The sequence below is a fragment of the Indolivaga capnocytophagoides DSM 22835 genome (assembly GCF_000426485.1).
Classification (GTDB): domain Bacteria; phylum Bacteroidota; class Bacteroidia; order Bacteroidales; family Dysgonomonadaceae; genus Dysgonomonas_A; species Dysgonomonas_A capnocytophagoides.
The window spans coordinates 1-111,756 of the sequence record NZ_KE384530.1; the positions used below are offsets into that span (position 1 = coordinate 1).

General features: G+C 39.6%; 70 protein-coding genes and 4 pseudogenes. 52 read left to right on the plus strand and 22 right to left on the minus strand.

Translation table 11 applies throughout. The features are described 5' to 3' along the window. A pseudogene (locus K322_RS21110) lies at positions 1-180 on the minus strand (helix-turn-helix domain-containing protein); the annotation flags it as partial. 208 nt (positions 181-388) lie between these two features. Between K322_RS21110 and K322_RS0117275 the strand changes: the two are divergent. From K322_RS0117275 to arsM, 6 genes are all read left to right on the plus strand, one after another. Further along, positions 389-673 carry a helix-turn-helix domain-containing protein gene (locus K322_RS0117275; protein WP_026628002.1) on the plus strand — a complete coding sequence of 95 codons (285 nt, stop codon included), beginning with the start codon at positions 389-391 and terminating at the stop codon, positions 671-673. After that, positions 670-966, plus strand: coding sequence for a helix-turn-helix domain-containing protein (locus K322_RS0117280; protein ID WP_026628003.1), 297 nt, complete (start codon positions 670-672; stop codon positions 964-966). Before K322_RS0117275 ends, K322_RS0117280 begins: the two co-directional genes overlap by 4 nt. A gap of 370 nt (positions 967-1,336) precedes the next feature. After that, entirely contained in the window at positions 1,337-1,663 is a 327-nt protein-coding gene (locus K322_RS0117285; RefSeq protein ID WP_026628004.1) for an ArsR/SmtB family transcription factor, read from the plus strand. A gap of 75 nt (positions 1,664-1,738) precedes the next feature. Continuing rightward, positions 1,739-2,158 carry an arsenate reductase ArsC gene (locus tag K322_RS0117290; RefSeq protein WP_035332523.1) on the plus strand — a complete coding sequence of 140 codons (420 nt, stop codon included), beginning with the start codon at positions 1,739-1,741 and terminating at the stop codon, positions 2,156-2,158. Then, on the plus strand, positions 2,155-3,189 hold the full coding sequence (arsB, locus tag K322_RS0117295; protein WP_026628006.1) for an ACR3 family arsenite efflux transporter: 1,035 nt from the start codon (positions 2,155-2,157) through the stop codon (positions 3,187-3,189). Before K322_RS0117290 ends, arsB begins: the two co-directional genes overlap by 4 nt. A gap of 22 nt (positions 3,190-3,211) precedes the next feature. After that, the gene (arsM, locus tag K322_RS0117300; protein WP_026628007.1) at positions 3,212-4,024 is read left to right on the plus strand and encodes an arsenite methyltransferase; all 813 of its coding nucleotides are present in this window, start codon (positions 3,212-3,214) and stop codon (positions 4,022-4,024) included. Between the two features lie 191 nt (positions 4,025-4,215). Here the strand turns inward: arsM and K322_RS0117305 are convergent, their stop codons facing one another. The 3 genes from K322_RS0117305 to K322_RS0117315 are packed head-to-tail and all read right to left on the minus strand — an operon-like array spanning position 4,216 to position 7,046. Then, positions 4,216-4,572 (minus strand): hypothetical protein, encoded by a 357-nt coding sequence (locus tag K322_RS0117305; protein ID WP_026628008.1) that lies wholly within the window; start codon positions 4,570-4,572, stop codon positions 4,216-4,218. Next, entirely contained in the window at positions 4,569-5,789 is a 1,221-nt protein-coding gene (locus tag K322_RS0117310; RefSeq protein ID WP_026628009.1) for a site-specific integrase, read from the minus strand. The genes K322_RS0117305 and K322_RS0117310 overlap by 4 nt, the downstream gene beginning before the upstream one ends. A 27-nt stretch (positions 5,790-5,816) precedes the next feature. Continuing rightward, complete coding sequence (locus tag K322_RS0117315) at positions 5,817-7,046, minus strand: site-specific integrase (protein WP_026628010.1); 1,230 nt, start codon at positions 7,044-7,046, stop codon at positions 5,817-5,819. Between the two features lie 289 nt (positions 7,047-7,335). On the opposite strand from K322_RS0117315, the pseudogene K322_RS20720 reads away from it, so the two are divergent. The 7 genes and pseudogenes from K322_RS20720 to K322_RS0117340 form a co-directional block, all read left to right on the plus strand. Continuing rightward, positions 7,336-7,512 (plus strand): annotated as a pseudogene (locus K322_RS20720) (tyrosine-type recombinase/integrase); the annotation flags it as partial. A 77-nt stretch (positions 7,513-7,589) separates the two neighbouring features. Further along, positions 7,590-8,129, plus strand: a complete 540-nt coding sequence (locus tag K322_RS0117320) for a helix-turn-helix transcriptional regulator (protein WP_026628011.1) — start codon at positions 7,590-7,592, stop codon at positions 8,127-8,129. Between the two features lie 279 nt (positions 8,130-8,408). After that, complete coding sequence (locus tag K322_RS0117325) at positions 8,409-9,578, plus strand: ATP-binding protein (protein WP_026628012.1); 1,170 nt, start codon at positions 8,409-8,411, stop codon at positions 9,576-9,578. Between the two features lie 74 nt (positions 9,579-9,652). Continuing rightward, a complete protein-coding gene (locus K322_RS19935; RefSeq protein ID WP_051290934.1) occupies positions 9,653-10,558 on the plus strand; it encodes a TIR domain-containing protein in 906 nt (301 codons plus the stop codon). Positions 10,559-10,806: 248 nt separating this feature from the next. Beyond that, positions 10,807-11,019, plus strand: a pseudogene (locus K322_RS20725) (tyrosine-type recombinase/integrase); the annotation flags it as partial. A gap of 111 nt (positions 11,020-11,130) precedes the next feature. Then, on the plus strand, positions 11,131-11,664 hold the full coding sequence (locus K322_RS0117335) for a hypothetical protein (protein ID WP_026628013.1): 534 nt from the start codon (positions 11,131-11,133) through the stop codon (positions 11,662-11,664). Between the two features lie 10 nt (positions 11,665-11,674). Beyond that, a complete protein-coding gene (locus tag K322_RS0117340; RefSeq protein ID WP_026628014.1) occupies positions 11,675-11,917 on the plus strand; it encodes a hypothetical protein in 243 nt (80 codons plus the stop codon). A 153-nt stretch (positions 11,918-12,070) separates the two neighbouring features. Here the strand turns inward: K322_RS0117340 and K322_RS19940 are convergent, their stop codons facing one another. From K322_RS19940 to K322_RS0117355, 3 genes are read right to left on the minus strand one after another with little or no spacing between them, the layout of a single operon-like run. Then, on the minus strand, positions 12,071-13,183 hold the full coding sequence (locus tag K322_RS19940; protein WP_051290936.1) for a transglutaminase-like domain-containing protein: 1,113 nt from the start codon (positions 13,181-13,183) through the stop codon (positions 12,071-12,073). A gap of 44 nt (positions 13,184-13,227) precedes the next feature. Further along, positions 13,228-14,115, minus strand: a complete 888-nt coding sequence (locus tag K322_RS0117350) for a HEPN domain-containing protein (protein WP_026628015.1) — start codon at positions 14,113-14,115, stop codon at positions 13,228-13,230. After that, the gene (locus K322_RS0117355) at positions 14,112-14,513 is read right to left on the minus strand and encodes a hypothetical protein (RefSeq protein ID WP_026628016.1); all 402 of its coding nucleotides are present in this window, start codon (positions 14,511-14,513) and stop codon (positions 14,112-14,114) included. The genes K322_RS0117350 and K322_RS0117355 overlap by 4 nt, the downstream gene beginning before the upstream one ends. 214 nt (positions 14,514-14,727) lie before the next feature. Here K322_RS0117355 and K322_RS19945 point away from each other — a divergent pair, with 214 nt between their 5' ends. Then, positions 14,728-15,129 (plus strand): hypothetical protein, encoded by a 402-nt coding sequence (locus tag K322_RS19945; protein WP_051290940.1) that lies wholly within the window; start codon positions 14,728-14,730, stop codon positions 15,127-15,129. Between the two features lie 99 nt (positions 15,130-15,228). Here K322_RS19945 and K322_RS0117365 read toward each other — a convergent pair whose 3' ends face one another. The 5 genes from K322_RS0117365 to K322_RS0117385 form a co-directional block, all read right to left on the minus strand. Further along, positions 15,229-15,828, minus strand: a complete 600-nt coding sequence (locus K322_RS0117365; protein ID WP_026628017.1) for an aminotransferase class IV — start codon at positions 15,826-15,828, stop codon at positions 15,229-15,231. Next, a complete protein-coding gene (locus K322_RS0117370) occupies positions 15,825-16,802 on the minus strand; it encodes an aminodeoxychorismate synthase component I (protein ID WP_026628018.1) in 978 nt (325 codons plus the stop codon). The genes K322_RS0117365 and K322_RS0117370 overlap by 4 nt, the downstream gene beginning before the upstream one ends. Before the next feature lie 12 nt (positions 16,803-16,814). Beyond that, positions 16,815-17,384 carry a YdeI/OmpD-associated family protein gene (locus K322_RS0117375; protein ID WP_026628019.1) on the minus strand — a complete coding sequence of 190 codons (570 nt, stop codon included), beginning with the start codon at positions 17,382-17,384 and terminating at the stop codon, positions 16,815-16,817. A 190-nt stretch (positions 17,385-17,574) separates the two neighbouring features. Next, on the minus strand, positions 17,575-18,123 hold the full coding sequence (locus K322_RS19950) for a terminase small subunit-like protein (RefSeq protein ID WP_026628020.1): 549 nt from the start codon (positions 18,121-18,123) through the stop codon (positions 17,575-17,577). A 109-nt stretch (positions 18,124-18,232) separates the two neighbouring features. Beyond that, complete coding sequence (locus K322_RS0117385; RefSeq protein ID WP_026628021.1) at positions 18,233-22,651, minus strand: hybrid sensor histidine kinase/response regulator transcription factor; 4,419 nt, start codon at positions 22,649-22,651, stop codon at positions 18,233-18,235. Positions 22,652-23,090: 439 nt separating this feature from the next. On the opposite strand from K322_RS0117385, the gene K322_RS0117390 reads away from it, so the two are divergent. The 10 genes from K322_RS0117390 to K322_RS0117435 all read left to right on the plus strand — a co-directional run bounded on the left by K322_RS0117390 (position 23,091) and on the right by K322_RS0117435 (position 41,986). Next, positions 23,091-26,357, plus strand: a complete 3,267-nt coding sequence (locus K322_RS0117390) for a SusC/RagA family TonB-linked outer membrane protein (RefSeq protein ID WP_051290942.1) — start codon at positions 23,091-23,093, stop codon at positions 26,355-26,357. Between the two features lie 53 nt (positions 26,358-26,410). After that, positions 26,411-28,384, plus strand: a complete 1,974-nt coding sequence (locus tag K322_RS0117395) for a RagB/SusD family nutrient uptake outer membrane protein (protein WP_026628023.1) — start codon at positions 26,411-26,413, stop codon at positions 28,382-28,384. 20 nt (positions 28,385-28,404) lie between these two features. Then, positions 28,405-29,700 (plus strand): pectate lyase, encoded by a 1,296-nt coding sequence (locus K322_RS0117400; protein ID WP_084158613.1) that lies wholly within the window; start codon positions 28,405-28,407, stop codon positions 29,698-29,700. A 132-nt stretch (positions 29,701-29,832) separates the two neighbouring features. Continuing rightward, a complete protein-coding gene (locus K322_RS0117405) occupies positions 29,833-31,956 on the plus strand; it encodes a hypothetical protein (protein WP_026628025.1) in 2,124 nt (707 codons plus the stop codon). Between the two features lie 30 nt (positions 31,957-31,986). Further along, positions 31,987-35,607, plus strand: coding sequence for a DUF4450 domain-containing protein (locus K322_RS0117410; RefSeq protein WP_026628026.1), 3,621 nt, complete (start codon positions 31,987-31,989; stop codon positions 35,605-35,607). A 2-nt stretch (positions 35,608-35,609) separates the two neighbouring features. Then, positions 35,610-37,133 carry a sialate O-acetylesterase gene (locus K322_RS21305; RefSeq protein ID WP_035332526.1) on the plus strand — a complete coding sequence of 508 codons (1,524 nt, stop codon included), beginning with the start codon at positions 35,610-35,612 and terminating at the stop codon, positions 37,131-37,133. 61 nt (positions 37,134-37,194) lie between these two features. After that, a complete protein-coding gene (locus K322_RS21310; protein ID WP_317614704.1) occupies positions 37,195-38,310 on the plus strand; it encodes a glycoside hydrolase family 88/105 protein in 1,116 nt (371 codons plus the stop codon). Between the two features lie 43 nt (positions 38,311-38,353). Next, complete coding sequence (locus K322_RS0117425; RefSeq protein WP_026628029.1) at positions 38,354-40,024, plus strand: glycoside hydrolase family 28 protein; 1,671 nt, start codon at positions 38,354-38,356, stop codon at positions 40,022-40,024. Positions 40,025-40,048: 24 nt separating this feature from the next. Next, complete coding sequence (locus tag K322_RS0117430; RefSeq protein ID WP_026628030.1) at positions 40,049-41,353, plus strand: glycoside hydrolase family 88/105 protein; 1,305 nt, start codon at positions 40,049-40,051, stop codon at positions 41,351-41,353. Between the two features lie 57 nt (positions 41,354-41,410). Then, positions 41,411-41,986 carry a 5'-methylthioadenosine/S-adenosylhomocysteine nucleosidase family protein gene (locus K322_RS0117435; protein WP_026628031.1) on the plus strand — a complete coding sequence of 192 codons (576 nt, stop codon included), beginning with the start codon at positions 41,411-41,413 and terminating at the stop codon, positions 41,984-41,986. Between the two features lie 49 nt (positions 41,987-42,035). Here K322_RS0117435 and K322_RS0117440 read toward each other — a convergent pair whose 3' ends face one another. The 6 genes from K322_RS0117440 to K322_RS0117465 form a co-directional block, all read right to left on the minus strand. Further along, positions 42,036-44,840: a glycosyl hydrolase 115 family protein gene (locus tag K322_RS0117440; protein ID WP_026628032.1), complete on the minus strand. Its 2,805-nt coding sequence runs from the start codon at positions 44,838-44,840 to the stop codon at positions 42,036-42,038. 62 nt (positions 44,841-44,902) lie between these two features. Continuing rightward, entirely contained in the window at positions 44,903-46,240 is a 1,338-nt protein-coding gene (locus tag K322_RS0117445) for a family 43 glycosylhydrolase (RefSeq protein ID WP_035332529.1), read from the minus strand. Between the two features lies 1 nt (position 46,241). Further along, positions 46,242-47,630, minus strand: a complete 1,389-nt coding sequence (locus K322_RS0117450) for an alpha-d-galacturonidase (RefSeq protein ID WP_084158621.1) — start codon at positions 47,628-47,630, stop codon at positions 46,242-46,244. A gap of 22 nt (positions 47,631-47,652) precedes the next feature. Beyond that, entirely contained in the window at positions 47,653-49,737 is a 2,085-nt protein-coding gene (locus K322_RS0117455) for a beta-galactosidase (protein ID WP_026628035.1), read from the minus strand. Continuing rightward, a complete protein-coding gene (locus K322_RS0117460) occupies positions 49,734-52,529 on the minus strand; it encodes an alpha-L-rhamnosidase (protein ID WP_026628036.1) in 2,796 nt (931 codons plus the stop codon). The genes K322_RS0117455 and K322_RS0117460 overlap by 4 nt, the downstream gene beginning before the upstream one ends. Positions 52,530-52,629: 100 nt before the next feature. Then, positions 52,630-55,521 carry an exo-beta-1,4-galactosidase gene (locus tag K322_RS0117465; protein ID WP_051290945.1) on the minus strand — a complete coding sequence of 964 codons (2,892 nt, stop codon included), beginning with the start codon at positions 55,519-55,521 and terminating at the stop codon, positions 52,630-52,632. A 386-nt stretch (positions 55,522-55,907) separates the two neighbouring features. Here K322_RS0117465 and K322_RS20730 point away from each other — a divergent pair, with 386 nt between their 5' ends. Further along, positions 55,908-57,536: a GDSL-type esterase/lipase family protein gene (locus K322_RS20730; protein WP_169714155.1), complete on the plus strand. Its 1,629-nt coding sequence runs from the start codon at positions 55,908-55,910 to the stop codon at positions 57,534-57,536. An 88-nt stretch (positions 57,537-57,624) separates the two neighbouring features. Here K322_RS20730 and K322_RS0117475 read toward each other — a convergent pair whose 3' ends face one another. Continuing rightward, positions 57,625-61,935 carry a hybrid sensor histidine kinase/response regulator transcription factor gene (locus K322_RS0117475; RefSeq protein WP_026628039.1) on the minus strand — a complete coding sequence of 1,437 codons (4,311 nt, stop codon included), beginning with the start codon at positions 61,933-61,935 and terminating at the stop codon, positions 57,625-57,627. 432 nt (positions 61,936-62,367) lie between these two features. On the opposite strand from K322_RS0117475, the gene K322_RS19955 reads away from it, so the two are divergent. The 18 genes and pseudogenes from K322_RS19955 to K322_RS0117560 all read left to right on the plus strand — a co-directional run bounded on the left by K322_RS19955 (position 62,368) and on the right by K322_RS0117560 (position 91,370). Then, entirely contained in the window at positions 62,368-63,771 is a 1,404-nt protein-coding gene (locus K322_RS19955; RefSeq protein ID WP_051290947.1) for a sulfatase-like hydrolase/transferase, read from the plus strand. Positions 63,772-64,055: 284 nt separating this feature from the next. Further along, positions 64,056-67,298 carry a SusC/RagA family TonB-linked outer membrane protein gene (locus K322_RS0117485; RefSeq protein ID WP_026628040.1) on the plus strand — a complete coding sequence of 1,081 codons (3,243 nt, stop codon included), beginning with the start codon at positions 64,056-64,058 and terminating at the stop codon, positions 67,296-67,298. Positions 67,299-67,311: 13 nt separating this feature from the next. Continuing rightward, positions 67,312-68,967: a RagB/SusD family nutrient uptake outer membrane protein gene (locus K322_RS0117490; RefSeq protein ID WP_026628041.1), complete on the plus strand. Its 1,656-nt coding sequence runs from the start codon at positions 67,312-67,314 to the stop codon at positions 68,965-68,967. A gap of 420 nt (positions 68,968-69,387) precedes the next feature. Further along, positions 69,388-72,450, plus strand: a complete 3,063-nt coding sequence (locus K322_RS0117495; protein WP_026628042.1) for a SusC/RagA family TonB-linked outer membrane protein — start codon at positions 69,388-69,390, stop codon at positions 72,448-72,450. A gap of 47 nt (positions 72,451-72,497) precedes the next feature. Beyond that, entirely contained in the window at positions 72,498-74,573 is a 2,076-nt protein-coding gene (locus tag K322_RS0117500) for a RagB/SusD family nutrient uptake outer membrane protein (protein ID WP_026628043.1), read from the plus strand. 168 nt (positions 74,574-74,741) lie between these two features. Then, entirely contained in the window at positions 74,742-76,802 is a 2,061-nt protein-coding gene (locus tag K322_RS19960) for a rhamnogalacturonan lyase (RefSeq protein ID WP_169714156.1), read from the plus strand. A 2-nt stretch (positions 76,803-76,804) separates the two neighbouring features. Further along, positions 76,805-78,034 carry an oligogalacturonate lyase family protein gene (locus tag K322_RS0117510; protein ID WP_035332531.1) on the plus strand — a complete coding sequence of 410 codons (1,230 nt, stop codon included), beginning with the start codon at positions 76,805-76,807 and terminating at the stop codon, positions 78,032-78,034. A 32-nt stretch (positions 78,035-78,066) separates the two neighbouring features. After that, positions 78,067-79,470 (plus strand): annotated as a pseudogene (locus K322_RS19965) (glycoside hydrolase family 88/105 protein); the annotation flags it as partial. A gap of 60 nt (positions 79,471-79,530) precedes the next feature. Further along, on the plus strand, positions 79,531-80,223 hold the full coding sequence (locus K322_RS21270; protein ID WP_260204196.1) for a rhamnogalacturonan acetylesterase: 693 nt from the start codon (positions 79,531-79,533) through the stop codon (positions 80,221-80,223). Between the two features lie 24 nt (positions 80,224-80,247). After that, positions 80,248-81,255, plus strand: a complete 1,008-nt coding sequence (locus K322_RS0117520) for a family 43 glycosylhydrolase (RefSeq protein ID WP_026628045.1) — start codon at positions 80,248-80,250, stop codon at positions 81,253-81,255. A 93-nt stretch (positions 81,256-81,348) separates the two neighbouring features. Further along, positions 81,349-81,663, plus strand: coding sequence for an L-rhamnose mutarotase (rhaM, locus tag K322_RS0117525; RefSeq protein ID WP_026628046.1), 315 nt, complete (start codon positions 81,349-81,351; stop codon positions 81,661-81,663). Between the two features lie 163 nt (positions 81,664-81,826). Continuing rightward, positions 81,827-83,101 (plus strand): rhamnogalacturonan acetylesterase, encoded by a 1,275-nt coding sequence (locus K322_RS0117530; protein ID WP_026628047.1) that lies wholly within the window; start codon positions 81,827-81,829, stop codon positions 83,099-83,101. 95 nt (positions 83,102-83,196) lie between these two features. Beyond that, positions 83,197-84,435: a glycoside hydrolase family 88/105 protein gene (locus K322_RS0117535; protein ID WP_026628048.1), complete on the plus strand. Its 1,239-nt coding sequence runs from the start codon at positions 83,197-83,199 to the stop codon at positions 84,433-84,435. Positions 84,436-84,437: 2 nt separating this feature from the next. Further along, entirely contained in the window at positions 84,438-86,579 is a 2,142-nt protein-coding gene (locus tag K322_RS19970) for a DUF4450 domain-containing protein (RefSeq protein ID WP_084158615.1), read from the plus strand. A gap of 579 nt (positions 86,580-87,158) precedes the next feature. Next, positions 87,159-87,983 (plus strand): hypothetical protein, encoded by an 825-nt coding sequence (locus K322_RS0117545; RefSeq protein WP_026628049.1) that lies wholly within the window; start codon positions 87,159-87,161, stop codon positions 87,981-87,983. A 344-nt stretch (positions 87,984-88,327) separates the two neighbouring features. Continuing rightward, entirely contained in the window at positions 88,328-89,002 is a 675-nt protein-coding gene (locus tag K322_RS19975) for a GDSL-type esterase/lipase family protein (RefSeq protein WP_051290949.1), read from the plus strand. A 1-nt stretch (position 89,003) separates the two neighbouring features. Then, the gene (locus K322_RS0117555) at positions 89,004-90,482 is read left to right on the plus strand and encodes a rhamnogalacturonidase (RefSeq protein ID WP_026628050.1); all 1,479 of its coding nucleotides are present in this window, start codon (positions 89,004-89,006) and stop codon (positions 90,480-90,482) included. Between the two features lie 126 nt (positions 90,483-90,608). Then, complete coding sequence (locus K322_RS0117560) at positions 90,609-91,370, plus strand: glycerophosphodiester phosphodiesterase family protein (RefSeq protein WP_026628051.1); 762 nt, start codon at positions 90,609-90,611, stop codon at positions 91,368-91,370. 171 nt (positions 91,371-91,541) lie between these two features. Here the strand turns inward: K322_RS0117560 and K322_RS0117565 are convergent, their stop codons facing one another. Continuing rightward, the gene (locus K322_RS0117565) at positions 91,542-94,364 is read right to left on the minus strand and encodes a triple tyrosine motif-containing protein (protein WP_026628052.1); all 2,823 of its coding nucleotides are present in this window, start codon (positions 94,362-94,364) and stop codon (positions 91,542-91,544) included. A 346-nt stretch (positions 94,365-94,710) separates the two neighbouring features. Here K322_RS0117565 and K322_RS0117570 point away from each other — a divergent pair, with 346 nt between their 5' ends. The 9 genes from K322_RS0117570 (at position 94,711) to rhaD (ending at position 109,524) form a co-directional block, all read left to right on the plus strand. Next, positions 94,711-97,872, plus strand: coding sequence for a SusC/RagA family TonB-linked outer membrane protein (locus K322_RS0117570; protein WP_026628053.1), 3,162 nt, complete (start codon positions 94,711-94,713; stop codon positions 97,870-97,872). Positions 97,873-97,890: 18 nt separating this feature from the next. Further along, entirely contained in the window at positions 97,891-99,405 is a 1,515-nt protein-coding gene (locus tag K322_RS0117575) for a RagB/SusD family nutrient uptake outer membrane protein (protein ID WP_026628054.1), read from the plus strand. Between the two features lie 41 nt (positions 99,406-99,446). Beyond that, a complete protein-coding gene (locus K322_RS0117580; protein WP_026628055.1) occupies positions 99,447-100,823 on the plus strand; it encodes a hypothetical protein in 1,377 nt (458 codons plus the stop codon). 60 nt (positions 100,824-100,883) lie between these two features. Next, entirely contained in the window at positions 100,884-101,984 is a 1,101-nt protein-coding gene (locus K322_RS0117585) for a family 16 glycosylhydrolase (protein ID WP_026628056.1), read from the plus strand. A gap of 68 nt (positions 101,985-102,052) precedes the next feature. After that, on the plus strand, positions 102,053-104,278 hold the full coding sequence (gene bglX, locus K322_RS0117590; RefSeq protein ID WP_026628057.1) for a beta-glucosidase BglX: 2,226 nt from the start codon (positions 102,053-102,055) through the stop codon (positions 104,276-104,278). 303 nt (positions 104,279-104,581) lie between these two features. Continuing rightward, positions 104,582-106,060: a rhamnulokinase gene (locus tag K322_RS0117595; protein ID WP_026628058.1), complete on the plus strand. Its 1,479-nt coding sequence runs from the start codon at positions 104,582-104,584 to the stop codon at positions 106,058-106,060. An 89-nt stretch (positions 106,061-106,149) separates the two neighbouring features. Then, on the plus strand, positions 106,150-107,409 hold the full coding sequence (locus tag K322_RS0117600) for an L-rhamnose isomerase (RefSeq protein ID WP_026628059.1): 1,260 nt from the start codon (positions 106,150-106,152) through the stop codon (positions 107,407-107,409). A gap of 194 nt (positions 107,410-107,603) precedes the next feature. Then, the gene (rhaT, locus tag K322_RS0117605; RefSeq protein WP_026628060.1) at positions 107,604-108,635 is read left to right on the plus strand and encodes an L-rhamnose/proton symporter RhaT; all 1,032 of its coding nucleotides are present in this window, start codon (positions 107,604-107,606) and stop codon (positions 108,633-108,635) included. A gap of 79 nt (positions 108,636-108,714) precedes the next feature. After that, positions 108,715-109,524: a rhamnulose-1-phosphate aldolase gene (rhaD, locus tag K322_RS0117610; RefSeq protein ID WP_026628061.1), complete on the plus strand. Its 810-nt coding sequence runs from the start codon at positions 108,715-108,717 to the stop codon at positions 109,522-109,524. A 164-nt stretch (positions 109,525-109,688) separates the two neighbouring features. Here the strand turns inward: rhaD and K322_RS0117615 are convergent, their stop codons facing one another. Together K322_RS0117615 and K322_RS0117620 are read right to left on the minus strand one after the other, a co-directional pair. Beyond that, positions 109,689-110,915 carry a hypothetical protein gene (locus K322_RS0117615; RefSeq protein ID WP_157279517.1) on the minus strand — a complete coding sequence of 409 codons (1,227 nt, stop codon included), beginning with the start codon at positions 110,913-110,915 and terminating at the stop codon, positions 109,689-109,691. A gap of 16 nt (positions 110,916-110,931) precedes the next feature. Then, the coding region (locus K322_RS0117620) for a hypothetical protein (RefSeq protein WP_026628063.1) at positions 110,932-111,756 on the minus strand (825 nt) is incomplete at its 5' end.

A 111,756-nucleotide genomic window follows, 5' to 3' on the forward strand; every position in this document is an offset into this window, starting at 1 on the left:
CATTTCCTCTAGGCGCTTTGCTGGCATCTGCTGAAGTTGCTCCATCGGTATACCACTCTCTTGAAACAAACGCACATACTTGCGCACTGTGTTGCGGGATAGCTCAAAGGTCGCGCTGATACCTTTTATCCCCATCCCCATTGCATAGCAATGAAGAATGTTTGCTAACTTTGTTGTCATTGTAATTTTAGCTTTAACCCATCGACCAGGACGGGAATCTAAATTACATAAAAATCCCCTGTTGGTTTATATTCCGACAGGGGACATTTTTATTTTGGCGAAAAGGGTCAAACATATTTTGGTACATGGGGGCAATTTAGACTGGCACGAGGGGGCAACGCTCACTGGATTTTCCATAATCATAGTATAAACAAAAAAGTAAATTACTATGGAGATAATGTATATTGAAGCCCAAACGTTCGAAGCACTGATGAAAGGTTTTGAAGGGTTTGTTCGAAAGGTAGACCAGTTATGTGAAAGGCATATAGGCAAAGAACTTAATGAGTGGCTGGATAATCAGGACGTATGTTTAATTTTGGATATACGCCCTCGTGCATTGCAGACCTTACGAGATACAGGTAAGTTGGCATACACCCAGATAGACCGAAAGGTATATTACAAGCCAAAAGATGTGGAGAAACTTATTGTGAACTTAAAAAAGCAAAAAAAATGAGCAGTGAAGTTATAACAAGAGGCAATGAGCGGATAAAAACATTGCTAGGTTCACTCGACAAGGTGTTGGTCAAACTGGAAAAAATATTGACAAACTATAAGCCGACGTTGAACGGAGAGCGATTTCTTACTGATGTACAAGTTTCGGAGCGGTTAAAAGTAAGCCGTCGGACATTACAACAATATCGCAGCGAAGGTAGAATCCCATATTTTAGATTTGGAGGTAAATCTCTGTATCGGGAGTCCGATATACAGAAAATATTGGAAAAAAGTTATTGTGAAGGGTGGGAGTAGCTTAATACCTCTTTGTTTATCAGTATTTAATTAAGCATCCCGAAACTAAGCCATTTCGGGATGCTCTTAGTGTTGAAGGATTTGTCCTGTTATTGGGTGTAAGGGGATAAAAGCCTTAACATTGGTTTTCATCCTCCGTTTTTCGAATATTTACTGTTTTGCTAATATGATACGGATGAAACCAGTACATATACACATAGGCGAGCTCGAACAATGAAGAAAAGATAAAAGTTCTAAGGATAAGTTCTAAATGGGCATCAGATAATAGCAAGTATAATTATAGCGAATATTCAAAATAAAAATGTATCATTCGTACTATTGCGAATTAAATATCAATTCGTATATTTGCGAACAATAAATATAAATAGATATGTCAAAGAAAGAACTTACAGATGAACAAGAACAACTTGCACGTTTTGCCAAAGCAATGGGGCATCCTATCCGTATAGCGATATTAGGAATGCTTGCCAACGAATCATGTTGCTATCATGGTGATATGTCTGAAATATTACCGATAGCTAAAAGCACGCTTTCTCAACATTTGAAAGAATTAAAAAATGCAGGTTTAATTCAGGGAACAATTACATTACCTAGCGTGAAATATTGTATAAACGAAGAAAACTGGGAGAAAGCTAAAAAGATGTTTTCTACATTCTTCACTGATATTAATAATCAAGAATCTTGTAGCACTAAATAAAAAATTTACTCCATACATTCGTAATTCTACGAAATAAGAACAATTAGTAATTATACGAACTATATCCATTAAACAATGAAAATACTTATCCTTTGTACAGGTAACAGTTGCCGTAGCCAGATGGCACACGGCTTTTTACAATCTTTCGACCCTAAACTGTTGGTTTATTCCGCAGGCACACAGGCAAGCGGAAAAGTAAACCCCAAAGCAATAGAAGTGATGCAGGATGCAGGAGTAGATATTTCGCACCATACATCCGATAGCATAAATACATACATAAATGATGAATGGGATTATGTGATTACCGTTTGCGGTGGTGCGAATGAAAGCTGCCCGACCTTTTCAGGCAAAGTAAAGAACCGTTTGCACATCGGATTTGACGATCCGTCCGAAGCCACAGGGACACCCGAATTTATACAGTTCGAATATGTCAGGGTAAGGGATGAAATTAAACAGGCATTTTACGAATTATACATTAACAAGATAAGGTTATGAATAAAAGAAAAATGAGTTTCTTAGATAAAAATCTGACCCTTTGGATATTCCTTGCAATGGCAATCGGGGTAGGCTTAGGTTACTTTATACCCTCTTTTAGCGGTCATATAGATTCTATGTCGAGCGGAACAACCAACATCCCTTTAGCAATCGGTCTTATCCTGATGATGTACCCGCCATTGGCAAAAGTCAGTTACAAACTACTGCCGAAAGTATTTACCAATGTGAAGATATTAGGCACATCCTTATTTTTAAACTGGCTTGTCAGCCCCATTTTGATGTTTATTTTAGCCATTACCTTTTTACATGACTATCCCGAATATATGGTCGGAGTAATCCTTATCGGTTTAGCCCGTTGTATTGCGATGGTTTTAGTCTGGAACGATCTGGCAGAAGGCAACAGGGAATACGGGGCAGGGCTTGTCGCTCTGAACAGTATCTTTCAGGTATTTTTTTACAGTTTCTATGCGTGGCTGTTTATAACAGTATTGCCTCCTTATTTTGGTTTTGAAGGTGCTATCGTCAATATATCTATCGGTACGATTGCCGAAACAGTCGCTATCTATCTGGGTATTCCTTTCCTTATGGGTATTCTAAGCCGTTTAATCTTAGTCAAAATAAAAGGGGAACAATGGTATCAGGATAAATTTATCCCTGCTATCTCTCCCATTACATTAATCGCATTACTGCTTACCATCGTACTCATGTTCAGTCTCAAAGGAGAACTGATCGTACAAATACCAATGGATGTAGTACGCATTGCGATTCCTTTACTGATCTACTTCGTAGCCATGTTCTTTATCAGTTTCTTTGTCAGTAAGGCAATGGGAGCAAGTTACGATAAAAATGCTTCTATCTCGTTTACCGCAGCAGGCAACAACTTCGAACTGGCTATTGCGGTGGCTATCGGGGTATTCGGCATTCACAGCGGACAAGCCTTTGCAGGCGTAGTGGGTCCGCTTGTTGAAGTGCCTGTTCTGATCGCATTGGTAAATGTCGCTTTTTGGTTGAGAAAGAAATACTACAAATAAAATAATTACAATACTTTTAAACATGAATACAAACGAAGAAAAAAAAGCATTGGTAAAACAACGTTACAGTGAGTTAGCTTTGAACAGCGATGCGTTAAAGTCTGGTTGCTGTTGTGGAACGAATCTTGCTACTCCTTCAAAAAAAGTTTTTACAATTATGAGTGAAGACTATAGCCATCTTAAAGGATATGAAGCCGACGCCGATTTGGGAGTCGGCTGTGGATTACCTACTGAATATGCAGGCATTAAACAGGGAAATACAGTTTTGGATTTAGGCTCCGGTGCAGGTAATGACTGTTTTATAGCCAGAGCTGAAGTTGGAGAAATAGGAAAAATTATTGGTATTGACTTCTCTCCACAAATGATAGAGAAAGCACGAAAGAATGCGACAAAGCGAGGCTACACCAATATTGAATTTATCGAAGGTGATATTGAGAATATGCCTTTACCTGACAACTCTATTGATGTCGTAGTCAGCAATTGTGTTTTGAATCTGTTACCCGAAAAAGATAAAATATTTAAAGAAATATACCGTGTGTTGAGGAAAAATGGTCATTTCTGTATTTCTGATGTTGTTTTGAATGGTGTATTTCCAAAAGAATTTACAGATAATGCGTCTATGTATGCAGGTTGTATAGCCAGTGCGATACAAAAAGAGAATTATATAAGTGAGATCGAAAAAGCTAATTTTTCCAATATCAAGATCGAACGGACAAAAACAGTTGTAATTCCAGATGGTGTTTTACAGGAACATTTAGATGAATTGACGATTGCTAAATATAAAGCGGGCAATGCCGGCATTTATTCGATTACGGTTACAGGCTATAAAAAGTAATTAATACTAGGTTTTTCCTTTTGCTTCTCTTGCATCGTTCGATGGAATTAATCACTATTTAAAGTACAAATGAGTCAAATTTGCTCAAAAATATAATTATATGGGGTGTTTGTCCTAGATAAGAGATCCAACCAAGGAGCTATCTACATTTAAGGTAGCCCTTTGATAGGATTTTTCTTTATCATATTAATTTAGTTCAATATCGCATTTTGCAAAGACAACACAAGTGTTGTAACAACATTGCTCCTTATCACTTTATTAATAACCCATCCCCGAAAAATATCTACATTAGGGGATTGTACTCTAAAAGCAAGGGCTATGATCATATCCAATCCATAATAATAAGGGTAGATATTCTTTCCATCAACGATGCAAGATGATGAATCATCACCACTTGCAATACCCGATTTTTCAATTGCACGAACCTCTCTTTTTACAGTTTGAAGAAAAACACCAAATAGTTCGGCTATCTCTGCAATAGTCATGCTGACTTCGCTTGGAATAGTTATATTTCCATTATCTGAGATTTCAATCTTGTCTCGTTTCATGATTGAATTGTTTTAGATACTTTATTTTGCATTGTTTTTCTTCGCTCCATCAATTTATCCATATCCTTAGATATTTTTTGCTCTGTAATTTGGGCATACACTTGTGTGGTGCTGATGTTGGCGTGCCCCATCATTTTGGCAACACTCTCAATGGATAATCCTGCCGAAATCGCCAGAGTCCCGAAACTGTGGCGACTTTGATGGTACGACAAATTTTCTTTCAATCCCGTAGTAATCCCAATTTGATTAATGTCATACCAGATCTTATCTCGAATAGGCAAGGGGAATACAGGTTTGCTATCATCAGTGGTATTGTAAAGCATTAGTATCTGCTCGGCTATTGGATGAAGAGGGATGAATGCCTCTACATTGGTCTTTACCCTACGCTTTCGGATATAGAGCCTGCCTGCTGCCGTTTTACCTATATGCTGTGGATAAAGGCGGTGCATATCTACATAGGCAAGCCCCGTCAGTGACGAAAATATAAAAGCCCTGCGTACTAACTCCAAACGTTCATCCGGCATTGGGTTCTCCATAATACATTTCAAATCGGATTTGTTTATATGCCGATGCTTGGGCGGATCTTTCTTTTCGTATCTCACATCTTCCAATGGATTACTTCTCAATACTTCTTGGTCGATAGCAATATAAATAAGTCGGTTCAGCCAAGTTAATGCTCGGTTTATATATGAATTCTTTCGATCGTGTATTGTTCTCAGATATAGCTTAAATGATTCTGCGAACTCTTCTGTTATGGCTGCAAAGGCGATATCTTTCATTCCTTTGGAACAGATATATTCTTGCAGATTGCCTTGCATAAGTCTGGATTCTCTATAACTCGACCTTGAGTTTATCTCTATTGAGCGAAGCCGTAAACGTTCCAATTCCACTTTGCCTGCTTCAAGTAAAGAAGTCGGAATGGAATTTATTCCAACTATGGTATTTTTCAAAAGCTCACTACTGATAGCTCCCTGCTCTCCCAAAATATGCTCGTAGGTGTGTTCTATCCGTTGGCGAAAGGCTTTCAATTGATTACTGATTCTTTCGTTCTTGATACCTCCTTTTTTAGCATCCCAATTTTCTGCTTGACAGTAGATCCCGGTTGTGACAACAATCGGTTTTCCGTCAATACTGATTCGACAAAGAATGGCTGTCGTTCCGTCTGCTCTTACTTTGTTTTTGTTGATGTAGAATAATATTTTGAATGTACTACGCATGGTTATTTCTATTTATTGGGTTTATAATTAAAGAACTAATTTGAAATCTGAGGTTGCTTCAATAAGCTTATCCATGTCTTCAAATAGCTTCTTGGGAGTGACACGGGCATAAACCTGTGTCATCTGAATATTACCGTGTCCCAGCATTTTACTGATCGTTTCGATGGGCACACCCTCTTCGAGCGTAATCAGACTGGCAAACGAGTGGCGCCCGGAATGGTAGGTCATCGGCTCTTTTACATCTGCCATTACCCGTAAGCCTTTCATATTGGCTTTTACCATTTCAGGTGATTGCCACGGAAATAATGTATCTCTATTTTCATCCTTGTATTTATCAATCAAGTCAATGGCTTCGGGCAATAATTTGACACGTGCCCGAAAGTCCGTCTTCTTTCTGGCATATTTTAGCCAAAGACTTCCTTCTTCGTCCGTAAAAAGATTCTCTTTCGTTATACGAATGACATCGGCATAGGCAGTGCCGGTGTAGCAGGCAAAAAGAAACAAGTCTCTTGTGAAACGGGTTGAAGGACGTTTTTGGGGTATATCCAAATCCCGTACTTTCTCAAAGCTCTCTCGGCTTAGTGCTTTGGGAGTCGTTTCTTTTTGTTTGGGTAGTTTGTAATAGGCAAAATGAAATTTCTCTGAAATTCCCTCTTTGAAAGCAATCTTGCAGATTTTCTTTAGAATAGCCAAATAGTGGCGAACGGTTTGCATCGCATAGCCTTGTTCGCCCAATACTGAATCTTGGTACTCTCGGATAAATTGTTCATTTAGTTGTCCGAATGCCACATCTTTGGTTTTAAACTTTTTTTGGATGAATTTACCTAATGAACGGTGCGTATAAACGTAGGTCGATAAAGTCGTTGGAGCAACGTCAATCCCAACACGGGCTTCCAATTCTTCTATATGTCGGGTAAGAAGAGCAAGCAGGGTTATTTGTGCCCCCATGTTGCCCTGAAACAAATTCTTGACTGCCTCAGCATCGAATGGCTTTTTGCGTTCCACTAGACTATCAAAAGCTGAATGAATATCGAGCAGTATTTTTTCGATTTTCTTATTAGCTTCTACTGCTTCCAGGCTCTTACCATTCAGACGGCTCTCACGTGGATTCCACAAGTCGAGACTACAGGATAGCTTACAGCTGAACTGTACCTTTGTACTGTTTACAGTTACTCGCCCCATAATTGGAGTCTTACCTAATTTGTCGGGTGAGCTCTTTTTCAGGTAGAGCAAAACCTTGAACTTTTCTACTTTCATATCACTTATAATTTTGAGGACTTTGCCGTTAGGCAAAGTTACCGGTTATATAAGTGCCCTTTATTACGCAAAGATCAGTTAATCAAAGAAATAGAATCATGTCCTCAGGCTTCGATTATCTCCAGTTACCTATTCTATTTTGGTAACTGAGCTGCTAACGATTTGGTTACTGAACCTCTTCCTAAATCTGCTTAGGTGATTTGTGCCTAAATCAGCAAATCTGCTAAGTATAAACTTGTTACGTTTTTACTTCTAACATTTGCATACGCTTGTATTACGGTGTATTACACATTGCTTCCGACATACTTTTGCTACATTGCAACTGGCTATGGGAACTGATATTTATACAGTGAGTAAAATGTTGACTCATAAAAATATATCGACTACCCAGATATATCTTAGTATTGTTGATTCGAAAAAGAGAGAAGCAGCAAGCAAGATAAGCCTAAAATCACCAGATCAATAATTTATATAAAATTATCGATAAACAAAAATGTTTATCAACCAGTCTTAAGTATATTTGCATTAATGAAAGAGTGAATTATGTTACCAGAAATAACAAAAATAAAAGGGATACACCCTGGGGCCATCCTTAGTAGGGAATTAAAACGCAGAGGCTGGGAAAGCAAGCAATTTGCACTTACTTTAGGTGAATACCCTCAAACTATTAATGCGATCAGTAAAGGTCGTAGGGGAATCAATCCGGCCTTATCAATAAAGTTAGGACATGCTTTGGGAATTGAAGAAGAATATTTTATGCTTCTACAGGCATATTATGAAATCGAGCGGCAGCGAAAAGAACTATTGAAAGAACAAAAGAAGCCGAATTTGGATAAAATCCGCAGTATCTTGTTCTGGGATACGGATATAAATAATATCGACTGGCAAAAACAGAAGAAAGCTGTAATTCGCCGGATATTTGAACGCGGCAACGAGGAAGAGATAGAAGAAATAATTTCATTTTATAGTATTAGTACTGTAATTGAAGAATTAAATACTATACCAAGATATTTACCATCTCTTGCTGAAAATGCCGACAAATATTTGGGTATTAAATTGATTAGCACAGATGGAGAAAAATGATTTATATCTGAATACGGTTTCTGATACATTGAAAATTACATAATCCCCTTAATATTATCAGTATGAGTGACAATGATATAAAACTATGATAACAAATTCATTTACAGCACATAATATTGTTCTATTTATATTCCATCATCAATGGTATATTCCTTTTTTAATTTAATGGCCATTACATTAATAGCCATTAAATAATAGTGCACTTTAATAGTGCATAAAATCAAAATAATTGCACTGTTAGAGTGCAATTATTGCTATCTTTGTAAAAAACAATAAAATATGGATAAGCTATTTGAATATTCCAATAGACTAATAAAAGAAACCGATATAAGTTTCTTCCGCTATATGTATAAAGAGATCAATTGGAAAAATAGGATGATTGGGCTTATTGGCCCACGCGGAGTCGGTAAAACGACCTTAGTTCTACAATATATTAAGCAAAATTTGAATGCTGCTGAAACACTTTATGTAACAGCTGAAGATTTTTATTTTGTAGACAATCGGTTTACTGATTTAGCTGACACTTTCGTTAAACAAGGTGGTAAATATCTTTTTATAGATGAGATTCATAAGTATAAAGATTGGGCAAAAGAACTGAAACTTATTTATGATTATCATAAAGATCTGAACGTCGTTTTTACAGGTTCTTCAGTCTTGGATATAAAAAAAGGAGCTTCCGACTTAAGCCGTAGGGCCATTATTTATAATATGCAAGGTCTGTCTTTCAGGGAGTATTTACAGTTGTTTCATAATATATCAGCAAAAACATATTCTTTGGATGAGATATTGCAACACAAAATAGAATTACCTGATTTGCAGCATCCTTTACTTCTTTTCTCTGATTATTTGAAAAAAGGTTATTATCCTTTTGCCTTAGAAGAAGATTTTGAATTGCGCTTAGGGCAAATTATCAACCAAACATTGGAAAACGATATTCCTATGTATGCTGATATGAACGTAGCTACAGGAAGAAAGTTAAAGCAATTGCTTTCAATCATTTCAAAAAGCGCTCCATTCAAACCTAATATGAGTAAAATAGCTGAAATGCTATCTGCCAGTCGTAACAATATCGCAGATTATTGCCTATATATTGAAGAAGCAGGTATGATAGCCCAATTAAGAGATAATACAGGCGGAATAAGAGGATTAGGCAAGATTGACAAAATATATCTTGATAATACCAATCTAATTTATAATCTTGCGGAAGATACATCTAATATTGGAAACCTTCGGGAGACATTTTTTTTAAATCAAATGAGAGTAAAACATGATATAGTTTCATCACCTGTTGCTGATTTCTTAATTGATGATAAAACTTTTGAGGTTGGAGGAAAGAACAAAGGACAAAAACAGATTAAAGATATTGAAAACGGATATATCGTAAAAGATGATATTGAAAGTGGTTATTTGAATGTTGTTCCATTGTGGAGTTTTGGAATGAGCTATTAATAATTAGTTAATCTTTAGAATTAAAAAGATTTTAAGGTCTTAAATATTTTATGAATTGATAAAAATAAAGATATATGAATATTTTTCTTAGTTGGTCTGGAGAACAAAGTAAAAGAATTGCGGAGCTGTTCAATAGTTGGCTTCCATCAGTAATACAATCTATAAATACATTTTATTCTTCAAATGATATTGCAAAAGGGAAAAAATGGGATTATGAGTTATCTCGATCTTTAGATTCTTGTAATTTTGGTATTATAATCTTAACGAAAGAAAATATAACTGCGCCATGGATTATGTTCGAAGCTGGAGCTTTAGCAAAAAATATAGATACTGGTAGAGTTTGTACATTTTTATTTGACATCAAAGATACTGATGTTGTTGGCCCATTAGCTTCTTTTCAAAATACTAAAAATGATAAAAAAGATTTTTTTAAGTTATTACAAGATATTAATTTATTGGGAGAACATAAAGTCTCAGATGATGTTTTAAAACGCATTTTTGAGAAAATGTGGCCTGATTTAGAAACAGAGCTTGAAAAGATAAAGAAAACTACAAGAAAATCAAAAGAGGAAATGCGAACTGAACGAGAGCTATTAGAAGAATCGTTGAGAATATTGAGAGATATGCATTTTAAACATACCATCTTTGCAAATGATGATGATTTTGAATTTGAAAGTGATGACGATAAGGTTATTTTTGATAGAAAGAATGAAACTATCAAATTCTTTAATAAACGAAAAAATCTTTATAATATTCAGCTCACACAATTAACGGATGCCGCAGAAATACTAGATTTTGTTTTTCAAGTTGCAGGAAAAAGTTGGTGTAAATCAAAGCATATTATGGATTTTATTAGTTGTATCGAAGAAATAACTAAGATGTATTTTGATAAAAACGCTCAAGGTGTTATTTGTCCAAGAGGTAATTTTATGTCGATAGATTGGAGTAATCGAATATATAAGGAGATACAAATAGAATAATCATAATTTATTGTATCTCTAGTATACGTAAAAAGAGTATAATTCCTATCAATTAAACATAATTGATTTTCTGTATCGAAGAAGCATTTTTTAGAAAGTAGCAATATTACATACTGTAAATAAACAACTTACACTTTCCCAAGAGTGGTGTTTTTCTATTCAATTTATCAAAATCATAACATGCTGACCTATAAAAATATACCTATTTTGTATCGGCAAATGATAAGTGATTAATATCAATCGATATTCTAAAGGATTGGGTCGCTAGTGCAGGGATAAGAAAACACATTCCATTCCATTGTTTTCGCCACACTTTTGCTGCCTTGCAGGTAGCTTTAGGTGCTGATATCTACACTGTAATCAAGATGCTCACGCACAAAAATGTTTCGACGACCCAGATCTATGCTGACCTGGTAAATGCGATGAAAAGAGAGTCAGCTAATAAAATAAGTCTAAAGTAATATGCAGTAAAAGCATAATGCAATTGTTGCAAAAAACGAAACAGTTCCATTTTGGAACATCTGTTTGAATTTGTGTATTTTTACCCAGGTTGGAAATAAGAATAACTAACTATGAATTTTAAAACTAAGCTTTCTCAACGTATCGGGATCGATGGTGTCAATGAGATACTTAACCTAACTCATAATAGTGATACCCGAAAGCAAGAGTTATATAATTTAGTTATTGCTGAAGATGAAGCCATTGGATATCATGCAGCTTGGATTTTTACTCATTTTTCGTCACAGGATAACGAGTGGTTATATAATAAACATGATCAATTGATTAATGAAGTTCTTGTCTGCAAGCATGGAGGAAAACGAAGGGTAATGCTCAATTTATTATACAGACAGCCATTCCCGAATCCGCCAAGAGTAGATTTTCTGGATTTCTGTTTAGAGCGAATGATGTCTGGCGAGGAATTGCCCGCAGTAAAATCTCTTTGCATGAAGATCGCTTATGAATTATGCCGTCCCATCCCTGAGTTGATGCAGGAATTGAAAACAATGCTTGCAATGATGGAGGGCGATTTAGTGCCATCTATCCAAGCCGTTAGAAAGAATATTCTAAAGGCAATGCAAAAAGGAAAGAGTTTACAAAAACTTTAATCATAATAATATGAATTATAAAGATTCTGAAAATATACTGCTAATTATATGTGGAGCGATGGGCATCGCAGCACTTGCATTGATATTTCGCTATCTCTTTATTGCAAAATGGGGATTTGATGCTTTCGGGGCAAATCTTGTATTCATTATTATATTTGCAGTCGGGTTAGTCTTTTTTATTTCTTATCTGGAAGTTATTCAGAAAGTCATTCCTCCACTCTTTAAAAGTCGAAAACCAATAATAGAAAATTAGTCCTATTTCTTAAAGTCGTTTTTACTCGAAATCTAAAAGATGTTGATATAGATACTATAAGACAAAAGCTTACTTTTAAAGAGTGTAAGTTCAAAATTGGAATAAAAGAGAAAATATGAACTTGATTAAGTAATATCCTTTAGTTAATCTTTCTCAAGGCTTTCTATAAAAATCTTTTATTGAATTAGTGTAAAAGCAATAATTAAGAGGGAATTTTTGTTGAAAAATAGTTGGGTTTTTCGCTCCTATGGGCACCAGCATTAAATCAGATTTACCCTGATAAGTATATTGTTTTTCTTTACTTATATTCTCTCTATTATCGAACTTTATAGAGAAATAATACAAATATGGGTATATCCACGGAATATATTCTTCGGAAGTTGTTTGTTCTGTTGTCCAAACACTTACTTTTTTGCGATTGGTAATGGCAGATTGAAGTTCAATGGCATTTAGAGGTTTTCCGTCTATGTGAGGGATAATATCCCATTGAGGATCAACTACAATCCATTTATCCAGATCGTTAAGGAATACTTCTAAAACAACATGCCCCGCCCCGACTGGGCGTATCTCAACATCTTTAGTCTTTAGAGATAGTGTTCGAGCCTTTATTCCTATTGAATTAAGGCAAGCGGTGGTAACTATTCCGTATTCAACACAACGAAACTGTTTTCCTTTTTTCACTTCTTCCAATATATATAAAGCATCTTTCTTTTCAGGCTCATTCATTCCATTGTGTTTCCATAGATGATGTACCCAAGAAGAAACATTTCGAACCTTTTCCAAATCAGAATTTCCAGATGAAGCTATACTGTCAATTGGATATTTATTTTTCAATTCTTTCAAATATGGACTATTAATATCATTCTCATATAGGAGAGAAAAATCTTCATTCTTATTATTTTTGTCAAAATTAATCTCATCATACTCAATTCCATTCTTGAGATTTATTATAATTGGTTTATTCTCTTTCTTTTCAACTGATAATGTGACACTATGACCTATTGGTAAAATAAAATCAGTAGTGTCAATATCGGAATACACATTAAATCTATTGTTTTCAGGTAAATATAGTGAAATAGATAATGTGTCACTTTTCACAGAAGAAAAAGAAAGCTCTAAATCTTCTTTTGTAACATCAACAATTTCAACTTTTATGCTATTAGAATTCGTTTTGAGACTAAATCTGTTCTTATCGCTATCAACTGTTTGAGCTATTATATTAGAGATGATAATTGATGATAGTGTGAATAATAGAATTTTTTTCATAATTTCTTTTTTTAATCTATATGACGTCTATGTATAGAAAAAGGTTACTCCCTCTCCCCGTACTCCCCAATCTTCTCCTCACAGATCCTCTTAGTAATATCTCTCAACAACTCTACTTTCGGAATAAGAGCATCAATATCTTCTTTTGTAACTACAAAATCAGGATCGTAGCGACCATTTACATAAGCAGCCTTGATAAGCTCAAAAAGTCGCTTCTCTTCAGGAGTATCTTGTGGAAAAACTTTGATAAACTCGTTAGAATATTTCTTTACAGAGTTAAGCAGCTTTGATAGATTATGTTGTTTGGGATTCTCTAACGTAAAGACTAAACGAATTGCATAAATATAGTTTTCACACGCTTGGTGTAAATAAAATGAAGACATTTGAAATCGTCCTTTTGTATTGTTTGATATTGCATCATCAAAGAAGAATTTTCCTTTTTCAAATTTATCATCAAAATACTCTTGAGCCTGTTGCTTTATTTCATCAAAGCTAAGTTTACGACGACGGGCAAGTTTAAACTTACCACTATCATATAGCACAACACCTTCCTGCTTTATTTGTGTATAGAAATATCTCCCATCGTTCAGATACTTATTCAGCTTCTTCATATCCTCACTAATAAATTGAACAGGAGGCTGACGATCAGGATCTGTTGCCCGATCGTAATATAAATCTTCTATATTGCTAAGTATCTTTATCGCAATGCCATCCGATATGCCACTCGTTACCACCAATATGTCGTAATCGCTTACATAGAATTGTATTTTGCCAAACTCATATTTTTCATCATACACCACATAATTATTTCGGGCATAACTACCAAAAAGTATTATCATCTCGGTCTGCTTCAATCTCTGTAAAACAGATTCGATAATAAAATGTAAATCTCTCTGATTAGTTGATGGTAAATATGATATGGACTTTTTCATTCAGTTAGTTTAATATTAAATGCGTCTAAAATTTTCTGTATATGCGCCTCTTGTTCTTTGGGGATATTAATTATTGCAAGACTTCCAAAATCGACTTGCCAAAATCCACCAATTTTTGTTATTTCATCACCGAGTAACCTGTATTCAGATTCTTTAAATTCTGAGGTTAGAATAAAACGTTTTGTAATATAGTTTGAAGTTTTTAGAATTCTTACAACTTCATGTTGTCCGTTCTTATTTTTTTGAGTTTCAAATTCAGTACCAAAAGTTAAGTTTTGACTAAAAATATCATTCCCCAATGCTCTAAAAATATTAGTAGAAAGTTGCTCTACAGGAATTGTTTGTGAGACCTCCTCTTTTGGATTATAAATTTCTATATCAACTTCTTTTGGAAACATTTTGAAAATGCATTTATAAAATTTCAGATATAAAGATAGGTAAAAAAGAAAAATCGAGATTAACTTTTTGTTTGTTAATTGTATATTTGTATTAACATCCTGTTATCGTCTGTCGGAGATCTAATTCTGACTGACGAATGAAAACCGCAGAGATATACTATTTATTAATATTTATATCAGTCTGATTCTCAAATTAGGCTTAAATGCGGACACTATGACAACAAAAGAAATACCTACCGAACAACTTTATTCTAAAATAATTGAGCAGGCAAGCTCAGTGTTAAAGCTTTCTATATCACAAATTAAGGAAAAATACACAGATTATCCTATTTGCCTTATGGATTATATTGAAAGAGATATTCATGAAAAATCTATTGAGATACGTTTTGATAAAGAAAATATTACATTAACATGTGCATTTAATAAAGATGGAAATTGTAATAAATCATTTCTGTTTCCTGATGATGATCAACTTATTGAAAACTTTGTTGGTTATTTGACAGATCATCATGATTACAGTTTTATGAGAAGTCGCTTTATGCTAGGTAACTGTTATTTGAAGATAAAGGAACTGAAAGAACAAAGAAGTGATATTTGCTTGGTTTTCTATCAATAAAATATGAGATTTTCGGGTAAGATTTAAAGTGGTCTTGCCTGATTATTTTATCGTCTTAATGTTCTTGACTTTATGCCTCTGATTATCAATATTTATATTCTAAAATACATTAGTCGAAGAAACCCCTACATTATCATCTAAGTCTATCATAGCGTTGATAAGGTAGGCACGTGAATACCTATGTAAATCATCGACCCTGATGTCTTTTTCAATGATTGTGCCTGCATCGATCAATAACTGCCGTTTGATGCCTGCTAACAAAGGTGTTGAGGGAGTAAAGAGTCCTTCACTATTTTCCAGCACGATGTTCGAATAAGATGTATCGGTAATATATCCGTTTTTTACAATCAGTATCTCGTCACAATTCCCTTTTTGCGAAACAAGGGATTGCAGCCTGCTTCTGTCTTCCGACTTATAAGTATAATCTATGTTATTATCGTATACTAAGGCCAGATTGGTTATCGGTCTGAAACGGTAAGGTTCGAAAGTAATACTTTCTACGGTATCGCTGTATAATATACGGCACTTCACAATACCTATTCGCATATCCATCGGAATAATATCTGTCGGAATATCAAAATTCAGCGATACACCAAAATGAATTTCGGAAGTACGGATAGCTCTTCGGCTGTGAAGAGACAGATTACAGAATGATCCATCTTTCACTTTAATGGTTTCTATAAATCGGGGTTTACTCATACAAATGGCAGATAAATTTTTTTCAGAACTTCGTTATATTCTTCTTCACACCGACTGTAAGCTGTAATACCTCCGCCACTCCGATAATAAAACTGTCCGTTTTGAGATTCTATAAAGCGGATAAGCACAGCCGAATCGAGCTCGGTTCCATCATAATAGCCGAATACACCCGTATAAAAACCACGGGATTCGCCTTCTGCCTTTTTTATGAGGTCTATTGTCGCAGATTTTGGCGCACCTGATACCGATCCGGCAGGCAGCATTAGTACAATAATATCACCTAGATGTGAATGATAATCGGACGATAATTGACCTTCTATCTCCGAACTTACCTGAAGTATGTCTCTAAACCTGTTTTTGATTTGTTCGATGTACCTGAAACGTTTGACATATACTCCGCGAGCCGACCGGCTCAAATCGTTTCGAAGCAAATCTACAATGGTATTATGCTCCGCTGTCTCTTTAAAATCTGAGAGTATCTTCTCTGCGGCATTAGGTATCTCAGCATCAATGGTTCCCTTCATCGGATTGGTTGAAATACTGCCGACGGATATTTTCACAAAACGTTCGGGCGAGAAGCATACAAACCGATCGGGTATATACAACTTGTAAGGAGCATTACTCAGCAGGAAGATGTCTTGCAGACTGAGATTTGTATCTATAGGCGTTTTTATCGTCAGGTTGGTCAGAAAAGAGTCTCCCCGTTTCAAGCCTTTGTGTACAATGTCGAACTTTTGCTTATAGCTTTCTAATGAAATAGGAGAGGGGTGGAAAGTTACTTCTCTATCAATAATTTTGTTGCGTTTGATATTCTGATAGTTACCAGCTTTGAATTCAATAAGGGTGTTGTCCATCGGTTTCTCGATGAATATGGCCTCCTGCATTTCAAAATCGAATGCAAATAAAAAAGGCTTGCCTGAGTGTCCGCATTCATTCATTTTTAAACGGACTGTATCTATATTTTTATAGAACATATGTCTTAGACCTTAATAGTATTTTTCAATTCCTCCAAATCCTGTTATTATTTTATTCTCTTTCGTTTTATTGATAAAATTATTTAACCGCTTTTCAAACTCTTCCGGTCGTTTCCTCGCTGCTTCAATGTATGCAATTCGGATACGTTTATATGTATCGGAGAAATGCTGATAGTTTTTCCAGACTGTTTTATCTTCTTTCAATCTTTCAATTATGTCATTGCGGAAGACAAAAGTCTCAGACAAAACATTTCGTATTTTATCCTCTAATTTAGGGTATATCATTTTATTCTCCAATAACCATTTAAGCCTTTCTTTGTTGGCCTGCGAGTATGTACTCTTCGGATTTCTAGGTGTGAAACGCTGAATTCTGTGGTCTGCATCGAGGGTCTTTATCGTACTGTCAATCCATTCGAAACAAAGTGCTTCTTCAACAGCATCGTTGTATGCAATACTTTTCTTATCCGAAGATTTATTGGGAAACACAAACCAGATTTCATTAGCAGTCTCGAAGTTGTCGGTCAGCCACTTTCGCCAATCCTTTCGGTTTTCAAAATATTTTATTTTATTTTCTGTTGTCATAAGAACTTATTCAAGTTGACTGTTTGCGATCTTATATTTTGTTTCACATATTGTTCCGGTAAAGGTAACAAAGGTAACAGAATGAATGATCAGTCAAGAGTTCTCAATTATCAAATTTATTATTAAGCCTTTTTAGAAATCCGCTAAACACTAAAAGTTAGAAAAGGTAACAAAAGTAACAACTGAGTCTCTATTCATTATATTCAATAGCTTGATTGTTGCTTCGAGCCATCTCTTCGGCTGATGTTCTGATTGTCTCCTGAAACTCTCTTTCTTCTTCCTCTTTCCATAATCTATATTCCAGTTCTTCCTGCAAAATACGTTCTTTCTCCTTCACCTCAACAAGTATCTTTTTCTCCTTATTGTCAATATCACTTTCTTTAGATATTGCCATTTTGAGGGTCTTTTCATCCGGAGAATATTCTTTCACTGTTACTGTCTTTCCTGCCAGATACAATTCGCCGTACTCATCTACGGCATATTTATAACGGGTGGTAGTTACTGTACGACCTTGTTCTACCCTTTGCTTGAGTATCTGACGTGCTTTTTGTGCCAACCGTTCGTCTCTTTCCAAACGGGCATTATTGACCATTTCCTCAAAATCGGGATATTTGATCATCCACTGATAAAATGTTTTGCGGCTGATGTTGTGCATTGAGCAGATTTCGCCTAATGTATATTCATCCTGCTCTATTGCCTCTGTTATTTGCTTTCCTAGTTTATCGGTATACTTTGCCATAATTGTAATGTGTTTTTAAGTATAGATAAAAACTAGTCGATGCCCACTGTAGGGCGAATCACCATTAGCCAGATGATGGATTGTGTGCTCGGGCATATGCAATACGCCCCTACAGGGAACTTTTCGCTCGGTTGCGGTATTCAGACGGAGGTGTGTTGAACTTCTTTTTGAAACATTGAGTAAAATACTTTGTATCGGATATGCCGACCATATATGCGATCTCTTTAACCGAATAGCTTGTTTCCTCAAGTAAGCGTGCGGCATGATTCATCCTTATATCCCTGATAAAGTCCACAGGAGCCTGTCCCGTAAGGCTCTTTATTTTTTTGAAAAATACAGTGCGGCTCATAGCCATTGCGGATGCCAGATCGTCTATAAGGAAAGAACTGTCATCCATATTTTTGAAAATTTCGTCCTTAACCTTTACGATAAATATCTCGTCTGCCTGAGTTATCGATACGGGTTGTTTATCTTTCAGGTCTTTTTTTGCCGAAGTTTGCTTCGGAGACGATGCCGATAAACTTTCTATCAGCGATTTTCGCTGTCTGATAATATTTTCGATACGGGCTTTCAGGTAGTTTACGCTAAACGGCTTGGTGATATAATCATCTGCTCCGTATTCCAGTCCGTGGAGTTTGCTTTCGATGTCCGATTTTGCCGATAACAGGATAAAGGGAATATGGCTTGTTTCCGTTCTATTTCTTATTTTCTGGAGAAATTCAAGTCCGTCTATCTCGGGCATCATAATGTCGCTGATGATAAAATCGGGTAGTTGCTCTACCGTGAGATTGTATCCGGCTTTACCATCGGCTGCTTCCAAAATATGGTAATGCGGGCTCAACATCGACTTTATAAATTGCCGTAAGTCTGTATCGTCTTCGGCAACTAATATCGAATAATTAGTGTCGGGTGTTTCTGATTCAGGAAGATTTTTTATTTCGGGATCGGATATCTGTCGGGTACTGACCTCAATGCTGTTATCAGCATGGGATAAAATAATGTTACTGTCGTTTTGGAAATGTTCGAATCCTCTTTCGAAGAATACCGAGAACGAAGTGCCCTTATTCTGTTCACTGCTCACGGTGATTTTTGCATGGTGCTTGTCGGCGACTTCTTTCACGATCGACAGCCCTATTCCGGTACTTGGTTTGCTTTTGTCCTTATTGAATGATGCAAAACGGACAAATAGTTTGTTTTGTACATCACGTGTCATGCCGGTACCTTCGTCTTTTACCTGCAATTCTATCAAATCGTCCTTTTTCGAAGGGCGTATGCTTACTTCTATACGTCGACCTTCGGGAGTGTATTTGAAAGCATTGGACAGCAGGTTGAATAAAAGTTTCTCGAAACTGTCCCGGTCTATCCAAAGCAATTCATTGCCGGCCTCATTGTTAATAATCAGATCTATGTGCTTATCTCTCGATATATCGGTAAAGCCGTTGCAGATCTCTTCTACATAGTCGCCGACAGGGGTCTTTTGCAGGTTGAGTTTTTGTTTTTGTACTTTTCTGAAATCAAGTATCTGGTTTACCATCCGTATCATACGGTTGGTATTTTTGAGAACGAGCTGCAACTGGCTTTTTATGTCTTCGGGCGGATGGCTGTTGTGCAGGATATTTTCCACAGGAGAAACAATCATCGTCAAAGGAGTGCGTATTTCATGCGAAATATCGGTGAAGAAACGTATCTTCATTTCGGCTTGTTCGTGTTCGAGTTTTATCTTATCCTGCAGACGGTAGAATACAAACAATATACGCATGATCAGGTAGATGAAAAATATTATTGCTGCGATATACAGCAGGTATGCCCATCCTGTCTGCCAGAACGAAGGAGTAATCTCTATATCCAGTATATGTTCGTTGTTCATCCATACCCCGTCGCTGTTGGTCGATCGTACTTTGAACCGGTATTTTCCGGGGGCGAGGTTTGTGTAATTTGCAAATCTTTGATTTTGAGTTACAATCCATTCCTTATCGAACCCTTCGAGCATATAGGCATATATGATACGGGCAGGATCTACATAATCCAAAGCCACAAATTCGAGGCTGATTATATTTTGTTTGTGGTTCAGTTTTATGTATTTCAGATCATCAATATTCTCTTTGAGCGGAGAGTCTTCTCCCACTGCAATGTCTTTGTTGCTGATCTGGAATTTGGTTAATGCAACGTATGGCTTGAATGTATTGTTACTCACCTGATCGGGATCGAGGTAAATAAGCCCTTTGGAGTATCCGAAGTATATAATTCCCGAATCTGCCACACAGCGTGATCCTTCGGAAAAAGTAGCTCCGCTGATCATCCGGCTGGCTTCGCTATATGTTTCAAATTCTTTCTTCTGAGTATCGAGTTTCAGTATATTTCCTTCGGTAGCTATCCATAGGTTGCTGTGACGGTCATCTATAATGTTGAGTATAATGTTTGAAGGTAATCCGTTTCGGGTGGTATATGTTTCAAATCCCAGCGGAAATCCTTTCGGGTCAACTTGATTTATCAGGCTCAGACCACCTCCGAAAGTCGCAAGATACGTTTCCCCCCGACGGGTGGTGCGTATATCGTAAATGTCGCTCGAATGTAGCGAATTATCGCCTTCCTGCCTGTTATATACATTGTACTTAATAGATTCGGGATACTCGAAATCAGAAGAAAATACAATCAGCCCTAAAGTTGTGCCGACACAGATATTGCCGTACTTATCGGATGATATTACCCGTATCTGCGCTCCTGTGGAAGGGTAGCCTTTCAGGTGGTTCTTTATATTGATGAATCGTCCGCCGTTCTTATTTTCGAATAGGTTGAGACCTCCTGTTCCGTATGATCCTACCCAGATACGTTTTTTATTGTCCTGAAAGATCGAATATATACTGTTTCCTGTCAGACTGTAAAGATCTTTGTCGGAGCTTTTGTATTGCGCTATCTTGTATTTATTGCTTCCCGTTTGTGTTTGCAGGCGAAATACTCCGTCTCCTTTCGTCCCTATCCAGATATTATTGTGGTCGTCCTCAAGAATACTGTAACATGTCCCTTTGAGTGGATCCCCATATCCTATCGAACCATCGGAGCAGATATATCCTAATGGCTTTTTGTGTCTGTCGTAAACGAATGTCTTCCCGAGTTTGGTCGATACCCACATCCGCTTCTGAGAATCTACATAAATGCAGCGAACATCATTATTGACCGTTGTATGTATGTTTTCGTCGATAATACGGGTACTGAACAGGTCATTCTTGAAGATTATTTTTTCCAGCCCCTGAGAGCGTGTACTGAGCCACAGATTGCCCTGTTTATCTGAGAATGCGCAATGCAGCATGTTGGAAAAACGCCAGTCTGCCGATTGAGGTTCATTGTAAAACGGGATGAGCCTGTCATTCTTTTTATCGAATAACGAAAATCCCCCACCTCTCGGATGGACCCATGTCCGTCCGTTTTGGTCTTCGAGTATAAAAAAGTTAGGCGGAAATACGTTCGAGACGGCGGTTTCTACTTTCGTGTCGTAGTGTTTCAGCGTATTGTCTTCCGTGTTGAAACGGGCAGCCCCTATACAGTCCAGTTCGAGCCATACATTGAGATCGCGGTCTATATGGCTCGAATGTATTGTGTTTGTCCGCATATCATGCAGATTGTCTTTGGTATAATGAGTCATTTTATCCGAGGCTTTATGATAGATGAAGAATCCGTCGGAATTGGTGACTAATAATATCTGATTTTCGTCGATGCTTTTTATGTCCTGTATTTTGGAACTGCTGTGAGTTTCCATCAACCTGAATTGTCCGCTGTGCTTATTGTATATCCATATGCGCCCCATATCCGAACCAAACCATATTTCGCTTTTCATCTCGAGTACCGAATAGAAGCTCTGCGAAAACTTATCACCTCCTCTCGATGTTTTTTCCACAAAGAGGTCGGTAATCTTCTTTTCTTTTGATATCTGGTATAATCCATTGTCAGTTAACAGCCATGAGTTACCCTGAGAGTCTTCGTGTACTGTGTATATCCGGTTGGTACGTATGTGTTTACTACTCTTGTTGTATATTTCGACACTGAACTTGATATCGGGTATGCATATCGCTCCGGTATGGTCTGATACGAACCATACTTTGCCCGATTTTGTTGTGATAATATTTTTATACGAGAAGGTGAGGTCTGCATATTCTTTCAGGAATCGGAGACCCATAAATTTTTCGGTTTTCGGATCGAATCTTAATGGTTTTCTTTCGTATGGAAGTGTTATCCATATATAACCGTTAATATCTTCGTAAATGCGTTCGATGCGGTTTCCCCATATCTGTTTGCTGCTTTCGTCTAATATCCGGTATGTTTTGAAGTTGTAACCGTCAAATTTGCAAAGCCCGTCCCAGGTCGCAAACCACATGAATCCGTTTTTATCCTGATGGATATCCATAATGGAATGCTGCGGCAATCCATCATCCGATCCGTAATGTTCGAAGTAGCATTTGGGCTGGGCTGATACAATTACCGGAAACAGGAATAGAAGAATATATGATAAATATCTGAGTCTGTCGACTGTCATAGCAGGTGTTTTTGGTAAGGTCTAAGGTTTCAATACGGCCTTTATACAAAAATAAACTTGTTTCGTTTAAAAAACACCTCGATAAGTAAAATACTGGATTTTCCCCCTATAAAAAACACTTTACACCCTGTCTTCTGTATTTTGCGGTTTCTTCGGTCTGTGTCTCCCGGTAAACCTGAAAACGGGGATTTTCAGGTTAGAACAGATTACCCCCTCCGAAATTTAAAGGCTTCTATATATTTGCCCTGTAACCTAAGTTATGAACAAATACCGTGACATAAGTAATGTTAACTGATCTGATTGAAAAACAAGAAAACAACAGCGAATTGACACTTTTTAAATCATCTATGTAAACCTAACCTTTAGACGGTATTTGTATAAAAGTAATAAATAGGTCTGTGACCTTACTTATTTTCTTAAACCTAAAATTTGAAAAATCATGAATGAATGTAAAAACAAGAGAAAAACGGACTCTACTCTTAGAGGTTTGCTTTTGTCATTGCTTTTTATCTTACTGGGCACAACCGCATCTGCCCAATCCGGTATTGTGATAAAGGGGACAGTCCAAGACGAGATGGGCCCTTTGCCGGGTGTAAGTGTAGCAATAAAAGGAACCTCTACAGGAACACTCACTGATCTGGATGGAAAATTCAGTCTCTCTGTACCCAATGAAAAAACAATCCTTACATATTCATTTATCGGATATGTATCGCAAAACCTCGCGGTAGGTCTCAGCCGTGATTTTAACGTAATCTTAAAACCCGAAGATAATTCTTTGGATGAAGTTGTTGTGATCGGTTATGGTGCTGTACGGAAAAAAGACCTTACAGGGTCTACAATCTCGGTTAAAGGTTCCGATCTGGCAAACATTCCCGTAACTACGGCTGCTCAGGCATTAGCAGGTAAGGCTGCAGGTGTAAATGTTATTCAGCAGAGTGGTGCTCCCGGTGCCGATGTGCAGATAACGGTACGTGGAGGAACGTCTATCACACAAGGTACTGAACCTCTTTATATTGTCGATGGTTTCCAGATGGAGAATGGTTTACGCAGTGTCGATATTAATGATATTGCATCGATCGATGTTATGAAGGATGCTTCTGCGACGGCTATTTACGGAGCGAGAGGATCTAATGGTGTTATCCTGATCACTACAAAGTCCGGAAAATCAGGAAAGACAGAGGTCTCTTATAATGCCTACGTCAGCTTCAATCGTTTAGGCAAGAAATTAAAATTGCTGGGAGTTGAAGATTATGTAAAGTATCAGTATGAATTTAATACCCTCCGTGGTAGTGAAAACAGTTTCGCCAACTTTTTCGGGGGAGATATAAATGCGCCCGATTTTTATACCGGAGCTTATTCTCGTATCTCGCAGGAATACGGAAACCGTGCCGGAATAGACTGGCAGGATGAGGTATTTGGCGATACCGGTATTATTCAGAATCACAATATCAATATCAGCGGAGGATCTGAAAAGACCAAATATATGGTGAGTTACAACTATACCGGAGAAGATGGTATAATGGAGAAACATGGATACCAGAAAAACAGTGTCCGAGCCAAACTTAATCATGAATTATGGAAAGGCATCCGTTTTGATTTTGCATCCAATCTGCAAATGACCAAAGTTGAGGGCGGAGGCTCGCTGGGTGGTAAGCTGAAACAAACCATATTGCAGCCTATTACAGGGGGAAACAAATGGACGAACGAAGAAATGATAGGTTCTGATATCGGTACGGAGATCGGCGATCTGATGAATGATGCCAATTACGATGCTCAGAATCCGATTCTAGATAACCGTGCTATTTCGAATGAAAAATACACAAGACTGGCAACTGTCAATGCCGGATTGGAGTTCGACATCATCAAGAATATGACATTCCGTACTGCGGGCAGTTATACGTGGGAACAAGTACGCAAAGACTATTGGGACGATGGAAGTACCAAGCAGGCCAAAGCCAATAAAAGTCCTTACGGATATGGTTCGCGCGATAACAGCGAAAAATATTCATGGCAGATAACCAATACTTTGAATTATGCTTTGAATCTGAAAGAGAAGCATCGTTTTAACTTTCTTTTAGGACAAGAAACGTATTATACCGAAGATATGAAACTCGAAAACGAATACCGTAGTTTTTCGGATGGTAATTTCGGGCTGAACGATGTCAGTATGGGGATTCCGTACACCTGGAAATCGGGTAAAGATAAAATAGGTTTGGTGTCTGTATTCGGACGTGTGTCTTATAATTTCAAAGAACGTTATCTTTTCACCGGAACATTGCGTGCCGATGGATCTTCGAAGTTTGCAAGAGGTCAGCAATGGGGATATTTCCCATCGGCTTCGGGAGCATGGCGTATATCCGAAGAATCGTTTATGGAAAGTACCCGTGATTACATGAACAGCCTTAAACTTCGTGTCGGATATGGTATTGCCGGTAATAATAATATCAAGAACAATATGTACACAACCTCTTATGGATCGGGGCACTATGGATATAACGGAGGAGATTATATTACATACATTCCCGGAACTGTACTTGGAAATGCGGCTTTGAAATGGGAAAAAACCACTACAACCAATATCGGATTGGATATGTCATGGATCAACAGCCGCTTCAACCTTACTGTGGATTGGTATAATAATGAATCGTCCAACCTGTTGATTGAAAATAAAATACCAACATCTACCGGATATTCTACTCAAATACAGAATCTGGGGTCTATTCGTAACAGAGGTCTTGAAATTGTGTTGAATACAACAAACATAGCAACCAAAGACTTTACCTGGACAACAGACTTCAACATTGCATTCAATCGTTCTAAAGTACTCGAATTGTACGGAAACAAGGAGCAGGACTATTTTACAAAAGATTATGAATCCCGCATGGGGTATATGATAGAAGTAGGTAAGCCTTTGGGGCAATACTACGGATTGATTTATGATGGAATTTATACAACCGACGATTTCAATCAAAACTCCGATGGGTCATATACTTTAAAGGACGGAATACCTTATCTGAAAGGAAGTACCCGTTCGAAAGTAAAAGTGGGTGATGTAAAATACCAGGCAATTACGGGAGAGGTGGACAAAGACGGAAATCCGGTTTTTTCGGTAAACGACCGTACTGTTATCGGCAGTGCACAGCCCAAATTTACAGGAGGTATGAGTAATACCTTCAGATATAAAGGTTTTGATCTGAGTGTTTTCTTCAATTTTGTATATGGCAATAAAGTATTCAATATGAGTACGCAGCGTTTTATAGGTCCATATTTGGCTAACCAGAATACATTGTCGAAGATGAATAACCGATTTACATTGATAGATCCCCAGACCGGAAAAGAAAGTTCCAACCTGACACGATTGGCGGAACTGAACCCCGGACAACATAGCGGTTCCATGCTATGGAATATATCTTCGAATAACAAAACTGCAATCAGCGATCACAGCAGCTATTATCTGGAAAACGGCTCTTATCTGCGCTTAAATAACATAACTCTGGGCTATACATTGCCAAGGAACTTGGTACAGAAAGCCCGAATCAATAGTGTTCGTGTTTATGGTACGCTTAACAACATCCATACATTTACCAGCTATACAGGTTATGACCCTGAAGTATCGGCGAGCGACAATGCTCTGACTCCGGGTGTTGATAACTCTTCATTCCCCCGTGCAAAAAGCTGGGTGTTAGGATTAAACCTTACTTTTTAAGCTATTCTTGTTAAAGTTATACAAAAGGTCTGAGGCCTTAAATAGATTATAATATGAAAAAAATAATAAATATTTTAGGAATATCTGCTCTGTTATTGATGTGCAGCTCATGTCAGGATTGGCTGGATATGCCTTCCGAATCCAAAGCCGACAGCGGTACTATTTTCTCTACAGTCAGCAGAGCCGAAATGACAGTTGTAGGGGCGTATCCTTACCTCTATACACAAGAATTGGGTTACCAATTGTTGATGGGAACGGACGAATCGAGCTCAACAGAATCAAACTCCAAATACAATGTTTCGAATTACGATTATACCAATCTTACAGGCATGCTCAGTTCTACATACACTACCATGTATAGGGCTATCGAATATTCGAATGTTTGTATAAAGAATATTCCATTGATGAATGTTTCGGAGAGTGATAGAAAAAAGGTCAACTCATTATTGGGTGAATCTTATGCTGTTCGGGCATATGCATATTGGAATATTGTGCGGTTTTACGGTGATGTCCCTTATTCTGCTATACCAACAGCCGATTTAACGAGCTTTACATCTTCTCGTGTCAGCCGTGATGAAATCTGGGATCACTGTATCGAAGACCTTCAAAAAGCGATCGAACTGCTTCCGTGGAAGAGCGAAGGAATGGTACAAACTTCGGAACGTTTTACGAAAAATGCAGCATATGGTATGCTTGCCCGTGTGGCGTTGTATGCAGCCGGATATTCTTTGCGCTGGGATCTGAATACAGTTCCTTACAACAAAGCTACAGTTAAAATCGCCCAGCGTGATGATGCAGCCCGTGTCAAAGAATTGTACAAGATTGCAGCTGATGCTTGTGCAGCTGTCATTGCTCAGAAGGAGAACAGCTTATTGAGCGATTACGATCAGGTGTTCCGTGATTTGGCATTGAAACAATATAATAACGAAACGATGCTCGAATATGGGTGGTACGGTTCGGAAAGCCCCGATGTGCGTACCGGTTATGTAAATGGAATTGCTACCAGCGGAACAAGCGCTACATTCGGTAAGGGAGGTCCTCAGATGATAGTTATGCCGACTCTGTTCTTTGAGTTTGACGAAGGAGACCAGCGTCGTGATGTTTCGGTATGTAATTATGGAATATTGGCTAATGACAATTTGCAGATGAGTACTTACATCGGTGCTGCAATAGGTAAATACCGTATCGACTGGAAAGCAGACCGGGGTACGACCGACAGTAAACGGGATATCAATTTCCCTCTGCTGCGTTATTCCGATGTATTGCTGATGTATGCCGAAGCATTGAATGAATTAAATAATGGTCCAACAGCAGAGGCAGCCGAAGCCCTGAAAACTGTTCGCTTACGTGCATTTAAAAAAGATGCATCTAAGGTAGGAACGATACCGTCAGGATATAGCGATTTCAGAAACACTATTATCAAAGAACGTAAGTTGGAGCTTTCGAACGAATCGTTACGTAAGACCGACCTTACACGCTGGGGCATTTTATACGAGCATCTAACTGCTGAAAAAGATAAACTGTATCAGTTGGCAAAACGACAAGGACAGTATGCCAATGTGGAAGTTTACCGGGCTTATAAAACGATAAAAGGTGTTGTGAAGAACCCCGTTGTGGGAATTCCATATATTTCGATGAGTGATGCGGATATTGCTTCTCTGAATCTGACAGATACTGAAACAACGACTCTCAATACGCTGAACTCATCGGGGAAAGGCTATTTGGATAAAACATTCTATGAAAATAAAGCTACCGGACAGGTTTACTTCAGCAAAAACGATGTTCCTGCGGGAGTTGAAGCTATAGAAACTTCTTATACCATACTGAATATGTTTGGCTGCCATTCAGTAAAACAGATGGGTGGACTGTCGGTCGAAGATGTTCCCGGATTAGCTTCTGCTAATAAATGGATTGAAAGCATGTTTTATGGAATGCAGAAAAATATGGTGGAGATTCTGCCTTTCAGCACAAACAACATAATTGATGTAAATCCCGGTTTGATAAACCAACAGCATCCAATGTATTAAGGTCTTAAATGAAAAAGAGCATGGTGAGATTGATAATTCTATGGTTTGGTCTGCTTTCTTTGGCAGGAGACGTTTGTGCTCAGGCATTGGCTTTTCCTACAGCCGAAGGTTTTGGCAAGTACACCTCCGGCGGACGTGGAGGGCGTGTTATCACGGTAACAAATCTGCATGATTCGGGCGAGGGCAGCCTGCGTAATGCTATTGAGCAGACAGGTGCCCGTATAGTTGTATTTGCTGTAGACGGAACCATCGAATTACAATCGAAACTTATTATAACAAATGACAGCATAACCATTGCCGGGCAGACTGCGCCCGGTGATGGTATATGTCTTCGCAATTATCCTTTTTACATAAAGGCAGACAATGTGATAGTCCGGTATATCCGAGCACGAATGGGCGACCAGTGCAAGATGGAAGACGATGCGATGGGAGCTATGAATGTGAAAAATCTGATTATAGACCACTGTTCGGTGTCCTGGTCTGTAGATGAGGCTTTGTCTGTCTACAAATCGGAGAATGTTACAGTGCAGTGGTGTATGATAACACATAGCTTGTCGAAATCGGTACACTCTAAAGGTGCTCACGGTTTCGGCGGAATATGGGGTGGACAGAAAGCGACTTTTCACCACAACCTGCTGGCTCACCATTCGAGCCGTAACCCCCGTTTTGCTTCGGATGGAAACTCTCCCGTTGATTTTCGAAACAATGTAGTTTATAATTGGGGATACAAAGCTGCTTACGGCGGAGGCAGAGGCGGACGGATCAATTTTGTGAGTAACTATTACAAGCCCGGACCCGCTACATCGGACGATAAGCGGACTTGGTTTCTCGATCCTGCGGAAGATGGAACGGGTTCTTATTATCTGGCAAACAATATAATGTATGGCAGTGATATTGTTACTGCCGATAATTGGCTGGGTGTAGGAGCTCAGCACCGTGTACATGCTATGGAGCCTTTTGACGTTGAGGACATAAAGGAAGATATGCCTTTGACAGCTTATCTGAAAGTGTTGAATATAGCCGGATGCAGCCTGCATCGAGACAGTTATGATGCTCAGGTGATAGAGGATGTAAAAAGTGGAACAGCGAATCAAGGAAATAACGGCATCATAAACTCGCAGGATGAAGTAGGTGGATGGTCTGTTCTGGAATCGGGAGTTTATCCGAAAGATACCGATGGTGACGGCATGCCCGATGATTGGGAGTTGAGTAAAGGATTGGATCCTCATAATCCCGAAGATGGAAAATTATACAATCTGACCGAAGATTATACAAATATTGAAGTATATCTGAATTCCATTGTATCTTTTCAATAACCTTTTCTGGAGATAAGCGTATTTGAAAGCAATAACAGTTTGTAACTGTTGTGTTTGGCTAACCATAAAAAGGTTTGAGACCTTAAAAACTTACAGACTATATAACATATGAAAATATATAATAGAAATACTATGAAAAAATGGTACTTTATCATCTTATCGGGCTTATTTGTTGCCTGTGGGAGTAATAAAACAGAAAAGATAGACCGCTATGCATTAGTGGAACGAAATAACCCCAAAGTGACGGAATTTGAAGAACTATCGTCATTGTCGGTAGGTAACGGAAATTTTGCAATAACAGTAGATGCTACAGGGTTGCAAACATTCCCTGAACAGTATTCAGCCGGAGTTCCTCTTGGTACACAATCGCAATGGGGATGGCACAGTTTTGCCAATCCTGAAAAGTTTAAACCCGAAGAAACCCTCAAAAACTACAATTTCAGAGGATGGGAAGAACCTTATGCGGTTCAATTTAATGAAAAAGGACGGCAGCAGGATGCAGCCAACTGGTATCGAAACAATCCTCACCGTATCCATTTGGGATATATTGGGTTAGAACTGTCTCATGCAGATGGGAGCAATGTGAAGTCGTCTGAAATAAAAGGTATAAATCAGACGCTCGATTTGTGGAAAGGGCAAATTCTGAGCCGTTTTGTTGTTGATTCAGACTCGGCATTGGTACAGACAGCATGTAACCCCGATAAAGATAAAGTCGGTGTTAGCTTGAAATCTGGATTAATGGCTAAAGGGAATATGAAAGTCAACTTCAAGTTTCCATATCCTACAGGTAAACATGTAGATGATGCGACAGATTGGACAGTCCCCGAAAAACATAAAACCGAAATAGTATCGCAAGACGAGAATTCGGCACTATTGAAACGTACACTCGACTCTACTGTGTATTATGTAAATATTAAGTGGGAAGGAAAAGCTAAGCTCGATAAAAAGGAAGATCATTATTATATTCTATCCCCCGAAAGCAAAGATTTTGCTTTTACATGCGAATTCACAGAAAAAGAACCTGAACAGAGTGGAAATACTGAAGAAACACTTGCAGCATCTGCTAATTACTGGCAAAATTTCTGGGAAAAAGGAGCAGCGGTTGATTTCTCGAAGTGTACAGACGAACGAGCTAAAGAATTGGAGCGACGTGTGGTGCTTTCTCAATATCTGATGGCTATTCAATCGGCAGGAATATATCCTCCGCAAGAAACAGGATTGACATATAACAGTTGGTTCGGCAAATTCCACTTGGAGATGCATTGGTGGCATGCTGTACATTTTGCCCTTTGGAATAGAGCTGACCTATTGGAACGTAGCTTGGGATGGTATTCTACTGCCTATCCGAATGCAAAAAAAATAGCCGAAAGACAAGGTTTCAAAGGTGCTCGTTGGATGAAAATGACCGATCCTTCGGGAACCGAAGCTCCATCGAAAGTGGGATCATTTCTTATCTGGCAGCAGCCTCACTTTATCTATATGGCTGAATTGATTTATCGTAACAATCCTTCTAAAGAGGTACTCGAAAAATATAACTTCTTGGTTCAGGAAACAGCTGAATTTATGGCATCATTTGCTACTTACGACGAATTGGAAGGTCGTTATATACTGAAAGGAATTATTCCTGCTCAGGAAACATTGAGAGCATCGGAGACTATCAATCCTCCATTCGAACTTTCGTATTGGCACTACGCCATGTCTGTAGCTCAGCAATGGCGCGAGCGTATGGGTGAAAAACGTAAACCTCAATGGGACGAACTGATCGATAAATTATCGCCTCTGGCATCGCTTGACGGATTGTATCTGGCTGCCGAAGATGCAGTTGATACATACAAAGATATTCGTTTTACATCAGACCATCCTGCTGTATTGGGTGCAGTCGGTATATTGCCTCAATGTAAATTGGTACGTCCTGATTATATGAAAAATACACTTGATTGGATTTGGGATAACTGGAATTGGGGTAAAACCTGGGGATGGGACTATCCGATGACAGCTATGTGTGCTGCTCGTATGGGTGAACCCGATAAAGCTGTAGGAGCTTTATTGATGGATAAACGAACTAATACTTATTTGGTAAATGGGCATAATTATCAGGATTCGCGTCTTCGGGTATATCTTCCCGGTAATGGCGGATTATTGACTGCCGTAGCCATGATGTGTGCCGGATGGGATGGAAACATAGAGAAGAATCCCGGATTCCCTAAAGACGGAAAATGGGATGTTGTTTGGGAAGGTTTACAACCTATGCCATGATTAAATAGTAAAAAGTTAACTTTCTGAAAGATGAAATATATTGGAATAGCATTAATCCTATTGACATTGATGTCGTTACCTCTGACCACACAAGGTCAGGGGTACTGGCACAGCAAAGAACGTAAACTGCGTTATACCCCCGAAGGAGAAGATTTTGTGATTGTCAATGGTGATCGTAAATTCAATCGTGCATTGTACGGAACACACACGGCTTTCAGGGTAGAGACTAGCGATGTACCTGAGTTTGGGCTATTCATGTCTTCATCGGGGATGGGCGGTAACGTTCAACTTGGACTTATCAAAGAAGGAAAAAGCTTTTGGTTGAACGATGCCGAATATATCAAATCTATTTACAGAGCAGGATCGAGAATTTACGAAATAAAAGACCCTTTTTTCGGAACGGTAAAAATCAGAGTAACCGTATTGGCTCTATCCGATGCTGAAGGAATGGTTGCCCGAATAGAGACCGAAGGTATATCATCTCCTATCGACTTGATCTGTACATTCGGAGGAGCAGACAATAAACGTTTTTTCCGCAATGGAGATTTAGGTGTTGACGATCCGAATGCTTTTGCTCTGAAACCCGAGTCGTGCGAAAACAATATATACATTATCAAAAATAATACTTTCACCTTAGAATACGGACAAGGCACAAAAGGCGGAGTACGTCAAACAACGGGAATTTTTCCTGCTGAATCTCAATTGAAAACAGCTTCTCCCTATTCTATGATGACAACTACTGATGTATGGAAATCCGTAGCTGCAGATAACCGTCCTATCGTTGTTGCTAAAATTCCTATTAAAGATAAAAAAGCCATAGATTTTGTAATTAAAAGTAACGATGCAGTTCAACTTTCAGCAAATGACTTAGGTAAAGCTTTTGATGCAGCTGAAGCGAGACGGAAAGAAATTGCAGGTACAGTAAAGATTACGACCCCCGATCCTTATTTCAATACTTTAGGTGGAGTATTAAGCATTGCCGCAGATGGTATTTGGGATGAGGTTACAGACTGTTGGCAACACGGAGCTGTTGGTTGGCGTATGCCTCTCAACGGATGGCGAGCAGCTTATGTAGGCGATGCAATTGGCTGGCACGATAAGGCACGCAAGCATTTCGATGGCTATGCCGCATCTCAGATAACAGATATTGAGCCTACTATTCCGCATCCTGCGCAAGACAAAGATTTAAACTTGGCACGTGCTGCAAAAATATGGGGTACGCAGATGTACAGCAACGGCTACATTATGCGCAACCCGAATAGCGATAAAAAGGTGATGCATCACTATGACATGAATCTCTGTTACATCGATGAATTGCTTTGGCATTTCAATTGGACGGGCGATATGGATTACATCCGTAAAATGTGGCCGGTACTTCAACGCCACTTAGCATGGGAAAAACGAAACTTCGATCCCAATAACGATGGATTGTATGATGCCTATGCGAGCATCTGGGCGAGTGATGCCTTGCAATACAATAGCGGGGGTGTAACTCATTCGTCAGCTTACAACTACAGAGCAAATAAAATGGCGGCAATGATTGCCCAAAAGATAGGAGAAGATCCAAAACCCTATGCCGATGAGGCAGCCAAAATATTAAAGGCTATCAATGCCCAATTATGGCTACCCCAAAAAGGCTGGTGGGCAGAATACAAAGACCTGATGGGTAATGGTATGATTCACCCCAATGCTGCTGTATGGACAGTTTATCATGCTCTTGATTCGGATATGCATACTCCATTTCAGGCATATCAGGCAACAAGGTATATTGATACGGAGATACCGCATATACCCGTTTTAGCCAGAGGGTTGGAGGATGAAAATTTTGAGACTATAGCAACCACTAACTGGTTACCGTACTCGTGGTCTATCAACAATGTGGCATTTGCCGAAGTGGCGCATACCTCATTGGCATATTGGCAGGCAGGACGTTACGATGACGCTTATAAACTATTCAAAAGTTCAATTCTTGATGGGATGTATCTCGGTTCGAGTCCCGGAAATATAGGTCAGGTTAGTTTCTATGATGCTGCTCGTGGCGAATGTTACAGAGACTTTGCTGACCCTATTGGGGTATACTCTCGTACACTTATTCAAGGTTTATTCGGAATATTGCCCGATGCAATGAATGATAGGTTAGAAATTCGTCCCGGATTTCCTGCAACATGGAAATACGCATCGGTATCTACACTCGATATCAGTTTCGATTTTAAACGTAACGGATCAAAAGATACTTATAAAATAGAATCTAAATTCGGTAAACCTCTCAACCTATTCTTAACATTAAAAGCTCAGAAAGAAAATATAACCGAGATAAAAGTAAACGGGCAGAAAGCTGTTTGGTCTTTAGTCGAAAGTGTTGGCTATCCGACAATACAGATAGATTGTAAAACAGCTAAGTCGTATGATGTTGAAGTTGTTTGGAGTGGCTCGGAATTAAATATACCTGAATATTCGGGAGAGGGAGTGAAAGGAGAGGCATGGAGCCTTGAATCTAAAGCTAAGGTATTAAAAGTGTATGATCCTCAATCAGTATTGAAAAGTCAGAAGGTGAAAAGTAATTCGGTAGAAGGAATTATCGAAGGTGAAATTGGGAATCGTACCCTCTTTGTTCAGCAGAAACAAGGACAAATGACTTGGTGGCAGCCTGTTTCATTGGAGATTAAAGAGCCCTTTACAGTTTCGTATAATGCAGAATCTTCGGATTTGCAGTTTACGATCAAGAATAACACAAATAGGGTAATAGATGCTCAACTGCAATTAAACTCCTACACACAACAATTGAATATAGCCAAGGGCGAAACATCAGCAAAGATTTCCGTCCCTGAAGATGAAATTCGCTTTGGTTCGAATCATCTGGAAGTAAGTGAAAACGGTAGATTATTGTATTTCGAAAATCTGGTCAATTGGAATCTGAAAAATACAGCACCTGTATACGAACCCGTAAATATGGATAAAATGCTGAATGCAAGTGTGACGCAAATCTTTCGGAACGAATATCTTACACCCCGTTCGCCCTATACTACACTGCAAGTACCCAAACAAGGAATAGGAGAGTGGTGTCATCCTAAACTGATGGCTGATATTGACGATTCGGGAATCAGAAAAGCGATAAAGAATAATGTTTTTGAAACACCATTTGGCATACCTTTCCGTTCGATGGCAACAGGTAATAATATTGTTTTTACTACACTTTGGGATAATTATCCTACTGAGATTTCTGTACCGTTGACAGGCAAAGCATCTCATGCTTATCTGATGATGGCGGGTTCGACCAATCATATGCAATTTCATGTGGTAAATGGTACTGTGACTGCTTATTACAAAGATGGAAGTTCGGATGTTTTGAATCTTGTCAACCCCGAAACATGGGTTCCGATAGAGCAGGATTTCTATATAGATAATGAGGCTTTCGGATCTAAACTGCCTCGTCTTTATCGTGTTGCTCTTAAAACAGCAGTCGTGAGTCGGGATATGGAAAAAGATATGAACATAAAACCAACAGAAGTTTACGGACGAAGCATTGACGGAGGGGCAGGTATTATTCTCGATTTGCCACTTGATTCAAAAAAGGAACTCGACCGTTTGGGAGTAAAATCTGTAGCCAATGAGGTTGTTATCGGCTTGATGAGCATAACATTAATGAGATAGATATGAAAGTAATAAAAAGAATAGCAGTAATAGCTTTGCTCGCATTTGGGGGGTTAAGTATTGATGCCGCCGTGAAGCTGCCGGCAATTATCTCCGATAATATGATATTGCAGCAGCAGACTACAGTAAATGTCTGGGGAACAGCTAATCCGCAAGAGAAAGTTTCGGTAAAGCCATCGTGGTCGGAAAAAACTTATACAACTATTGCCGATGCTAATGGAAAATGGCTGATTAAAGTAAAAACGCCAAAAGCCACAACTAACCAGTCGATTGAAATATCGGGTGAAAACTCTATAATCATACAGAATGTGCTGATAGGCGAAGTTTGGCTTTGCTCGGGTCAGTCGAATATGGACTTTCAAGTATCAAAAGATAAAGGTTGGCGAACTGGAATTTTGAATGAAGAAGAGGAAATGAAGGATGCCGATTATCCCGAAATACGCCTGTTTCATGTCACTCAGAAACTTTCGCCTGAGCAGGAATTAGACGATTGCGAAGGTCACTGGATGGTCTGTAACCGCGAAAATCTGAAAGACTTTTCGGCTGTAGGTTTTTTCTTTGGGCGCGATTTGTATAAAAAACTTCAAGTGCCTGTCGGATTGATTCAGTCGACATGGGGAGGTACTCATGCTGAATCATGGACCAAAATGTCAGTAATGACAAGCGATCCTGTATATGCATCGCTAGTAAAGGATTTCTATACTTCGAAAGAAAATTATCCTGCCGATCTGAAAAAATATGAAGAGGAAAAAAAGGTATACGATGCCGAAAAAGCAAAAGGAAATACCGATCTCAAAGCTCCTAAAAAGCCACAGGGGATAGACCATAACAAATCGCTATCTACTTTGTGGAATGCAATGATACATCCATTGTTACCCTATGCGATTAAAGGTGCAATATGGTATCAGGGCGAATCGAATTCTATTCGTGCAAATGACTATACACATGTTTTTACAAAGATGATAAACAGTTGGCGTAAAGAATGGAACAGAGGTGATTTTCCGTTCTATTTTGTACAGATTGCACCTCATTACAAGCAACCGCCAACTATACGTGAAGCTCAGTTGAATACATGGAAAACGGTAAAGAATACAGGTATGGCTGTAATTACCGATGTAGGAGATTCTACCGATATACACCCCCGAAACAAGTTGGTTCCGGGAATACGTCTTGCAAATTGGACATTGGCTAAAACTTACGGTCAAAACATACCTTATTCAGGTCCTGTATATAAATCGATGAAAGTAAAGAATGGTAAAGCTGTTTTGACTTTCGAGTTTACTGATAAGGGTTTAACTGATCCGAATAATAATCTCTCAGGCTTTGTTATTGCCGGAAACAACCGACAGTTCTATCCGGCTACAGCATCTATAGTTGGCAATACGATCGAAGTATCTTCACCTCAGGTACCTGATCCTGTAGCAGTACGTTACGATTGGGATAAGTTTTTCAGAGCTAGCCTTTTTAATACTGCGGGGTTGCCGGCTACTCCTTTTCGTACTGATAATTGGTCAATAGTCGATTAATAAGCAAACATAATATATCATGAAAAAAACTTTACTAACACTATTCGCATTTGCTTTTGTTATGCAAGGAATTTTGGCTCAGAAAACAGCTATCGCATTTGCCGATTCGGAGATGAAACGCTTTCCCGAAGCTTGGCAGCTCGATCATGGCAAACGATTGTATTTCGGCTATTCGCAAGGGGTTGGCTGTCAGGCAATGTTAGATGTTTGGAAACAAACCGGAGATCGTAAATACCTCGATTATGTAATCAACTGGGCAGATACTGTTATCAACGATAAAGGCGAAATCCATTTGTATAAAGTAGAAACTTACAACCTCGATTATATTAAGCCGGGAACAGTACTTTTTGATGTTTGGAAACAAACCGGAAAAGAGAAATATAAATTGGCGATGGATCTTTTGGTTAATCAGCTGAAAAATCATCCTCGTACTCATGAGGGAGCATTCTGGCATAAACTTATTTATCAGCATCAAATATGGCTCGACGGTTTATACATGGCTTCGCCTTTTCTGGCCGAGTATGCTGTTACCTTCAATAAACCGGAGTTGATAAACGATGTAGTCAATCAATTTATCGTATGTGCCAAACATACATACGATGCTAAAACAGGATTGTATTATCATGCTTGGGATGAGAGCAAAAACCAACGTTGGGCAAATAAAGAGACAGGACAATCGCCTAACTTTTGGGGGCGTAGTATCGGCTGGTGGTTTATGGCTTTAGTAGATGTTTTAGATTACATTCCGGCTGAGCATCCGCAACGTCCCGAATTGATTAAAATGATAAACGGGTTAGCCGAGACTCTTCCTAAATATCAGGATAAAACAGGATTGTGGTATCAGGTATTGGATAAAGGCGCAGTCGGAGGTAATTACCTCGAAGCATCTGTATCATCGATGTTTATGTGCGGATATGCAAAAGCTGTAAACAAAGGATATATCGATAAAAAATACCGTACCGTAGCTGAAAAAGCATATAATGGATTGATGAAAACGCTGATAGTGAAAAATGCCGATGGTACACTTACTTTGACTAAATGTTGTGCGGTAGCAGGCTTAGGCGGACATCCTTATCGCGATGGAAGTTTCGAGTACTATGTAAACGAACGCATCCGCGATAATGACGCCAAAGCGACAGGACCATTTATTATGGGATGCTTACAATTAGGAAAATAAGGAGATCGTCAAATAAAAGAGAGAAGAAAAGAAAACTGAAAGTATGAAGAAATATTTTGTTATAGCAGCCTTCCTGTTGGTGTCGGTATATAATTCGATATCGGCACAAGGGGGGCAGTACGCTTATTTATATAAAGATTTACCTTTTGATATGCCGGTGCTTAATCGCCCGACTTTTCCGGACAATAAAGTTTTGATAACAGATTTTGGCGGAATTGGTGATGGTATAGCACTTAATACCGAAGCTTTTGCCAAAGCGATTGATGCATTATCTGTAAAGGGAGGAGGAACATTGGTTGTTCCTCAAGGGGTATGGCTGACAGGACCTATTGTATTAAAAAGCAATATCAATTTGCATTTGATTGATCGGGCTATAATTCTGTTTTCACCCGACAAGTCGCTGTATCCTTTAGTCGAAACAGTTTTCGAAGGATTGGATACCCGCCGTTGCCAATCTCCTATATCGGGACGTAATCTGGAGAATATCGCAATTACAGGAAACGGAGCAATTGACGGAAATGGTCAGGTATGGCGTCCGTTGAAAAAAGACAAGGTCTCAGAGAGATTTTGGAAAAGCGCAACATCTAAAGGTGGAGCATTTAAACGTACCGATTATTGGATGCCATCGGCTCAGTACCTCCATGGCGACACCATCAGTGATATGAATGTGCCTCGTCATCTGAAAACCGAAGCCGAATGGGAGTCTGTACGTGATTTTCTTCGTCCCGTGATGATCAGCTTTATCGAATGTAAGAATGTATTCCTTCAAGGAGTTATCTTTCAGAATTCTCCGGCATGGAATCTACATCCGCTGATGTGCGAAAACGTGATTATTGATGGTGTGCAGGTTCGCAATCCATCGTATGCTCAGAATGGAGATGGTCTGGATTTAGAATCATGCAAAAACTCAATCATTGTGAACAGTACATTCGATGTGGGTGATGATGGTATCTGTATTAAATCAGGAAAAGATGAAGACGGACGTCGTCGTAATCGTCCGTGCGAAAATGTAATCGTTTACAATTGTACCGTATTTAAAGGACATGGCGGTTTTGTTGTCGGAAGCGAAATGTCGGGAGGAGTACGTAATATAAAGGTTTCAAACTGTCAGTTTTTGGGAACAGATGTTGGTTTACGCTTCAAGAGTAACCGCCAACGTGGAGGAACGGTAGAAAATATTTACGTTTCTAATATGAGTATGTTTGATATTCCGACCGATCCGTTGTCTTTCAACCTTTATTATGGAGGAAAATCGGAAGTCGAGGAACTCGAAGATGGTCGTAAGGTGGTAAAAGAAGTCGCATCTGTACCTGTGACTGATATGACACCCGTATTCCGTAATATATACATTAAAGATGTGATTTGCAGCAGTGCCCGCCGGGCTATGTATTTCAATGGATTGCCCGAGCAGAATATAGAGAATATCAATGTCGAGAATGTAACGATTCACTCCCAGTTAGGGGCCGAATTAGCTGAATCGAAGAATATTACTTTCAAAAATGTAAATATATACCCTCTTAGTGGAGCAGCTCTCAGGCTATCGAATGTGTCGGATGTAAAAGTGGAAGGACTGACAACTGATCCGACAATAGAAACAATATTTGAAGTTACAGGACGCAAAACCCAGAATGTAGAGATTAAATCGTCTTACAATACTGATAAGATGGATATCTCGGATGAGGTGAAGAAGTCAACCGTAAAATTAATAAAGTAATAACTACCCCAAATACAATATAAAATGAATTACAAGGCACTATCATTAACATTTGCTGCATTTCTAGGAGCTTCGTCAATATTTGCACAAGCGAAACAAAGTGCTTCTCAAGTAGCTCAGGCTATTGGCGACCGTATTATAAGCGAAACGCCTTACCTATTTGTGAATAAGGCTACAGGACAGACTTACAATAGCCTGAAAGGAATACCTCTGACTATGGATATGAAAGTACAGAACGAGTATAATGACTGGCATTATACTAACGGAGTACTCAATATTGCTTTATTGGAATTAGCTGATGCGACAAAGCAAGATAAGTATGAGACATATGCCTTTAAGAATATGGACTTTGTATTCGATAAAGATAATATCGGATATTTCAAACGTCAGTACGATGAGGCGTTCAAAGACGGAGGATGGAAAGCTATCCGCAAATTGAGCTGGCATATGATTTTCAGGGGAAAACGTTTGGATGATAACGGACCTATGGGAGCAAGCCTTATCGAATTGAATATGCGCAGAGCTACGCCTGCTTATAAGGCTTATATAGACGAAACTAACGAACATCTGATGTATGGCGAACCTCGCCTGAGCGATGGTACTATTGCCCGTATTTGGCCTCACGAAAATACAATCTGGGCAGATGACCTGTTTATGGCTGTATCGTTTTTGAGTCGTATGGGTAAAATGACAGGCGATGTAAAATATTTTGATGATGCAGCTAATCAGGTTCTTAATTACACAAAGTACCTATGGCATCCCGGAAAGCAAATTTATTACCATTGCTATCATACCGATACCAAAGAATTAGGTGTTGCACATTGGTCGCGTGCCAACGGTTGGATGCTGATGGCTCAGGCCGATTTATTGACTATGCTCCCCAAAGATCATCCGAAAAGAGCGGCACTTATCGAGAACTTCAAACAACAGGTGAGCGGAGTTTGCCGTTATCAGGGTAAAAACGGATTGTGGCATCAATTGCTTGATAAACCCGATTCGTACGAAGAAACTACAGGCACAGCTATGTTTGTATTTGGTATCGCAAGAGGTGTAAGAGAAGGTTGGATTCATCCTGATTTTATCTATGTGGCAGAACAAGGCTTAAAGGGCTTGATGACAAAATTATCTGATGCGGGAGATGTAACCGATATCTGTGTGGGTACAGGCATTATGCCATCGTTGGCGTATTACTATAACCGTCCCGTGCAGAAGAATGCACCGATGGGCGAAGGCCCTGTAATCCGTGCTCTGGTAGAAATGTCGAAAGCCAAGAAATACAGTGAAATTTCGGCTGATGCTCAGTATGATAAGATTGTAGTGAGGAAATAGATAACCGATATTATCTGAAAATCTATAACTTTGCCGATCAATCAATATTCAGTATTTATGCAACCAGATTTGTTCGAGAATCCATTGTTTGTATTTGCCTTGGAAGTTGAGGCTGCCGATTTGTTTACCGGCTATAATCCTTTGTTTGTGGGAGTAGGGAAGGTTAATGCCGCTTATCAGCTGACTAAACGCATCGGTGAAAATAAACCCTCTGTCATAATCAATTTAGGATCGGCAGGCAGTAATACATTCAGAAAAGGATCGGTTGTATGCTGTACTCAATTTGTACAACGGGATATGGATGCAACCGGCATTGGTTGTAATCAGTATCAAACCCCGTTTTCAGAGGTTGAACCAATTTTGAATCATGGCATAGTTATAGACGATTTACCTCATGGAATTTGCGGAACCGGCGATAATTTCGAAATAGCACATTCAACTCCTATATACAATGTTATTGATATGGAGGCTTATGCGCTGGCTTATATCGCCCATCAAGAAAATATTCCGTATCTGTGTCTTAAATATATTTCGGATGGTGCAGATAATAATGCAGCGGATGATTGGTCGACTTCTGTTCAGAATGCCGCACGATCTCTCAGGGCTGTTATAGATAAAATCCAGAATAAATAATAATCAGAGATAAAAGAAAGGGCAGATTGTTTATTCAATCTGCCTTTTTTTATTTTACAGGTACTTGGTAAAAGGCTCTGCTCTTATCAAAATCCACCATAATCTGATCAAGTACAACACCTTCATCCAAAGCATATATACGGATGGTATGTTTACCCGGTTTATCGAACCTATGCATTGTCTCTTTAACAGCCTGATTGCGCAGAACATTGATTTTCCACGGTTCACTGCGGAATTCGGTTGCCAGAGATACTATCTGAGGTTTTTCGTTATCAACGGCTATTGCAAATCTAAGGTCTTTTCCTTCAATCGGATGATTTGGAATAAGGCATGTTCTGATTATTGCATCACCCGTACTGGTTGTATGTATAGTATATTCAATCTGATGGGCTTCGCCCACAGGCACGGTGACCGCTTTAAGACTGTGCCCGAGTCCTTCTATAACCCGTGATTGTTTGGATGTTAAAGAACTTTCTGTTGCATCAAGAGCAATCATTCTGTTAGATTCTACATTACTTTCGTTGTTTATCAGAGCCGACAAGCTTATAGGATAATGATCACCATTAACAGACAGAGAGAATGATCCTGATATATTATTATTCAAGTTGTTCCAATCTATACTGAGTATCAGCCGTTTTTCGGCGAATAATCCGGTGTTGATCTCCTTGATGTTCAGCCATTCCGGTTTATTGTCAAAAGACCATTTGACGGGCTTATTTCCTTGTTGAAACAAAGCTATAAATGTAGAATCTTGCTCGTCTTTTACAAGAGTAGTCAACGAAACAGGCTTGCCGGATAAAGCAGGCTGATCTTCATTTTCGAACCATACGGCAACCTTATCCGAATTATCACTTGAGATCTTCTCTGGAAGTGATGCTTGTTCGAAAACAGCCAGTTTACGTGGTTTCATATCCATCATTCCGTCCCATTTCATCTTCGAGATATCTCTGTTGTATGTATAAGTAAGAGCAGCAATGTTGTTATAAGCATTTTTACTCCATTGAGAATATTCGTTCGCAACAGGGAGGTTATGATTTGCAAACAGTCGGGTCTTTTGTGCATACAGCAACTTTTTGTTCATCTCGGCAGACGCATATACCGGATAGGCTATCAGCTGAAAATAAGCGTCTTTTAGTCTTTCGGGAACTTCTGTTTCTAATTGGCTCACCTTATTACTGATATTATCATAGTCGGAGATACGTCTTTGTATTTCGTCCCCAAACATAAACGGATTGAACTGGGTATCTGTAGTCGGGGTCTTACCTCCTTTGATGGCTGAATATTCTTCTACACGGCTCCATCCCATAAATTCTGGACGCCGTATATTTGCCAGACGGTAATATTCTCTCATCACCGAACTTAGTTCAGTAGATAGCCCTGATCCGAAATTTCGCTCCATCCATTTTTGCATGTGACTATAGACGGAATTGTCGTTTACACTGTTTATATTCCATGCCATATCGAGGAAGAACTCCATGTCGTATTCTGCCGGTTTTATATCTCCGACATTCAGTATCCAAAGCTTACGGACATTGTGATCCCATGCGTTTTTCATCTGATAATATATCAATGATGGCTGGGTTGTAGACAGCCACAAGTAGTCATGAGGGCGTCCCCAATAAGAAACGTGATAATATATCCCTCCTCCGCCTTTGCGATTCTGTTCTTCCTTGTTACTCAAGCGGGTTAAGTAGCCGTAGTTGTCGTCGCACCAAACCAAAGTAACATCTTCGGGCAGTTTCAGCCCGTTTTCATACACACTCAGAACCTCTTTGTAGGGGATGAATGCCTGAGGTATCAGCGATGCGTCTTTACCCACATATCGGGTTAATAGTTTGCGTTGATTATTAATCACATCCTGAAGAACTGATGTTTGCTCATCTAAAGTCTTAACGCCTTCCATATGTCCATCATGTACACCACGCATACCTATGGTATAGAAGTTTTCGAATCTTCCGGCTTCGGCAAGTCTTTCTCCCCAATAGTTGTTGATCGTTTCTTTATTCGTCAGGTAATTATATTCTCCGTATTTCTTGTTATCCCATTCTCCTGCACCGTTTCTCATCAAAGGTTCGCAATGAGACGTTCCCAATACTATTCCGTATTTATCAGCCATCTCTTTATTGCCATCCACAAAATAGAAAGGGATGGTCGATTCGTGCATGGCAGGCCAGAGTGTATTGGCTCGTAATCGCAGGAGTAATTCGAAGATACGGGCGTAGGTTTTAGGACCTATCTGACCTTTTCGGTCGGTTTGTTCGTAATTCTTACTGCTCCAAGGCATCAGCCCCCAGTCTTCGTCGTTCAGAAATATACCTCGGTATTGCACCGATGGTTGCTGCAATGTATAGTAGTCGTCTGGAATAGTTATGCTGTCTTTTTTCTTAGGCAGAACGTCTGCCCACCATACCCATGGAGATACGCCGATAAGCCTCGACAGTTCCAGTATTCCGTAAGCTGTACCTCTGCTGTCGCTTCCTGCCACAACAAGAATTTTTCGGTTTTGGTAAGTTACTATCTGTATCTGAAATGCTTCCCATTGACCTCTTAGCTTATCTACGGATATTAATTTCCTGCTGACTAACTCGTCTATAAACTTATTTGTCCCAATGGTTCCTGCAACAACCGAGAACAAGCCGTTAGCATCTTGTAAGTCGGCTTTAACTTCCGATACAAGCGTAGCATCAGAGATAAAGATGTCTTTACTCGTTTGTACGACACTGGTTTCATTCTTGTCAATATATATCGATAACGGTTTGTCTTTATTCAGTAATGCGAAGTCTTCTGCAAACGAAGGCATAATGGTACAGATAAATACTATAATAAAGATGAGTTTTTTTGTGGTGTGTTTCATATGCTGAATCTAATGTAATAGGTCTGTAAATATAAGATAATGGCTAATTTGCAACAATAGCTTTACTCGAATAATAGATCATTTATTGTGATATAATTGTCTGTACTTCCAAATTGTGTTCCGTCTTTTTTATACCATACGCCATGTTCTCCCATTACTTCAATTGTAACCATGTAGTTGTTAATAGGCAATAAAGGACTTACAAATTTAAGAGACTCAATCTCTATCTTGCTGTAAAAATCGACTATTGTATTTATTATCAGATCATTTTTTTTGTTCTTTAGAGTCACTCGGGCATATCCTCCCGTATTCTTCGAAATACCCTTTATCGCAATCCGTCTGCCTTTGAAAGGAACAGTAATACTTGTGCCTTTTTCGTTGGATACAAATCGGTTGTTATCTGTCGGTCGATCATTAAAGGCTGTCAATTGGTATCCATTATTATAAGGATACCAGCTTTCGAGAAATCGGGGAACAGACATTTTTCCGTTTTCAATACTAACGGGCAGCCAGACCTGTGTAGCCGCAGACCCTTGTCTCGGATACGACCAACGGTCTCCCATATAGATATGCAAAGTATCTTGCGCATTGGTTATCAAAGGAAAAACAAACGAGCATTGCGAATTCCATGTAAGGCTTCCTTCAGGGGCAAAAGTACCTTTATTTTCCCAAGGTCCGGCAAGGTTTTTCGAAGTCAGGTAATAATTGTCGTTGCGCTCCCAACTTGTTTTGTTCGAAAACAACCAGTAATACAAGCCTTTGCTTTTGAGCATAGCGGGAGATTCTCCACCTTTCGCAATATCTGATACAACTATATTCTTCACCGATTTGTAGTCTTCTGATAACTCATAAATAAAACCTTCATGCGTGAGAAGGTAGCCTTTTCCATCGGTATCCTGAAATGTACCCAGATCCCATTTTCGGAGATACTTTCCATTATGAAGAAGGTCTCCCTGAAATTGATAATCTCCATTTATCGTTTTGCTGGTAGCATACCCTACATGAGGGTCGTTATATTTTAAATCATCGCAATGCATATACATCACAAATTCTCCTGTCGACGGGCTTTTCATGACCTTCACCCGTTCTCCTATTCTTGAAGGGCCTAACAAGCCGTCTTTCTGAACCGGGAGAACGATTTTTTCGAATGTCCAGTTAATAAGATCGGTAGAGGAATAGCAGCTGAATCCGGAGAAAGCATTGATAGTATCGGATTTATATTCACCGAATAAGTAATACTTATCACCCTCTTTTACTACACATCCACCGTGTGCATTCACTTCCTTGTTGTTCTGATCGAACCATGCCACACCGCTCGTTATAGCTTGATATCTCTGAGATAGAACTGTAAAAGAAGATAAAAATGCCAATATAAATAGTATTCCGTATGATCTTATCATTTTATTTATTGCTTGATAGTTTGAGGTAAGAGATATTCTTGTCGGTAAGTCCTAATACATTATCAGTTTTACTGATGAACTTATTTACAGTACCTACTTTTATATCTTTCATTTCTACATTTCTGATTGGTAGTTCTGCATTACCCTTCAATTCGTAAATAGCATCAGCACTATCGCAAGTTACATTCTTAAGGTGTATATTTTCTATTCGAGTCAGCTTTCGTTCGTAGGTAGGGACAAGGTCTTTCCACTGATAAAGCACCTCGGTATCGATTTCCATTACCCGCTGTGTTTTGCCCGAACTTACATTTTCCATGTAGATATTCTCGATAAAACCTCCTCTGCGGTGATTGGTCTTGATAAAGAAAAAGCGGTGTACCGACTTCGGAGCCGAACAATTGTGCATATAAATATTGCGGATACCCCCCGATATTTCACTTCCGATACCGAGCATGGTATGCCCTTCGAGAATTGTACAATTACGGATCACGATATTTTCGCAGGGAGTATTCAAACGCCAAGCATCCCGGTTGCGTCCGGCTTTAATAACCACAGCATCGTCTCCTTGATCGAATGTACAGTTTTCGACCAGAAAATTGCGGCTCATTTCCAGATCAATCCCATCGTTGTTATGCCCGTGTGCTTTTACATCCAGATTACGGACAATCCCCCCGTCACACATATAAAGATGGATTGTCCAAAACGGGCTTTCCCGTATCTTAAAGCCATCGAGCAAGACATTTTTGCAACGATTGAAATGTATAAGATGAGGGCGCAGATTATTTTCCCCCTTCGCCATTTGACGTTCTGTAACGGGTATATCGGTCGATGCCATCGTATAAAGTTCTTTCAATGCCTCCAAATGAGATTGAGGTCGTTTGAACCATGTCTTCCATGTATCCATTTTCGGTTGTAAAGTGCCTTTTCCTGTAATAGCTACATTTTCGCAATCGAATGCGTATAGCAGGGGCGAATAATTATAGCATTCCATGCCTTCCCATGATGTCATAACAGCAGGCAGATAATCGGTCGGATTATCCGAAAAGCTCAGTGCTGCACCTTCTTCCAGATGCAGATTTACATTACTTTTGAAATGGATAGCTCCTGTCAACCAAACTCCGGCAGGAATGATAACCCGCCCTCCGCCTGCTTCATTACAGGCGTTTATTGCTCTAGCGATTGCTTTTGTATTGTCTATCGATCCTCCCGGTTTTGCCCCGTATTTACTGATCGGAAAATCTTTCACCGGATATACGAAAACTTTGACAGGCTCCATCGGGAAGGGAGCTTTCACTTCAACCGTCTCGTATCTGTCTGATGCCGATACGAACATAATACATAACAGGCTCAGTATTATACCTGTTGAATATTTTAGTAGATTGAAATTCATAGTATCTTTTAGATCTAAAGTCTTATTCTTTCCAGACAGAAACACCTGCTGTTTTTATTTCTTTACCTCCGAAAATATATTTGACATTGGGATTGAGAGGTAGAGATAATGTTTTATCCGAGTAGTTTACAGCTATACCGAATCCGTCCCGATACTCAATATGCAGTCCTGGAGCAAGATCGAGCAACGGGATATTCAACTGTCCGTATAATTTTTTAAGGACAGCTTTTTCCATCTCTCCGTCTTTTGAATCTACCCCGACATAAGTAACCGTGCCTTTACCCAAGCGGTGAGTAATAATAGCAGGGCGTCCTGCATAATAATCGCCTTCGTAAGCAGCCCATGTTTGAGTATCTGTGTCAGGAATTAATATCTCACCCCAGCTTGTCCAGTCGTATCTTTTTCCATCAAAAACGATCTGATCGGGTGTTGAAGGCTGTAACAGATCATAAAAATCTATTTTTGCCCCGATTAAAGAGTAGATAGGCTCTGCAAAAGGAGCTTCCCACAATTGGCCGTTACGGGTTTTGTGTCCTGTACGGCAAGTTAATATCAGGTTTCCTCCTTGTTCTGCATATGTTCTCCATCGTTCCACTAATTCTTTGTCAAGCATTTCGTAAGCAGGAGCAATCATTGTTGTATATTTCGAAAAATCGGTACGTTCGTCAATAAAATCGACAGGAGCACCGAAGTTCTTTAGTGCATCGTAATACTTATCAATGTGTCTTTCTGTATCCCACTCGGTAGTCTGTTTATTTTGTTCCATTTCCCATGAATTTTCATGGTTAAAGAGGATTGCCGTACGGCGTTTTTCGTACGATTCGGGGTTCTTAGCTCCCGTTTTGTATTCCTTACGCAGTTGTTTTATTTCTTTTATAAACTCCGAATATTCCAAACCTCCGGGAGTCGGTGTTACTCCGTCGGGGCCTACTATTCCGTAATGATACAGCTCAGTGCCGTAAATCGGCTGGCGATAGCGGTAAGTACAAGCAAATTTACTGCCGCCCGCAAATACGTGCCACAACCACAGGCGGACAGCTCCGGGTAGAGGCTGCGAGTTTATCTGTCCCCAGTTTACCTGTCCGGGTTGAAGTTCCATCACACCGTAAACTCCATCGATAGGTCGGAAAAAGTCATTTGCTTTAGCAATACGTTCCACCGGACCTAACCGATAGCCTTTACGACCGATTCCGTAGTTCTCGCCGAATACCATATAACGGGTGTATGAATGAAAATCGAGTTCATCGCTTTTGCGTACATGCCCATCGCTGTATTCAGGTATATAATTGGTTGTAATCCATTGCTGAGGAATAGAGTATTTGCGTATAACACGGGTTTGATCGTCAAGAAAACTTGCCATTTCATCCGTAATGAACCGTTTGAAATCAAGTTTCTGGTGAGCATTCATAAACTGCTGTGACATACGGGGAATATTTACTTCCGAAAAATCGGAATATACCTGACTCCAGAATGCGGTTCCCCATGCTTTATTTAAAGCTCCGATAGTGGTATATCTGTTTTTCAGCCAGTCTCTGAAACGTTGTTGTGCCACCTGACCGTAATCAGCCGAAACACGGGGTTCGTTGTCAAGCTGCCAGCCTATGATGCGGGTGTCTTTTCCGTAATGCTGAGCCAGTTTATCTATTGTTTTCAGTGAATATTCACGAAAAAAAGTATTCGATACCGAAGGATGCTGACGTGAGCCGTGATCCCATTTCGTACCGTCTTCCCTTTCGATCAGTACTTCGGGGTATTTTCGCACAAGCCATACCGGAGGTGTGGCTGTGGATGTACACATGATTACTTTCAGCCCGTTTTTATCAGCCAGATCAACAGCTTTATCCAACCATGCAAAATCATATACGCCTTCCGATGGTTCGATTTGAGCCCATGCAAATTCGGCAAAATGCACAAATTCGAAGCCTAAGTCTTTTATTTGTTTGAAATCCCGTTCCCATTCAGATTGTTCCCAATGTTCGGGATAGTAATATACTCCGACCAAAGACAGGTCTTTGTCGGGGAAAAACTGATGGGGATCTCTATCCGATGCTTGCATGAATAAGATGGATGCTATAAATAAGTAAAATAAAACACTTAGTTTTTTCATGGTTTGCTGTTTTTAATTTCTTTGATTACAACAGGACCTAATAATCCCGAAGGTACAGGCTGCCAGGTATCGAAACGTACATCATTGTAAGTGATACTCACAAAATTGATTTCGTTGAAAATTCGCCAGTTTACACCACGGCGGTCATAGTCCGAAATGCGGTTGGCAGGTAAATTGGTTACTTCTACTTCCAGTGTATTCTTTCCATTTTTCAGATAAGAACCGATATTGCATTCAAACGGAACGGCAAATAAAGTTGACACTTCTTGTCCGTTGATAAATATACGGGCACTTTCCCGAACGTCTCCCAAAGATATACGGTATTCATTTCCGGCTTTCTTTTTCTGGTCAAAAGTTATTTTGTAACGGGCTGTTGCCATATTATTCTTTAGTACAGGATTTGACAGTTCAGTCCATGACCCTAAGGCGTTCAGATTAAATGATTCTTTGACTTCGGGTTCGCTTTTCAAAAAATCCATCGTCCAACCCTTAGTTAATGGTGTTTCTGATCCGGTTTCTTCGAAGTAATTCCATGCAGGAGCATTTACGTCTTCATTGTCGAAAGTCTTTAAGATGATAGACTGTCCCGGTTTCAACTGCATATATACTTCTGTTGTTCCATTATTCTGTCTGATCGCGGCTTTACCCGAAAGACCTGTCATCGGATCGAAGAACATCGCACTTTTAGCACCGACTGCTATGGGAACCCATTTGTCAATAGGCTTGTTTTGGAGCATGGCAAAGAAGTAATGATGTCCGTCTGCATTTTTACGACGGATATAATCACCCCCGAATTCGCTTTTGAATGACTCTTTCGATACATTACATGCTGATAGTAAATCTTCGTAATCAGTACCTGTGACGACTGTTCCTTTGCCTAATTTGGCTTTTTGTACCGAAGCGAAAGACGATACCGATGGGAATTTATTGATCTGGTTTTTATATTCACTTCTTCGTTGTTCGAGGTTCGCAAACCCGGGAACATCCGCCGGATATTGTCCTGCGAAAACAATGGTTGCACCTTGTTCCGCCAGTTTTTCTATTTTTGTTAATGTTTCAAGCGGAATCATCTTTACCGAAGGTAGTATCAGAGCTTTGTAAGTAGTTCCCCCTTCCGTTTTCAAAAGTCCGTTTTCGACTGTCGTTGTGTTGATAAAATGATCGGAGATATAATCAAGATCGTACCCGTTGTTACGTACGCTTGCCACTATTTCGTAGAATTGGGGCAGGCGTTCACGCATTCCGTGAATGGCAAATGTGAGGAACTGTCTATCCTGTTGTTCTTCCCACACATCGTATATGGGGAAATACAGCAGGAAATCGTTGTCGGGAGTCCCTTCCTGAAGAAAGGACTGAGCCCGTGTCACATATTGAAAAAATGCCGGGGCATCCCGCCAGATACTATTTGTCGGGGACATATCTACGGCTGCATAGAATTTCCATCCGGGCCATGCTGCTTCTTCCGGTGAATAAGTTGATCCGTGAAAATAAACATGGTTGACACCTGATACAAACATCTGGTCTATTTCGGGTTTACACTGAGACAGTGATGTACGGAAATGTTCGGTCAGCCACGTGAAAGTTTCTGCCGAAGTGTACTTCTTTCCTGCGAGGTGAGCTCCGGATGAAGCATATTTTAAAGCTGTGGGATCGCCGTCATTTTCCTTACGGATAGAATCTTTTCGAAGTCCCGGTATATCGAAATCGGTAATACCGAAAGTCTCACATTCGGGAATATCAACCGAAGCATACAAATCGATCAGATTAGCTGGTGAACCATGGGCCTGATTACGGATAGAAACTCCCCGCCGGTTTGCCCATTGTTTCCATTGGTCGGTAAAGTTTACTTTAAGAATATCTGCAATTGTTTCTCTGTAATCAGAAACCATTCGGGCTGATGTTTCAGTTGCTCCGTTTTCTAAGAATTCGGGGAAATAATCCTGTAGTTTATATCCTCTGCGGCTTTCGAATTCCTCTAAGAAAGCGGGAGTCCAATTGCCCCCATATACTTCGTAAGAGTCGTTGAAGAACGTGTGTGGATACTTTGTATTAGTGGCAGTGAACGCTTTGTCGAATTTATCGAAATATCGTCCGACTGATCCTTTATCGAGGTGGTTCATCACATATCCTTGTCCCCCGGGTGCGGCACGTTTTACCTTCTGTAGTGTTTTACCTACAAATAAAGCAATTACCAGCCAGTTTTGTCCTTTCGGAGCAGTCCAGTTCAAGGTTCCGTCTGATAATACATTCGCCGTAATGTCTAAACGTTGTTTTTTATCGCCGCTATAAGCCATTACTTTGCTGATATAGGCTATCTTCGATTGATTTTCTTCTGCAACTGTTATTTGTTCGTTCAGTTTATTTCCACCGTCAACTTTGTATTCCTGAAAGATGGATTTGGTCGCCGCATCCTCAATGGTTACTTCGGGTCCGCCGAAAGGCCATCCCGTGCCCATACTCATATCCACAGACATGCCAAGACGTTGGGCTTCCGATTCGGTAAAAGCCAGCATCTTCATCCATTTCGGAGTCAGATAATCTATATAATTGGATTCTTGACCTTTTACCCCATATATAGGGGTTATTTCCACCCCTCCCAATCCGGCTTTACTCATGGCTTCCAGATTGTAGGTCAGTCCTTTTTCGTTTACGGCACTGCCCATCCACCACCAACGTGTCCAGGGTTTGGATTCTATTGTTACCTGCGGCCAGTCTGTATTTTTGACAGATTGCGGAAATACCGAAAGATTAGCAGCTAATAATGCTGTAAATATGATTGTTTTTCTTTTCACGGTGTATACTTTAGGTAAAAGAAAGTATTTAATAATATACTCTTATATTAAACAATCTTTGGCTATTATACTTACCAAAGCTATAAATAGGTCTGAGACCTTACAATACTTTATTCTTCAATTCGTCCGGAGCATCTTTTGTATTGATGTTCAGACGTTCTCCTTCTTTTTTGAATAAATCTTCAATTACTGATATATTCAGAGTCTGTTCCGGATTGAACTTATGAGAATTCATATATTGAACAATAGAATAATAGAGTTGACGGGCAACAGGCCTGTTTTGTAAATCGGAACGAAGATCAGCACTGCAAACAACGATCTTACCGTTGCCGACTTTCGCTTCAAAGAGCATACCTAGTTTACGGTTGATAAACCAAGTGTCGATTGTTTGTACAATCGGTTGGAACGATGCCGGGAAATTATTCATTTCCATTGTTTGGGCTTTATAGATCAATTCCCACCATTGTACGTTTGTATATGTGTCGGTAGGGAAATCTTCCAGTATCGGATGATAGTTATTAACCAGCGTACCTACCGTATGAGGTGGGCGCATCTTGAACCACGATGTATTCCAGAATGCAGGAGTAAGGTATTGTACAACGTCTTTGCCCTGCTCTATTTTTCCGGCAGTCAACAGTAATACTTTACCTCCGTTATTTAATGTGCTTTGAGCCTGATCATCCAGTTTATCGGTAATGTAAATGCCGGAAGTGTTTACTTCGGGTAATGTCTGTGGATATACCCAGAAGTCCCAGTTGTTTGAGACATCGGAACATGCAAACGATACTTCAAGATTCAGTTTCTGAGCCTTATCGAATGTATTCAACGGCAAATTGATTGTGCCTAGCTGCTGACAATTGCCGATGGTGATGTCTTTAGCTGCAAGTTGTCCTTTCGCTAATATTTTTCCGTAAGCATCCGTTACTTTCCAGTCGGTAGGCTGTTGTTTAAGTTCTTTTTCACCGAAGTTTGCTGCTTCTATGTTTGCCGTCATTGTTTCGTTGTTTGTGAAAACAAATTTATCCATGCGGGACAATAGTACCGTAGGCGCACAAAAACGGCGGAACTCCCAAGCGTTGATATATCCTTTTTCTTCCCAGAAGGCATTCAATACACCAACCAGAGCTGTACCTTGTCCCGAATAATCATTCAAACTCAATAACTGGAATCCTGCATAATCCGGTGTACGGAGCGTTTTTTCTATTTCGTGTTTATAGCATAAAGCCTGTAACTTGCCTGACGCCTGAAGAAACTCAGCCGAAAGGTCTCCCATATTGCGGTCTTTGAGGTCTTCACGGAAAAGTTCGAAGTTGCGGGCACGCATAACACCTGTATATTTCTTTATTTCGGTAAAATCGGGAAAGACACACCATTGACCTGTTTCGTGCGATACGTAAGGCTGCTTAACGGTATCGATGCGGGCACGGTAATCAGAATTAGATTCAGGCATCTGTTCCCAAGCCAACCCACGAGCTCCCGCTTTTACGTGAAACTCATTTCGGGGCTGCCAAGCCCAACTGTTTCCTACTGATGCCCCAGTATATACACGGCGCGAGTCGGTTGCTTTCCAATAGTCGACAAATTTACTTACCCAAGCCACCCAGCGTCCACGGGGTTCGTTTCCGATTGCAAACATGCAGAATGACGGATAGTTGCCGTACTCTTTTACGATACGCTTACTTTCTTCCCACAGATAATCGTCTACGGGGCGGCCATCTCCCAAAGATGATCCGTGATTTGGCCAGCTAGGCCCTTCGGGCTGCAGATAAAAACCTACCAAGTCGGCAGCTTTGAATGCTGCTTCGGGAGGACAAAACGAGTGAAAACGCATATGATTCAATCCGAAATCTTTGCAAATACGGAAAACACGTTCCCACGAAGCTACATCCATAGGTGCATATCCGGTAAGAGGGAATACGCAGTTTTCGACAGTTCCACGGAGTACAGTTTTTTGTCCGTTTACATAGAAGTATTTACCCTTGATGGAAAAATCCCTCATTCCGAACTGAACTTCACGGATATCAGTCTTCTTTCCGGTGTTTAGTGTTACTTTCAGTTTATATAGGTTCGGGTGGAATTCATTCCATGTCAGCATATCATTACCCATCGGTAATTCTATTTCAACAGGAGTTTGGTTTCCTTTAGCTGAAAATTGAACTGTAAGGGGTGTTACTGTATGTTTGAGTTCTCCGTTGAAACTTTGGGCTTCGAGTGTTATTGTTCCTGATGATTTTCCTTCTATATTTAATTTAACCAAAGCTTTTCTGGCTTGTACATCAGGGTATATTTGTACATCTTCGATAAAAGTTTGAGGTATTGCTTGCAGTTCCAGTCGTCCTACTACACCATTCCAGTTACCCTGTGTCTGATCGGTTATACTGTGGGAGTCTTTGCCTACATCAATATCTTTTGTACGGTTGTCGATACGGAGTGATATTGTATTTTTTCCTTTTTTCAGATAACGGCTGATTTCGAAAATATGAGGTACACACAGCGAATTCTGCATACCTATTTCCTTGTCATTGATCCATACACGGGTTTCGGTATGAGGACGTTCCAGAAATAACTGGATCAGATCGCCGTTCCACGATGCGGGCACTTCTATATCGGTTTGATACCATGCCACCCCAACGTAATATTTTACGGGTGTCAGCCAAAACGGTAATTTAAGATTGTCTTGTTTCCTGAATTTTTCCAAACGGGGATTATAGAAAAACGAACTGTCATAAATACTTGCAGTCCATTCTGTATGAAGAGTTACATCATCACCTTTGTAATTTTCGGTCATCGAACCCGGAAGAGTTATTTTATCGGGCAGTTTTTTTGAAAACCAGCGTTCCTGTACTCCGGTATCCTTGCGGTCGGTATCGAATCTCCATATTCCTTTCAGATCGATTGTCTTGTTGGTCTGCGCACCGGTCATAGAAATGCCCGTCAGGGAAAAAAACACAAACAGATAGAATTTAAATAATCGCTGTGGTAAAAAATTCATGGTTAATCAGGGTTTAGAGTAAAATAACGGAAAATTGCCCTTTTCGACAGAACAATTTATTTCATGTTACAAAAATATCAAAGGTAGTCATAACAAAACATGTAATTTCATTCAAAAACCTATACAATCTGACCTTTTGACGGGGGTAAACTCGTTTTTTACCGATTGGGTAGGGTACATTAAGTAACGGCAAGTATTTAAACAGGCTCTTAATGATACATTTCAGTTTATAACAGACATTGGCTGTTTTATTTGCCAAAGTAATAAAATAGGTCTGTGACCTTATATTGCATGTTATTGTATTATATGACATGGATAGTAAATGTAACTTATCTATTTTTGTATTATCGCATAAAAGATATCGTATCAATAGAAAAAATCTAAATATGAAAAAAATACTACTATTTTCTCTCATGCTTTTGTTAGCATACAGTTTTACGACAGTAGAACCTAAAGTGACGATTTTTATAGCCGGAGATTCTACTGCTCAATCTTATAAAGAAGAAAAGGACGGTCTGATAAAAGGCTGGGGACAAATGCTGGGTAAATTTCTGACGGATGACGTAAAAGTTGTCAATCATGCGATGGGCGGACGGAGTACCAAAACCTTTATATCGGAGGGAAGATGGGATAAACTGCTATCGGAAGTTTCGCCGGGTGATTATGTCTTTATACAGTTTGGACATAACGATGCTTCTACCCGTCCCGAAAGACATGCTTCGTATGGCGATTATCGGAAGAACCTCGTAAAATTTATAGAGGATGTACGCGCTAAGAAAGCTAATCCGGTATTGCTTACATCTGTGGTAATGCGAACATTCGATAAAAACGGAAATCTGGTGGATGATCGCTTAAAAGGTTATCCGGTTATAACCCGTCAGGTTGCGAAAGAATATAATGTACCGATGATTGATGTCAACCTGAAGACACGTGATTTTATAACTATGCTGGGAGATTCAGCATCTATTCCTTATTATCGCTGGGTGGATCCGGGTGTTGACCATGCAAAACCCGAAGGACTGAAAGACGATACTCATATGATGGAAAAGGGTGCTACTCAGGTTGCCAGTTTCGTTGCTGAGGGAATAAAAGATCTGGACTTAAAAGGTTTGAGTGAATATGTGAAATTAGATGCTGCGAAAAAGTCAGAAAATGATGTGTATTTATTTTCGTATTTTAAAGGTAATGGAGATGGACTGCATTTAGCTTATAGTCTGGATGGTTTAAAATGGGAAAGTCTGAACAATGATTCAGTCTATCTGAAACCTGTATTAGGAAAAGATAATTTGATGCGCGATCCGAGTATTGTTCAGGATGATAACGGCATTTTCCATATGGTTTGGACTACCGGATGGTGGGATCAGGGAGTAGGTTATGCTTCATCAAAGGACTTGATTCACTGGTCTGAGCAACAAAATATTCCTGTAATGGAAAAGTTTACAGGAACCCGTAATACATGGGCTCCTGAATTGTTCTATGATAAGAAGGACAAGACCTTTTATATTTTCTGGGCGTCTACTATTCCCGGAGCATATCCCGAAGTAGAAACAACACCTAACGAAAAAGGGTTGAATCACCGTCAATATTACGTTACCACCAAAGATTTCAAAACATTCAGCGATACCAAGTTATTCTTTGATGGCGGGTTCAGTGTAATTGATGGTGCTGTCCTGCAAAAAGATAGCAAATATTACTTGTTTGTAAAGGATGAAACCTCTGTTCCGACCGAAAAGAACATCCGCCTGACATCGGGAGACAAGCCTTTTGATTTTCCGACAAAAGTTACAGCTCCCATTTCGGAAAACTGGGTGGAAGGGCCTGCTCCTTTACAGGTCGGAGATTATGTGTATGTCTATTTCGATAAATACCGAAGTAAGAAATACGGAGCGATCCGATCTAAAGATATGATCAACTGGGAAGATGTATCGGATCTGATTTCATTTCCAGCCGGAACAAGGCATGGTACAGCATTTCCTGTATCTCGTGATATATTGGAGAATTTGAGGAAGAGGTAGGGGCTTGTCTGTACTAAGTAACTTAATGATAAGTTATAAAAGACTCAGCCTGTAATACTTGCCAAAGCAATTAAAAGGTCTGCAACCTCTATTCCTCTTTGCTCTCAGGTTGCTGCCCATATTTTGACGGCGAACATTTATACTGTGTTTTAAAGCATTTACTGAAATAAAAAGGATCTTCGAATCCGACCTTGAATGATACCTCAGACACAGTAAATTGTCCGGTGAGGAGTAATTCTGCAGCCTTTTTTAATCTCTTTATCTTGATCAGTTCGTTAGGTGAAAGTCCTGTTATACCCTTCACCTTTTTATAGAAGATAGTCCGGCGGAGTTTCGCCAGTTCTGCGAATTTATCAACAGAGAACTGATAATCGGCAATATGATCATCGAGAATCTTATTGATCAGGTTGTAGAAATCCTTATCCTTATCTGTTGTGGTGATGAGGTTTCCATCGAAAACATACTCGTTAGAGAAACGTTTTTTGAGGAGTTCCCGTTGTTCTATCAATTTAAAGACCCTTGCTACAAGATATTTCAGACTGAAAGGTTTCATTATATAGGCATCTGCACCGCTTTGTATTCCTTCGAGCTGATGCTCAATAGATGAATGTGCAGTCAGCAGGATAATTGGAATATGGCAGGTCTGAAAATCTTCTTTCAGGCAGCGGGTTACTTCAAAGCCGTCCATCTCTGGCATCATTACATCACATATAATCAGGTCCGGATTGTTTTCTCTTGCCTTTTCGAGTCCTTGCAAGCCATTTTCGGCAGTATCTACCATGAAATGCTTGCTGAATTCGTCCACAAGAAAATTTCGTATATCATCATTATCGTCAATGATTAGCATTTTGTAGTTACCGAGTACGGCATCGTCTATTTCCGGTAATTGCAGATCTGTAGACTCGGAAGGGTATACGACGTTACTACTGGCTTTTTCTTCTATTATATCTGCATGTGATGAGGAGATAAAGCGGTCTCCTTCATAAATGTCTTTATCGGTAGATAATTCTACATTAAAAACAGAACCTCCTCCTTCGTTACTTTCGTACCATATTTTACCTTTGTGTCCTTCTACAAATTCTTTTACGAGAGAGAGTCCTACTCCTGTACCCGAAGATGAGAAATTGATCTGCATAAATCTGCTGAATAATAGATGCTGCATTTCTTTATCTACTCCTATTCCATTGTCCTTTACTGAAATAAGGCATGTCTTGGTCTCAGGGTTTGCATTGATTACAAGTTCTATTTTTCCATCTTTAGGTGTAAATTTAAAGGCATTCGACAACAGGTTATAAAGGATTTTGTCTACTTTACGTTTGTCGATAAACATCTCAAGAGCTTTAATATTATGCGAGAAAGTATAGTTGATGGATTTTTGTGCGGCCACTTCCTGAAATCCGGCATATATATATTCTGAAAATGAAATAATATCAGTTTCTTCTAGGTCAAGAGTCAATACATTATTTTGCAGCTTTCTGAATTCGAGCAGCTGATCTATCAATCGGGTAAGTATTATCGAATTCCTATTAAGCACATTTACTTGTTTGGCTACCGATTGGGGTACGTCCTGCTGTTCATTCAGATTTTCGACCGCCCCACGAATGAGAGTCAGCGGAGTTCTGAATTCATGCGAAATATTGGTGAAAAATCTCAACTTGTGATTAGTCAGTTCTTTTTCTATTCTGATGTTATTGTTCAGAATATTGAATTTCAGTGCGAGTTTAGCCGCTATATAAAGCATAATACCTATTATCAGAATATAGAATATATAAGCATAAGCCGATTTCCATATCGGGGGAGTTATTGTTATCTCCAGCGTGGTTATCTGTTCATTCCATATGCCATCGCTGTTACTCCCTTTTACCATAAAAGTGTACTGTCCGGGAGGCAGGTTCTTGTATGTGACCGAGTTTACGTTACTGGGGATACTCCATTGCTTGTCGTAATTAGTCAGCATATAGCTGTACTTGTTCTTTTGAGGGTCTTTAAGAGCAAGAGTTGCAAATTCGAGAGTAAAGGTGTTTTCTTTGTAGTTCAGGTGTATCTGGCTGGTATAGCTGATAGCCCGTTTAAGTGGAGAATCTTTTTCTCCGGCTTCAACCTTTTGGCTGTATATAAAGAAATTCGTCAGAGTTACTGGCGGAACATTCATATTGGGCACAAAAGAATCGGGATTGAACATCAGTAACCCATCGAGGCTTCCCCAGAGCATATTACCGTTCTCACTGTAAATATTTGCATTCTCGTTAAAGTGGTTTCCGTATGTTTTTTCCGAGAAATAATAAACCATGAAAGAATGGTTTTTTACATCAAATTTGGTAATGCCGTTTTCACTGCTCACCCAGAGATTATTCTTTTTATCTTCGAGTATGCCTGATATAACATCTCCGGAGAGTCCGTTTTTTGTGGTGTATGCTTCGAATGAGTCCGTTTTTTCGATGTATTTGTTCAATCCGCCTCCTGCTGTTCCGATCCATATAGTACCTGATTTATCTTCATAGAATGTTTTTATATCATTACAGTTCAGTGAATTTTTTTTGTTCAGATCGAGCTGATAGCTGATGTATGCTTTCGGATTCCTGATCAGTTCTTCGGGGTCGAAGCGTATAATTCCGTCGCTTGTTCCCGCCCATATACGGTTTTTACTATCCTGAAATACATAGCGGATATAACTTTTATTACCCAGATTGTTGAAGAAATGAGTAAATGTAAATCCATCTTTGGTCGGAGTTGCCAAATTCAGTCCGCCGCCGAATGTACCGACCCACATACGACCTTTATTATCTCTGAAAATGTTGAATATAGAATTGTGGCTCAAGCCCTTTTTATCGGGAGCATCTTCATTATATTTAGTATGGTATATTTCTTTATGCGTTTTCTGATCGAAAATGTACAATCCGTTTCCCTTAGTTCCCACCCAGATACGGTGTTGAGAATCTTCAGTCAGTGAATATGGATTCAGATCGGGTTGTATACATGTATTGGACGATAAATTATAGTCATATAGATACAGGCTGCCGTTTTTAGTACCTACCCATATGTTATTGTACGAATCTTCGTATATCGTGCGGACATTATTATTCTTACCTATCGATGTTTCTTTTTCAGGACGTATAACCTGTAATTCGTAATCAGCTTTCACTATTTTTATAATTCCGGCATATTCACTGCCGATCCATATATTTCCGTATTTATCTTCGGTGATCGAAAGCAGGTAATCCGAAGCCAGACTGTTTTCCGTCGGGCTGTATTTATAATTATCCAGTTTGCCTGTGACGGGATTATAGCAAAAAAGGCCGTTGCCGTACGTTGTTATCCAGATCAGATTTTTAGAGTCTATGAATACATTGTAGCGTTCAAGGTCTATAATTTTGGCAATACTGTGAGGTATCAGATTTAATTTTTTTGAGAATTGTGTAGCCGGATTGAAATACCAAATATTACCCGAATGGTTGTATAGCCACAATCCGTTATTCTTGTCGGTAATCAGTTCTATATTTCCAACCAGTTCGGGGTCGATACCCCATGAAATTTTCCCAAACTGACGGGTATTGGTATTGTACGAAATAATACCAAAGAAACGGGTTACCAGCATCAACTCCGTTTTTGATATGCGCGCAATATTGGTAAAACTGTATTGAGGGAGAGGAGCTATAATTTCTTCAAATGTTTTTTTCTTCAGATCGTATTCAACCAATACCGAATTCTCGGTCGATAAATACAGTTTATTGTTCATTTCGATGGCATTCGTAAATGAATATTTATCTTCAAACAATCTTTCGACTTTCTTATCGGGACTTATCTTGAATATCCCTGCCGTACCACCGACCCATACTGTCGATTTAGAATCTTCGAGTAGAAATCTGCACTGTTTCTTGTTGATTTGATCCGTTAAAAATGGAGTTGATTTTATTACTCCGTTCTGCTTCTTTATTAATAAACAGCCGCTGGTATTTCCCCATAACCATATATCGCCGTTACTCGATTCGTAGTAATCGGTATAAAACATGGCGGAATTTTTATATCCTTCGGGTAAGTAATTTACGAACGAATCGTTTATCGGATCGTAGCAGGTAAATTCGTTCTTGTACGTTTTTATCCAAAGATATCCGTCTTTGTCCTGAAATACATTCTTGATGCGATTGTCGATAAGGGATTTTGGATTGCCGGGCTGAGGGTTATAAGTGAAAAGCTGATATCCGTCAAATCTGTTCAACCCGTTTAGTGTTCCTGCCCAGATAAAACCTTTACGGTCTTCGAGGATTGCACGTACCGAGTTTTGAGAAAGTCCGTCTTTTGTGCTTATCTGGCTGAAATAGATATTACTTTGTTCAGCAGACCAAAGGGTGTGGACTCCTAAGACAAAGAAAAGAGTTGAGAAAAAGGCTATATGTTTCATTCTGGTAGTATAAACTTAAGGTCTTAGACCTTTCATTTGAAGGTAAAATAATCTCTGTATACTCAAAAATAATAAAAATAGCTTTTCATGTACTCTGTTTGACAATATTTCCATGTATGTGAACTAATTCACATGCCCTTTACTGCATTGCTGTAGGTGGAATGTCTGTATTGATATTTACACTTTTACGGTGAAAAGCTTATTTTCAGACCTGTCTTTAAGATTTTTATTGTCTAAATAGACATCAAAATGAACTATTTTACATTTGCCGGAAATATTCAAACTGTAATTTTGTAACACAGTATGCATCAGAAGCTATATTAATGAGGCGTTTGAAATGATAATCGACTGCTGTTGTCCTCATTAAGTCAATAAAAGTCTGTGACCTTATATTTAAAAACACATCAAAGTTGTACCTAAAATCGAAAACATATGAAACTGCCCATAATCAGTATACTCGGAACTGCATCGGCTTTTGCCGGAATGGTATCTCCTGTTTATTCCGAGGGAAAAGGAGGTGATGATAACAAACAACAACCGAATATCTTGTTTATTCTTGCCGATGACATGGGGTATGGTGATCTGGGATGCTTTGGTAATAGAATTATTCAGACAAAAGCAATTGATCAGCTCGCTGAAGAGGGAGTAACTTTCACAAACAGCTATGCAGGAGCAAGTGTGTCTTCTCCATCCCGTTGTTCTTTGATGACAGGTCTACATTCGGGGCATTCACGCATTCGGGGCAACATGTGCAGAACCGGAGGTATTGTTGGTGAACGTGAAGGAATGGGGACTGTGAGACGTATTAATCTGATGCCGCAGGATTCAACAATAGCAAATGTGTTGTCGAATAACGGATATGTAACATGTTTGGTCAATAAATGGCATCTGGACGGATTTGATCCTGCAGCAGGACCTTTAGACCGCGGATTTGATGAGTTTTACGGATGGCTTATAAGAGAACCCGAAAGTCATAACTACTACCCTTCGAAAAGATGGCGTAACCGTGAAGAATATACAATTGAAGCAAATTTGAACGGGAGTCATGTTGATCACAATACGGATAGAGCAACAGATGAGGCTATAGATTTTCTGCGCAGGCAAAAAGACCATAAGTTCTTTTTATATCTGGCCTATAATGTTCCTCATGTTCCATTGGACAGCAAATCGTGGGGTATTTACCAAAATGCCGATATGTCACCCAATGATAAATCATATGCCGCACTGATAACCCATATGGATGAATCGATTGCTAAGGTATTGGACGAACTGAAATCTTTAGGCTTGGATGATAATACGATTGTGATATTTGCTTCCGATAATGGAGGGGCTAAAGCTGCTAAAACCGATAAACTTGTACTGAACGGTGACCTCAAAGGCTGGAAAGGCGAATTGTATGAAGGGGGCATTAGGGTGCCTTTGATAATACGCATGCCCGACCGAAAAAATGCAGGTTCAACTTCTGATTATCCATGTTATTTTCCGGATCTTTTTTCAACAATGGTAGATATGGCTCAAGCAAACACAACACTAAAAACGGATGGTTTGAGCATTTGTCAGGAAATAAACGCTCCGGGAATAATGCCTCGGGATCAGAGATATCTGTATTGGGAACAATATCCATCAAAAGGTATTTCTCAGGCAGTAAGATGGGGTGACTGGAAGCTTATCAGGCAGAACAAAGAAAAAGAGATAGAATTGTATAACCTTAAAACTGATATAAAAGAGACGAATAATGTGGCTGCAATGTATCCCGAAATTGTGTCTCGCTTATCAGGCTATTTTAACGAGGCTCATACCGAGTCGGATAATTGGCCTGTAGAATTTGTGGAATAATTGTGTATTTCGGATTTCAGACAAATTCTCATTCAATAATATTCTTTAAATTTTTATACTTATTTACTTGATCAGAAATACACAGTTATTACTTTAAATACTGACTATTATTTATAACAAAGGGCGATCTCGTAATATTTAATAATTTGTAACGGGAGTGTATCAAAAATCAGTTATCCGGTGTTTGATATACCCTCCTCAACTCTCCTCAGCACATTTCATTTAAAGGGATATATAATCTTACAGACAAACACTTTAATCACACTTTTAAATTTAATATCTACATGAAGAATTCACGAAGAAAGCTTTTTGAAGCAAGAAGTTTATTGGCTGCATTATTCTTGTGCATGTCGATTATGGTATTTGCCCAGACGAAAACTATTACCGGTACGGTGGTAGACGAGAAGGGTGAATCCATTATAGGAGCTACAGTTTCGGTGAAAGGAACAACCACCGGAACCATGACAGATCTAGATGGAAAATTTTCCATTAGTGTTAATAATAATGATGTACTGACTGTGTCTTATGTCGGATATGCAGAGCAATCTGTATCTATAGCCGGAAAAAATGAGATCAGGATTGTAATGAAAGAGGACTCCCATGTATTAGACGAATTTGTGGTCATAGGATATGGCGTGGTGAAGAAAAGCGATCTTACCGGTGCTGTATCCAAAATGAATGCCGAAAGTATTGGGGAGAGACCATTGGCCCGTGTCGAATCGGCGTTGCAAGGGTCGATGCCGGGTATTACCGTAAGAACTATAACCGGAGAGCCTGGGCAGGATATGCAGATAAGGGTGCGTGGAGCTGCGTCTGTTAGTGCAAGCTCAGACCCTTTATATGTGATCGATGGAGTTCCGAGTAGTACACTTGTCGGATTGAATCCTTCGGATATTCAGTCCATGGAAGTGCTGAAAGATGCTGCGTCTGCTGCCATCTATGGATCGAGAGGATCGAACGGTGTAATTATGGTAACAACAAAAAAAGGAAAATCGGGCAAAACAAAGGTTTCATTCTCGGCTTCTTATGGTATTCAGATGCTCCAAAATAAACTGGATTTACTATCCGGCGAGGAGTGGATTGATTTTTATACAAGATATAATGATGCAAATTATCTGAATCTGGCAAAAAATAATAAAGTCACAAATGCTTCTATTAAAGATGATAATGCGACCCGACTGAAAAATATAGGAGCGAAAAATCCCAATTATTCGGTTATTCTGGATGATCGCTGGCAGCATTATCTGAGTCCCGAGATGGTTGCAAGCCATACATTCGGAGCTACTGACGAAAGACTGGCAATGTTAGACTGGCAGGACAATTTTTACCGTACAGCTCCGGTTATGGATTATAATATCAACTTGTCGGGAGGAAATGATAATACGACTTACTTGTTTTCGCTGGGTTATTTTGATCAGGATGGTATTGCAACGGGTACAGGATATAAAAGATTTACATTAAGAGCTAACATTGATTCGAAGATAAACAAATGGCTGAGTGTAGGGATGAAACTGGCTCCATCTTATTCGATAAAGGATGGAGCGGGACGAGCCAACGGAAAAGACAGTGAGGCTCACCGAGTATTGGCGTCATCGCCTGTCAGCCCATCGGATGTTGGTTATAATACTAATATAGAACCTAACGACCGTTATCCTTGGGCAGGGTCTTCTTCGAGCCCGACTGCGGTTATGAAAAGAAATAAACGCCGTGATTATGATGCTCGTGTATCGGCGATAGGATACATTCGTGTAAATCCGCTGGAAGGGTTGCAGGTCGAAGGTACTGCCTCTACAACTTATACCGACCTGGATGGACAGACCTATTCTTATTCGGATGTAACAGGTAACTGGAATCTGGGAGAGGGGGTAAATTCATCAGGAGGGCATAATACCCGCCGTAAGTTTGATAATACACTGCTACAATTAGTTGCTAATTATAATAAGTCATTTAACGAAAAGCACAACCTTACATTGATGGCAGGTATGTCGACAGAGCAAAATCAATGGGGTTTTGAAACGAACCAAAGTTTTAACAAGCCTTTCCCGAATGATGCGATTGATGGGTCTTTCGATGGAAACAATCTCCCTATTGGTACAGACAAAGTAACAGAACTGACTCCCGACCGATTGGTTTCGTATTTCGGACGTGTGCAATACGACTATATGGGGCGTTATCTGCTGTCGGCAAGTGTGCGCCGAGATGGAGGTTCCGTATTCGGCAGCCAAAATCGCTGGGGTACTTTTCCCGCACTATCTGCGGCATGGAAAGTATCGGAGGAAAGTTTCTTCAAAGGTCTCAATATCTCTAATGTGATCGATCAGTTTAAGTTGCGTGTCAGTTATGGAGCAACCGGAAATAAGCAGATTAATGGAACCAACGCTTATACCTTGTTGTCTTCGGTAATGTATGCAGGGGCTAACGGATATAGTCCTAGTTCTCTCGGAAACTCTAATTTAGGATGGGAAAAAGCCAATAGTACGGATTTGGCTTTTGACTTGTCGATGTTTAATAACCGTATCCAAATGTCGGTTGACTGGTATACAAAAAACACGAAAGACCTGTTATATGAAGTACCTATACCTTTGGCATCAGGTTACGGTACTTATTGGGATAATCTGGGTAATATAAAAAATAACGGATTCGAGTTTGAATTGACTACTCATAATATAAATAAAGGATTGTTTAAATGGTCTACCACTTTTAATTTCTCTTACAATCAGAACGAAGTGAAGTTATTAGGTATAGATGATACTCCTATTTATTCCGGATTCGATAAAAGTAACTTCTCGAACGTATTGGAAGTCGGTCGCCCGATCAATACATTCTATATGTATGAGGCCGTTGGAGTATGGATGAGTCAGAAAGAAATTGACGATTTTAGCGCTGCTCATGGAGGAAAAGCCGTTACTTTTAGTGGAAAGCAGATCAAGCCCGGTGATATAAGGTATCGTGATGTAGATGGCAGCGGTGATTTCACGACGGATGATAAAACTTATCTGGGAAGCCCGACTCCAAAGTGTACGTATGGTATGACCAATACATTCAGTTATAAAGATTTCGATTTATCGATATTACTGACTGCCCAGACCGGAGGTAAAATATTGGGGCTGATCGGGCGAGCGATAGATCGTCCGGGGCAAGGACCCAGCACCAATGCCTTTGCCCACTGGAAAAATGCCTGGTGGTCGGAAGAAAATCCGGGAGACGGGAAAACACCTTATCCGCTAAGTACAACCACCGGAGCAACAATTGACTCGCGTTGGTTATATTCCTCAGACTATTTATCTATTAAGAATATTACACTGGGATATAATGTTCCTATAAATAAAAGTATTATATCCAATGCCAGGGTATATTTCTCTGCCGAGAATCTGGCAACATTTACTTCTTATGACGGAGGATATTCACCCGAAGCTTCTAATTCGGGCTCGAGTTCGGCTCCCGGAGGCTCTGCTGCCTTGGGACTTGATTACAGCAGTTATCCTTTGGCTCGTACATTTACAATCGGTTTAAATCTTACTTTTTAAAAAAGAAGAAGTTATGAAACTATCAAAATTATATATAAAGATATTTTTATTGTCGGGTATCTGTTTGTTTTTGTCAGGTTGCAATTTGGATGAAGACCCCAGAGACCAAATGCCCGGAGGAAGCTATTCTTCGCCTAAACAAGCTGAACAGGCTGTAATCGGAGCATATTCCAACTTGAGGAACTGGGCTAATAACATTTATTTGCATATGTCGGAATGCCGTTCGGATAATACATGGGTCGATCCTGTACCTAACGGACTTAGGGAGTATTCGGAAATAGGAACTTTTAGAGCTGATTTTACTCTGTCTACATTTAATGGGACATGGGCTGACCTATATAAAGTGGTGAATGCCTCGAATCTGGTGATTGAGAGTCTGCCTAATATTACATTTCCGAAAGATGAAACGAATCCTGTAAAGCTAAAAGATCAACTCGAGGGTGAGGTGCATTTTTTGAGAGGATGGGCATATTTCGAATTAGCCCGGTTGTTTGGAAATGTTCCTTTGATAGACCGTACCATGTCTCCGGTCGAAACTAAAACAGTAAAGCAATCAACGGCAGCCGAGTTATATGAAAAAATCATTATCCCTGATCTGAAATTGGCAGAATCGAAATTACCGGTTGCCGAAAAAATGATAACATCGAGCTATGCAACAGCAACAAGTCAGGGAAGAGCCGATCAGATTGCCGCCAAAGCCATGTTGGCAAGAGTGTATATGACCATGGCAGGCTTTCCTCTGAAAGATGTTTCTGCCGAAGCTTTGGCCGAAACTAAATTGAAGGAAGTGCTGGATTATGCAGATGGTAATGGTAAATACTGGGCTCCGACAGCAGAAGAATGGCAAAAGCAATGGTTGACAGAGTATAATAACAAGTATTCGATATTTGCTATTCAGTATCGCAGCGGCGGAACCGGCAATTCAGCAATATTTAATTTTTCACCCGCGTTACCACCCTCCTATACTTCTATCCGTATTTATGGAAACAGTATATTTGTAGAAAAATCGTTGAAGTATGAGTTTGACAAAGTATATAGTAATGGAGCAAGAGATATAAGAGGTGATGGAGCAACTGTTTTAGACGGTTTCGATGCAGAACCTAATTTTCCGGCTTATTCTAATACAAAAGAAACACTGGAGGTTCCCGGAGTCGGAGAAGTGGAAGTATATACAAAAAGCTTCTTTTATAAGTACCTTAATTCTTTGCGTAAAAGACAAAGTCTTGGCTATACAGGAAATTTCGAAAGCGAAATGAAAGATTATAATGACTGGGCTGTAAATTATCCCGTTATTCGTATCGAAGATATTATGCTGATGTATGCAGAGGTATTGTTAAATAAACATGGAGATATTTCGGGAGCTATGTCTTATGTGAACAAAATACGACAAAGAGCCGGTTGTGATGCTGTAACTGCCGCAACTGCTACGGATGCGATGAAGGCCGTAAAACAAGAACGGCGAATAGAATTTGCTGGAGAAGGAATCCGCTGGTTTGATATGATACGCTATGGAGAGTGGGAGAAAAACATAAAAGACAAGCTCTCGCGATATAATAATCCCGTTGGAACTTCTGAGTCTTATATTAAGCCTGGACGTTATTTATATCCGATTCCTCAAACGGAAATGATTGGATTCCCCGGGTTATATAATCAGAATGCTGATTATTGAAAGCCTCTGAAGAGAATTATAATATAGAAAGACCTCATATCCGTAAATCAGATATGAGGTCTTTTCTGGATTAAAAAGATGCTGCCGGTGAAATGTTTTTCGGGAAAGCAGTTCATATTTTGAGTGAATATATATTGGTTCAGATTATTAAAGGACAATATCACAGGCGGTCTATAATAGATTTTCCATCAGAATGGACGAAAATACATTCCCTGTAAATAGCTCGGGTGTAACTTTGTGATGTTAACAAATATTTAAGATCTCATACCTATTTATTGTCTACCCGATGTAAAACAACAATTGGTAGTTATAGCTTAAAATACGACATTAAATACTTACTGTTACTTGAAATCAGATGCCTTAATTAAATAAAATCAATACTAAATCAAGATAATCACATTTTTAAATTTTAATACCTAAATGAAGAATTCTCGAAAAAGAAAGCTTTTTGAAGCAAAAAGTTTATTGACAGTTCTGTTTTTGTGTCTGTCGATCGTGGTATTTGCTCAGACGAAAACCGTCAAGGGTACGGTTTTGGACGAAAGGGGCGAATCAATTATTGGAGCGAGTGTTTCGGTCAAAGGAACAACCACCGGAACTATTACCGATTTGGATGGGAAATTCACCATCAATACAAAGAATAATGACGTGTTAACTATATCTTATGTCGGATATATAGAACAATCAGTTTCTGTAGCTGGACAAACAGATTTGAAAATCATACTGAAAGAAGACTCCCAGGTTTTGGATGAGTTTGTGGTAGTCGGTTATGGTATTCAAAAGAAAAGCGATGTGACTGGAGCCATGATTAATCTTAGCTCGGAACAGCTTAAGAAAATGCCTGTAACTAATCCTTTGCAGGCTATGCAGGGTAAGGCGGCAGGGGTTGATATAACCTCTAATGAGCGTCCCGGAGAGCTTGGTGCTATCCGTATACGTGGAGAACGTTCACTTAATGCAAGCAACGGACCTTTGTATGTTGTTGATGGGATTCCCATGCAGGGGGTTGGTATTGAGAATCTTAATCCTTCTGATATAGAATCTATAGAGGTTTTGAAAGATGCTTCGGCTACTGCAATTTACGGTTCAAGAGGTGCAAATGGAGTTGTTCTTGTTACAACTAAAAGAGGAAAATCAGGATCTTTTTCTTTGAACTATTCAGGAACTTTATCTGTCGAAAAAATGTATGACAGAATGGATATGATGAATGCCGGAGAGTGGATTGATTATAGCCGTTTGGCAAAATACAGACAAGGTACATATACATCAGCTACTCCAAATTATGAATTAGATAAAAAAGTTTATGGTGGTGATCAGGCTTCATGGGCTAATTTCGAAAAAGGCTGGGTTGATGGAGTATGGGATGGCAGCCGTGTGCCGACAACCGACTGGACTAAATACGGGTTGCGTACAGCTTTAACACAAGAGCATACAATAAGTGCAAGTGGAGGTACCGAGAAGTTACAAGCTTACATGTCATTTGGATATCTTAATCAGAACGGGACTCAACCCGGACAAGGATATGAAAGATATACAGCTAAAGTTAGTGTAGATATTAATCCAACTAAATGGTTAAAGCTGGGATCATCGATAAACACTATGTGGGGTAGTCAAGAATATGGTTACAAGTTCAGAAAAAGTGCAACCGGTGCAGCTAGTTTATATGGTGCACTGCAAGGAATGTTACCATGGGCTGTACCTTATGACGAAAATGGCGATTATATCCGCACACCTGGAGGAGACGTTAATATAATTAACCCTATCAGAGAGTCGGATTTGAGCCGTAATCAGCGTAAGACTTTACGTGTAACCGGAAGTTTTTATGCTGAGATCAGTTTTACAAAAGATCTGAAATATCGAATGAATTTTGGACCTGACTTCTATAAATACCGCAATGGTATTTTTGAAGATAAAGCATCAATCAATGGTGATGGAAATAATTTAGGAGAATATAACACCGACGAAAAAAGATCATGGACTCTTGATAACCTGCTTTATTATAATAAAACATTCAATAAGAAACACGCTTTAGGAGTAACCTTGCTACAGAGTTCTTCAAAGTCTCATAATGAGGGATCAAAAATGAAAGCAACAGGTTTGGCAACAAGTAGCGAACTGTGGTATAATTTAGGGTCTGCCGGAAACTTAACGTCATTTTCTACAGAATTGACCGAAACCCAGTTGATGTCTTATATGGCAAGGGTAAACTATAGTTTATCCGATAAGTATCTGTTGACAGCATCTGGACGTTGGGATGGAGCATCTCAGTTGGCTGATGGACATAAATGGTCATTCTTTCCTTCTGCTGCACTTGGCTGGCGTATCGAACAAGAAAAATTCATGCAGGATATTAAATGGGTAAGCCAGTTGAAACTTCGTTTTGGAGTCGGTACAACCGGGAACTCTGCTATAGATGCCTATGCTACCAAAGGCGCATTATCATCATTATATTATACATGGGGACCAAATTTAGAACAAGGTCTGGTATCATCTGATCCTTCAGCCAAAGATCCTATACCGATGGTTAACTCTAATCTGGGATGGGAGAAAACTACACAGTATAACTTAGGTTTGGATTTCTCTATATTTAATAACCGGTTAAGCGGTACTATTGATGTTTATAAATCTACAACAAAAGATCTGCTGATGCTGATGGCTTTACCGTTGGTAACAGGGTATCCTACAACATGGGCTAATATAGGAGAGACAGAAAATCATGGAGTTGATCTGACTTTAAACAGTATGAATATCGATACTAAAGACTTTACGTGGAACACAAGTTTAACCTTTTCTGCAGATAGAAATAAAATTACAAAGCTTGCTAATGGAAAACAACAAGATTTGAATAATAAGTGGTTTGTAGGAGAGCCTTTAGGTGTCTATTATGACTATGTATATGATGGTATTTGGAAAACTTCAGAAGCTGAAGAAGCAGCAAAATACGGAGCTAAACCAGGCGAAATAAGAGTGAAAGATTTGGATAACAGTGGAGATATTAATGCCAACTATGATAGAAAAATAGTAGGCTCCAAACGTCCCGACTGGTCTGCCGGTTTGATGAATACATTTACTTATAAGAACTGGGAATTTTCTTTCTTCCTGTATTCTCGTTGGGGCTTTACTGTAGAAACCGGAGCTGAAACTCTTTCGGGCAGATTCGCTATGCGTAAACTTGATTACTGGGTTGAAGGAACAAATGAAGACGCAAGATACTATGCACCGGGAACTAAAGGCGAATCGGGAGATACCTATAAGAGCACGATGAACTATCAGGATGGATCGTTCATTAAACTGAGAAATGTTTCTTTAGGATATAATGTAAATCCGGATCTATTGAAGAAGTTGGAGGTTAAGAATCTAAAAGTGTATGTTCAATGTATGAATCCTGGATTGGTTTACTCAAAATGCGATTGGATTGATCCGGACTTAGGTGGTTCTACATATAACAGAAGCCTGGTATTTGGTCTTAATGTAGGTTTTTAAGGTTTCAGAACTAGGATTTAAACAAGCTCTTAAAAGAAAAAACTATTATGAAAAAATATAAAAGTATAGCTTTAGGTATATTGACAGCATTTTCGGCTGTGGGTATTACTTCTTGCAGTGATTTTTTGGATGAGAATCTGATTACTCAGGAAAATCAAGATTCATATAATACAACAGCAGGATTGGATAAGTTGGTTACAGGAATGTATCAGACCCTGAAATTCCATTATAACTATGTATGGGCAATCACAACAACCCAGTTCGGGACAGATGAAATGGCTGTGGGTAATGATGCAACCGAAGCGGCATGGAATGACTACACCTCGGTCTTGAATTCGACCAATGGGCATGGTGTTGCAGAAGTATGGGATAATATGTATTCGGGTATAGCATCAGCTAATACCGTGATTCAGAATGTTCCCCAGTATTATGATAAGACAAGTAAAACCTATAATACACGTTTGGGTGAAGGATACTTTATCAGAGGATTTAATTACTTTAAATTGGTTCGTCAATATGGCGGTGTTCCTTTGCAATTAGTCCCCTTGTATAAACCTGTGACCGAATTTGCCAGGAGTTCGGCTGAGGAAACTTTAGCTCAGGTAATTTCAGATCTGAGAGCTGCATATAATTTGCTGCCCGAAAAACCCGATCAGACCGGGCGTGCAACAAAATGGGCTGCTGCTCATTTTCTGGCAAAAGCATATTTGTTTAGAGCCAGTGAAATAAATGACGGATGGAATTCTAAATCAAAAACTACAGATTTGGATTCGGTAATAATCTTTAGTAAAGAAGTTATTGCAGCACATCCTTTGTGTCCTGATTTTGCAAGCCTATGGGATTTTACAGCACCTAACAGCGCAAACGAATCTGTTTCTGAAGTTGTGTTGGCTGCCCAATTCTCAGATAATACTACTACTCAGGGTCGTTATGGTAATCAGTTGCATCTATATTATCCATCTGTATATCAAAATATGGCAGGATTGGCAAGAGATATCTCCGGAGGACGAGAGTTCAGCCGTCTACGTACAACTGATTATGCGATGGATGTTTATGACAGAGTAAATGATTCTCGATTCTGGAAAAGCTTTATAACAAGCTATAGATGTAATAAGCCCGATGGAGCTCCTCGATGGGATACTATTTGGGTCGATAAAAAACCTGTATGGATACCTTCCACATCGTTGATTGACTATGTAGATTCCAAAACCGGAAGAATTTATTTCAAGCGTAAATTTACAGGAGGTGAAGAAGCCATCCGTTATATTGTAAATAATGCAGGAGATGACCGCTATAATGACGTTGATATACAAAAGAGAAATTCTCATATGTTTGTCCGTTATTTCAAAGGCGAATCAAAAACATACACAGGAGCTCATGGTAATAATGGTACTTACGTGACAAAATCACGTTACGTAGCCTTAAGCAAATTCAGAGATGGCTCTCGTATTTCAATCGCGTCTCAATTTGGACAGAGGGATGGTATTTTAGCTCGTTCTGCAGAAGACTATTTAATGGTTGCAGAAGCTCTTGGCCGTCAGGGAAAATATAGTGAAGCATTACCATATATCAATGCATTACGTGAACGTGCAGGTTATGCTGACGGAGAAGTTCGTTCAAAGAATGTAGATGGCGGACAGGCTTATAAAAAGAACAGCTATATTACCAAAACAGGAGATGGAGGTGCCGGAACAGGGTATGCTGTGTATTCGGAAACAAATACATATTTCGAATCAAATAATATGCTGGAAGGCTCAACAACTGCAAGTACCAAATCTTCAATGAAGTTGACAAGCGTATCGGATATTCTTAATTCGAAAAACGATTTCTACACAGAATTGGGATGTTCTACTGAAGCTGAGAAGTTCTTATGTTTCATATTGAATGAAAGATCAAGAGAACTTATGGGTGAACTTTTGAGATGGGAAGATCTTTCCAGAACCAAAACTTTAGAGAAACGTTGGAAAACATTCAATGACGGATCTGTTAATGGAGGAGGAACATTTAATGCTGCTAAACATTATTTGCGCCCGATACCTCAGACATTCTTAGATGCACTAGAGAAAAATGGACAGGCATTAACTGCTGATGAAAAGCAAGCTGTACAAAATCCGGGATGGTAATTCTCTGATATTATTATATAGAACTAAGCCCGAACTGATTAGTAGGGCTTAGTTTTTACAATTTAAGTCATAGAAAGTATTTAATGATGTATTTAAAGTAAAACTGGTTCTTGCTGTTATGCATGAAAAGTTAACAAATAGGTCTAATACCTTAATACCTTTTAACCTATGAAAACAAGAAAATTTCTATTCTATTTTTATTTTGTATTGATCAATTTTGTCATATTCCCGAAGTCGGAGGCACAAACGAATTATGATTATACCAAACTTCAGAAGGAAAAACTAGGTAGAGGTATTGTTGCTATTAAAAAGAATCCACAAACCAATATTGTTACTTGGCGTTATTTATCATCCGACCCGATTAATACTACATTCAATGTATATCGAAACGGAGAAAAGATAAATACTTTGCCTTTGAATAATTCAACTTTTATAGAGGATAAAACATCCGAAAATAATGCTTTAATTTATACTGTAACTCCCGTGATAGAGGGCGTTGAACAAAACTCTTTGTCTGCTTGCTATGTATTACCGGCAGATGCGCCGCAAGGCTACATAAACATTCCGTTGGATATTCCTCCAGGCGGAACTACACCCGACGGACAAACTTATACGTATTCGCCCAATGATGCCAGTATTGGAGATGTTGACGGAGATGGAGAATACGAGATCATATTGAAGTGGGATCCTTCTAATGCCCATGATAACTCACACAACGGATATACAGGTAATGTGTATTTCGATTGTTATAAACTAGACGGAACGAAGCTCTGGCGGATAGACTTAGGTCGGAATATTCGTGCAGGAGCACACTATACACAATTTATGGTTTACGATCTGGATGGAGATAATAAAGCCGAGATCGTAATGAAAACAGCTGACGGCACTACTGATGCCAAAGGCAATATTATAGGAAATAAGGATGCCGACTATCGAAACGAGAGAGGATATATTATCGAAGGGCATGAATACCTTACCGTTTTCAATGGATTGACCGGCGAGTCCATGCAAACGATAGACTATATACCCCAGCGAGGAGATGTCTGCAAATGGGGTGATTGCAAAGGAAACCGTGTTGACCGTTTTCTGGCTTGCATTGCTTATCTCGATGGAGTATACCCCAGTGTGGTGATGTGCCGAGGCTATTATACCCGTACGGTATTGGCTGCTTTTGATTGGAGGGACGGCAAACTAACTAATCGCTGGGTATTTGATTCGAATACACCGGGCAATGAAAAGTATGCAGGACAGGGTAATCATAATCTGCGAGTGGGAGATGTGGACGGTGACGGCTGTGACGAAATTATATACGGATCGTGTGCTATTGATCACGATGGAAAAGGTCTTTACAGTACAGGTCTGGGACATGGTGATGCTTTACATATGACTGTTTTTGATCCAAGCAGGAAAGGTTTGCAGGTTTGGGATTGCCACGAAAATAAACGGGATGGCTCTACTTTCAGAGATGCTGCGACAGGAGAAGTTTTATTTCAGATACCATCACCAACAGATGTCGGACGCTGCATGGCGGCAGATATAGATCCCAATCATCCGGGAGTAGAAATGTGGTCAATAGATTCTAAGGGTATATATAATGTGCAAGGAAACGTTATCAACCCATCTACAGCAGGGGTATCTATCAATATGGCATGCTGGTGGGACGGAGATTTATCGCGTGAATTACTCGATAAGATATCTATATCCAAGTATGATCCAGCCCAAGGAAAAAGCAATGTGATTTTTACAGCCGATGGTTGTGCTTGGAATAATGGAACGAAATCGAACCCAGCATTACAAGCCGATATTTTAGGCGATTGGAGAGAAGAGGTTCTTTACCGTACAGCAGATAATAAAAACCTGAGATTATATGTATCGACAGAACCTACAGATTATCGTTTCCATACATTTTTGGAAGATCCTGTGTACAGAATAAGTATAGCCATTCAGAATGTAGCATATAACCAGCCGACACAACCGGGATTTTATTTCGGGTCGGATTTGGGTAAAATGTTTAAAAATAAGGAAATCGTAATCAAAGAAGATCATTTGACTTTAGATGCCGGTATGGATTACGACAGCTACAGTTGGTCAGTCGGAGGCACGGAACGGGAACGTACATTAACCACAAAAGATATCCCCGAAGGGAATCGAACCCTAGTCTCGCTCAAAGTAACTTTTCGTGGATATGAGTTCTCCGACTATGTATATGTCACCTTAAAAGCTAAGTGAAAATGAAATTGTTAAGAATAATATTGATATGTGCTTTAAGCGGACTATCTTATGCTTCGGCATCGGATATAGGTCGGCTTTTCCCTTCTGAGAAGTATGTGATGATAGACCGCATTACAGGCAATCCGATAACAGTGCTGACTAGTGCAAAAACGAGTGATGCCAAATTGTATCAGACCCATCCTCAATGGACATCAGACGGCCGATTTATCATATTCAGGTCTTCGGATCGGTCTTCGGATAAGCATTCTCAGGCATTTGCCGTATCTGAAAGTACAGGCGATATAATACAACTGACCGATGGTGACGGTACGGGAACCGGGAGTCTGAATGTAGCCCGTTTATCAAACAAGCTCTATTATTTCAGAACGGAAAATAATATAAAATCATTGATCGAATTAAACCTCGATTCACTCATTAATGACAGTTACCGAAATTCGGTAAAAGAAAGGACTGCATATGAGAGATTTATTGCTAAATTACCGGATGATTTGGCCGAGTCGGGAGGCTTTACCCTCGATGCTGATGAAACTAAAGCATACGTAGGAGTGCGCAGGCTCGATGCGAAACCAACGATACAACACGACGATAGTTACAGAATAAAACAAGTACCATCAGGGATACGGATGATCGATTTACAAACAGGAAAGATTTCGTCAGTTATAGATGTGCCTTTTACCATGGGGCATTTGCAGGCTAACCCCTTTGTTGCCGGAGAGATACTCTATTGTCAGGAAACAGGTGGAGATGCTCCGCAACGGATGTGGATAGTACAAGCCGACGGATCAGGCAACAGACCCTTGTATGTAGAAACTCCTGATGATTGGGTGACTCATGAAACATGGGTCGATAAAGACCATGTTTACTTCAATGTTATGGGGCATCTGGATCGTTTGAGAACAAAAGCCACGGGATTATTCAGTATCAATGTACGTACAAACAAGATACAGGTACTGGGTCAACTGGACTATGGTTCGGGATTCTGGCATTGTGGAGGAACATCGGATGGTAAATGGGCTGCTTCTGATAATTTCGAAGGAGAGGTTTATCTCATTAATTGTCACACCGGAGAACGTACCCTGCTGACAGCCGATCATAAAATGAAACCCGACCATACACATCCGTCTTTCAGTCCGGACAATAAACGTATACTGATTCAATCAGGATATGTGACCGATGGACAAAAACTCGATTTGATGATTGTAAACATTCCTCCTTATCTGAATAAATAAGTAACAATAATATATAGAAGAAAGATCAGACCATGAAAAAGTCTTATAAACAAGTTTTACTGGTATCTCTCCTGATAGCGAATGGTATTAACGCATTCGCTCAGAAGAATCAGCATGATAAAGTAAATGATTTTAATACACCGCTTCATCTATTGGCTCCGGATTATAAGCGGCCATACGGGGAAGTGTCGACAGCTGATATAAAAAAATCATTAGACAGGGTTCTTAAATATCTGGATGAAGTAACTCCTGCAAAAGTTGTTAATAAGGATAACCATCAGGAAATTAAAGATTTTTCGAAAATAGATAAAGATTCACAACTCGACAGAGGTGCATTCCGCCTTGCCAGTTACGAATGGGGAGTAACCTATTCGGGCATGCTTGAAGTGGCGGCTGCAACATCCGACAGCAGTTATTATAACTATGTGAAAGACCGCTTTAAATTCTTGGCGGAAGCAGCTCCTCAATTTAAGCGGATTATGAATGATTATGGGGTTATAGATCCTCAGATGAAGCAGTTGCTAACACCTCATGCCCTTGATGATGCCGGAGCAATGTGTGCGGCAATGATAAAACTTCAGCAATCGGAAAAACTCGATTTTGATCTTCGGAGTATTATCGATAATTACATGAACTATATCATGTACAAAGAATATCGATTATACGATGGAACATTTGCCCGTAAACGTCCTCAGATGAATACCCTGTGGCTCGATGATATGTATATGAGTGTACCTGCCATTGCCCAAATGGGAAAATTGACAGGAGAGGATAAGTATTACAATGAAGCAGTTAAGCAGATCAAACAATTCTCCGACCGTATGTTTGTGAAAGAAAAAGGTTTGTATATGCATGGCTGGGTAGAATCGATGGATGATCATCCTGCTTTTTTCTGGGGGCGTGCTAATGGATGGGCGGTACTGACGATGACGGAAGTTCTGGATGTCCTTCCCGAAAGTCATCCAGACAGACCTAAAGTGTTGGCTCAGTTGCGGGCGCACATCAAAGGAATTGCTTCTTATCAGTCGGGTGAAGGATTCTGGCATCAGCTATTAGACCGTAATGACTCATATCTCGAAACATCAGCCACAGCTATCTATGTATACTGTATTGCTCATGCTATTAATAAGGGGTGGATAGATCCATTGGCTTATGGTCCGGTGGCTCAACTCGGTTGGAATGCGGTATCATCGACTATCAATGCTCAGGGGCAAGTAGAAGGTACTTGCGTGGGTACGGGCATGGCATTCGATCCGGCGTTTTATTACTATCGTCCGGTAAATGTATATGCCGCGCATGGCTATGGCCCTGTATTATTGGCAGGTGCAGAAATGATAAAATTACAGAACAGATTATACCCCAGAATGAATGATAGTGCTGTTCAGTACTATACATCACCAGAACGTACGGCAGCACCTATCTTCAGTATAGAAGATTCAAGCCGCCCCGAAGATATTGTAGCGGGAAGTACCCGTAAAAATGAAAAAGCCCCTGTTGTGTTTCTTATAGGAGATTCAACCGTAAAAAACGGACGAGGAAAAGGTGATGGTGGTCAATGGGGATGGGGAAGTTTCTTCGACCGTTTCTTCGATACCTCACGTATCAGTGTTGAAAATCACGCATTGGGAGGACGAAGCAGCCGTTCCTTTTTTACCGAAGGATTATGGGATAAAGTATTACCCGGATTGAAAAAGGGAGATTACTTGTTTATCCAGTTCGGGCATAATGATGGAGGACCTCTTAATACTGGCCGTGCCAGAGCTTCGCTGAAAGGGACCGGCGATGAATCCGAAACTGTAATAATGGAACGTAACGGAGGCCCCGAAGAAGTATTTACTTACGGGCACTATCTACGATTGTATATCCGTCAGGCTAAAGCGGTAGGTGCAATCCCTATAGTTTTATCTCCTACTCCAGGTAACCGATGGACAGACGGGAAAGCAAACCGGATGACAGCATCTTATACCCAATGGGCTAAAGAGGTTGCACAGCAAGAGGGTGTAGAATTTATCGACCTGAACGATATCTCAGCCGATAAATTAGATAAACTCGGAGAAACTCAAGGTCGTCTGTTGTTTAAAGACAGTGTCCATACGACTGAAGAAGGAGCGTTAATAAACGGAGAATCTGTTATTGAAGGTTTGAAAAATATATCAGGTTTTTCATTGAATCAATATCTGAAAAAATAAGGTCTGTCTTTAAATTAATATACGATGAATAAAATAATAAATGAGTCTGTGATCCTGATAATATGCTTGACTCTTTTCTGCATTCCTGATGTGGTTGCGAAGAAAGGAGCAAAAATTGCAGATAAACCATTATTCAGAGATACAAAATATGATGGAGCCGCCGATCCCGTCATAATTTGGAATAAAAAAGAGAAGTGCTGGTTTATGTTTTATACCAACCGCCGTGCTAATCTCGAAAATGCAGTAGGTGTTGATTGGGTACATGGTACACCTATCGGCATCGCCAAATCGACAGATGGCGGAGCAACATGGCAGTATAAATGTGATGCTGTGATCAACTACGGTGAATCCGATTATACATTCTGGGCTCCTGATATTGTCGAATATGAAGGCAGGTATCATATGTTTCTGACGGTTGTACCCGGTACTTTCACCGATTGGAAACATCCCCGTTCTATCGTTCAGCTCGAAAGCGATGATCTGATAAACTGGCAGCCTGTAAAAGAGATGAAACTAGCTTCGGATAAGGTTATAGACGCAGGCATATTCAAAGCGAAAGACGGCTGGTGGTATATGTATTATAATAACGAAAAAGACCGTAAATCGATATATGCAGTAAAGAGCAAAGATCTTAAAAACTGGGAAGATGCAGGAAAAGTTGTGGGGGATAAATCGGGTGAAGGACCAAAAGTATTTTACTGGAAAGACCGTTATTTTATGATTGTCGACAATTGGGATGGTTTGGGTGTTTACACCTCTGCCGATCTCAAAAACTGGGTACGTCAACCCGAAAATATACTCAAGAATCCGGGTAAAGGAGCAGACGATGCGACCAAAGGTCTGCATGCCGATGTGGTTGTCAACAAAGGAAAAGCATATATCTTTTATTTTACACATCCGGGACGTTTCCCCGAGGCTGTAGATTCTTATGAGACGCGCAGAAGTTCTATACAAGTGGCTGAATTGGAATATATAGATGGTAAGATCGTATGTGACAGGGATAAGCCTGTACTCATAAATCTCCGGCCATAGTATGAAGAATATTTCTAGGCTTTTGTACGAAATTGCATTGATAAGAAAAACCTATAAATCTATTTTTGTTGAATCATAAATGAAGTGAATAGCATGAAAAGACAAGCATTCAAAATGTATTTGAAACCGGGTTTCGAATCCGAATATGAAAAACGCCATAATGCGATTTGGCCTGAGTTGAGAGCTTTACTGAAAGAGACCGGAGTTTCTGATTATTCTATCTTTTGGGATAAAGAGACTAACGTATTATTTGCTTATCAGATAGTTGATGGAGGCAGTTCTTCACAGGATTTAGGCGATAATCCCATCGTCCAGAAATGGTGGGCTTATATGGCTGATATAATGGATACGAATGAGGATAATTCGCCGATAACGATCCCTTTGACAGAAGTCTTCCATATGGACTGAGAGCCTTTGACGAAATAATACAGGGATATGTATATTGAACAATATCCTTTTAGTTAATAAGAGACTTGGGTTGTTTTACTTACCAAAACAATATAGGTATGAGACCTTAGAAGGGCTGTGGCATACATGGCTTGAGTTTGTTTTGTCTTTAAGATCTTACAAGATGAAAAGAATACAATTAATAGTACTTTTGATTATTACATGTATATCGGGTGCGGTAGCTTCCGGAAAATATGTGCGTGTATTTGACTTTACAGGTGGGGAATTGGGTCAAAAAGAACCTGTAAATAGTTCAACGATATATGGATTAAACTCAGGATTTGGATACGATCTGGGAACCGGACAGAAAGATGGCGAACCTTTTTTCTTTTCGGTGGATGTTCCCGAAGGTAATTACAGGGTCACTGTAACTTTAGGGGATAAAGATGCCGAAAGCTGTACTACGGTTAAATCCGAATCGCGCAGATTAATGCTCGAAAATATAACCACAGCCAAAGGAAAATATAAAACATACACTTTTACTGTAAATGTACGCAATACAAAGATCGGAGAAACCGACTCGGTACGCATCAAACCGAGAGAAGTCGGAAAATTGATATGGGATAACAAACTTACACTTGAATTTAACGGAGACAATCCTTCTGTAACACAAATTAAAATAGAAAAAGTTGATAATCTGGTAACCCTTTTTCTCGCCGGAGATTCTACGGTTGTAGACGAAGCCAACGAACCTTGGAGCGGGTGGGGGCAGCTGCTTCCGCGTTTTCTGTCGTCGGATATTGCTGTCGCTAATTATGCCGAATCGGGAGAAGCCGCAAATAGTTTTGTTTCGTCTAAACGTTTTGCAAAACTATTATCGGAAATGAAAGCCGGAGATTATCTCTTTATTCAGTTCGGTCATAACGATCAGAAACAAAAAGGAGAAGGAAAAGGCCCTTACGTCAGCTATACCCGTGATCTGAAATACCTGATTGACGAAGCTCGTGCAAAAGGAGGAATACCTGTGCTTATCACGTCAATGAACCGCCGCACCTTCGATAGCGAAGGTAAAATAACGAATAGTCATGGTGATTATCCGGATGCCGTACGAAAATTGGCTAAGCAAGAAAATGTAGCATTAATAGACCTTAATGCGATGAGTAAAACCTTATACGAAGCATGGGGAGATGAAGGTTCAAAGAAAGCATTCGTTCATTTTCCGGCAGGTACATTCCCGGGTCAGGACAAAGATTTGGCGGATAACACCCATTTTAATCCTTATGGAGGATATGAACTGGCTAAATGTATTATTCAGGGGATAATTGACAATAATATTCCGATAAAGAAATACATCGTGAAGGATTTTAAAGGATTCGATCCTGCACATCCTGATGCGTTCGATTCGGTTCGCATACCACGTTCGCCATTGTATTCGATGGTAAAACCCGATGGAAATTGAGGTGCTGACGGTTCCTGAAGAGCCAGAGCGCAAGACAAAAAATAATCGCAAAATAATAAAAACGGTCTAATGACCTTAAGATAAAAATAAAACGCATGAAACGATCAGCAATTCTACTGATGGGAGTATTCACTCTTATGGCCGGCTCTGTTTTTGCTCAACGCACTGATGAAGAATGTATCAGGGCAGTAGCCGATAATATTTTAAAGCAACCTGTAACCCAGTTTGTAGGAGTAAAAACGAAAGCTACTTATAACAGTACAAAAGAAATACCGAAGGGTGAAGATGTAACGTTTAAAAGCCCCCTCAGTGAATGGCATTATTCTAACGGGGTACTGGATATGAGTATGATTAATTTAGGCAAGTATCTGAATGAACCTAAATATATTGATTATGCGAAAAATCATGTGGCTTTTGGTTTTGCCAATTACGAGTACTTCAAAAAAACATTCAGAGGAGACCGCAAACACTGGCACTGGCCTTTCGGACAGTTGTGGAATACCAAAGAACTGGACGACTGCGGAGCGATGGGTGCAGCCGTTATCAATGTATATCAGTTGGATGCAAAGAAAGAATATAAAGCATACATAGATACTGCGGCTCAGCATATTTTGTACGGACAGCACCGCCTTACAGATGGAACTCTGGCTCGTACATTTCCTCGGAATATGACAGTTTGGGCAGATGACGTTTACATGAGCGTGTCGTTTCTTTCGCAGATGGGAAAACTTACCGGAGAACGTAAGTATTACGATGATGCAGCAACGCAGATTATCAATATCTCAAACTATCTGTGGTGTCCCGAAAAGCAATTGTTCTATCATTGTTATTACACTGATCTGAAAAGAAACGGAGTTGCTTTCTGGGGACGTGCCAATGGCTGGATTACAGTATCGTTGGTGATGCTGCTGGATGTACTGCCTCAGGATCATCCGAAACGTGCCGAGTTGATCGCTTTGTTAGATAAGCAGATTGTAGGTGTTTCGCGTTATCAGAATGCCAATGGTATGTGGAATCAATTATTGGATAAACCCGAATCGTATGACGAATCTTCAGCTACCGCCATGTATGTCTGGGGGATAGCCAAAGGGATAAATAACAAATGGCTGGATCCAGATTATGCCCGTATTGCATTGGCGGGATGGGATGCCTTGAAAAATACCCAGATTACCGAAGACGGACATTTCAAGAATGTCTGTGTCGGTACAGGTATAACTGATGATCTTCCTTTTTATTACAATCGTCCGGTCGGAGAAAATGAAAAGCATGGTTTGGGTCTGATTATCGAAACCGGAATCGAAGTAATGAAATTGAAGAAACAATCGGTAAAATAAGCATGAAAAATAGAATCAGAATATTACCGATGCTATTATGCTGGGTGCTGTTGTCGGTCACGGCAACAGCCCGGATACCCGATTTAGCATGGACAAAAACAGTCGGAGCGCGTACCGTTCCTCAAGGCACAGCAGTTTTCAATGTATCGGATTACGGTGCTAATCCCGACGGTGTAACAATTAACACAAAAGCGATACAAAAGGCAATAGATGATTGTGCGTCCAAGGGCGGAGGTGTTGTGACATTCTCTCCGGGGCGTTATCTGACAGGTTCAATTTACGTAAAAGAGGGAGTAAACTTTAACATTCCTAAGGGGGTGACTTTATTAGGAAGTCAGAATCTGGACGATTATCCGGATATGGATACCAGGGTTGCCGGAATAGAAATGCGCTGGCCGTCGGCTTTAATCAATGTTCTCGATCAGAAAAATGTATTGATAAGCGGCGATGGAGTAGTACATGCTCAGGGCAAAGTATTCTGGGATTCTTATTGGGCTTTGCGCAAAGATTATGAAGCACGAGGATTACGCTGGATTGTAGATTATGATAGCAAACGTCCTCGGACATTACTGGTTTCGCGTTCCTCAGATGTTACGATTAAAGATGTGACTTTTCAGCAGGCGGGATTCTGGACTATTCAACTGTTATATTCTACACAATGTACCGTAGATGGTGTTATTATCCAGAATAATGTAGGAGGCCATGGTCCCAGCACCGATGGAGTGGATATTGACTCTTCATCACAGATATTGGTTCAAAATTGTGATATTGATTGCAATGATGATAATTTTTGCCTGAAATCGGGGCGTGATGCCGATGGTTTGAGAGTAAACCGTCCGACAGAATATGTCGTTATACGTGATTGTGTGTCACGGGCAGGAGGCGGACTTCTGACTTGCGGCAGTGAAACATCGGGAGGAATCCGCTATGTGTATGCCGAAAATCTCAAAGCAAAAGGAACAAATGTTGGAATACGTTTAAAATCGGCTATGAACCGAGGAGGAACAACCGAGCATATTTATATAAAAAATATAGAAATGGATGATGTCGGTACTGTTTTTGAAGCTTCCATGAACTGGAATCCGGCATACAGTTATTCGACTTTGCCTAAAGAATATGAAGGAAAACCGATTCCGGAACATTGGAAAAAAATGCTGGAGAAAGTGGATACAAAAGCGGGAACTCCTTATTTTAATGATGTTTATTTGTCAGATTTCAAAGTGACAAATTCACGAAGTATGATGAGTGTTTCGGGAAGTAAGGAATCTCAGATGCGTAATTTCCATTTCTCGGATATTGATGCTGACGTTGAGCATGTCGGTAATATTGTTTTTGCAAAAGACTGGACTTTCGAGAATGTAAATATTAAGGCGAGAGATCAAAAGCCGGCTTCGGTCAAAAACTCCTCAAATGTTGTTTTTCCGGTACATTTGGCTATGAAAAATGTGAAATTCTCTCATAAATTAAAATCGGGGCAGCGATCTATTGTTGCAGCCGATCATCCTGAATTTGCTTTTTATCTGCCCGAAATGGCAGGGAATCTGAAATTTGGGGTTATAGTCGGAAAGAAAAGCAAATGGTTCAGTGAATTTGCCTTAAAGAATTCTTCTGGCGGCAACGGTTCTGTAAACTATACTCTTTCGGATGCTATTCTTGGCAAAGGTTCGATTGATCTAAAAGTTGTGTCGCTAGCCGATACTGACGGAATAGTATTACAGGTGTCGGGCCAAAGTCTTCCTGCCGAAGTAAAATTATTTTGGTCATATGGAGGGGCTTACGGTCAGATATTGTCCGAAAAAGAGTCAGGGGCATTAAAGCCCGTTTATTGCAAAGATAATATCTTCAGTGTTGAGCATACTGCGTTTACATTGTATTATGGCGAGAGTATGAAATTGAAGGTTATAAATATGATTGCTCCCATAACTTCGGAAATAAGATTGTCGGATGCCTTTATGCAGGATTCTCCGTTAGCTTTTTTCGAATCGGGAAAAGAAACTTCTGCTCCGGCATTGGCAGCGGCTTTGCCTTTAGCCAATGGTGTAAATGAATACTTCTGTGTCTATAAACAGAATGATAAAGCAGACTACAACCATTTTATGCTGCCTGAATTATTTAAGGTGTCAGTAAAAAAGGGGAATCAGTAGCTGAAAAATGTTCTTTAAGATTATGCTATTTACTACGCGCAATCAGAGATTGCTTGTGTTCCTTTTGTCCAAAGCCCCAAAAGGAACCAAAAAGTCTTTGGCGCTTCGAAGCTCTGCCTATCTGACTACGTTCACGGGCGAAACTAAATAAAACTCGCCTTTCAGGCTCAAACAACATTTAGTTTTAATGCCCGTTTCACTGGTCAGATTACGGCTTCACCTCTGTATGCGACCAAGCTGACGCCAGACAACGGCTTGCACCAGTCCACAAAAGGGTCTGTGCCCCCTCGTCCGTCAGGCTCTCGACATCGGCGGAAGACCGGGGCACCCGCTGCTCGAAGAAAGCGTTAAAAGACAAATGGATATCAGCGATAATCATTTTTATTTGTCTTAGCATTCGAGGGCTGAGCGGGTTGGGATGCAGACGCAGTCTTGATCTTTTGTTTCGTTTTGCATCAAGGCAAAATGAAAAACAAAGCCGGGAGGCTGCGTTAGGAAATAGCCTAACTTAAAATGTATAAAATAAAAGAACATTTTTATCAGTCCAACTACTAATTCCTATAAAAACTAGAATATATTATGAGAACGAGTATCGGTTTTTTCATTATATGGTGTATGAGTATTTGTTCTGTAACAGGACAGACCGATACCTCGTTCTTTAAAGTATATTGTTTCCCAGCCGATAAAGTACCTGTTATTGACGGCGATACCCGTGATTGGGATATTGTGCCTCAATCGTATGTTTTGGGTATCGATCAAATGACGGAGGATGAGGGAAAGCATAATAAGCCGGATAAAGAAAATCTGGATATAAGCGTAAAAGTCGGTTGGGTCGAAGGGCAGAACCGATTGTACTTTCTTTACGAAGCCTATGATAATTACTGGTCTTTTTCCAGAGATGATCTGATGGTAGATATATTTGAGGTAGTAGTAGACGGCGACCGTTCGGGAGGACCCTTTATCGATAAGTTTTATCCGTTCAAAGATATTTCTAAAGAAGATGCATGGAATTTATTTCACGGACGTCAAGCCCAAAATTACCATATCTATACGCCTCCTAAACGAGGCGACTGGTGTATGTACTGGGGACCCCAGCAATGGCTGAAAGAAAAACCTTTTTCGAATTATAGTTACAAGTATAATTTTAAGGAAGGGGAAAGCGGTAAACTGACTCTCGAATTTTATATTACACCTTTTGACTATGCTTCTCCTGAAGGAGCAGAGTTTTCTGTTGAATCGAAATTGTATGCCGATAAACTGATCGGTTTATGCTGGGCTGTTATTGATTATGATAATAATGAAGGAAAGCCCAAAGACGGATTTTGGAATTTATCAAGACATCATACTATGTATGGTAATGCATCCGAACTGAGAACTTTTAGGCTGATGCCGATAAGTAAATAGTTTTTTATCTAGGCTCACAGACCCTTTTGTTCCTTTTTTATCTATAGAGAAAATGTTCTTTGGGTCGCAGACCCTATTGTTAAAAAAGGTTCTTTGAGTAGCTGGAGAAATTTGAGAAAAGGAAAATGATGCCACCTCAGAAAGTATATTTTTGATGTCACCTTTTTGAGAAATGGAAAATTTATAATGAAGGATGAAGAATAGTTTTCAATTGATAATTGTACATTTACCTTGTTACCTTTGTAACCTTTTTGGAAAATGAAGAATTGATAATGACTAGCTTTCAATTGATTATTGTTAACTGATCACTGTTGATTGATTATGTTACCTTAAAAATGCAAAAAATGAAAAGAAGAATAAATGCGTTATTGCTCTCCTTGTTGGTTGTGTTGTCGATTACAGCTCAATCTTCCCGTATCAAAATCGCTTGTGTAGGCAATAGTATAACCGAAGGTGCTGTCGCAAGTGACAGAGTACACAAAGGATATGTGGGACAGCTTGCAGTGCTGATGGGTGAAAACTATGATGTGCGCAACTTCGGTGTAAGTGGAGCGACTGCCTGCCGCAATACCTATAAGCCATACGATAAATGTGAAAAATTTGAAGAAGCAAAATCCTTTCTGCCCGATATTGTAACAATAGCATTAGGTACGAATGACTCACAGCCAAGAGTCTGGTATGAGGGAGATTTTGCAGCTAATTTCGAAGCCGATCTTACTTATCTGTGTGAAACGTTCGAGTCTCTTCCATCCAAACCCAAGATATATTTATGTTTACCGATCCCTATTATGCCAAATACAAACTGGTCGCATCAGCCTAAAGTATTATCAGATGAAATAATTCCTTTGATAAAGAAGGTTGCTGCAGCTAAAGGATATCCGGTGATTGATTTATACTCAGCTTTATCGGGACATGAAGAATGTTATCCGGATACCGATAAACTACATCCCAATGATCAGGGGCATAGATTTATAGCTGAGACTGTTTATTCAGTACTGATGAAAAATACAGAAAAATAAAATGAAATATATATTACTTGTCATTACATTATTTATAACGGTGGTGCAGGTTCCGGCTGCCGTTTACGATGTTAAGAATTACGGAGCAAAAGGAGATGGGGTACAAATTGATTCGGATGCTATAAATAAGGCTATCGAAGCGGCCTCTGCCAATGGTGGAGGAACTGTTTTTTTGCCTGCCGGTACATATCTGAGTTATTCTATACGGATGAAAGATAACATAACTCTTTATCTCGATGCCGGCAGTGTACTGTTGGCTGCATATCCCGAGAAGGATAGAGGATATGATGCCGCTGAAGAAAATGAACATAATAAATATCAGGATTTCGGGCACAGCCATTGGATGAACAGCCTGATATGGGGTATCGGTTTGAGCGATATATCTATTGAGGGAAGAGGACGTATAGATGGTAGAGGTCTGACCCGTGAAGAAAGCCGTCTGGCAGGTGTTGGAAACAAAGCCATCAGCTTGAAGTTATGCAAGAATGTTACTATAAAAGATGTGCAGATGGTCAATTGCGGACATTTTGCTTTACTGGCAACAGGTGTCGATAATATGACTATCACAAATGTTTGGGTGGATACAAACCGTGATGGTTTTGATATTGATTGCTGCCGTAATGTGCGTATTTCGGATTGTTCGGTTAATTCTCCCTGGGATGATGCCATTGTATTGAAGAGTAGTTTTGCCCTTGGCTTTTTTCGTGATACTGAAAATATAACGATCACGAACTGTTATGTAAGTGGTTACGACAAAGGATCGGTACTAGCAGGAACTTTTGAGCGTAAAGAGCCTCAGGCTCCTGATCATGGTTATGTGACAGGACGTATAAAAATGGGAACAGAATCGAGTGGAGGTTTTAAGAATATCAGTATCTCGAACTGTGTTTTTGAAAACTGCAGGGGATTGGCATTAGAATCCGTTGACGGAGGTTCTTTAGAAGATATTGTGATCAGTAATATAACCATGAGGGATATTGTAAATTCACCGATTTTCCTTCGTTTGGGAGCACGATTGAGAAGTCCTAAAGGGACTCCTGTAGGTAAGATGGCACGAATAACACTGAGTAATATTAATGTGTATAACGCCGATTCTCGATATGCCTCAATTATAAGCGGCATTCCGGATAATTATATTGAAGATGTCGTTCTCGATAATATTCGCATCGTATATAAAGGAGGAGGAACGGAAGCAGATGCAAAGCTGACTCCACCCGAAAATGAAGCAGTGTACCCCGAACCTTGGATGTTCGGAACTATTCCTGCATCGGGATTCTTCATCCGTCATGCCCGTAATATAGAAATGAATAATGTGCAGGTGAGCTTTCTTTCGCCCGATTTCCGCCCGTCTCTATGGTTGAGCGATGTAGACGGCTGCCGTCTGTTCAATTACAGAGCAAAGGTACAGAATGGAGTAGAACCATATATTAACAGTAATGTAACGGGCTTCGAAATGAATATGAGCAGCATCTCGGAATAATTGCTTAATATTGCAGAGTGAAAAAGGTCTGAGACCTTTTTGTTTGTCCATCAAGGTATAAAAGCAATATAGGCTGTTATTACTTTGAAATACGACATTAAATACCTACTATTACTTAATAATGATATGAAGAAAATAGTTTTTTTATCTGCAATGTGTGCGATGTTATTAGTTACAGTAAATGTGAGTGCCCAAACAAAAGTGATAGCTCATAGAGGATATTGGGATACCGAAGGTTCGGCTCAAAACTCTATCGCCGCTCTTAACAAAGCCCATGAAATAAAAGCTTATGGCTCGGAATTTGATGTGATCATCACTTCGGATGGAGTTACCGTTGTTAATCACGATGATGTAATTGAAGGGATGCGTATCGAAGAAACTCCGTACGAGAAGATAAAAGACCTCAAACTAAAGAATGGTGAGGTATTGCCTACTTTGGAAGAATATCTGATTGCCGGAAAAGCAAATAACGGGACTCAATTGATCCTGGAGATCAAACCACATAAAACCAAAGAAAACGAAGACAGAGCAGTTGCTGCTACTTTGGCTTTGGTGAAAAAGTATCATTTAGAGAGTCAGGTTGAGTATATCTCTTTTAGCCTGAATATCTGCAAAGAGTTACTGAAAGGTTCTCCCAAATCTCAAATAGCATATCTGAGAGGTGAACTTTCTCCGAAAGAGATAAAAGAGATTGGCTTAACAGGACTTGACTACCATTACAGTGTATACGAAAAGAACCCTACTTGGATTAAAGAAGCGCATACTTTAGGTTTAACCGTAAATGCCTGGACTGTGAATGGCACCGATGTAATGAAACGTCTTATCGATCAGCAGGTAGATTTTATAACAACAGATAAACCTGTAGAGGTACAATTGCTGCTGAAATAGAGTTGTTTATCGGACTCTTAGTCTTGTTTACCTATCTGTGTAGAATAAATTATTCTAGGTGTGTATGCGTGGTGGATTATTTGAGTGACAGCATGTATATAATGATATAATTTTAGTTGATAACAGATTTTGATAGTTTTTCTTACCAAAGTAATAAGTAGGTCTGAGACCTTATTTTAGGCTGTTCATAAAGTCATTGAGATTAATGTCTTTATCTATTTCAAGCTTTTTCCGGAGCCTGTATCTGCTGACTTCAACACCTCTGATGGTGATGTTTAGTAACGATGCAATTTCTTTGGATGATAAGTTCATCTTTAAATAGGCACAAAGTACTTTTTCGTTTCTGGTCAGATTAGAATATCTTTTTTCCAGTGCATTGAAGAAATCCGAATGTAATACATTGAAGTTCGACTGGAATACATCGAAATCTTTGTCATGCTCAATGTTATGATTGATCTGTGAAATCAGACTCATCACTTTTTGCTTTATCGTAATGGAAGGCTTATTATCATCTATTGCTTTTGATATAGTGAATACACCTTTCTTTACATTCTCGAGCATTTCATTTTTTCGAGCTAGATTCAGTATATATCCCGATAGCTCTTGTGTTTTGTATTCGAGATTGCTTTTCAGATTTTCGTTTTGCAGTTCATATATCTCTTTGTCTTTTAGTTGCTTTTCCTCTTGATGTCTTTGCTTTTGGGCTATAAGTTCCTTGCCTTTTTGATCAATAATCCGTTTCTGTCTCCATATGGTACGTCGGTAAAAGATGAATATACAAGTCAGTATGAGAGTGAGGTATGCTATATATGCCCACACAGAACGATACCATGGAGGAAGCACCCTGAAACTTAGGTAAGTGATTTTATCCGAGTCGGTTTCACCCTTTTTCATTGCTTTTACTTCGAATGTGTACATTCCCTCGGGAAGTTTAGTGTATTCTTTGTTGTTTTTCTCGGAAGGGGTGCTCCATTTTTCATCGATATTATGCAGGCGTACCGAATATACAATTTCATCTCTGTCTGCATATTCCGTAGTAGAAAAGTAGATGTTTATGGAGTTGAGTGAATAGGGAATCTTTAAAAACTGTTTGGACTTCTCATAGAAAAGTGTACTGTCATTGTCTGTGGCTATTATCTTTCGGATGGATGCCGTAAGAGGTGTCGTTTTAGTTTGCTTATCTGAAAGGTTTATCATAACAAAACCTCGGTCTACTCCCAGTATTGCCGAAACTGAATCTTTGAGCATTACATTCTGATAACCATTGATCAATTCGTTACTTAATCCTAAAGCCTGTTTCTTTTTCGAATAACCGTTGTTATAACGTAAGAACTTAAGATTGTTATCTGTGACAAACCAGATGTTTTTGTATGGATCTATCGATAGGTAATCGTACTTCTGAGGCCCTTCGAGCAGATTCTCGAGTTCCGAAAAGGGAATGAATTTATCGGACATTTTCACATACTTCAATATCTCGTTCCTCGTGCAAATGAATAGAGTATTGTCTATTTTATTAAAGAAAGGGTTTTCCGGATTTAGTGGCGATTGTAGTATGTATTCTTTCTTTGCAATTACCTGAGTTAAATCGTCATTCAATGTAAGGCGGAGTACTATATTATCGTTGCCCATCACCCAGATTGTTTTTTGGTCTTCTTCGTAAAAGTCCCGGCATGAATTATAAAAGTCGGGAATGTTGTGTGAATATTGCCACTTCCCCTGTTTCTTGACGAGAACTTTTAGCCCTGAATAGGAGCTTGCTATCATCTTGTCTTTTAATGGTTTTACTTGCCATATGCCTGTTAAAGGTATGTTGTATATCGATTGATTTTCAATGATGGATATTTTGGTATCTCCTGCACAAAACAAGGTTTCGTTGTACACGGACAAAGACCATATCTGTCCTTCGGTGTCTTTGACTAGGGTATAAGCCCCTGATTTATCGACTTTATATAGCCCTTGATTTGTACCCAGATACAGATCTCCTTTATAGTATGCTGAACAATATCCTGTACCGATAGGTGAGCTGACAGAAAACATAGGACGGATAGACGATTCTATATTAATATAAGCTATGCCCCGGTCGAGCCCGATCCAAAGATTTCCATCGAGGTCAAAGAGAGAGCTTAATATTGTGTTGTTATATAATCCATTATTCAAATTAAATTCCTCTTGGTATTGAGGATTCAATAAGTCGGTTACCAACACCCCGTTTTGTACTGAGCCCAGCGATAATAAAGAACCTTCTAATGAGGCACAGAACAATTGATTGTTCTCTATGAAATTTTGAGATGCAGGCAGGGTCATTTTTGTCCGTTTATTAGAGCCTAGCAGATATATCCCTTTTCTGGCAGTTACAGTCAGTAATTTGTTGTCGAAAGAAAGAATACTTACTATTTTCTCGCCTTTGATATTCTCTGTATCCAGCAATGGCGTAAGCTTGTCTTGATAATTTATAAAGAAGACACCATCGGGGCTGCCTATGTATATATAATTATTGATGAGTGAGGCACAGTCTACTTTTACACCTGTTGATATTACCTTCATTTTATCTTTTCCGTCATATATAACTACTTGCCCTTCATCGAGAAAATATACTTTATCACCTCTGACGAAGATATTCCAGACTTCTCCTCTCCATTCCGGAGCCAGATTTGTAAGGCTGTGATATATAAGTTTTCCCGAATTGTCAGGTTCAAAGTATCCTATTTCGGAGCTTCCCCCTACATATATGCGGTCTTTATCTATCTGTAAGGCTCTAACTAATTTATTCCTTATAGGGTATAATGACCAGAATATGCCATCGAATTCGAGCAGTCCTGATGTATTGGCAAAATATATCTTTCGGTTATTTGGACTTTGCTTGACTGACCAGTTTTGCGAACCTGCCATATATGTATTGCGTTCATAGTTGATGATATTTCTCTGCCATACAGAATCAGAAGATATTAGAGGACCTGTTATAATGAAGAATAGAATATATAGAATAAATTTCATGGCTAATAAAGGTTAAAATAACACTAATAGATGTGTAAATGTCTTCAAATATAATAAATCTTTTCTGATGTAGGTATTTTTAATATATAATATTGATATATAGGTATTTATTTTTAATGTGTAGTAGTCTTGAAGTATTCTATATTGCTATACGTGAGTTTTTGTAGTATTGTTATTTTTTTACAAAAACTAACATATTTATAGGTTTGCCAATGTAAACCAAAAAAATGATCAAATATATAAGTAACAGGAGTATCTAAAAGAGATAATTCTTTGTTATGAATATGTTTGATTAGTAAATAAATAGGTCTGAGACCTAAATCGTTAACCAACTAAATGAGAAAACATGAAAAAAGAGTCGTTTACAGTTAATCGGCTATTATCAGGACTAATATTATTCCTGTTATTTCTACCGATAGCTGCTTTTGCTCAAAGCAGTTCTATAAAAGGCACTGTTACAGATGCCAAATCGGGAGAAGCTCTGGTCGGAGTTTCTGTTGTACAAAAAAACACCAATAATGGAACAGTAACAGATCTGGACGGACACTTCCAATTAAATGTACCTTCAAACACAACTTTAGTTATATCTTATCTTGGATATAAAACAAAGGAAATAAACGCATCCCAGAGTCCGATGTCGATTTTGTTAGAAGAATCGGGAGAGCTTCTGGATGAAGTGATCGTTGTTGGATATGGCGTTCAGAAAAAGAGTGTGGTAACAGCTTCTATAGCTAAGGTTTCGGCCGAAGACTTGGGCTCTACAGCACCTGTGCGGGTCGATAATGCTCTAAAAGGACTTGCTGCCGGTGTAACGGTTACATCTGCTTCGGGACAGCCGGGTGCCGCTGCCAAAATTCGTATTCGAGGAATCGGTACGATAAATAATTCAGACCCGCTTTATATTGTAGATGGTATGCCTATAGAGGGTGGTTTGGATTATCTTAACCCGAGTGATATTGCTTCCATAGAAGTGTTGAAAGATGCCGCTTCCGGAGCTGTATACGGTGCACGTGCTGCTAACGGGGTAGTTTTGGTTACGACCAAAACAGGTAAGGAAGGAAGAACAAGAGTTACCTATGACTTTTCTTACGGATGGCAGCGTCCATGGAAAGAACGTGATGTATTGAATGCAACCGAATATGCAATCATGATGAACGAAGGAGCAGTTAATGCAGGTATGGCTCCTAAATACAATGATCCGTATTCTTATGGAAAGGGTACCAATTGGCAAAAAGAAACATTTAATTATGATGCGCCTGTAGTGAATCATCAAGTAAGTATAAGTGGAGCCAGTGATAAAATCAATTATTTGGTTTCTATGGGTTACTATACACAAGAAGGTATTGTGGGAGGAAATTTCGATCGTTCTAACTACGAACGTTTAACCCTGCGCAGCAATACCAGTTATACATTATTCGATGAATCGAAAAGCCGTAATTGGTTGAAAAGCCTCAAGGTTTCCTCAAACCTTTCTTATGCACGTATAAAGAGTAAAGGAATCGAAACAAACTCTTCTTACGGGTCACCTTTGGGTAGTGCTTTAGCATTATCTCCTATATTGGGTGTATACGTAGAGGGGCAAGCAGCACAAGATCAATTAGATCAGTATGCCGGAACAAGTGGTTACACCCCAATGTATGATCCTAAAAATGGTAAACTTTACATGCTGGCTGGGTCTGACTATAATGAAATGGTAAATCCTCTGGCAAGTCTGTCGTTACCTGGTAATCAGAATTGGAGTCATAAATTTGTAGTCAATTTTGCTGCGGAATTAGGAATCTGGGATAATTTGAAATTCAGAACTTCATATGGCGCTGATTTGGGTTTTTGGGGATATGACGGTTACACTAAACTGTATTACCTAACAGCTAATAATAAGGCTGATAAGACCAGTGCTTATTCTAATAAACAAGATGGAACTACATGGCAGCTCGAAAATATATTGATGTATGACAAGACAATTGATAAGCATACTTTTTCGCTGCTTCTAGGTCAATCTGCTAAGAAATCTTCGGGAAGTTATCTTGGAGGAAACAGATTTGGAATAATCAACTTGGATCGTCCTTATATCGATGCAAGTAATGGTTTGCAGGAAGATGGACATATGGGTGTTTACGGTGGTCCTAGTGATGATGCCACGTTAGCATCATTGTTTGCCCGTGCCAGCTATAACTATGATGAGAGATATATGTTACAGGCTACGGTTCGCCGTGACGGGTCTTCCAGATTCGGTTATAATAATCATTATGCCACTTTTCCTTCATTTTCTTTGGGGTGGAATCTGACAAATGAGAAGTTTATGGAGGAACGTCCTGAGTGGTTGACAGCAACAAAAGCTCGTTTGTCTTGGGGTAAGAACGGAAACGAGAATATCGGTAACTTCAGATACACTGTATTGACAGAGCCCGGAAACAATTATATATTCGGATCAGGTGAAAATTTGGTAAATGGGGTAAAAGCAGGAGGATTGGCTAATCCTGACCTAAGATGGGAAGAGTCAGAGCAGTTAGACTTTGGTTTGGATTTTGGCTTCTTTGATAATGCACTGACTTTTACAGTGGATTACTATAAGAAAAAAACCAACGGAATGTTGATGGAGATGAATATACCATCATACGTAGGTGAGTCTAAGCCTATTGGAAATGTGGGTAAGATGGAAAATAGCGGACTTGAATTTGAAGGAGCTTACAGATTCAGCACTAACGGATGGAATTTCCGATTTGGAGGTAATTTGACCTATTTGAAAAATAAGTTGATCGAATACGGTAACGATTCAGGTTGGGCTAATCTAGACGGTTTTCAAGGTATAAATACTATTACCCGGGCTCAGAATGGAAAACCTTTCCCTTATTTCTATGGATTTAAAACAGATGGTATTTTCCAAAATACAGCAGAAGTGAATGCTTATACAGGCAAAGATGGAGAATTGATTCAGCCTAATGCTGCACCCGGTGATGTTCGTTTTGTAGATATTAACGGCGATGGAGTGATTGATGATAAAGACCGCACAGATATTGGTAAAGGTATGCCCGATTGGACATATGGATTTAACTTCAATGTGAATTGGAAAAATTTTGATATGAGTATGATGTGGCAAGGTACTATCGGAAACGATGTATTTGATGCTACACGCCGTACCGATATTACGTCGAGCAATATGCCATCTTGGATGCTCAATCGTTGGACAGGTGAAGGTACTTCAAATAAATATCCTCGTTATGTACAAGGAGATAATGCAAACTGGCAAGCCTCAGATCTTTACATATATGATGGTAGCTACCTTCGTTTGAAAAACATACAGCTGGGTTATACTCTTCCGAGTAACTTGACACGTAAATATTTTGTGTCTTCTCTACGTCTGTTTGTAGCAGCAGAGAATCTACTGACAATAACAAAGTATCATGGATTTGATCCGGAAATCTCATCTGGAGGTACATCTTTGGGTGTTGACCGAGGTGTATATCCACAGGCAAGAGTATTTACTGTAGGAGTGAATTTGGCGTTTTAATCTTAATATTTAATCATCATGAACAAATATAAATATATAATTACCGGTCTAGTATCATCAGCATTGCTGACAACCGGCTGTTCCGAGTCATTTTTAGAAGTAGAGTCTAAGACAAAAGAAACAATTGAAACTTACTTTACTACAGATGAGCATATACAAGAAGCTGTAGTTGCTGCTTACGATCCATTGCATTGGTCTGATTGGGCAATGGGACAGTATAATCCGGCGCTTATAATGAGTGATATTATGGCTGACGATTTATGGGTTGGCGGTGCTGATAAGAATGATAACCAGTATTGGCATTTGATGATGAATTACGAAGCACTTCCTTCTAACTGTATGACCGGACTTTGGAGTGTATCCTATTCGGGTGTGAAGCGAAGCAATGATATCCTTACTTATATTGGTTGGGCAGGAGAGAATTTGACCGAAAAAAATGCAACCTATTATGAGGCTCAAGCTCGCGTACTTCGCGTATTTTATTACAACTGGCTTTGGAAATTCTGGGGTAATATCCCTTATTATGAAATAAATCTTACAAAACCTTATATCGCAGAGCAGTTTAAAGCTGATGATGTGTATAATAAGATGATTACGGATCTGGAAGGCGCAATTGCATTGGATGCTTTTCCGATGAAGGAAAGCAGTAACAACTTAGGACGTGTAACAAAGGCTATGGCATATATGCTTTATGCAGAAATAGTAATGTATCAAAATGACGAAAGCCGCTATCCGAAAGCTTTGGAGTATATGAAAGAGATTATCGATAGTGGAAAATATTCGCTGGCTACTGATTATACTGGTATTTTTAAAGAATCAGGAGAATGGAGTGATGAATCTATATTCGAGATTAATTATAAGTCACAGAATGCTGCTCGCTCATGGAATTCTCCTCTTGCAGCCGGAGGAACAGTTCTTCCTCGTTTGATAAGTCCTCTGGGATGGGCTGATGGTACTGATGGGCATGAGAATGGATGGGGGCTTGCTCCTGTAAGAGCAGAAACATACAGTCGCTATGCTAATAACGATGCTCGCCGCGATGCAACTTGTTGGAATGCCGCAGCTGCAGGTAGTTATAAGCCACGTTATCAGGATACTGGTTTCTTCTTGGAAAAATATGCTGCGAAGTCTGGAGGAACTACAGGGCAAATTGCCGATGCTGACCTTAATTATAATAACAACCTTCGTATTTATCGCTTCTCTGAAACATTGCTTAATGCAGCCGAACTTATTGTTCGAGGAGCAGGAAGCGGCGATGCAAAAGAATATCTGAATCGAGTACATAAACGTGCAGGGTTGACTGTTGAAGTTGCCGCAACCATTGATAATATTATCGAAGAACGTCACCTTGAGTTTGTCGGAGAAGGTAAGCGTTACTGGGATCTTATTCGTACAGGAAAGGCTGCAAGTGTACTTGTTCCTGATAGTTATGGTTATAGAACTAATGCCTGGACTGCAAATAAAAAATACCTGCCTATTCCTCAAAGTGAAATAGATGCAGCACAAGGAACCTTAACTCAGAACAATTATTAAGGTCTCAGACCTATTTGCGATTACTTAAAATTAAAAGGATTATGAAAAATATATATAATTATATCAAAGTCACTTTCATGCTGGTGACCATAGCTCTAAGTCAGGCAGGCTGTTCTCCAGAAGACTTTAAGTCACCCAATGAAGCAGGTATTCCTTTAGCTTCGGAATATGCCGATGCGGTTAAAATAGAGGTGGATCAGGAAACAAATACAGTTACTTTCGCTTTCGAAAGAACCGATGTTATTCCTTTTTGGACTATTCATACAGCATCTAAAGAAATTTATTCATCAAAGACTAGTTTTACTCAAACTTTTCCGAAAGCAGGAGATTATCTTGTCGAAGTAAAAATTCTGAATGCGAATGGACAAAGTGATGGTTCTGTAACAAAAACAATCACTATCGACAGGAGCTTAATTAATGGCTTCGGTGGATTTGTATACGATTCAGAATTCAACATCTGGAAAAGTGCTACAATAAGTACACCTACATTCTGGTATGCTCCGGGATGGAATCAGATTGCCGATCCGAAATATACATTCAACGAACCATCTTATTCTATCACTTTGCCTCAGGCAACTACCGATCAATGGCAGGGACAAATGATTTTGACTACCGATTTCGGAAGTAGTGCAGCATTGGAATATGATTTCTCTGTGATTCTGACCTCATCCAAAAAACATCCGGGAGTTACAGTTAAATTGGTTGATAGCACTGATGATAATATTTACTACTTTGCCGAAAGAGTCGAATTAGAAGCCAATCAACCTCAGTGTTTCTGGAATAAAAAAGGTCCGATGAAAGGGTTAGATATTAGTAAGTTAAAATTAGTATTAGACTTTGGGGGAAATGCAGAAGGGACAGATATTACGGTAGAGAATATCGTATTCAAAGATCACGCAAATGATGATGGAACGGTTGTTCCTGAACCTGAAGAACCGGATCATACTTGGGTTGATGTGAATAGTACTGATAACTTATGGCATGGCATTAGTTTTACTAATACATTTCATTATGCTCCGGGATGGAATCAGCTTCCTAATCCGGTATTAGTAATCAATGGTACAGAATATTCAACAAGTTTTCCTAGTGCTACTTTTTTGCAATGGCAGAATCAGGTAACATTTGTTACAGACAATTTAGCTCTAAGTGCTAGTGAGTACTATGATTTTCGAGTAACACTGAATGCTTCACAAGATATAAGAGCTGTGACTATAAAATTGGCGCAGAATGACGATGACGATACATTTCTTTTCATGAAAAACTTCGATCTTTCGGCAGGAACTAATGTTGCAGCACAAGTTGTAAATGTCCAGGGAAAGGATATTTCTAGAGCAAAGTTAGTATTTGACTTTGGAGGTAACCCCGACAATACGGATATACTTATAAAAGATATTATACTGCAAAAGCATATAGATTAACCCTAACCCAAACGGGTGCGGATTTTGCCAAAGATCCGCACCTGTCTTATTTATAAAATTATGAAGAGAATCTTAGATAAATTACCCTTATTCATTCTACTGTTTTCATTTCTCAATTGCAGTAGCAGTAACGATAATTCAGATCCTGCAGAAACTGTAGTCTGCTCACCTACTGAGGTTAGCGTGGATTATAAGACAACAACACAGACTATAGATGTTGTAGCTTCGGGAGAATGGACTGCTTACAGCAACGAGAGTTGGATCACTTGCAAACCATCGAGTTCTATAGATACTAAAGGTACAATAACGGTAACTATTGCAGCTAACTCGAGTTCTGTAGCTCGCGAAGGTTCGGTGATCGTTAAATCGGGAGCAGGTCGTACTTCTGTAGCTGTAAAACAAGCTGCAAAACCCGAAACGCCAGTCGATCCGAATATTCAGGTTCCTGATGGTTATAAAATGGTTTGGAACGATGAGTTTGATGAAGGTACTGAACCCGGATCAGAATGGTGGTATGAAACAGGCGGCGGCGGCTGGGGCAACAACGAGTTACAAAACTATGTTGCAGCATACCAAGGTACAGAACAATTGGCAACTGTAAAGGATGGAATTCTGACTATAACTGCTAAAAAAATAGGAGGAACAGTTTATTCGATCCGTATGAATACAAATCAAAGTTGGAAATACGGTTATTTCGAAGCTCGTCTGAAACTTCCTTCGGGAAAAGGTACATGGCCTGCATTCTGGATGATGCCTAAAAACTTTACGGCATGGCCTGCTGACGGCGAAATAGATATAATGGAAGAAGTGGGTTACAGACCCAATTACGTTTCTTCGGCAATCCATTGTACTTCTTACAATCATACAATAGGAACAGAGAAAACAAAAGAGACATATCTCGAAACTGCTCAATCAGATTATCATGTATATGCTTTGGAATGGACAGAAGACTATATCCGTACTTATGTTGATGGCAAAGAATTATTCTACTTCGAAAACGATAAGAAAGGAAACAAAGATACATGGCCTTTTGATGCTGCTTTTTATCTCAAGCTGAATTTGGCATGGGGTGGAAACTGGGGAGGAGCCCAAGGTGTTGATGAATCAGCATTGCCAGCCAATTATAAAATAGACTATGTAAGGGTATTCCAAAAAAAATAAAGGTCGGAAGATACATTCGGATATTGTAAGAAAACAGGTCTGAGACCTTAATTTAAACAACCTAAATTATGAAATTGAAACTTATAGGTATTGCCTGTTTGCTAAGTGTGGCAGCCGGTTATGCTCAGCAAGGTAATTACGAGAAGGAGATAAATGCTCTGCTCTCAAAAATGACTTTGGAAGAGAAGATCGGACAAATGAATCAGTTAAGTTATTTCGAGACGAGCGATCAGTTACTTACTCAGATTAAAAAGGGAGAGATAGGATCTCTGTTGAATATTATAGACCCTGTAGAGGTCAACAAAGTTCAAAAAGCAGCTTTGGAAAACAGCCGTTTGGGTATTCCTTTGATTATCGGGCGTGATGTTATCCATGGTCTGAAAACTGTATTTCCCATTCCATTGGGTCAGGCAGCGTCTTTTGACCCTCAAGTCGTAGAAGCAGGAGCGCGTGTAGCGGCAACTGAGTCTCGTGAGTTGGGTATCAACTGGACATTTGCTCCCATGTTGGATATTTCGAGAGATGCCCGTTGGGGACGTATTGCCGAAAGTTTGGGTGAAGATCCTTATCTGGCAGGTCAGCTTGGAGCAGCTATGGTGAAAGGTTTTCAGGGAAATGACTTGTCTTCACCTACATCGATAGCAGCTTGTGTGAAGCACTTTATCGGATACGGTGCTGCTGAAGGCGGTCGTGATTATAACAGTACCAACATTCCTCCTCACTTGTTGCACAATGTGTATCTGGTTCCTTTCAAAAAAGCAATAGATGCAGGTGCGGCAACATTGATGACTTCATTCAATGATAATGACGGAATACCAGCATCAGGTAACGATTATTTACTCAAAGATGTATTGCGTAAAGAATGGAAGTTCGATGGATTTGTAGTGTCTGACTGGGCTTCGATGGCGGAAATGATTCCTCACGGTTATGCGAAAGACGGAAAAGATGTTGCACGCATTTCTGCTAATGCCGGATTAGATATGGAAATGGTTAGCGGTACTTATCCGAAGTATCTGAAAGAGCTGGTACAGTCGGGACAAGTTTCTATCGCTGATATAGATAACTCTGTAAGAAATATTCTTCGAGTGAAATTCCGTCTGGGATTATTTAAAAATCCATATGTTGATACTTCTAAAGCTTCTACAATCTATTCACAATCTCATTTAGAAGAAGCTCGCAAAGCGGCTGTAGAATCTGCCATTCTGTTGAAGAATGAGGGAAGTCTGCTTCCTCTTAAAGCCAATCTGAAAGTGGCGGTTATCGGTCCTTTGGCTGACGCTCCTCATGATCAGATGGGTACATGGGTATTCGATGGAGACAAGGCACATACGGTAACTCCATTGAAAGCATTGCAGACAGAGTTTAAGAATATAAGTTATGTGTACGAACCTGCGCTCTCGTACAGCAGAGACAAGAGTACCGCAAACTTCGAGAAAGCAAAGCAGGCAGCTGCGTCTGCTGATGTTGCGATCGTTTTTCTGGGCGAAGAATCTATCCTGTCGGGAGAGGCTCATTCTTTGTCTAATATTAATCTGATAGGTGTGCAATCTGATTTACTAAGAGAGGTCAAAAGTGCAGGCAAACCGGTTGTGTTGGTAGTGATGGCAGGTCGTCCGCTTACTATTGAGCGTGACCTGCCTTATGCTGATGCGGTGTTGTTTAATTTTCATCCCGGAACAATGGGAGGGCCTGCAATTTTTGACCTTATATACGGAAAAGCCAATCCGAGTGGAAAACTTCCTGCAACATTTGTTCGTGAAGTAGGTCAGATTCCTATGTATTATAATCATAACAATACAGGACGTCCTGCTCCGGATGGTAACGTGATGACTTTGGATCAGATTCCGGTCGAAGCAGGTCAGACATCATTGGGCAATACCTCATTTTATCTCGATTCGGGCAAAAATCCGTTATTTCCATTCGGGTATGGATTGTCGTACAGTAAGTTCGAATATTCGGGCTTAGCATTATCTTCAAACTCTATTCCGATGGGTGGAATGCTTACAGCAAGAGTCTCTATCAAAAATACAAGTTCGGTAGATGGTGTTGAAGTTGCTCAGCTTTATATCCGGGATTTAGTCGGATCTATAGCCCGTCCGGTTAAAGAACTGAAAGGATTCCAACGTGTTGCATTGAAAGCAGGTGAATCAAAAACAATTGAATTTACATTGACTACCGACGATCTGGCTTTCTTTGGCAGGGATATGCAGAGAAAAGCCGAAGCTGGCGACTTCAAATTGTGGATAGGAACTAGTAGTGCTGAAGGTTTGGAAACAGAATTTTCAATAAAGTAAAAAACAAGTCTCCTTTCATCAGGAGTATGTAGTATTAGGTTAGAAAGGTAGCCGGAAGTTATATTTATATAGCTTCCGGCTTTTGTTTTACAACTGTCAATATTAAAAGGAATAGCGGTTGTTTTCTTTGTAAATGCATATAAACCAATAAGACCTTAAAAAATATAAAAAAGAATAAGTGTGTCATTTTTCAAAGTATCTAAATCAAATAAAACAATATGAGTGTAGAGTGAAACATTACTTTTGCTACATCTAAGGTCTAAGACCTCTTTGTTACTTTAAATTCCAGATCTAAACCGAGACATGAAAAATATACATCACTTTTTTGCATTTGACTTAGGCGCAACAAGCGGACGTTCTATTTTAGCTACTATCCAAAATGATAAATTAGAGCTGAAAGAACTCACTCGTTTTCCCAATAAGATAATACGTATACACGATAAATATTATTGGGATATATACGCATTGTTCGATGAGCTGAAAAACGGACTGAAAGCAGTAGCGTCTCAAGGTATAAAAATAGATGCTATAGGCATAGATACATGGGGGGTAGATTTTGTTTATCTCGGAAAAGACGGTGCTATCTTGGGGCAACCCCGTTCATACCGAGATCCGTATACAGAAGGTATGCCCGAAGAATATTTTAAGATTATATCTAAAAAAGAAGTTTATGATTCAACAGGAATTCAGATAATGAATTTCAACTCTATATTCCAACTATTTGCAGCAAAAAAAGAAAAATCGTCAGCTTTGGAAGCAGCTGTTGATGTTCTTTTCATGCCGGATGCTTTTTCGTATTTACTCACAGGCAAAAAGGTTTGCGAATATACAATTGCATCAACATCACAACTTGTAAATCCGAGGACAAAGAATTTCGAAGCTAAATTATTCGACGCTATGGGTATAAGTCCATCGTTGATGCAGCCTATTGTAATGCCTGGCGAAGTAATCGGCTATGTAACAGATAGTGTGATGAAAGAATGTGGAATAGATAAAGTTCCTGTGATTGCGGTTGCAGGTCATGATACGGGTTCGGCTGTAGCTGCTGTTCCTGCAGAAAACGAAAATTTTGCTTATCTGAGTTCGGGTACATGGTCGTTAATGGGGATTGAGGTGAAAGATCCTATTATAACAAATGAATCTTTTGAACTGAATTTTACCAACGAAGGAGGAGTAAACGGTACAACTCGTTTCTTGAAAAATATCACAGGAATGTGGCTTCTCGAGCAATGTCGTAAAGAATGGGAACTTGTCGGACAAAAATATACATATCCTGAGATTGTAGCTTTGTCCAACTCTGTTGAGGGATTCCGTTCGATGATTGACCCGGATGATGCTTCGTTTGCCAATCCCGAAAGTATGACTGAGGCTATTGCAGTATATTGTTGTAAAACAGGGCAACAGTCGCCTGCAAGTCATGCCGAATTTATCCGTTGTATATTCGATAGTCTGGCTCTTAAGTATCGATTTGTATTGGGTTGTCTGCAAAAGGTAGCCCCATTCAAAATAGAAAAACTACATGTGATTGGCGGTGGCTCTCAAAATAAATTGCTCAATCAGGCAACAGCCAATTCTATCGGTATACCAGTTGTTGCGGGTCCATCCGAAGCAACTGCTATCGGTAATGTTATGATACAGGCAAAAGGAGCAGGATTGATAGATTCTTTACAAGATATTCGTAAAGTAATTAGTAATTCAGTGACTCCCGAAGTGTTTGAACCTCAGGATACAGAGTTGTGGAATGAGGCCTATAACCGATTCTTCTTATTATTGAAGAAATAATAGTAAGTAACAAGATTAAATTTTTTACAAACAAAATAATAAATAGGTCTGAGACCTTCTTGTGACCTTAACCTCTAAATAATAAAATCATGAGTAAATCTGAATTAGTTCAAAAGTCATTTGAAATAGCAAAAGAACGTTACGCTGCAGTAGGTGTAGATGTAGAACAAGCATTGAAAAATCTTCAGAAGTTATCAATTTCGCTGCATTGCTGGCAAACTGATGATGTGGTAGGTTTCGAAACATTAGGAAACCAAGGTGGAAGCGGTATTCAGGCGACAGGAAACTATCCCGGACGTGCAAGAAATATCGGAGAAGTACAGGCTGATATAGAAGAAGTGTTGACTCATATCGGAGGTACTCACCGTTTCAACCTGCATGCTATTTATGGTGATTTTGGAGGTAAACCTGTAGACCGTGATCAAATAGAGCCTTCTCACTTTACCGGATGGATGCAATGGGCTAAGGAAAAGAATTTGAAGATTGATTTCAATTCAAGTTCTTTCGGTCATCCAAAAAGCGGTGATTTGACTTTGGCTAATCCTGATAAAGCTATCCGTGATTTTTGGATCGAGCATACAAAACGCAGCCGTGCTATTTCGGAAGCAATCGGTAAATTCCAGAACGATCCATGTATCATGAACTTATGGATTCATGACGGGATGAAAGATTTGACAGTGAACCGTTTGAAATACCGTCAGATTTTGGAACAATCTCTGGATGACATTTTTGCAACAGAATATAAAAATATGAAAGACTGTATCGAGTCTAAGCTATTCGGTATTGCTCTTGAAAGTTATACCGTTGGTTCTCATGACTTCTATTTGGGTTATGGCGCTAAGAAACAAAAAATAGTAACTCTTGATACCGGTCACTTCCACTTAACTGAAAGTGTTGCTGACAAGATTTCTTCTCTGCTTCTTTTCACTCCCGAAATTATGCTTCATGTGAGCCGTCCTGTACGTTGGGATTCTGACCACGTAGTAACTCTTAACGAAGATACTATCGAATTGGCTAGAGAAATTGTACGTGCTGATGCTCTTGACAGAGTGCACGTAGGTCTTGACTTCTTTGATGCTTCTATCAACCGTATCGGTGCTTATGTAATCGGGGTACGTGCAACACAAAAAGCATTCTTGCAAGGATTTCTTGAACCGCTTGCACAACTTCGTGAGTATGAAGCAAACGGTCAGTACTTTGAAAGATTGGCATTGTTGGAAGAAGCGAAGAGCCTTCCTTGGAATGCTGTTTGGGATTATTTCTGCTTGTCAAGCAATGTCGAAGTAGGCGAAGACTTTATTCCTGCTGTTCAGAAGTATGAAAAAAATGTAACATCTAAGAGATCATAAATTATGTGCAAATCGGCTTGCAGCGGGTATAACTTACCATGGTTAATTTAATTCAACAAATAACCCCGTTGCAAGCTATTTTCTATATATAAGTAACAGAAAGTATTTAATGATGTGCTTTAAAGCGATAACCGGCTATTGGTGTTATGCTTGCAAAGTCAATAAAAAGGTCTGAGACCTTAAAAAATCTATCTATGAATACAATTATAGGACTGATAATAATAGCTCTGGGCAGCTTTGGTCAATCAAGTTCCTACGTGCCAATCAAAAAAATCAAAAGTTGGTCGTGGGAATCTTTTTGGTTAGTACAAGGTGTGTTTGCATGGCTGGTTTTTCCCTTGTTAGGAGCTTTGCTTGCCATTCCCGAAGGGCAAAGCCTTTTTGATCTTTGGGGTTCGGGCGGAGCGTTCAATGCAATGTTTTTTGGTGTCTTGTGGGGAGTCGGAGGACTTACTTTTGGATTAAGCATGCGGTTTCTGGGAGTAGCTCTCGGACAAAGTATCTCATTGGGTACATGTGCCGCCTTTGGTACATTATTTCCGGCCTTATTTGCCGGAACAGATTTGTTTCAGGGCGAAGGGTTAATGCTGTTGATAGGTGTGGCGATCACCATAGCTGGTATAGCTATTATCGGGTATGCTGGCAGCCTTCGGTCCAAGAATATGACTGAAGAAGAAAAAAGAGCAGCTGTAAAAGATTTCGCTTTGACAAAAGGTCTTCTGGTGGCTTTACTTGCCGGTGTGATGAGTGCTTGTTTTGCTTTAGGGCTTGCAGCCGGAGCTCCGATTAAGGAAGCTGCTCTGGCCGGAGGTGTTAAACCTCTTTATGCAGGTCTGCCTGTTATTTTCTTGGTAACTTTAGGCGGATTCTTTACTAATGCCATCTATTGCCTTCAGCAGAACGTAAAGAACAATACGATAAAAGAATATACATCTGTTGATTCGGGAACGTTGGTGAACAATATTCTGTTCTGTGCGTTAGCAGGAGGATTATGGTACTCTCAGTTCTTTGGCTTGGAGATGGGTAAGAGTTTCCTAACAGAGAGCCCTGTATTGCTTGCTTTCTCATGGAGTATACTGATGTCTCTCAATGTATTGTTCAGTAATGTCTGGGGTATCGTTCTAAAAGAGTGGAAAGGAGTAGGTAGTAAGACAATCGGCATACTTGTATTAGGATTGGTTGTGCTTATTTCATCCATTATTGTGGTGGCAATGTCGCAGCAATAAAGGTCATAGACCCCTTTGTATAAATCTTCGAAAAATAATAAAAGGTCATAGACCTTAAAATAATAGTTATAAATATATTATGAAATCAATATTAGATAATCGCCCCGAATTGGCAAAACAAGTAGCAGATGTTGCAGAAGTGGCCGGTTACTTGTGGCAAAAAGGCTGGGCTGAACGTAACGGTGGTAATATTACTATTAATATTACAGATTTAGTGGATGACGAGATCAGAAATATGAAACCGATCAGTGATCCGGTTTCTATAGGTACAGTATTACCTCATCTCAAAGGATGTTATTTTTTCTGTAAAGGAACAAACAGACGTATGCGTGATCTTGCTCGCTGGCCAATGGAAAACGGATCGGTAATCCGTATTCTTGACGATTGCAGCAGTTATGAAATCATAGCAGATAACCCTGTTAAACCTACTTCGGAACTTCCTTCTCATTTGTCGATGCATAATTATCAGATAGGAATAGGTTCGGGCTACAAAGCAGCTCTGCATACCCATCCTATTGATTTGATTGCCATGACTCACAATCCGGAGTTTATGAAAAAAGATAAGCTTACTTATTTACTGTGGAGTATGATTCCCGAGACACGTGCTTTTTGTCCTAAAGGATTAGGTATTATTCCTTATAAAATGCCGAGTTCGGTAGAATTAGCAGAAGCTACAGTCGAAGAGCTTAAAGATTATGACGTGGTTATGTGGGAGAAACACGGCGTTTGTTCAGTAAGTGAAAATATTATGGAAGCTTTTGATATGGTTGATACTTTATCGAAGTCAGCCCAGATTTATCTGACTGCTAAATCGATGGGATTTGAACCCGAAGGTACTTCAATGAAAGATATGGAAGCATTAAAAGAAGCTTTCAATCTTCCGAAATAATACACAAGGACTTGTTTGTACTTGATTATAAGATTAGTTATTTTAATTAGATTAGATGGGTAAAGAGTCTCGGTGAAAACTGAGACTCTTTTCTTAAATATGTGCACATATCTAAATAGGATATGAAGTTGTAGTGAATGATTTTACTTTGTGGGGACGAAAGTTCAATAACTTTTCGTGCGCAGCGTGGGGTTTACGGGCATTACTCCTCTGGGTGTGGAGAACCAACTGGCTGAAAAAGTAGGAAGTCCCGTTGTGCAGTTCCCTAAAAGAAAGTTATTGGGTGTTTGATATATTTTGATGTTATTATAATCATTAGCATTGTCTATTATATACATATATTTTGTGCCAGTTTTACTCCAATATATCCGTTTGTCGGGTCCTAATTGGATAGCTCCACTATTACCGAATGTCGATGTAAAGCTATACTTCTTTTTGGTTACAGTTGATATATTATTAGAAGCAAATAATTCATCAGCTTTAAAAGCATATAAACCGTTTTCGTCAGTAAAATATACAACAGACTGGTCAGAGGAAAACTCTACACCATAAGGTCGAGCCAAATCAGTACCATTAAAATCAGCGATACTTTTTATATTGCTGAAGGCTCCCGTTGCAGAATTAAAATCGCCATACCAAAAACGATTATCAGGATAAGTAGCTAGGATAAAGCGTCTCCCGTTCGGGCTTATCTTCAAGTAGCCGGAACTCCCGAACTGATCTCTGTATGCGAGGTTAAAGGATGTTGAAACAGGTGTAGTTGATACCCCGTTCTTTGTTACTAACCAAGCATTAAAATACGAAGGGCTTATCTCATATCCACCTTGACCAACTGCTATCACCCAATAATCTTGTCCGTTTTGATGATGTACTACTGCAATATTCTCTCCGGTAAGTCCTTTTGCTCCTTGAAAAAGAATATTTTTTTTGCCCGATTCTATCCAACCTCCATATTGATCTTCATATGCTACTGTATAGGATAGATTATTAGCCCTCATTGCACCTACTGCAATCACAAAGCATTTTTCCGGCGATCCGGGATAAGGGCAAAAGACCCCGGATTGTGCAGAAGATATATGACCTAATAAATCAGTAGCAATTGCTACTCCTTTATAGAATAATCGCATGCCATCCGTATAAAAAGTGAGAACACCATCGCTGTTAGATAGTGTAGCGCATCCCTCTAAATTATTTAGGCTGCTGGTAATATTATTAGGCAGCCCACTTAGTGTAGCATTGGGAGTTCCCGCCAATCCCGTACATGCAAGACTGCGTGTTGTATTCCATGTTAGTCCACAATTAGCCCCGAATGTCCAGTTAGATGTTTCCTTCTGGGCATAAGTGGATAAGTATGCAAAACAAATCAATATTATAAATATATTTTTTCTCATATTCATTATTTCTGTTTTATTTAACCCTAACAATGATATTTACATATGCATCTATCGGGGGATTTATTGTTGTAGGAGTATATGTCATTACGCCGTTGGCATTTATACTAACCGATGTTATATGTCCGCTGGATCCTACCACCAAGTAATCGTAAGCCGCAGCTGTTGTAGGCAGTGTCGGTTTGGCTGCACTGGGGCTGCCGGCGATAAGAGTTCCTGCAGCCAGCAGCTGCTTTACCCCCAGGTTGAACAGGTCTGCAGTTTTGGCAGAAGTGGATCCCATATCGAGATTGATTGACGGCAGATAAAACCAACTCCCCGACAGCATATTTGCATTCTTCCAGGTGGCATTTCCCGAAGCGTCGCTGGAGAGCACATTTCCATTAGCAGCACCATGGCCAGTATATTGGAGGTCTCCGTTGAGAGTGGTTTTTCCGGTAACAACCAGCGTACCGCCAACCGTTTCGTTACCTGTTACGGTAGAACTTGCTACCCTCGAATTTCCGGTGATATTGCTTGTACCGGTAACCTGGAACTTGTACGATCCGGCCGAATTAGAACCGATAGACACGCTCCCTGTTTGGTAGATATTCTGGGCATTGGTCGTTGCTTGTGTTGTGCCACCCTGTACCTGCCAGGGCTCGGTCGGTACAGTCGGTATACTTATGGCTGTCCAAGTTGCTTTACCGGCTGCATCCGACATAAGGTATCTTCCTGCTGCTGCCCCGTTTCCAGCCAGAGTAAACGTACCGGACGAGGGTATGATAGTAGGCACATTCAAAGTCAGCGTATTGGTTGTTGTACCTGTTATGGTTGTCGCTTTGTTCAACGCCCCGCCCAG

Excerpts from the sequence above, each read along its gene's own strand:
- K322_RS0117275 (WP_026628002.1), top strand. The coding sequence starts at position 389 with ATGGAGATAATGTATATTGAAGCCCAAACGTTCGAAGCACTGATGAAA.
- K322_RS0117280 (WP_026628003.1), top strand. The coding sequence starts at position 670 with ATGAGCAGTGAAGTTATAACAAGAGGCAATGAGCGGATAAAAACATTG.
- K322_RS0117285 (WP_026628004.1), top strand. The coding sequence starts at position 1,337 with ATGTCAAAGAAAGAACTTACAGATGAACAAGAACAACTTGCACGTTTT.
- K322_RS0117290 (WP_035332523.1), top strand. The coding sequence starts at position 1,739 with ATGAAAATACTTATCCTTTGTACAGGTAACAGTTGCCGTAGCCAGATG.
- arsB (WP_026628006.1), top strand. The coding sequence starts at position 2,155 with ATGAATAAAAGAAAAATGAGTTTCTTAGATAAAAATCTGACCCTTTGG.
- arsM (WP_026628007.1), top strand. The coding sequence starts at position 3,212 with ATGAATACAAACGAAGAAAAAAAAGCATTGGTAAAACAACGTTACAGT.
- K322_RS0117305 (WP_026628008.1), bottom strand. The coding sequence starts at position 4,572 with ATGAAACGAGACAAGATTGAAATCTCAGATAATGGAAATATAACTATT.
- K322_RS0117310 (WP_026628009.1), bottom strand. The coding sequence starts at position 5,789 with ATGCGTAGTACATTCAAAATATTATTCTACATCAACAAAAACAAAGTA.
- K322_RS0117315 (WP_026628010.1), bottom strand. The coding sequence starts at position 7,046 with ATGAAAGTAGAAAAGTTCAAGGTTTTGCTCTACCTGAAAAAGAGCTCA.
- K322_RS0117320 (WP_026628011.1), top strand. The coding sequence starts at position 7,590 with ATGTTACCAGAAATAACAAAAATAAAAGGGATACACCCTGGGGCCATC.
- K322_RS0117325 (WP_026628012.1), top strand. The coding sequence starts at position 8,409 with ATGGATAAGCTATTTGAATATTCCAATAGACTAATAAAAGAAACCGAT.
- K322_RS19935 (WP_051290934.1), top strand. The coding sequence starts at position 9,653 with ATGAATATTTTTCTTAGTTGGTCTGGAGAACAAAGTAAAAGAATTGCG.
- K322_RS0117335 (WP_026628013.1), top strand. The coding sequence starts at position 11,131 with ATGAATTTTAAAACTAAGCTTTCTCAACGTATCGGGATCGATGGTGTC.
- K322_RS0117340 (WP_026628014.1), top strand. The coding sequence starts at position 11,675 with ATGAATTATAAAGATTCTGAAAATATACTGCTAATTATATGTGGAGCG.
- K322_RS19940 (WP_051290936.1), bottom strand. The coding sequence starts at position 13,183 with ATGAAAAAAATTCTATTATTCACACTATCATCAATTATCATCTCTAAT.
- K322_RS0117350 (WP_026628015.1), bottom strand. The coding sequence starts at position 14,115 with ATGAAAAAGTCCATATCATATTTACCATCAACTAATCAGAGAGATTTA.
- K322_RS0117355 (WP_026628016.1), bottom strand. The coding sequence starts at position 14,513 with ATGTTTCCAAAAGAAGTTGATATAGAAATTTATAATCCAAAAGAGGAG.
- K322_RS19945 (WP_051290940.1), top strand. The coding sequence starts at position 14,728 with ATGACAACAAAAGAAATACCTACCGAACAACTTTATTCTAAAATAATT.
- K322_RS0117365 (WP_026628017.1), bottom strand. The coding sequence starts at position 15,828 with ATGAGTAAACCCCGATTTATAGAAACCATTAAAGTGAAAGATGGATCA.
- K322_RS0117370 (WP_026628018.1), bottom strand. The coding sequence starts at position 16,802 with ATGTTCTATAAAAATATAGATACAGTCCGTTTAAAAATGAATGAATGC.
- K322_RS0117375 (WP_026628019.1), bottom strand. The coding sequence starts at position 17,384 with ATGACAACAGAAAATAAAATAAAATATTTTGAAAACCGAAAGGATTGG.
- K322_RS19950 (WP_026628020.1), bottom strand. The coding sequence starts at position 18,123 with ATGGCAAAGTATACCGATAAACTAGGAAAGCAAATAACAGAGGCAATA.
- K322_RS0117385 (WP_026628021.1), bottom strand. The coding sequence starts at position 22,651 with ATGACAGTCGACAGACTCAGATATTTATCATATATTCTTCTATTCCTG.
- K322_RS0117390 (WP_051290942.1), top strand. The coding sequence starts at position 23,091 with ATGAATGAATGTAAAAACAAGAGAAAAACGGACTCTACTCTTAGAGGT.
- K322_RS0117395 (WP_026628023.1), top strand. The coding sequence starts at position 26,411 with ATGAAAAAAATAATAAATATTTTAGGAATATCTGCTCTGTTATTGATG.
- K322_RS0117400 (WP_084158613.1), top strand. The coding sequence starts at position 28,405 with ATGGTGAGATTGATAATTCTATGGTTTGGTCTGCTTTCTTTGGCAGGA.
- K322_RS0117405 (WP_026628025.1), top strand. The coding sequence starts at position 29,833 with ATGAAAAAATGGTACTTTATCATCTTATCGGGCTTATTTGTTGCCTGT.
- K322_RS0117410 (WP_026628026.1), top strand. The coding sequence starts at position 31,987 with ATGAAATATATTGGAATAGCATTAATCCTATTGACATTGATGTCGTTA.
- K322_RS21305 (WP_035332526.1), top strand. The coding sequence starts at position 35,610 with ATGAAAGTAATAAAAAGAATAGCAGTAATAGCTTTGCTCGCATTTGGG.
- K322_RS21310 (WP_317614704.1), top strand. The coding sequence starts at position 37,195 with ATGCAAGGAATTTTGGCTCAGAAAACAGCTATCGCATTTGCCGATTCG.
- K322_RS0117425 (WP_026628029.1), top strand. The coding sequence starts at position 38,354 with ATGAAGAAATATTTTGTTATAGCAGCCTTCCTGTTGGTGTCGGTATAT.
- K322_RS0117430 (WP_026628030.1), top strand. The coding sequence starts at position 40,049 with ATGAATTACAAGGCACTATCATTAACATTTGCTGCATTTCTAGGAGCT.
- K322_RS0117435 (WP_026628031.1), top strand. The coding sequence starts at position 41,411 with ATGCAACCAGATTTGTTCGAGAATCCATTGTTTGTATTTGCCTTGGAA.
- K322_RS0117440 (WP_026628032.1), bottom strand. The coding sequence starts at position 44,840 with ATGAAACACACCACAAAAAAACTCATCTTTATTATAGTATTTATCTGT.
- K322_RS0117445 (WP_035332529.1), bottom strand. The coding sequence starts at position 46,240 with ATGATAAGATCATACGGAATACTATTTATATTGGCATTTTTATCTTCT.
- K322_RS0117450 (WP_084158621.1), bottom strand. The coding sequence starts at position 47,630 with ATGAATTTCAATCTACTAAAATATTCAACAGGTATAATACTGAGCCTG.
- K322_RS0117455 (WP_026628035.1), bottom strand. The coding sequence starts at position 49,737 with ATGAAAAAACTAAGTGTTTTATTTTACTTATTTATAGCATCCATCTTA.
- K322_RS0117465 (WP_051290945.1), bottom strand. The coding sequence starts at position 55,521 with ATGAATTTTTTACCACAGCGATTATTTAAATTCTATCTGTTTGTGTTT.
- K322_RS20730 (WP_169714155.1), top strand. The coding sequence starts at position 55,908 with ATGAAAAAAATACTACTATTTTCTCTCATGCTTTTGTTAGCATACAGT.
- K322_RS0117475 (WP_026628039.1), bottom strand. The coding sequence starts at position 61,935 with ATGAAACATATAGCCTTTTTCTCAACTCTTTTCTTTGTCTTAGGAGTC.
- K322_RS19955 (WP_051290947.1), top strand. The coding sequence starts at position 62,368 with ATGAAACTGCCCATAATCAGTATACTCGGAACTGCATCGGCTTTTGCC.
- K322_RS0117485 (WP_026628040.1), top strand. The coding sequence starts at position 64,056 with ATGAAGAATTCACGAAGAAAGCTTTTTGAAGCAAGAAGTTTATTGGCT.
- K322_RS0117490 (WP_026628041.1), top strand. The coding sequence starts at position 67,312 with ATGAAACTATCAAAATTATATATAAAGATATTTTTATTGTCGGGTATC.
- K322_RS0117495 (WP_026628042.1), top strand. The coding sequence starts at position 69,388 with ATGAAGAATTCTCGAAAAAGAAAGCTTTTTGAAGCAAAAAGTTTATTG.
- K322_RS0117500 (WP_026628043.1), top strand. The coding sequence starts at position 72,498 with ATGAAAAAATATAAAAGTATAGCTTTAGGTATATTGACAGCATTTTCG.
- K322_RS19960 (WP_169714156.1), top strand. The coding sequence starts at position 74,742 with ATGAAAACAAGAAAATTTCTATTCTATTTTTATTTTGTATTGATCAAT.
- K322_RS0117510 (WP_035332531.1), top strand. The coding sequence starts at position 76,805 with ATGAAATTGTTAAGAATAATATTGATATGTGCTTTAAGCGGACTATCT.
- K322_RS0117520 (WP_026628045.1), top strand. The coding sequence starts at position 80,248 with ATGAATAAAATAATAAATGAGTCTGTGATCCTGATAATATGCTTGACT.
- rhaM (WP_026628046.1), top strand. The coding sequence starts at position 81,349 with ATGAAAAGACAAGCATTCAAAATGTATTTGAAACCGGGTTTCGAATCC.
- K322_RS0117530 (WP_026628047.1), top strand. The coding sequence starts at position 81,827 with ATGAAAAGAATACAATTAATAGTACTTTTGATTATTACATGTATATCG.
- K322_RS0117535 (WP_026628048.1), top strand. The coding sequence starts at position 83,197 with ATGAAACGATCAGCAATTCTACTGATGGGAGTATTCACTCTTATGGCC.
- K322_RS19970 (WP_084158615.1), top strand. The coding sequence starts at position 84,438 with ATGAAAAATAGAATCAGAATATTACCGATGCTATTATGCTGGGTGCTG.
- K322_RS0117545 (WP_026628049.1), top strand. The coding sequence starts at position 87,159 with ATGAGAACGAGTATCGGTTTTTTCATTATATGGTGTATGAGTATTTGT.
- K322_RS19975 (WP_051290949.1), top strand. The coding sequence starts at position 88,328 with ATGAAAAGAAGAATAAATGCGTTATTGCTCTCCTTGTTGGTTGTGTTG.
- K322_RS0117555 (WP_026628050.1), top strand. The coding sequence starts at position 89,004 with ATGAAATATATATTACTTGTCATTACATTATTTATAACGGTGGTGCAG.
- K322_RS0117560 (WP_026628051.1), top strand. The coding sequence starts at position 90,609 with ATGAAGAAAATAGTTTTTTTATCTGCAATGTGTGCGATGTTATTAGTT.
- K322_RS0117565 (WP_026628052.1), bottom strand. The coding sequence starts at position 94,364 with ATGAAATTTATTCTATATATTCTATTCTTCATTATAACAGGTCCTCTA.
- K322_RS0117570 (WP_026628053.1), top strand. The coding sequence starts at position 94,711 with ATGAAAAAAGAGTCGTTTACAGTTAATCGGCTATTATCAGGACTAATA.
- K322_RS0117575 (WP_026628054.1), top strand. The coding sequence starts at position 97,891 with ATGAACAAATATAAATATATAATTACCGGTCTAGTATCATCAGCATTG.
- K322_RS0117580 (WP_026628055.1), top strand. The coding sequence starts at position 99,447 with ATGAAAAATATATATAATTATATCAAAGTCACTTTCATGCTGGTGACC.
- K322_RS0117585 (WP_026628056.1), top strand. The coding sequence starts at position 100,884 with ATGAAGAGAATCTTAGATAAATTACCCTTATTCATTCTACTGTTTTCA.
- bglX (WP_026628057.1), top strand. The coding sequence starts at position 102,053 with ATGAAATTGAAACTTATAGGTATTGCCTGTTTGCTAAGTGTGGCAGCC.
- K322_RS0117595 (WP_026628058.1), top strand. The coding sequence starts at position 104,582 with ATGAAAAATATACATCACTTTTTTGCATTTGACTTAGGCGCAACAAGC.
- K322_RS0117600 (WP_026628059.1), top strand. The coding sequence starts at position 106,150 with ATGAGTAAATCTGAATTAGTTCAAAAGTCATTTGAAATAGCAAAAGAA.
- rhaT (WP_026628060.1), top strand. The coding sequence starts at position 107,604 with ATGAATACAATTATAGGACTGATAATAATAGCTCTGGGCAGCTTTGGT.
- rhaD (WP_026628061.1), top strand. The coding sequence starts at position 108,715 with ATGAAATCAATATTAGATAATCGCCCCGAATTGGCAAAACAAGTAGCA.
- K322_RS0117615 (WP_157279517.1), bottom strand. The coding sequence starts at position 110,915 with ATGAGAAAAAATATATTTATAATATTGATTTGTTTTGCATACTTATCC.